The 113,000-nt window shown below is 73.1% G+C and carries 105 protein-coding genes (1 of these 105 cut by a window edge); 55 read left to right on the top strand and 50 right to left on the bottom strand.

The window, feature by feature from the left end:
• Both AMK27_RS23115 and AMK27_RS23110 read right to left on the bottom strand, forming a co-directional pair.
• On the bottom strand, nt 1-539 hold the 5' portion of the coding sequence (locus AMK27_RS23115; protein ID WP_073911541.1) for a hypothetical protein. It extends 1,180 nt beyond the left edge of the window; 539 of the gene's 1,719 nt are visible here — the first part of the coding sequence; its start codon is at nt 537-539; the stop codon falls past the left edge of the window.
• Complete coding sequence (locus tag AMK27_RS23110; RefSeq protein ID WP_073911539.1) at nt 529-2,145, bottom strand: hypothetical protein; 1,617 nt, start codon at nt 2,143-2,145, stop codon at nt 529-531. The genes AMK27_RS23115 and AMK27_RS23110 overlap by 11 nt, the downstream gene beginning before the upstream one ends.
• Nucleotides 2,146-2,357: 212 nt before the next feature.
• On the opposite strand from AMK27_RS23110, the gene AMK27_RS23105 reads away from it, so the two are divergent.
• Entirely contained in the window at nt 2,358-2,828 is a 471-nt protein-coding gene (locus AMK27_RS23105) for an SRPBCC domain-containing protein (RefSeq protein ID WP_073911537.1), read from the top strand.
• 25 nt (nt 2,829-2,853) lie between these two features.
• Here the strand turns inward: AMK27_RS23105 and AMK27_RS23100 are convergent, their stop codons facing one another.
• Nucleotides 2,854-3,597, bottom strand: a complete 744-nt coding sequence (locus AMK27_RS23100) for a class I SAM-dependent methyltransferase (protein WP_073911535.1) — start codon at nt 3,595-3,597, stop codon at nt 2,854-2,856.
• Nucleotides 3,598-3,985: 388 nt separating this feature from the next.
• Between AMK27_RS23100 and AMK27_RS23095 the strand changes: the two genes are divergently transcribed.
• Entirely contained in the window at nt 3,986-7,126 is a 3,141-nt protein-coding gene (locus tag AMK27_RS23095; RefSeq protein WP_073911533.1) for an FG-GAP-like repeat-containing protein, read from the top strand.
• A 392-nt stretch (nt 7,127-7,518) separates the two neighbouring features.
• Entirely contained in the window at nt 7,519-8,775 is a 1,257-nt protein-coding gene (locus AMK27_RS23090) for a lysine 2,3-aminomutase (protein ID WP_073911531.1), read from the top strand.
• Nucleotides 8,776-8,817: 42 nt separating this feature from the next.
• Here AMK27_RS23090 and AMK27_RS23085 read toward each other — a convergent pair whose 3' ends face one another.
• Entirely contained in the window at nt 8,818-9,552 is a 735-nt protein-coding gene (locus tag AMK27_RS23085; protein WP_073911529.1) for a transporter substrate-binding domain-containing protein, read from the bottom strand.
• Between the two features lie 39 nt (nt 9,553-9,591).
• Entirely contained in the window at nt 9,592-10,536 is a 945-nt protein-coding gene (locus tag AMK27_RS23080; RefSeq protein WP_073911526.1) for an aldo/keto reductase, read from the bottom strand.
• 210 nt (nt 10,537-10,746) lie between these two features.
• On the opposite strand from AMK27_RS23080, the gene AMK27_RS23075 reads away from it, so the two are divergent.
• Nucleotides 10,747-12,270, top strand: a complete 1,524-nt coding sequence (locus AMK27_RS23075) for an alpha/beta hydrolase (RefSeq protein ID WP_073911523.1) — start codon at nt 10,747-10,749, stop codon at nt 12,268-12,270.
• 143 nt (nt 12,271-12,413) lie between these two features.
• Here AMK27_RS23075 and AMK27_RS23070 read toward each other — a convergent pair whose 3' ends face one another.
• From AMK27_RS23070 to AMK27_RS23060, 3 genes are all read right to left on the bottom strand, one after another.
• A complete protein-coding gene (locus AMK27_RS23070; protein WP_073911520.1) occupies nt 12,414-13,925 on the bottom strand; it encodes a PTS transporter subunit EIIC in 1,512 nt (503 codons plus the stop codon).
• 144 nt (nt 13,926-14,069) lie between these two features.
• A complete protein-coding gene (murQ, locus tag AMK27_RS23065; RefSeq protein WP_073911517.1) occupies nt 14,070-15,008 on the bottom strand; it encodes an N-acetylmuramic acid 6-phosphate etherase in 939 nt (312 codons plus the stop codon).
• Nucleotides 15,009-15,034: 26 nt separating this feature from the next.
• Nucleotides 15,035-15,952, bottom strand: coding sequence for a MurR/RpiR family transcriptional regulator (locus AMK27_RS23060; RefSeq protein ID WP_073911515.1), 918 nt, complete (start codon nt 15,950-15,952; stop codon nt 15,035-15,037).
• A gap of 111 nt (nt 15,953-16,063) precedes the next feature.
• Between AMK27_RS23060 and AMK27_RS23055 the strand changes: the two genes are divergently transcribed.
• Nucleotides 16,064-16,420 carry a hypothetical protein gene (locus AMK27_RS23055; protein ID WP_073911512.1) on the top strand — a complete coding sequence of 119 codons (357 nt, stop codon included), beginning with the start codon at nt 16,064-16,066 and terminating at the stop codon, nt 16,418-16,420.
• A 34-nt stretch (nt 16,421-16,454) separates the two neighbouring features.
• Entirely contained in the window at nt 16,455-16,727 is a 273-nt protein-coding gene (locus tag AMK27_RS23050) for a DUF4031 domain-containing protein (RefSeq protein ID WP_073911509.1), read from the top strand.
• 90 nt (nt 16,728-16,817) lie between these two features.
• Here the strand turns inward: AMK27_RS23050 and cpt are convergent, their stop codons facing one another.
• The 3 genes from cpt to AMK27_RS23035 all read right to left on the bottom strand — a co-directional run bounded on the left by cpt (nt 16,818) and on the right by AMK27_RS23035 (nt 19,593).
• A complete protein-coding gene (gene cpt, locus AMK27_RS23045) occupies nt 16,818-17,351 on the bottom strand; it encodes a chloramphenicol phosphotransferase CPT (RefSeq protein ID WP_073911506.1) in 534 nt (177 codons plus the stop codon).
• A gap of 61 nt (nt 17,352-17,412) precedes the next feature.
• Complete coding sequence (locus AMK27_RS23040) at nt 17,413-18,621, bottom strand: Cmx/CmrA family chloramphenicol efflux MFS transporter (RefSeq protein WP_073911933.1); 1,209 nt, start codon at nt 18,619-18,621, stop codon at nt 17,413-17,415.
• A gap of 297 nt (nt 18,622-18,918) precedes the next feature.
• Entirely contained in the window at nt 18,919-19,593 is a 675-nt protein-coding gene (locus AMK27_RS23035) for an HD domain-containing protein (RefSeq protein ID WP_073911503.1), read from the bottom strand.
• Nucleotides 19,594-19,780: 187 nt separating this feature from the next.
• Between AMK27_RS23035 and AMK27_RS23030 the strand changes: the two genes are divergently transcribed.
• The 16 genes from AMK27_RS23030 to AMK27_RS22955 all read left to right on the top strand — a co-directional run bounded on the left by AMK27_RS23030 (nt 19,781) and on the right by AMK27_RS22955 (nt 40,622).
• Nucleotides 19,781-21,214, top strand: coding sequence for an MFS transporter (locus tag AMK27_RS23030; protein WP_107425640.1), 1,434 nt, complete (start codon nt 19,781-19,783; stop codon nt 21,212-21,214).
• A 133-nt stretch (nt 21,215-21,347) separates the two neighbouring features.
• On the top strand, nt 21,348-22,517 hold the full coding sequence (locus tag AMK27_RS23025; protein WP_073911500.1) for a trans-sulfuration enzyme family protein: 1,170 nt from the start codon (nt 21,348-21,350) through the stop codon (nt 22,515-22,517).
• A 99-nt stretch (nt 22,518-22,616) separates the two neighbouring features.
• Nucleotides 22,617-23,156 (top strand): MaoC family dehydratase, encoded by a 540-nt coding sequence (locus AMK27_RS23020; RefSeq protein WP_073911498.1) that lies wholly within the window; start codon nt 22,617-22,619, stop codon nt 23,154-23,156.
• A 97-nt stretch (nt 23,157-23,253) separates the two neighbouring features.
• Nucleotides 23,254-24,102, top strand: a complete 849-nt coding sequence (locus AMK27_RS23015; protein WP_073911495.1) for a class I SAM-dependent methyltransferase — start codon at nt 23,254-23,256, stop codon at nt 24,100-24,102.
• Nucleotides 24,103-24,190: 88 nt separating this feature from the next.
• On the top strand, nt 24,191-25,234 hold the full coding sequence (locus AMK27_RS23010; RefSeq protein ID WP_079188556.1) for a class I SAM-dependent methyltransferase: 1,044 nt from the start codon (nt 24,191-24,193) through the stop codon (nt 25,232-25,234).
• A gap of 25 nt (nt 25,235-25,259) precedes the next feature.
• Nucleotides 25,260-26,153 carry a diiron oxygenase gene (locus AMK27_RS23005; RefSeq protein WP_073911492.1) on the top strand — a complete coding sequence of 298 codons (894 nt, stop codon included), beginning with the start codon at nt 25,260-25,262 and terminating at the stop codon, nt 26,151-26,153.
• A 42-nt stretch (nt 26,154-26,195) separates the two neighbouring features.
• Complete coding sequence (locus AMK27_RS23000) at nt 26,196-27,095, top strand: hypothetical protein (RefSeq protein ID WP_073911489.1); 900 nt, start codon at nt 26,196-26,198, stop codon at nt 27,093-27,095.
• 1 nt (nt 27,096) lies between these two features.
• Nucleotides 27,097-27,534 (top strand): holo-ACP synthase, encoded by a 438-nt coding sequence (gene acpS / locus AMK27_RS22995; protein WP_079188555.1) that lies wholly within the window; start codon nt 27,097-27,099, stop codon nt 27,532-27,534.
• A gap of 19 nt (nt 27,535-27,553) precedes the next feature.
• Nucleotides 27,554-27,805, top strand: coding sequence for a phosphopantetheine-binding protein (locus AMK27_RS22990; protein WP_073911485.1), 252 nt, complete (start codon nt 27,554-27,556; stop codon nt 27,803-27,805).
• A complete protein-coding gene (gene metK, locus AMK27_RS22985; RefSeq protein WP_073911482.1) occupies nt 27,802-29,037 on the top strand; it encodes a methionine adenosyltransferase in 1,236 nt (411 codons plus the stop codon). The genes AMK27_RS22990 and metK overlap by 4 nt, the downstream gene beginning before the upstream one ends.
• A 5-nt stretch (nt 29,038-29,042) precedes the next feature.
• On the top strand, nt 29,043-30,026 hold the full coding sequence (locus tag AMK27_RS22980; protein WP_073911478.1) for a carbohydrate kinase family protein: 984 nt from the start codon (nt 29,043-29,045) through the stop codon (nt 30,024-30,026).
• The gene (gene metH / locus AMK27_RS22975) at nt 30,023-33,508 is read left to right on the top strand and encodes a methionine synthase (protein WP_073911475.1); all 3,486 of its coding nucleotides are present in this window, start codon (nt 30,023-30,025) and stop codon (nt 33,506-33,508) included. The genes AMK27_RS22980 and metH overlap by 4 nt, the downstream gene beginning before the upstream one ends.
• Nucleotides 33,505-34,380 (top strand): methylenetetrahydrofolate reductase [NAD(P)H], encoded by an 876-nt coding sequence (gene metF, locus AMK27_RS22970; RefSeq protein ID WP_073911472.1) that lies wholly within the window; start codon nt 33,505-33,507, stop codon nt 34,378-34,380. The genes metH and metF overlap by 4 nt, the downstream gene beginning before the upstream one ends.
• Nucleotides 34,373-35,782: an adenosylhomocysteinase gene (gene ahcY, locus AMK27_RS22965; RefSeq protein ID WP_073911468.1), complete on the top strand. Its 1,410-nt coding sequence runs from the start codon at nt 34,373-34,375 to the stop codon at nt 35,780-35,782. Before metF ends, ahcY begins: the two co-directional genes overlap by 8 nt.
• A 2-nt stretch (nt 35,783-35,784) precedes the next feature.
• Nucleotides 35,785-36,462: a maleylpyruvate isomerase family mycothiol-dependent enzyme gene (locus tag AMK27_RS22960; protein ID WP_073911926.1), complete on the top strand. Its 678-nt coding sequence runs from the start codon at nt 35,785-35,787 to the stop codon at nt 36,460-36,462.
• A gap of 458 nt (nt 36,463-36,920) precedes the next feature.
• Nucleotides 36,921-40,622: an amino acid adenylation domain-containing protein gene (locus AMK27_RS22955; protein WP_073911464.1), complete on the top strand. Its 3,702-nt coding sequence runs from the start codon at nt 36,921-36,923 to the stop codon at nt 40,620-40,622.
• Between the two features lie 66 nt (nt 40,623-40,688).
• Here AMK27_RS22955 and AMK27_RS22950 read toward each other — a convergent pair whose 3' ends face one another.
• A complete protein-coding gene (locus tag AMK27_RS22950) occupies nt 40,689-41,435 on the bottom strand; it encodes a dienelactone hydrolase family protein (RefSeq protein ID WP_073911461.1) in 747 nt (248 codons plus the stop codon).
• Nucleotides 41,436-41,521: 86 nt separating this feature from the next.
• Here AMK27_RS22950 and AMK27_RS22945 point away from each other — a divergent pair, with 86 nt between their 5' ends.
• Nucleotides 41,522-42,064, top strand: coding sequence for a GNAT family N-acetyltransferase (locus AMK27_RS22945; RefSeq protein WP_073911459.1), 543 nt, complete (start codon nt 41,522-41,524; stop codon nt 42,062-42,064).
• Between the two features lie 77 nt (nt 42,065-42,141).
• Here AMK27_RS22945 and AMK27_RS22940 read toward each other — a convergent pair whose 3' ends face one another.
• Together AMK27_RS22940 and AMK27_RS22935 are read right to left on the bottom strand one after the other, a co-directional pair.
• Nucleotides 42,142-43,086 carry a sigma-70 family RNA polymerase sigma factor gene (locus AMK27_RS22940; RefSeq protein WP_073911456.1) on the bottom strand — a complete coding sequence of 315 codons (945 nt, stop codon included), beginning with the start codon at nt 43,084-43,086 and terminating at the stop codon, nt 42,142-42,144.
• Nucleotides 43,087-43,114: 28 nt separating this feature from the next.
• The gene (locus AMK27_RS22935; RefSeq protein WP_073911454.1) at nt 43,115-44,353 is read right to left on the bottom strand and encodes an NAD(P)/FAD-dependent oxidoreductase; all 1,239 of its coding nucleotides are present in this window, start codon (nt 44,351-44,353) and stop codon (nt 43,115-43,117) included.
• Nucleotides 44,354-44,547: 194 nt separating this feature from the next.
• On the opposite strand from AMK27_RS22935, the gene AMK27_RS22930 reads away from it, so the two are divergent.
• Nucleotides 44,548-45,669: a serine hydrolase domain-containing protein gene (locus AMK27_RS22930; protein WP_241847580.1), complete on the top strand. Its 1,122-nt coding sequence runs from the start codon at nt 44,548-44,550 to the stop codon at nt 45,667-45,669.
• Nucleotides 45,670-45,779: 110 nt separating this feature from the next.
• Here AMK27_RS22930 and AMK27_RS22925 read toward each other — a convergent pair whose 3' ends face one another.
• Nucleotides 45,780-46,484: an NUDIX domain-containing protein gene (locus AMK27_RS22925; RefSeq protein WP_073911451.1), complete on the bottom strand. Its 705-nt coding sequence runs from the start codon at nt 46,482-46,484 to the stop codon at nt 45,780-45,782.
• Between the two features lie 49 nt (nt 46,485-46,533).
• Here AMK27_RS22925 and AMK27_RS22920 point away from each other — a divergent pair, with 49 nt between their 5' ends.
• From AMK27_RS22920 to AMK27_RS22905, 4 genes are all read left to right on the top strand, one after another.
• Complete coding sequence (locus AMK27_RS22920) at nt 46,534-47,292, top strand: DeoR/GlpR family DNA-binding transcription regulator (RefSeq protein ID WP_073911923.1); 759 nt, start codon at nt 46,534-46,536, stop codon at nt 47,290-47,292.
• 123 nt (nt 47,293-47,415) lie between these two features.
• A complete protein-coding gene (locus AMK27_RS22915; RefSeq protein ID WP_073911448.1) occupies nt 47,416-47,694 on the top strand; it encodes an antibiotic biosynthesis monooxygenase in 279 nt (92 codons plus the stop codon).
• A gap of 67 nt (nt 47,695-47,761) precedes the next feature.
• Nucleotides 47,762-48,097, top strand: coding sequence for a DUF2087 domain-containing protein (locus tag AMK27_RS22910; RefSeq protein ID WP_073911445.1), 336 nt, complete (start codon nt 47,762-47,764; stop codon nt 48,095-48,097).
• Entirely contained in the window at nt 48,094-48,723 is a 630-nt protein-coding gene (locus AMK27_RS22905) for a LysE family transporter (RefSeq protein WP_073911442.1), read from the top strand. The genes AMK27_RS22910 and AMK27_RS22905 overlap by 4 nt, the downstream gene beginning before the upstream one ends.
• Before the next feature lie 28 nt (nt 48,724-48,751).
• Here AMK27_RS22905 and AMK27_RS22900 read toward each other — a convergent pair whose 3' ends face one another.
• From AMK27_RS22900 to AMK27_RS22895, 3 genes are all read right to left on the bottom strand, one after another.
• Nucleotides 48,752-49,102, bottom strand: coding sequence for a hypothetical protein (locus AMK27_RS22900; RefSeq protein ID WP_073911440.1), 351 nt, complete (start codon nt 49,100-49,102; stop codon nt 48,752-48,754).
• 64 nt (nt 49,103-49,166) lie between these two features.
• Nucleotides 49,167-49,331 carry a hypothetical protein gene (locus tag AMK27_RS42740; RefSeq protein WP_158076929.1) on the bottom strand — a complete coding sequence of 55 codons (165 nt, stop codon included), beginning with the start codon at nt 49,329-49,331 and terminating at the stop codon, nt 49,167-49,169.
• 248 nt (nt 49,332-49,579) lie between these two features.
• A complete protein-coding gene (locus AMK27_RS22895) occupies nt 49,580-50,323 on the bottom strand; it encodes a PIG-L deacetylase family protein (RefSeq protein ID WP_231072817.1) in 744 nt (247 codons plus the stop codon).
• A 149-nt stretch (nt 50,324-50,472) separates the two neighbouring features.
• Between AMK27_RS22895 and asnB the strand changes: the two genes are divergently transcribed.
• The 6 genes from asnB to AMK27_RS22865 all read left to right on the top strand — a co-directional run bounded on the left by asnB (nt 50,473) and on the right by AMK27_RS22865 (nt 57,800).
• Nucleotides 50,473-52,290, top strand: coding sequence for an asparagine synthase (glutamine-hydrolyzing) (asnB, locus tag AMK27_RS22890; protein ID WP_073911434.1), 1,818 nt, complete (start codon nt 50,473-50,475; stop codon nt 52,288-52,290).
• A gap of 538 nt (nt 52,291-52,828) precedes the next feature.
• The gene (locus AMK27_RS42735) at nt 52,829-53,380 is read left to right on the top strand and encodes a PrpF domain-containing protein (protein WP_073911432.1); all 552 of its coding nucleotides are present in this window, start codon (nt 52,829-52,831) and stop codon (nt 53,378-53,380) included.
• Nucleotides 53,381-53,482: 102 nt separating this feature from the next.
• Complete coding sequence (locus AMK27_RS22880) at nt 53,483-54,229, top strand: SDR family oxidoreductase (RefSeq protein WP_073911428.1); 747 nt, start codon at nt 53,483-53,485, stop codon at nt 54,227-54,229.
• Nucleotides 54,230-54,335: 106 nt separating this feature from the next.
• Nucleotides 54,336-55,901: a class I tRNA ligase family protein gene (locus AMK27_RS22875; protein WP_073911425.1), complete on the top strand. Its 1,566-nt coding sequence runs from the start codon at nt 54,336-54,338 to the stop codon at nt 55,899-55,901.
• 164 nt (nt 55,902-56,065) lie between these two features.
• A complete protein-coding gene (mshA, locus tag AMK27_RS22870) occupies nt 56,066-57,379 on the top strand; it encodes a D-inositol-3-phosphate glycosyltransferase (RefSeq protein WP_079188572.1) in 1,314 nt (437 codons plus the stop codon).
• A gap of 217 nt (nt 57,380-57,596) precedes the next feature.
• Nucleotides 57,597-57,800: a hypothetical protein gene (locus AMK27_RS22865; protein ID WP_073911419.1), complete on the top strand. Its 204-nt coding sequence runs from the start codon at nt 57,597-57,599 to the stop codon at nt 57,798-57,800.
• A 118-nt stretch (nt 57,801-57,918) separates the two neighbouring features.
• On the opposite strand, the gene AMK27_RS22860 is transcribed toward AMK27_RS22865, so the two are convergent.
• The 7 genes from AMK27_RS22860 to AMK27_RS22830 form a co-directional block, all read right to left on the bottom strand.
• A complete protein-coding gene (locus AMK27_RS22860; protein ID WP_073911416.1) occupies nt 57,919-58,971 on the bottom strand; it encodes a helix-turn-helix transcriptional regulator in 1,053 nt (350 codons plus the stop codon).
• A gap of 121 nt (nt 58,972-59,092) precedes the next feature.
• Nucleotides 59,093-60,121, bottom strand: a complete 1,029-nt coding sequence (locus AMK27_RS22855) for a helix-turn-helix domain-containing protein (RefSeq protein ID WP_073911413.1) — start codon at nt 60,119-60,121, stop codon at nt 59,093-59,095.
• 143 nt (nt 60,122-60,264) lie between these two features.
• Nucleotides 60,265-60,705, bottom strand: coding sequence for a Fur family transcriptional regulator (locus tag AMK27_RS22850; RefSeq protein WP_073911921.1), 441 nt, complete (start codon nt 60,703-60,705; stop codon nt 60,265-60,267).
• Nucleotides 60,706-60,907: 202 nt separating this feature from the next.
• The gene (locus AMK27_RS22845; protein WP_158076928.1) at nt 60,908-61,768 is read right to left on the bottom strand and encodes an SAM-dependent methyltransferase; all 861 of its coding nucleotides are present in this window, start codon (nt 61,766-61,768) and stop codon (nt 60,908-60,910) included.
• A 203-nt stretch (nt 61,769-61,971) separates the two neighbouring features.
• The gene (locus AMK27_RS22840) at nt 61,972-62,451 is read right to left on the bottom strand and encodes a GNAT family N-acetyltransferase (RefSeq protein ID WP_073911918.1); all 480 of its coding nucleotides are present in this window, start codon (nt 62,449-62,451) and stop codon (nt 61,972-61,974) included.
• 160 nt (nt 62,452-62,611) lie between these two features.
• The gene (locus tag AMK27_RS22835) at nt 62,612-63,529 is read right to left on the bottom strand and encodes a M56 family metallopeptidase (RefSeq protein WP_241847579.1); all 918 of its coding nucleotides are present in this window, start codon (nt 63,527-63,529) and stop codon (nt 62,612-62,614) included.
• Nucleotides 63,526-63,912, bottom strand: coding sequence for a BlaI/MecI/CopY family transcriptional regulator (locus AMK27_RS22830; RefSeq protein ID WP_073911914.1), 387 nt, complete (start codon nt 63,910-63,912; stop codon nt 63,526-63,528). The genes AMK27_RS22835 and AMK27_RS22830 overlap by 4 nt, the downstream gene beginning before the upstream one ends.
• A gap of 83 nt (nt 63,913-63,995) precedes the next feature.
• Between AMK27_RS22830 and AMK27_RS42730 the strand changes: the two genes are divergently transcribed.
• On the top strand, nt 63,996-64,163 hold the full coding sequence (locus AMK27_RS42730; protein WP_158076927.1) for a hypothetical protein: 168 nt from the start codon (nt 63,996-63,998) through the stop codon (nt 64,161-64,163).
• 168 nt (nt 64,164-64,331) lie between these two features.
• Here AMK27_RS42730 and AMK27_RS22825 read toward each other — a convergent pair whose 3' ends face one another.
• The 3 genes from AMK27_RS22825 to AMK27_RS22815 form a co-directional block, all read right to left on the bottom strand.
• The gene (locus AMK27_RS22825; RefSeq protein WP_015035316.1) at nt 64,332-64,613 is read right to left on the bottom strand and encodes a metal-sensitive transcriptional regulator; all 282 of its coding nucleotides are present in this window, start codon (nt 64,611-64,613) and stop codon (nt 64,332-64,334) included.
• Nucleotides 64,614-64,650: 37 nt separating this feature from the next.
• Nucleotides 64,651-66,918, bottom strand: a complete 2,268-nt coding sequence (locus AMK27_RS22820; RefSeq protein ID WP_073911407.1) for a heavy metal translocating P-type ATPase — start codon at nt 66,916-66,918, stop codon at nt 64,651-64,653.
• Nucleotides 66,919-67,009: 91 nt separating this feature from the next.
• On the bottom strand, nt 67,010-67,294 hold the full coding sequence (locus AMK27_RS22815) for a heavy-metal-associated domain-containing protein (protein WP_073911404.1): 285 nt from the start codon (nt 67,292-67,294) through the stop codon (nt 67,010-67,012).
• A gap of 190 nt (nt 67,295-67,484) precedes the next feature.
• On the opposite strand from AMK27_RS22815, the gene AMK27_RS22810 reads away from it, so the two are divergent.
• The 3 genes from AMK27_RS22810 to AMK27_RS22800 all read left to right on the top strand — a co-directional run bounded on the left by AMK27_RS22810 (nt 67,485) and on the right by AMK27_RS22800 (nt 70,288).
• Complete coding sequence (locus AMK27_RS22810) at nt 67,485-68,495, top strand: hypothetical protein (protein ID WP_073911401.1); 1,011 nt, start codon at nt 67,485-67,487, stop codon at nt 68,493-68,495.
• Nucleotides 68,496-68,547: 52 nt separating this feature from the next.
• Entirely contained in the window at nt 68,548-69,246 is a 699-nt protein-coding gene (locus tag AMK27_RS22805; protein ID WP_073911397.1) for a copper homeostasis protein CutC, read from the top strand.
• A 127-nt stretch (nt 69,247-69,373) separates the two neighbouring features.
• Nucleotides 69,374-70,288, top strand: coding sequence for an aminoglycoside phosphotransferase family protein (locus AMK27_RS22800; RefSeq protein WP_073911393.1), 915 nt, complete (start codon nt 69,374-69,376; stop codon nt 70,286-70,288).
• A gap of 33 nt (nt 70,289-70,321) precedes the next feature.
• Here the strand turns inward: AMK27_RS22800 and AMK27_RS22795 are convergent, their stop codons facing one another.
• The 3 genes from AMK27_RS22795 to AMK27_RS22785 form a co-directional block, all read right to left on the bottom strand.
• The gene (locus AMK27_RS22795; RefSeq protein WP_073911389.1) at nt 70,322-70,894 is read right to left on the bottom strand and encodes a dihydrofolate reductase family protein; all 573 of its coding nucleotides are present in this window, start codon (nt 70,892-70,894) and stop codon (nt 70,322-70,324) included.
• A gap of 89 nt (nt 70,895-70,983) precedes the next feature.
• Complete coding sequence (locus AMK27_RS22790; protein ID WP_073911385.1) at nt 70,984-71,415, bottom strand: VOC family protein; 432 nt, start codon at nt 71,413-71,415, stop codon at nt 70,984-70,986.
• Nucleotides 71,412-73,439, bottom strand: a complete 2,028-nt coding sequence (locus AMK27_RS22785) for a HelD family protein (RefSeq protein ID WP_073911912.1) — start codon at nt 73,437-73,439, stop codon at nt 71,412-71,414. The genes AMK27_RS22790 and AMK27_RS22785 overlap by 4 nt, the downstream gene beginning before the upstream one ends.
• A 261-nt stretch (nt 73,440-73,700) precedes the next feature.
• Here AMK27_RS22785 and AMK27_RS22780 point away from each other — a divergent pair, with 261 nt between their 5' ends.
• Nucleotides 73,701-73,889, top strand: coding sequence for a hypothetical protein (locus tag AMK27_RS22780; protein ID WP_079188554.1), 189 nt, complete (start codon nt 73,701-73,703; stop codon nt 73,887-73,889).
• A 49-nt stretch (nt 73,890-73,938) separates the two neighbouring features.
• Nucleotides 73,939-74,286, top strand: coding sequence for a hypothetical protein (locus AMK27_RS22775; RefSeq protein ID WP_073911378.1), 348 nt, complete (start codon nt 73,939-73,941; stop codon nt 74,284-74,286).
• Nucleotides 74,287-74,325: 39 nt separating this feature from the next.
• Here the strand turns inward: AMK27_RS22775 and AMK27_RS22770 are convergent, their stop codons facing one another.
• Nucleotides 74,326-75,966 carry a DNA repair helicase XPB gene (locus AMK27_RS22770; protein ID WP_030322109.1) on the bottom strand — a complete coding sequence of 547 codons (1,641 nt, stop codon included), beginning with the start codon at nt 75,964-75,966 and terminating at the stop codon, nt 74,326-74,328.
• 168 nt (nt 75,967-76,134) lie between these two features.
• Here AMK27_RS22770 and AMK27_RS22765 point away from each other — a divergent pair, with 168 nt between their 5' ends.
• Both AMK27_RS22765 and AMK27_RS22760 read left to right on the top strand, forming a co-directional pair.
• Nucleotides 76,135-76,467 carry a metalloregulator ArsR/SmtB family transcription factor gene (locus AMK27_RS22765; RefSeq protein ID WP_073911375.1) on the top strand — a complete coding sequence of 111 codons (333 nt, stop codon included), beginning with the start codon at nt 76,135-76,137 and terminating at the stop codon, nt 76,465-76,467.
• Nucleotides 76,464-77,207, top strand: a complete 744-nt coding sequence (locus tag AMK27_RS22760; protein ID WP_073911371.1) for a DUF2071 domain-containing protein — start codon at nt 76,464-76,466, stop codon at nt 77,205-77,207. The genes AMK27_RS22765 and AMK27_RS22760 overlap by 4 nt, the downstream gene beginning before the upstream one ends.
• 102 nt (nt 77,208-77,309) lie before the next feature.
• Here AMK27_RS22760 and AMK27_RS22755 read toward each other — a convergent pair whose 3' ends face one another.
• The gene (locus AMK27_RS22755; protein WP_241847578.1) at nt 77,310-79,835 is read right to left on the bottom strand and encodes a helicase C-terminal domain-containing protein; all 2,526 of its coding nucleotides are present in this window, start codon (nt 79,833-79,835) and stop codon (nt 77,310-77,312) included.
• A gap of 72 nt (nt 79,836-79,907) precedes the next feature.
• Between AMK27_RS22755 and AMK27_RS44200 the strand changes: the two genes are divergently transcribed.
• Nucleotides 79,908-81,113, top strand: a complete 1,206-nt coding sequence (locus AMK27_RS44200) for a hypothetical protein (RefSeq protein ID WP_073911368.1) — start codon at nt 79,908-79,910, stop codon at nt 81,111-81,113.
• Between the two features lie 71 nt (nt 81,114-81,184).
• On the opposite strand, the gene AMK27_RS22745 is transcribed toward AMK27_RS44200, so the two are convergent.
• From AMK27_RS22745 to AMK27_RS22735, 3 genes are read right to left on the bottom strand one after another with little or no spacing between them, the layout of a single operon-like run.
• The gene (locus AMK27_RS22745; RefSeq protein ID WP_079188552.1) at nt 81,185-82,126 is read right to left on the bottom strand and encodes an ABC transporter ATP-binding protein; all 942 of its coding nucleotides are present in this window, start codon (nt 82,124-82,126) and stop codon (nt 81,185-81,187) included.
• Entirely contained in the window at nt 82,123-83,211 is a 1,089-nt protein-coding gene (locus tag AMK27_RS22740) for a FecCD family ABC transporter permease (protein WP_073911363.1), read from the bottom strand. Before AMK27_RS22740 ends, AMK27_RS22745 begins: the two co-directional genes overlap by 4 nt.
• Entirely contained in the window at nt 83,208-84,212 is a 1,005-nt protein-coding gene (locus AMK27_RS22735; protein ID WP_073911360.1) for a FecCD family ABC transporter permease, read from the bottom strand. Before AMK27_RS22735 ends, AMK27_RS22740 begins: the two co-directional genes overlap by 4 nt.
• A gap of 127 nt (nt 84,213-84,339) precedes the next feature.
• On the opposite strand from AMK27_RS22735, the gene AMK27_RS22730 reads away from it, so the two are divergent.
• Nucleotides 84,340-84,972, top strand: coding sequence for an HAD family hydrolase (locus AMK27_RS22730; protein ID WP_073911358.1), 633 nt, complete (start codon nt 84,340-84,342; stop codon nt 84,970-84,972).
• A gap of 8 nt (nt 84,973-84,980) precedes the next feature.
• On the opposite strand, the gene AMK27_RS22725 is transcribed toward AMK27_RS22730, so the two are convergent.
• The gene (locus tag AMK27_RS22725) at nt 84,981-85,259 is read right to left on the bottom strand and encodes a hypothetical protein (protein WP_198955923.1); all 279 of its coding nucleotides are present in this window, start codon (nt 85,257-85,259) and stop codon (nt 84,981-84,983) included.
• 138 nt (nt 85,260-85,397) lie between these two features.
• On the opposite strand from AMK27_RS22725, the gene AMK27_RS44195 reads away from it, so the two are divergent.
• Entirely contained in the window at nt 85,398-85,781 is a 384-nt protein-coding gene (locus AMK27_RS44195) for a cold-shock protein (protein ID WP_030322122.1), read from the top strand.
• A 16-nt stretch (nt 85,782-85,797) separates the two neighbouring features.
• On the opposite strand, the gene AMK27_RS22715 is transcribed toward AMK27_RS44195, so the two are convergent.
• From AMK27_RS22715 to AMK27_RS22700, 4 genes are all read right to left on the bottom strand, one after another.
• Nucleotides 85,798-86,652, bottom strand: a complete 855-nt coding sequence (locus tag AMK27_RS22715) for a 1,4-dihydroxy-6-naphthoate synthase (protein WP_073911351.1) — start codon at nt 86,650-86,652, stop codon at nt 85,798-85,800.
• Nucleotides 86,649-87,416, bottom strand: a complete 768-nt coding sequence (locus tag AMK27_RS22710; protein WP_073911348.1) for a futalosine hydrolase — start codon at nt 87,414-87,416, stop codon at nt 86,649-86,651. The genes AMK27_RS22715 and AMK27_RS22710 overlap by 4 nt, the downstream gene beginning before the upstream one ends.
• A gap of 7 nt (nt 87,417-87,423) precedes the next feature.
• Nucleotides 87,424-87,903 (bottom strand): DUF2771 domain-containing protein, encoded by a 480-nt coding sequence (locus AMK27_RS22705; protein WP_073911344.1) that lies wholly within the window; start codon nt 87,901-87,903, stop codon nt 87,424-87,426.
• A 222-nt stretch (nt 87,904-88,125) separates the two neighbouring features.
• The gene (locus AMK27_RS22700; RefSeq protein ID WP_198955922.1) at nt 88,126-89,523 is read right to left on the bottom strand and encodes an MFS transporter; all 1,398 of its coding nucleotides are present in this window, start codon (nt 89,521-89,523) and stop codon (nt 88,126-88,128) included.
• A gap of 490 nt (nt 89,524-90,013) precedes the next feature.
• On the opposite strand from AMK27_RS22700, the gene AMK27_RS22695 reads away from it, so the two are divergent.
• Together AMK27_RS22695 and AMK27_RS22690 are read left to right on the top strand one after the other, a co-directional pair.
• Nucleotides 90,014-90,943: a DUF3027 domain-containing protein gene (locus AMK27_RS22695; RefSeq protein ID WP_073911338.1), complete on the top strand. Its 930-nt coding sequence runs from the start codon at nt 90,014-90,016 to the stop codon at nt 90,941-90,943.
• Between the two features lie 943 nt (nt 90,944-91,886).
• Nucleotides 91,887-95,033: a sacsin N-terminal ATP-binding-like domain-containing protein gene (locus tag AMK27_RS22690; protein ID WP_073911332.1), complete on the top strand. Its 3,147-nt coding sequence runs from the start codon at nt 91,887-91,889 to the stop codon at nt 95,031-95,033.
• Nucleotides 95,034-95,037: 4 nt separating this feature from the next.
• Here the strand turns inward: AMK27_RS22690 and AMK27_RS22685 are convergent, their stop codons facing one another.
• The 3 genes from AMK27_RS22685 to AMK27_RS22675 form a co-directional block, all read right to left on the bottom strand.
• On the bottom strand, nt 95,038-95,364 hold the full coding sequence (locus AMK27_RS22685) for an SCO4225 family membrane protein (RefSeq protein ID WP_073911328.1): 327 nt from the start codon (nt 95,362-95,364) through the stop codon (nt 95,038-95,040).
• Nucleotides 95,365-95,515: 151 nt separating this feature from the next.
• Nucleotides 95,516-97,924 carry a cation-translocating P-type ATPase gene (locus AMK27_RS22680; RefSeq protein WP_073911325.1) on the bottom strand — a complete coding sequence of 803 codons (2,409 nt, stop codon included), beginning with the start codon at nt 97,922-97,924 and terminating at the stop codon, nt 95,516-95,518.
• 226 nt (nt 97,925-98,150) lie between these two features.
• The gene (locus AMK27_RS22675) at nt 98,151-98,432 is read right to left on the bottom strand and encodes a DUF2530 domain-containing protein (RefSeq protein WP_073911322.1); all 282 of its coding nucleotides are present in this window, start codon (nt 98,430-98,432) and stop codon (nt 98,151-98,153) included.
• Nucleotides 98,433-98,582: 150 nt separating this feature from the next.
• Between AMK27_RS22675 and AMK27_RS22670 the strand changes: the two genes are divergently transcribed.
• Nucleotides 98,583-100,034 (top strand): NCS2 family permease, encoded by a 1,452-nt coding sequence (locus AMK27_RS22670; protein ID WP_073911319.1) that lies wholly within the window; start codon nt 98,583-98,585, stop codon nt 100,032-100,034.
• Here the strand turns inward: AMK27_RS22670 and AMK27_RS22665 are convergent.
• Nucleotides 100,004-100,258 carry a hypothetical protein gene (locus AMK27_RS22665; RefSeq protein ID WP_073911316.1) on the bottom strand — a complete coding sequence of 85 codons (255 nt, stop codon included), beginning with the start codon at nt 100,256-100,258 and terminating at the stop codon, nt 100,004-100,006. The genes AMK27_RS22670 and AMK27_RS22665 overlap by 31 nt on opposite strands.
• A 256-nt stretch (nt 100,259-100,514) precedes the next feature.
• Here AMK27_RS22665 and AMK27_RS22660 point away from each other — a divergent pair, with 256 nt between their 5' ends.
• Both AMK27_RS22660 and AMK27_RS22655 read left to right on the top strand, forming a co-directional pair.
• The gene (locus AMK27_RS22660; RefSeq protein ID WP_055600160.1) at nt 100,515-100,958 is read left to right on the top strand and encodes a MarR family winged helix-turn-helix transcriptional regulator; all 444 of its coding nucleotides are present in this window, start codon (nt 100,515-100,517) and stop codon (nt 100,956-100,958) included.
• Between the two features lie 26 nt (nt 100,959-100,984).
• The gene (locus tag AMK27_RS22655) at nt 100,985-102,322 is read left to right on the top strand and encodes an MFS transporter (protein ID WP_073911313.1); all 1,338 of its coding nucleotides are present in this window, start codon (nt 100,985-100,987) and stop codon (nt 102,320-102,322) included.
• Nucleotides 102,323-102,497: 175 nt separating this feature from the next.
• On the opposite strand, the gene AMK27_RS22650 is transcribed toward AMK27_RS22655, so the two are convergent.
• A complete protein-coding gene (locus AMK27_RS22650) occupies nt 102,498-103,004 on the bottom strand; it encodes a GNAT family N-acetyltransferase (protein WP_073911310.1) in 507 nt (168 codons plus the stop codon).
• Between the two features lie 33 nt (nt 103,005-103,037).
• Here AMK27_RS22650 and thpR point away from each other — a divergent pair, with 33 nt between their 5' ends.
• Together thpR and AMK27_RS22640 are read left to right on the top strand one after the other, a co-directional pair.
• Nucleotides 103,038-103,622 (top strand): RNA 2',3'-cyclic phosphodiesterase, encoded by a 585-nt coding sequence (gene thpR / locus AMK27_RS22645; protein WP_073911307.1) that lies wholly within the window; start codon nt 103,038-103,040, stop codon nt 103,620-103,622.
• A 163-nt stretch (nt 103,623-103,785) separates the two neighbouring features.
• Nucleotides 103,786-104,775, top strand: coding sequence for an aldo/keto reductase (locus AMK27_RS22640; RefSeq protein WP_073911304.1), 990 nt, complete (start codon nt 103,786-103,788; stop codon nt 104,773-104,775).
• A gap of 58 nt (nt 104,776-104,833) precedes the next feature.
• Here the strand turns inward: AMK27_RS22640 and AMK27_RS22635 are convergent, their stop codons facing one another.
• Nucleotides 104,834-105,388 (bottom strand): MarR family winged helix-turn-helix transcriptional regulator, encoded by a 555-nt coding sequence (locus AMK27_RS22635; RefSeq protein WP_073911301.1) that lies wholly within the window; start codon nt 105,386-105,388, stop codon nt 104,834-104,836.
• A 61-nt stretch (nt 105,389-105,449) separates the two neighbouring features.
• Here AMK27_RS22635 and AMK27_RS22630 point away from each other — a divergent pair, with 61 nt between their 5' ends.
• Nucleotides 105,450-105,851: a carboxymuconolactone decarboxylase family protein gene (locus tag AMK27_RS22630; protein WP_241847589.1), complete on the top strand. Its 402-nt coding sequence runs from the start codon at nt 105,450-105,452 to the stop codon at nt 105,849-105,851.
• Nucleotides 105,852-105,863: 12 nt separating this feature from the next.
• On the opposite strand, the gene AMK27_RS22625 is transcribed toward AMK27_RS22630, so the two are convergent.
• Nucleotides 105,864-106,544 carry a GDSL-type esterase/lipase family protein gene (locus AMK27_RS22625; protein WP_073911908.1) on the bottom strand — a complete coding sequence of 227 codons (681 nt, stop codon included), beginning with the start codon at nt 106,542-106,544 and terminating at the stop codon, nt 105,864-105,866.
• A gap of 158 nt (nt 106,545-106,702) precedes the next feature.
• Complete coding sequence (locus AMK27_RS22620) at nt 106,703-107,551, bottom strand: alpha/beta fold hydrolase (protein ID WP_073911295.1); 849 nt, start codon at nt 107,549-107,551, stop codon at nt 106,703-106,705.
• Nucleotides 107,552-107,744: 193 nt separating this feature from the next.
• Here AMK27_RS22620 and AMK27_RS22615 point away from each other — a divergent pair, with 193 nt between their 5' ends.
• Nucleotides 107,745-108,740 (top strand): hypothetical protein, encoded by a 996-nt coding sequence (locus AMK27_RS22615; protein ID WP_073911291.1) that lies wholly within the window; start codon nt 107,745-107,747, stop codon nt 108,738-108,740.
• 71 nt (nt 108,741-108,811) lie between these two features.
• Here the strand turns inward: AMK27_RS22615 and serC are convergent, their stop codons facing one another.
• Nucleotides 108,812-109,930 (bottom strand): phosphoserine transaminase, encoded by a 1,119-nt coding sequence (gene serC / locus AMK27_RS22610; protein WP_073911288.1) that lies wholly within the window; start codon nt 109,928-109,930, stop codon nt 108,812-108,814.
• Between the two features lie 51 nt (nt 109,931-109,981).
• Here serC and AMK27_RS22605 point away from each other — a divergent pair, with 51 nt between their 5' ends.
• Complete coding sequence (locus AMK27_RS22605) at nt 109,982-112,780, top strand: FAD-binding and (Fe-S)-binding domain-containing protein (protein WP_073911285.1); 2,799 nt, start codon at nt 109,982-109,984, stop codon at nt 112,778-112,780.
• Nucleotides 112,781-113,000: the final 220 nt, after the last annotated feature.

The following is a 113,000-nucleotide window of genomic DNA, read 5'->3' as shown; positions in this document are numbered from 1 at the left end:
TGGATGCCGACGACGGTGCCCGAGGGACGGGCGTTGCGGTCGGCGTACGTGGGCTTGGTGGGGACGAGGGTGATCTCGGGGCGCAGCCGGAAGTCGAGCTGTCCGGCGTCGGTCCGGGTCTGCTTGTTGCCCAGCGAGTCGGTGGCGGTGACGTCGATGGCGTACGTCCCGAGGGCCGGGATGCGGCCGCCGTCCTCGACGAGCTTCAGCGCGGCCGCGTCGGGCAGCCGGAAGGTGGTGGCCGAGGGCGTGGGGCTCCACGGATCGGTCGCGCCCGGGAGCGACGGGATGTCGACGAGGACGGTGTCGCCCTGCCGGACCTGGGCCGAGACCTTGGTGATCTTCGCCTGCGGGGCGTCCGTCCAGGCGGTGACCTGGAAGACGCCGCGCTGGGTGTCGTCGGTGAGGGCCCGGCCGATGCCGACGAGCGGGTCGGCCGCGGTGGCGGGCGCGGCGGTGACGGCGAGGGTCGTCGCGGCGAGGGCGGCCGCGGCCAGGCCCGCCGTCAGGGCGCGGGAGGGGCGGAGGTCAGCGCGCATCGATGTAGATCGCCTTCGTGTCGCTGTAGAAGTAGGTGCCCGTGGTGTTGAGGTACGAGGCCCAGGAGCCGTCGCCGTAGGCGGTGGCGCGGTAGCTGAACCGGCCGCTGCTGTTGGTGGTGATGCTCTTGGTCACCCAGTACCACTGGTTCTCGTTCCTGGGCTTGAAGACCAGGGTCAGCTTGGCTCCGGCGAGCGGCTTCCAGACGCCGCCCACCTTGCGCTGGACGGTGCCGGAGACGGTCATCTTGCCGTTCACGGTGGGCCGGGTGGGGCTGATGGTGAAGGCGGAGAAGCGGGTGGGCGTGCGGCCCCGCTTCAGGGACGTACTGCCCTTGGCGACCAGCTCGTTGGTCTCCGGGTGGTGGATCCGGTAGAGGGCGCTCTCGTAGCCCTGGGTGGTGAAGCGGTAGGAGCAGCCGCTGTCCGTCATGCCGCTGCGCATGACGCGCCAGCTGCGACCGGCGTCGAAGGAGACCTGGAGCTGTACGGGCTGCCCGTTGCGGCAGTAGGCCGAGCCGAACCCGCCCGTGGCGGTGAGCTGCCCGTACTCGTCCAGGGTGATCGTGTGCGGGGAGTACGAGAACTGCTGCGGTACGACGATGTCGCTCTTGGCGTAGGCGCGGGCGTCGTCGAAGTACGGCGAGTACCGCAGCGAGGTGTACACGTACTCGGTGCTGTACTGGGGCCGCGCGTTGAAGGAGAAGGTCCCGGTCGCGGAGGACGTGGTGCTGCCCAGGACGGTCGCCGTGTTGGAGCCGTAGGGCTGTGATCCGGTCGCGACGACGGAGGCGCCGGGGAAGGGCTTCCAGCCGGTCGGCGTGTACCGCTCCACGTGCCCGCTGACCCGCACGTCCGTACCGGCGAGCACGCGGTACTTGTTGACGTTGGTGCTGATCCGGTACAGGAGCTTTTCCACGCCCAGGTTCGGGACGAAGGCGGCGTCGTCCGGGTCGTTGCCGGTGCCGGCGGTGACCACGGTCGCGGTGCCGGAGACCCAGCCGCCCGGGGTCACCGTCACGGAGAAGGTGCCGTCCGCGAGGGTCGTGGCGGTGGAGCGGATGACCCTGTTGGTGCCGTCCTGCGCATTGAGGGCGATCGCCACCTGGGTGCCGGCGGGCGCGGTGGTGCGGGCGCCGGTGGCCGGGTCCCAGAGGGTCGTCCTGCCGGAGAGGACGGCCTGGCGCTGGTCGTAGCTGGTGTTCTCGCGGTCCCAGGACAGGTCGGTGACGCCGACGTGCGGCCGGTAGCTGTAGGTGGCGCCGGCGGTCCGCTGGGTGGTGCCGCCGGGCATCCGGTACTCGACGCGTACCGGGTAGTCCTGGAAGGCGGTGCCCTGCGGGAGCGTGAACGGCGCCTCCGTCTCCCAGCGGATGTTGTCCGTGGTGAGCGCCTCCGTGGAGGCGAGCACGGCGGCGCCGGGGGCGGTGGATTCAAGGACGCTGACCTTGATCCAGAGCGCGTTGGCGGGCAGCTCCAGGCGGTAGCGGCCGTCGTCCAGCGTCTTGCCGGACAGGACCGGCGCATCCGCGTAGGCGGTCGGGGCGTGGACGACGGCGGGCGCGATGACGCCCGCCGAGAGAGCGAAGACGGCTGCGGCACGCACGAAGGCGTGCGGAAGCCTGCGCGTTGAGCGCGGCAAAGGGACCCCCCACAGGTCTGTGATGGCGGCGTCGCCCGTGATCGGGCGCGGCCGCGTGGCAGAACTTTAGCGCTCACCTGTTGAACGTGTTCACTCCCTTTTCGGGAGTGGCCGGCCGGGCGTGCCCGAGTCATCCTGGAAGGGACCGAAAGGGATACGGCGGAAGGGTTGCGGCCATGGTCACCCTGCTGACGACACCCGCCGACCGCGAGCTGGTCATCACCCGTACCTTCGACGCCCCGCCGGCCAGGGTCTGGGAGGCGTGGACGGTCCCCGCGCACGTGCGGGAGTGGTACGGCGTGTCCGGGCTGACCACGACGGTCGTCGACATCGATCTGCGGGTGGGCGGCGCGTGGCGCTGGGGCCAGACCGCCCCGGACGGCCAGCAGATCGTCTTCTCCGGCACGTACGAGGACGTCGTCCCGGTGGAGCGGCTCGACTACACGGAGGTCTTCGAGCAGATGCCGGTGGGTGGCCCGGTCCGCGTCACGCTCACCTTCGACTCGACTCCGGACGGCGGTACGGCGCTGACCAGCACGTCCTTCTGGCCGTCGAACGAGATCAGGGACCAGTCGCTGGCGGCGGGCATGGAGGCGGGGGTACGGGAGCAGTACGACCGGCTCGCGGCGCACCTGAGGTCGATGTGAGGGCCGGCTCCCCGCCCCCGCCGCGTCACGGGCGCCGGAAGAGCGCCGTCCAGAGGAAGGACTCGCCGAAGGCGGGGGAGTCGGCGGTCTCGTCCCTCATGCGGCGGACCTCGACGTCGGTCAGGTCGGCGAAGATCCCGCGCAACGACGCGTCCGTGTAGGCGAGTCCGCCGTCCAGCCCGCCCTTCCGGTAGAAGTCGATGTCGGGCAGCTCGGAGCCCATGCCGCCTTCTCCGGCGGCGAACGCGGTGAGCGCGAAGTGTCCGCCGGGTGCGAGGACGCGGTCGAGGAGCGCGAGGTGGCTGACGCGGCGGTGCGGCGGCAGGTGGTGGAAGCAGCCGGAGTCGTAGACGAGGTCGTACGGGCCCTCCAGCGGCGCGGTGAAGGCGTCGCCGCACAGGAAGCGGATCCCGGTGGCCCCGGCCTCCGCGGTCCTCTCCTCCGCCCAGCGGATCGCGGTGGCGGACAGGTCGACGGCGTCCACCTCGTACCCCAGCGAGGCGAGGTACAGGCTGTTCCGCCCGGGCCCGCACCCGAGGTCGAGGGCCCGCCCGCCCCCGGCCGGGAGCAGTCCGCGCCCGACGTACGAGACGAGGTTCTCGTCGGGCTTGGCGACGAAGAACGGCACGGGCCTGTCCCGGTCGGCGTAGAACCCGTTCCACCAGTCGGCACCCCCACCGGACCACCGGTCGGCCTCGGGCGCGAACAGCCCGTCGAGCAGGGTCAGGACGTCGTCGATCGTGCGGATGTCACGGCTGTTCAGGTCCATCGGGATCCCCCTCCGAGTCGATCTCCAGAATACCGAGGGGAAGAGTAAAAGCCCAGGTCAGGGGTGGTGTGTGGTGGGGCTGGAGGGGTGGTGGGCGGGTTGCGGCCCGGGGGCTGGGTCCCAGGGGTGGTGTCCGGCGTGCGGGCTCCGGGAAGGCGGCCTCCAGGGCCGGGAAGAGGGCTTCCCGGCGCTGGAGCAGGTAGGTTTCTGGCGCATTCAATTCGCGTGAATGTACGATCCGCCTGCCGACAGGGGGGGGTCCCGCCGGCCTCGGCCCGCGCGGTCCGCTCCGTCCTGTCCTGCCTGACGTGCCCGGCCTGACTGCCTGCCGTTTCCCCCTGTGTTGCTGCTGCCTGCAAGCTCCACACCCGCACGAGGGGACACGTACTTGTCCGTCCGAAGAGCCGTCGCGCTCGCACTGAGCGCGACCCTTGGCATCGCCGCCCTGGCGGCCGCGACCGCACCCGCCGCGACGGCCGGGACCGCGTCCGACGCGCCGTACGAGGCCACGATCGCCGCGCCCGCGGACCCCGCCGGAACGCCTGACATCTATCTGATGGGGGTCGGCACCGGCGTCCAGCTGGTGCGTGGAGGAGAGTCCGCGCACCCCTCCTGGCTGAGCTTGAAGGACGGGCGTGCCGCCCACACTCCCCCGTGCTACTCGTCCGACCTGATCACCCACGGCGACCGGGCGGCCTGCGTCCCGGGCTTCGGGGACGAGGTGACCGTCCACGACTTCGCGAGCGGTGCCGCCTTCACCCGGAGCCTCGGATCCGAGCAGGCCTCCCCGCGCCTCACGGCGGACCGGCTGATCACCACCGGGTCCGACGACGGCGGCGGGGTCGTGCACCTGCTGGGCTACGGCCCTGAGGCCCCTGCCGACGTGGACGTGTCCGTGCCGGGTGCCGTCGGGGCACCCTACGTCGTCGCCCACGACGACGCCGGTGCACTCATCGTCTACACCGATGCCGCGTCCCGGCGCACCGCGATGCTCGACTTCGCCACCGGTGCGCTCACCCCCGTCCCCGAGACGCCCTCCGCCCCGCTCACCTCGAGGGTGGCCCTCAGCTCCGACTGGATCGTCCGGTACGACGAGTCGGTCACGGACCAGGCGTTCGTCGTCTCCCGCACGGACCACGGCGACCCGGGCAGGACCGTGAAGCTGCCCCTCGGCGGCGACGGCACCCAGGCGCGGATCGGTGTGGTCGGCGACTGGATCGTGGGCCACTACGACGGGCCGTCCGACCCCTACGAGTTCACGACCGTCCCCGTCCTCGCCACGCCCATCCGCGGGGGTGACACACGAGCCCTCGGTATCGTCGCGCAGGCGGGCGGGGGCGTCGAGACCGGCGCGGACGGCGCCCTGTACCTGCTGGGCGGTACCGACTCCGCCCACTGGGGTGTTCGACGCGTCTCGCCGGGAGCCGGCGGCGTCCCGGTCACGGCCCAGGCCCTCGCCACTCCGCCGACCGTCCCCTACACCTCTCTGACCACGGCCAACGGCCGGGTCGTCACGGAGACGCTGACGGACACCCACACGCTCCGGGGATTCGACCTGCCTCTCACCGGCGCACACGCGCCGACGCACACCTGGACGTGCGACGCGCTGGCCGGCACCGCCGCGAACTGTCCGTGGATCCTCAAGTCCTCGAGCTCCACGGCGGCGTGGTGGCACGATACGGGGGACGGCCGTCTGGTCACCCTGGACACGGTGAGCCGCCCGGCGTCCGGCGGGCAGCCGTCGTGTTCCGACTGCGCGGTCCAGGCACGGGTGACGACACCCGGACCCGCGGGAACCACGCGCACCGTCCTGCTCGGCCACTCGGGCAAGCTCGAGGCGGGCACCCTCTACAGCGCCTCCGGCCGTTACGTGCACTTCGGCGGGAAGACGGATTCCGGAACGCGCTCGATCGTCGCGGACGTGGAGACGGGGCAGATCCTCCGGAACTCCGCCACCGGAGTGGGGCAGGCGCTGTGGGGCGGTCGGCTCTGGGTGGCGTCCGCGACCGACGACACCGTCTCCGCGATCGACCTGCGGACGGGCGCGACCGTCGAGACGCTCGACCTCGGGACGGACTGCCGGTCCTACCATCTCCAGGTCGTCGGCAGGTGGATCTACTCGCTCTGCACCTCGTCCTCCACGCCCGCGGTGGTGTACGACCGCGAGAAGAGGGCCGCGGTCAAGGTCCGGCTCCCTCGCAACGTCGAGTCCGGACTGGGTGACGGCTTCCTCGTGTACGCCTCCTACACCGGGTACGGGTACACGCTGGCGGCGATCGACGTGCGCTCCGGTGAGCCGGAGGACCGCGAACTGGGCGTCCTCGGGAGCTATGACGTCCAGGACGAGCGCAACATCTGGGCGGTCGACCGCTTCGGCGGGGCTGTCGCGTTCGTCGACTCCCTGCGGAAGGTCCACGTCTCCGGGCTCGGCGGCGCCACCGGCCGGCTGACCGCGATCGACTCCGACACCCCTGCCGCCGGACTCGGGTCGGCCTCCTGGAAGCCTCGCTGGTGGCTGTCCAAGCCGGCCGCCTCCTGGTCTCTGACGCTCAGGAACAAGGCGACCGGCAAGGCGGTCCGGACCTTGACCGGCGGCGAGGCGCGAGGCGTCGTCGCGCCCGTCTGGGACGGCAAGGACGCGGCCGGGAGGTTCGTCGCCAACGGGGCCCACACCTGGACGCTGACGGCCAAGCCTGCCGACGGGCAGGGCGCCGACCTCGGCCTCTCCGGTGCGGTCCAGGTGTCGGGTGCGGCCGCTGTCCGGCGTGACCTGGCCGGTGACGACGGGTTCGGTGATCTGCTGGTGATGGACACGGCCGGGCTCGTGTCGATGTACCGGGGGACCGGCACGGGGGCGCTTTCCGCGCGGATCGCCGGTACGGGGGCGAAGTTCGCGACCTCGTCGGTGTTCGTGCCGGTGGGCGATCTGAGCGGTGACCGGTGCGCGGACGTGTACGCCCGCGTGGGTGACCAACTGCGCGCGTACCGGCCCGGGTGCGGAAAGGCGGTCTCCGCCTCCTCGCCGTACACCACGGTCGGTTCGGGCTGGGGACAGTACGACGTGCTCACGTCCCCGGGGGACGTGAACGGTGACGGCTTCGCCGACCTGGTCGTGCGTCAGGCGTCCACCGGTGACGTGTACTTCTACGCGGGCACGGTCGACCACCGGGTGAAGGCCCGGGTCCGGATCGGGGCCGACTGGAAGCTGTACAAGAGGCTTGCCGGCGCCGGCGACCTCAACGGCGACGGGCGCGGTGACCTGCTCGGCGTCGACGCGGCGGGTGTGCTCTGGCGCTACTACGGCACCGCCACCGGCGGTGTCACCGCGCGGGTGAAGGTCGGCGGCGGATGGGGCGGCTACGCGTCGCTCGTCGGCGTCGGCGACCTCTCGGGTGACGGGCGCGCAGACCTGCTCGCCCGGGACACCACCGGGAAGCTGTGGCGGTACAGCGGCACCGGGACCGGCGGGTACGGCGCGCGGGTGCTGATCGGTTCGGGCGGCTGGAACGGTTTCAAGGGGTTGTACTGACGCTCGTCCCACCCGCTTCCCGCCCCGAGGGCCCGGCCGTCACGGCCGGGCCCTCGGGCTTTCGTCGGGCTGTCGTGAGGTGAGCCGGGCCCGGAGGAAAGTCGCCAATCTGGCAGATGCCCCGGGTCTACGCCAGGCCGAAAGGCCTCGGGTGCATATCGGGGTGGATGGGTGGTTAACGGGTGTTTGCGTGACATCGTGCTGTCCGGTACGTGTCGGGTGTGATTGGCCGGACTCCTCCGTTGCCCCCGAATCGGGCCACCGCTAGTGCCATTGGCGGCCGGGGTGTCCGCTCCCCATCATCGTCCGGGGTGTGCCGCACCAGCCATCGGCGAGGCCTTCGAGGAGGCGACGACCGTGCAGACGACCGACGTGCCGGCGGTGGGGAACGGGTGACCGTCCTCACCGGTCACCGCCTCGCCCGACTCATCGCCGACCGCACCGGGCAGCCCGCCCTCGCCCACGACGCGGACGTCGTCGGCCGCGTGCTGCCGTTTCGGGTCGGCTCCCACGCCGCCGACGAGCTCATCGACTGGTCACGGGCCCCCGACGACCCCCTGTACCGGCTCCTCGTGCCCCACCGCGACCTGCTCGCCCCCGCGGACTTCGCCGCCGTCGAGCAGACCCTGCGGGACGGCGACCGCGACCGGTTGCGGCTCGTCGTCGACGGCCTGCGCGAACGCCTCGACCCCCACCCGGCCGGCCGCGACACCGAGGCCGTCCGGCACACCTACCCGGGCACCCTGCTCGTCCTCCCCGACCGGCGCCGCACCTGCCCCGCCCCCTGCGCCTCCTGCTTCCGCCGGCCCCAGGACGCCGCCGACCCGGTGCGGGGCGGGCCCGAGGCGATGACGGCCGCCCTGGCCCGGCACCCGGAGATCACGGAGGTCGTCCTCGACGGCGAGGACCCGCTCGCCCTGAGCGCGGCGCAGCTCGACGCGTACCTCTCCGCGCTCCTGGCCACCCCCCACGTGCGGACGATCCGCATCCGGACGAGGGCCCCGCTCCACGCCCCGGAGCGCTTCCTCGCCGCGACCGCCGACGCCGACGACCTCCTCCGCGCCCTCGAACGGGTCGCCGCGGCCGGCCGGCGCCTCTCGCTGCTCCTCCACCTCACCCACCCCCGTGAGCTCGAACCGGTACCGACCCGCCGGGCCCTCGCCCGCGTCCTCGCGACGGGAACGGCCCTCCGCACCCAGGGCCCCGTCCTCCGGCACGTCAACGACGACGCCGGAGCCTGGGCGCGGATGTGGCGGGAGCAGACCGCGCTCGGCCTCGTCCCGTACCGCATGCTCGTCGAGCGCGGCTCGGGCGCGCGCCGCTGCTTCGGGCTGCCGCTCGCCGAGGTCCTGGCCCTCCACGCGGAGGCCGTGCGGCAGCGGGGCGGGGGGCTCGTGCCCGTCGCCGGCGCTCCGGTGATGTCCACGGAACGGGGCGCGCTCGCCGTGGACGGCGTCGTCCGCCTCGGCCAGGGCCCGGCCTTCGCCCTCCGTGCGCTCAGGGCCCGCGATCCCGCGCTGGCCGGCGCCGTGGCGCACGCCCGCTTCGACCCGGCGGCGCGCTGGTGGGACGAGCTGACCCCGTACGGCCCCCGGGACCGGATCCTGGTCCCGGGGGAGCCGTTGACGGCGGCGGACGTGGTGGGGTGACGCGGTCCTGCCGTTCCAGGGCGTCCTGCCGCTCTCCGGCCGTCAGGCTGCGGGCGGGGCGAGCAGCCCGGCGTCCTGCCCGGCGCGACGGAGCGCGTCCGCCACGAAGCCGTTCGCCTTCAGCTCCTCCACCGTGGCGCGGAGGAAGGCGACCGTCCCCGGCGCGCGTCCGGCCGTCGTGCCGACTGCCTGCCGGATCTCCATGAACCGGCCCTCGATCAGCCGCACTTCGGGGTGCTCCCGTACGTACGAGGTCAGCGGCTGGCGGATCCCGGCGCCCGCCTCCAGGCCCTCGGCTCGGAAGGTGTCGACGCCCTCCGCGCCGCGCACGACCGTCGCGTGCGTGAGCGACCGGGAGAGGAACAGGTCGTACGCGGAGCCCTGCTTCACGCCGATCCGGACGCCCGGCGCGTCGACGTCCTCGACGGTGGCGAGGCCGGAGTCGCGCGGGACGGCGTACACGCCCTCGATGACGACGTACGGGGCGGTGAACGCGACCTCCGTCTCCCGCGCCGGATCCACGGCGAGGAAGCAGAGGTCGGCCCGGCCGTCGGCCATCGCCTCGAAGGACTTCCGCGCCGCGTCGAAGCAGAGCAGCTCCACGGGGAGCCCGAGCCGCGCCCCGATCTCCCGCGCCAGATCGACGGTGATCCCGGACGGCTCCTCGGGGGTGCCCTGGGCGAGCACGGGGTTCCCCAGGTTGATGGAGGCCCGGAGGGTGCCGGTGGGGGCGAGGTCGGCGGCGAGGGCGGCGGCGGGGCTCGGCGTGTGCGTCATGGAAGAGGAGTCTAGGAAGGGGAGTTCAGGAAGGGGTGTTCAGGAAGCGTCGGCGGCGGGCTCGCGGTGCAGTCCGCCGAGGAGGGCCAGGTCCTCCTCGGCGAGCCGGATCGCGCCCGCGGCGACGTTGGCGGCGAGGTGGCCGGGGTCGCCGGTGCCGGGGATGGCGAGCAGGTGCGGCCCCTGGTGCAGGGTCCAGGCGATCCGGATCTGGGCCGGGCTCGCGCCGTGGGCCTCGGCGACGGCGAGGACCTCGGGGCTCTCGGGGGCGGTGGCGCCGCCCTGGCGGCCGGCGGCGGCGATCGCGTAGAAGGGGACGAAGGCGATGCCCTGCTCGCCGCAGCCGCGCACGAAGTCCTCGTACTCGGGGCGGACTCCGATCCCGTACATGTTCTGCACGCAGACGACGGGGGCGATGGCTCGCGCCTCGGCGAGCTGCTCGGGGGTGATGTTGGAGACGCCGAGGTGGCGGACGAGGCCGGCTTCGCGGAGCTCGGCGAGGGCGCCGAAGCGCTCGGCGATCGAATCGGTGCCGACGATCCGGAGGTTGACGACGTCGAGGTGGTCGCGGCCGAGCTGGCGCAGGTTCTCCTCGACCTGGCCGCGCAGGGCGGCGGCGGTGCGCGCGTGGCTGCCCCAGGCGCCGGAGGCGTCGCGGCAGGGGCCGACCTTGGTGGCGATGACGAGGTCGTCGGGGTAGGGCCCGCCGAGCGCGCTGCTGATCAGCTCGTTGGCGGAGCGGAGCGGGGAGAAGTAGAAGGCGGCGGTGTCGATGTGGTTCACGCCGAGGTCGACGGCCTTGCGCAGTACGGCGATCGCCTCGTCGCGGTCACGGGGCACCGCGTGCTCGACGAGCGCCTCGCCGCGCTGGGGCAGCCGCATCGCCCCGAACCCGACGCGGTTGACGGTGAGGTCCCCGAGGGTCCACGTACCGGCGGCGGAGGCGAGGGCGGGAGGAGTGGTGGGGGTGGGGGTGGTGGTCATGCGGGGATGATTCACCAGAGGGTGGGGGACCGCCATCGGATAAAGGATTCCGCTTGTCCGTCCCGGGATCCGTCTCTCCTTCCTCCCCCTCAGGTGTCCTGTCCCGCTGCGGGCTCCCGAACACCCCTCCTACCTATGGGGGTTGGCCCCACCCTCGGGCCGCGTGCCTGCCGGATGGGACGGCGTGCCCGGCTTCGACAGGCTGGGGGCATGACAGCGAATCACGGCCGCCGCGCCTCCCTCCTCGGTCTCTCCGCCGCCCTCGTCGCCGGGCTCGGCCTCGCCGCCGGCGGTGTCGCTCCCGCCTCCGCCGCCGGGCTCGACTGGGGGGTGTGCGACCCCGCCGTAAAGCCTCTTCCCGGGCAGCAGTGCGCCGCGCTCTCCGTACCCCTCGACTACGCCGACCCCGACGGGCCGCGGATCCGGCTCGCCGTGTCCCGGATCGCCAGCACCCGCCCCGATGCCCGGCGGGGGACCCTCATGGTCATTCCCGGCGGACCCGGCAGCTCCGGGGTGCAGCGGTTGGCGCAGAAGGGCGCCGCGCTGGCGAAGGAGATGGACGGGGCGTACGACCTCGTGGCGTTCGACCCGCGCGGGATCGGCGGCTCGGACAAGGCGCGGTGCGGGCTCGACGAGGGCGACCGGTGGATGATGACGCTGCGGTCGTGGCCGGGCGCGGACGGCGGCATCGACGAGAACGTCGCCCGGTCGAAGCGGATCGCCGAGGCCTGCGCCCGGAACGGGGGTGCCATGCTGCGCGGGCTGACCACCGCCAACCAGGTGCGGGACCTGGACCAGTTGAGGAAGGCGCTCGGCGAGCGGAAGCTGTCGGCGTGGAGCGTGTCGTACGGGACGTACGTGGCGGCCGCGTACGCCGAGAGGTTCCCGGGGCGGACCGACCGCTGGGTCCTCGACAGCAGCAACGACCCCGACCCGAAGCGGGTCGCCCGGGGCTGGCTCGAGGGCATGGCGCAGGGCGCTGAGGACCGGTTCCCGGACTTCGCGGACTGGGCGGCGCACCCGGACCGGGCGGTCGAGGGGGTGCGGCTCGCGGAGCGGCCCGAGGACGTCCGGGCGGTCGTCATGGATCTGGCGGGCCGGCTCGACCGGGAGCCGCATGCCACCGTGCTGCCGGGTGCGCCGGGCGAGCCCGCGCGGCCGGGCCCTCCGCTCACGGGCTCGATGCTGCTCCAGTCGCTCCAGCTCGCGCTCTACTCCGACGGCTTCTTCCCGTCCTTCGCGCAACTGGTGACGGAGGCGCTCGACCCGCAGGGCGAGCCGGTGCTGCCGCGTGAGCTGGCGGGCCCGATGCCGGACGACGCCGCGGCCATCACCGTCGGTGTGATCTGCAACGACGTGGACTGGCCTGCCTCCGTGGCCGCGTACGAGCGGGCCGTGGCGAAGAACCGCGCGCGGTTCCCGCTGACGGCGGGGATGCCGGCCAACATCACGCCCTGCTCCTTCTGGAAGGGCGGCGCGGCGGAGAAGCCCGTCCGCATCACCGACCGCGGGCCCTCCGACATCCTGATGATCCAGAACCTGCGGGATCCCGCCACCCCGCACGCCAAGGGGATGGCGATGCGGCGTGCGCTCGGCGACCGGGCCCGGCTCGTCTCCGTCGACCACGGCGGGCACGGGGCCTACCTCGGGAACGGGAACGCCTGCGGGGACCGGGCGGTGACCCGCTTCCTCACCGAGGGCGTCCGGCCGGAGCGCGACGTGCTCTGCCGGTAGGCGCCTCCTGCGCGGGTGGGCAGCTCCTCTGCCGGTGGGCGCATCCTCTGCCGGTGGGCACCTCCTGCGCCGGTGGGGTACTTCCCGTACGTACGCCGGAGCCCGGTCGGAATCCTTCCGACCGGGCTCCCTTCCGCGTGCGCTCAGACCTTCGCCGGCTCCGGCTCCGGCTCGGGCGTCCGTTCCGGTGCCGGGCCGCCCTTCGCCACCGTCACCTCGGTCTGCTCGGTCTGCCCGGCCTCCGTGTCCACGTTGAACTCCTCCAGGAGTTCCCTGCTGAATCCCCAGAAGTACGTCGCCACGAAGCCCGCCAGGTAGCCGACGATCAGGCCTCCCGCGTAGATCGCGATCGTCCCGCCCAGGCCCTTGTTGCCGTCGAGGAGCGGGAAGAGGGCCCAGCCCGAGGGGCCGATCGCCGTCGAGCCGACCGTGTCGCCCAGCATGCTGAACAGTCCGACGAAGCCGCCGCCGAACGCGCCGCCGACACAGGCCGTGATGAAGGGGCGGCCGAGGGGGAGGGAGACGCCGTAGATGAGCGGCTCGCCGACGCCCAGGAAGCCGGCCGGGAGCGCGGACTTGATCGTGCGGCGGATCGAGCCGTTGCGCGGCAGCTTCAGGTAGACGGCCATCGCCGCGCCGACCTGGCCCGCGCCCGCCATCGCCAGGATGGGGAGGAGGACGGTGTAGCCCTGCTGCTCGATGAGTGTGGTGTGGATCGGGATGAGGGCCTGGTGCAGGCCCAGCATCACCAGCGGCAGGAACAGGCCGCCGAGGAGGAAGCCCGCGCCGGCGCCCGCGTTCGCGAGGAGCCAGTTGGCGAACTCGCCGATGGCGGTGGAGATCTCACCGGCCACGAACATCAGGCCGAAGATCGTGACCAGGCCGGAGACCAGGACCGTCAGGGTCGGGGTGACCAGGACGTCGAGGGACTCCGGCACCCAGCGGCGGCACCACTTCTCCACGTACACCGCGAGGATCGCCGCGCCCAGCGCGCCGAGCACACCGCCCTGGCCGGGGGAGAGCGTCTGGCCGAAGGCGTCGATCTTGGCGACGCCGGGGAAGACGATGATCGCCGCGACCGCGCCGCCCAGGATCGCCGTACCGCCGAACTCCTTCGCCGCGTTGTAGCCGACGAAGACCGCGATGAGGGCCATGAAGCCGCTCGCCATCGCCGCGAGCGCCGGGGTGACGCCGGGCAGCCAGCCGAGGTTGATCAGGAGGCCGTTGAGGCCGGCGATGATGCCGCAGCCGATCAGCGCGGGGATCAGCGGAACGAAGATGTTCGCGATCCGGCGGAGGAAGAGCTTGAACGGGGTGGCGTTCTTCGCCTTCTGCTCCGCCTTCAGGGCCGCGCCCTGCGCCGCGAGGTCCTCCGCCGAGTGCGTCGGCTGCGGGGCCGCCGCCACCAGGGCCTCGATCTCCGGGGTCACGCGGGCGACGGTGCCCGGGCCGAGGACGATCTGGTACGTGTCGTCCTCCACCACGCCCATCACGGCGGGCAGTGCCTTGAGGGCCTCGTCCTGGACGAGCGAGCGGTCGCGCAGACCCAGCCGCAGGCGGGTCATGCAGTGGGCCACGGAGCTGATGTTCTCGGCGCCGCCGACGAGGGGGAGGATCGCGGCGGCGGTGGCGCGGTTCTTGTCGTCTGTGCTCATGGTGCGGTGGTGCCTTGCTGTGAGGGGTGCCTCTGGGGGAGGGGGCGTCCGGCGGGGTTGGTGCGCCCCCGAGGGGGCGTCCGGCAGGGTGGTGCGCGCCCCCGAGGGGAGCGTCCGGCGGGCTGGTGCGCCCCCGAGGGGGTGTTACGGGGTGGTGGGTCCGGCCGCGTGCAGCGCCGCGCGCAGGTGGCCCCGGGAGACCGTCAGCCGCTCGGCGGCCGTGGGGGCGTCGATGTCGGCGAGGATCATGAGGATCGCGTTCTTCACCTCCCCGTCGGCGGCGGCGAGGGCGGTCTCGATCTGCTCGTCCGGGGCGCCGGTGGCCAGGGCGACGATCCGCCGCGAGCGGGCCTGGAGCTTCTCGTTGGAGGCGCGGACGTCGACCATCAGGTTTCCGTAGGTCTTGCCGAGCCGGATCATCGTGATGGTCGAGATCATGTTGAGGACGAGCTTCTGGGCGGTGCCCGCCTTGAGCCGGGTCGAGCCGGTGAGCAGCTCGGGGCCGGGGACGACCTCGATGCCGTGTTCGGCGGCGGCGGCGAGCGCGCTGTCCTCGTTGCAGGAGAGGCCGATGGTGAGTGCGCCCCGTGCGCGGGCGTGCTCGACGGCGCCGATGGCGTACGGGGTGCGGCCGGAGGCGGAGATGCCGACGACGGTGTCGTCCGCGGTGACGCCGAGCGCGGTGAGGTCCTCGGCGGCGAGCTCCTTGGAGTCCTCGGCGCCCTCGACGGCCTTGACCATGGCGGAGGGGCCGCCCGCGATGAGGCCGACGACCTCGCTCGGGTCGGTGTTGAAGGTGGGCGGGCACTCGCTGGCGTCGAGCACGCCGAGGCGGCCCGCGGTGCCAGCGCCCATGTAGATGAGGCGTCCGCCGCGGGCCATGCGCTCCGCGGTGGCGTCGATCGCGGCCGAGATGGCCGGGAGCTGCCGGGCGACGGCGGTGGGGACGGTGGCGTCCTCGCCGTTCATGAGCGCGGCGATCTCGGCGGTGGGGAGCTGGTCGATCTCGGCCAGTTCCGGGCGGAACGCCTCGGTGGTGAGGGTGGCCAGCTGGGCGCGGAGTTCGGAGTACGTAGCAGACACGTGCGGCTCTTTCGGCGCTGTGGTCGTCAGCGGGTGCGGGGTGAGTGGCGGTGGGCCAGGGCTTCGTACGAGGCGGCGAGGGCAGGGGCCGCCGTCTCGTACGTACGCTGTGTGACACAGGTGAACAGGCAGTCCACGACCAGGAGTTGGCTGGTCCGGGACGACATGGCCGCGGGGCGCAGTTCGCTCTCGCGGGCGGTCGAGGTGGTGAGGACGTGGTCGGCGTACTGGGTGACCGGCCCGTCCGGGCGGCCGGTGATCGCGACCGTCGTCGCCCCGCGGTCGAAGGCGACCCTGAGCGGTTCTATGACGTCGCCGGTCGAGCCGGAGTGGGTGATGGCGATGGCGACGTCGCCGGAGCGGAGCTGCACGGCGTTGGTGACGGCGAGGTGCGGGTCGCTGGGGGCGTGCGCGATGAGGCCGATGCGGAGGAGTTTCTGGCCGAGGTCCTGGGCGACGAGGCCGGAGGCGCCGATGCCGTAGATGTCGATGCGGCGGGCGGTGGCGAGGGCGGCGACGGCGGCGCCGAGCTGGACGGTGTCGAGTCCCGCGGCGGTGTCGGCGAGGGTCTGCTGCTCGTCGTAGGCGAGCTTGGCGACGACGTCTGCGATCGGGTCGTCGACGGCGATGTCGGCGGTGACGGCGGGTGCGCGGCCGGACTGCTGCTGGGCGGCGAGCCCGGCGAGGGCGAGCCGGAGGTCGCGGTAGCCGGGGTAGCCGAGGAGGCGGGCGGTGCGGACGACGGTCGCCTCACTGGTGCCGGTGAGCTCGGCGAGGCCGGTGACCGTGAGCGCGGCGCAGCCGGCGGGGTCTCCGGCGACGGCTTCGGCGACCCGCTGCATCGAGCGGGTCATGGACGGCGCGAGGGTCCGCACCTTGGCCGCGAGCGCGGCGGGAGCGGGGGGCGCGTCGCCCGTGAAAGTTTCCTTCACGTCATTGGTCACAACTGAAAGATACTTTCGGAGCGGTGGTGCGACAAGACCCCGTCGGTCCCGGATCGGGCCGGGACCTTCGGCCCTTCGCGGGGTCCGCTCAGCCCGGGTGACAATGGGTGCATGGACGACATCGACCCCGTGGAGCAGGCGCTGCACGCCGCTCGCGCCCTGGTACTGGCCGACCTGGTGGCCCGCGAGGTCGCCGCCGCCGAGGTGGTGTCGATGGTGGAGGACTCGGTGACCCACCGGCGCTGGTGGGTCGAGCAGTGGCCCGAGGGTGTGACGTACGTCGCCGGTCTCGTCGCCCAGGACGTCCAGGACGCCCTGCTCGAACGGTACGGCCGCTGGCCCCTCTGCCCGGTCTGCTCGACCGGTGACCCGCACGCCCTGGACGTGGAGCCCGAGCTGGGGCCGGACCCGCACTGGGTCTGCGGGAAGCAGGGTGTCGTGGTGGCGCCGGTGGGCGGCCTGACGTGAGCGGGCGCGCCGCCGGGGCGAAGGCGGTCCTGACATGACCCTCTACATCGACCCGCCCACCTGGCCCGGCCACGGCCGGATGTGGTCGCACCTGGTCAGCGACGTCTCCTTCGAGGAACTGCACGCCTTCGCCGCGTCGATCGGCGCCCCGCCCCGTGCCTTCGAGCGGGACCACTACGACATACCCTCCGAGCGGTACGCGGACGCCGTGGCCGGCGGCGCGGTCGAGGTCGGGTCGAAGGAACTGCTGCGCCGCCTCACGTCGGCGGGGCTGCGCCGGCCGAAGAGCCGGCCGGCGCCGTCCTGAGCGTGTCCCGCCTGAGGGTGCTCGGTGCGGGGGTGGGCGGCCTGCGTGGGGCGGCGTGTGCGGGGTGTGCGGCGCGTTCCCGCGGCGCGGTCAGACGACGTGGGAGGCGATGACGCGGGCGCACTCCAGCGACTCGGTGCGGGTGGTGTCGACCTCCACGTCGTAGGTGACGCCCCGGTGCACGGTGTCCGCCTGTTTCGCGGCCATTCCGGCGACCCGGTCGCCGCGCGCGACCTCGCGGCCCTCGGCGACGGCGCTGTCGCACCGGACGCCGACCCAGAGCACGTCGAGGTCGCCGACGAAGGTCCGCCAGCGGTCCTGGGCGGCCGCTCCGCTCAGGAAGACGTCGTCGATGATGACGCGCGCGCCGGCCCGGGCCATGGCGGCGACCCCCTGGGCCCAGGCGCCTTCGAGGGCGCGGAAGTCGGCGCCGACGTTCACTCCGCCGTCGGCGTCGAACTCGATGCCGTCGTCGGAGCTCTGCATCCTGAGGGGCATCGCGTCGATGAGCGAGTCGACGCCGAACGCGAGCCAGGGGTCGGGGAGTACGGCCTGGAGGCACCGTACGATGCCGGACTTCCCCGCGCTGGAACCGCCGTTGAGGATGATGATCTGTGGGGTCACCGTGCCACCGTACGGCGGTGGCCGCGGCGTACGAAGAGGATTTCCGCGGCGGCCGGGGGCGTCAGACGGTCGTGGACGACACGGCCTTCTCGGGCTGCGGGACGCCGGAGGTCACCACACGCGACGGGGACCTGTGGAGCTTCAGGGCCACCGCGGCCGTCACCAGGCCGACGGCGGTCATCACCGCGCCCGCCCAGGCCGTCGAGGCGAAGCCGAGGCCCGCGTCGATGACCGTGCCGCCGAGCCAGGGGCCGCCGGTGTTGCCGAGGTTGAAGGCGGCGGTGGTGGTGGCGCCCGCGAGGGTGGGGGCGGCGCCGGCGACGTTGAACATGCGGGCGTTGAGGGCCGGGGCCGTGTAGAAGGCGGAGACGCCGAGGAGGAAGGTCAGGGCGATCGTCGCGGCCGGGCTGGACGCGAAGAGGGCCAGGGCGACCAGGAAGACCGTGGAGGCGGCGATGCCGGTGAGCAGCACGCCGAAGAGGTGGGCGTCGGCGACCCGGCCGCCGATCGTCGTACCGATCACGGCGCCGATCCCGAAGAGCCCGAGGACGCCGGAGACCCAGCCCTTGTCGAGGCCGGACACGTCGGTGAGCAGCGGGGCCAGGTAGGAGAAGGCGCAGAAGACACCGCCCGCCGCGAGGGCGGTGACGACGATCGAGAGGAGGACCTGGCGGTCGCGGTAGATGGCGACCTCGCTCCTGAGGCGGGGCTTCGTCTCGGGGAGGGGGATGCGGGGGATGCGGGTCACCACGCCGACGAGGGCGATCGCGGACGCCAGGCCGACCGCCCAGAACGCGGAGCGCCAGCCGAGGTGCTCGCCGAGGAACGCGCCGGCCGGGACGCCGAGGACGTTGGCGATGGAGAGGCCGCCGATCATGACCGCCATGGCGCGGGCGCGGGAGCCGACCGGGACCATCGCGATGGCCACCGCCGCGCCGACCGCCCAGAATCCTGCGCAGGCGAGGGCGCTGACGACGCGGGAGGCGAAGAGGACCGCGTAGTTCGGCGCGAGGGCGCCGGCTATCTGGCCGAGGCCGAAGACGGTGATGAGCGCGATGAGGGTGGTCTTGCGGGGGAGCCGCAGGGTGGCGACGGCGAGCAGCGGCGCGCCGACGACCATGCCGATCGCGAAGGCCGAGATGAGCAGTCCGGCGCGGGGGATGGAGACGTTCATGTCCTCCGCGATGGGCGGCAGCAGTCCGGAGAGCATGAACTCGCTCGTGCCGAGCGCGAAGACGGACAGGCCGAGGATGTAGACGGCCAGCGGCATGCGGCCGGTCGATCCGGTGGCCGCCGCGGATCCGGTGCCGGCCGCGGATCCGGTGCTCGCGGCAGCGGTCTCGGGGGTCTGTGCGGAGGGCTCGGGAGCGGGGGGCGTGGGCTCGGCGGAGGAAGACGGCATGACATGGGTCAACCTGGGGTTTGTGCCTGTCATTCCCGGTTCGCCGGGGATCTCGGGATACGGACACGGGGCGGGCATGCGGGCGCGCACGCGGGCGGGTACGCGGGGGCCCCGCGGGTGCGCCCCCGGCCCGTGCGCCGTACCGCGGCCCTCCGCGGGTGCCGCTCAGTCCGCCTTCGGGGCGCTCGTCAGCTCGGCGAGTTCGCGTTCCATGTTCTCCCGCGCCTTCTCCTCCCAGACCGCCGCCCCGTAGGGCGTACGGAAAAGGCGGGGCAGTCCGAGGAGGTGGCGGAGTACTGCCGCGCGGCCCGTGCGGAAGGCGTCGTCGGGGACGAATCCGTACTCCTCGCGGACCGCCGCCGTATACCCCCCGTACGTATCGGGGTCGGTCGCCAGGATCGCGAGGTCGGCGTCGCACAGCGTCTCGCCGTTCACGTCGCCCGGGGTCGGGTCGTGGGTGACCGTCAGGCGGACCAGGCGGGCGACCTCCGCGACCTCGTGCGGGGTGAGTCCGGCCTCGGTGAGGGCCTTCTCGGCGAGGGTGGCCGAGCGTTCCTCGTTCTCGGAGCGGTCGGGGCGGTAGACCGCGTCGTGGAACCAGGCGGCGAGCCGTACGAGCTCCAGCTCCCCGCCCTCGCCGCCCTGGTCGGTGAGTTCGTCGATGCGGGTGAGGACCGCCCGGAGGTGGTCGACCGTGTGGTAGCGGCGCTGCGGCTCGGCCCAGCGGGCCAGCAGGTTGCGGCCGTACGGGGCGGGGTCGGGGCCTTCGCGGCCGGCGCGGGCGGCGTGCAGGGTGGAGTTCCAGCGCTGGAGCAGCTCGGGGTGTTCCTCGGCGGTCATGAGGGCATTCTGCCCGGCGCGCGGGCCGGAAGGCCCGCTTCCCCCGTGCTCGCGGCGGTGCCTCCCACTCTCCCTTACATACCCCCCACGGGTATGCTACGGTGCTGCGCACAGGTACCCCCTAGGGGTATGCCCCGAGTCCCGTTCGGGACCGCTCGGGGGCCGCAGCGAGTGAAGGGTCAGGGCAATGTCAACCGTCAATCCCCGGCGCTGGTGGGCACTTGTCGTGCTCGCCGCCGCACAGTTCATGGTCATCATGGACACGTCGATCATCGGGGTCGCGCTCCCCGAGATGCAGAAGGACCTGGGCTTCTCGCAGAGCGAGCTCCAGTGGATCTTCAACGCCTACGTGATCGTCTTCGGCGGCCTCCTGCTCCTCGGCGGACGCCTCTCCGACCTCGTCGGAGCCCGCAAGATCTTCGTCGCCGGCTGGGTCGTCATGATCGCCGGATCGGTCCTGGCCGCCGCCGCGCAGACCGCCTGGGTCGAGATCGCGGGCCGCGCCGTCCAGGGCGTCGGCGGTGCGCTCATCGCGCCCTCCGCCATGACCCTGCTGATGATCCTCTTCATGCACGACCCGAAGGAGCTCGGCAAGGCGATGGCGCTCTACGGCGCCGCCGCCCCGGCCGGCGGTACCGCGGGCGTCTTCCTCGGCGGTGTCTTCACCGAGTGGATGAGCTGGCAGTGGGTCTTCATCATCTACATCCCGATCGGCCTGGCGACCCTCGCCGCCACCAAGCTCCTGCCGAACGTCGAGTCCCGCCGCGGCTCCGTCGACATCCTCGGCGCCGTCGCCGTCACCGCCGGACTCGCGCTCGCCGTCTTCGCCGTGGTCCGCGCCCCCGAGGTCGGCTGGGGCTCCACCGGCACGATCCTCCAGCTGGTCGGCGCCGCCGCCCTCCTGGCCCTCTTCTTCGTGATCCAGAAGAGCATCAGCGAGCCGCTCATGCCGCTCAGCGTCTGGCGCGTCCCGCGCCTCGGCTCGGCCAACCTGGCCATGACGCTGCTCGGCGCCGCCTGGATCCCGATGTGGTACTTCCTCAACCTGTACCTCCAGCAGGTCCTCGGCTTCGGCGCCTTCGAGTCCGGTGCCGCGCTGCTCCCGATGACCGTGCTCCTCATGATCTTCATGACGGCCATCACGGCCCGGCTGATGATGAAGGTCGGCGCCAAGCCGCTCATCGCCGGCGGTCTGCTGGTGCTCGCCGCCGGCCTGGTCTGGCTCGCCGCCGTCCCGCCCACCGGCTCCTTCCTCGTCGACGTCCTGCCGGCCTCGCTGGTCGCCGCGCTCGGCATGTCCCTCGCCTACATCCCGACGATGATGACCGCCATGTCCGGCGCCCCGCAGGAGCAGGCCGGTCTCGCCTCCGGCATCGTCAACACCACCTACAACGTGGGCTCCGCGCTCGGCCTCGCCGCGCTCACCGCCGTCGCCATGTCCCAGGGCGCCGACCAGCTCGGCAACCTGCCGAAGCTGACGGACGGCTTCTCGTCCGCCTTCATCGGCGCCGCGATCATCGCCGCCGCCGGCGGTGTGATCACCCTCCTCGTCATGAAGAGCGACAAGGCGGTCGCCGCCGAGGCCGCCCCCGCGCCGCAGGGCGAGAAGGTCTCCGCCTGACCCCCGCCCCGAAGGGGCCGCCCGATGTCCTCCCCCGGACGTCGGGCGGCCCCTTTTCGTCACCCGTTCCCGCCTGCCCCTGCTCCCGTCGGCCCTGCCCACCGCCCCTCGCAGTCTCCGGAAAGGAACCACCGTGGAACTCGGTACCCGCGCCGTCCATGTCGTCAACGAGCCGCTCCCGCACGGCAGTCGGCCGCTCTCCGTGCCCCTCGTGCAGTCCTCCGCCTTCGCCTTCGAGTCCGCCGCCGCACTCGCCGACGCCATGGCGGGACCCGACGGGTCGTACGTCTACAGCCGCCGCGGCAACCCGACCGTACGGGCCCTGGAGCAGACCCTCGCCGGGCTGGAGGGGGGCGCAGGCGCCATCGCCTTCGCCTCCGGGATGGGCGCGATCAGCGGAGTCCTGCTCGCCCTCCTGCGGCCCGGCGACCGCGTGGTGGCGCAGCGCTGCCTGTACGGCGGGACCCATGCCGTCCTCGCCGACCTGGCCGAGCGGTACGGGATCGAGGTCGTACGGATCTCCGGCGACGACCCGGCCGAGTTCGAGGCCGCCGCCGTTCACCCGGCCACCCGGCTGCTGCTCCTGGAGACCATCGCCAATCCCACCGGCCAGGTCCCCGACCTGCCGGGACTGCTCGCCGCGGCCCGCGCCCTCGGGGTGGTCGGCCTCGTCGACAACTCCCTCGCCTCGCCCGCCCTGTGCCGCCCCCTGGAGCACGGGGCCGACATCGTCGTCCACTCCACCACCAAGTACCTCTCCGGGCACTCGGACGTCCTCGGCGGCGCCGCCGTCTTCGCCGACGACGGGCTGCGCCGCCGGATCTGGCCCCGAACGGTCGAACTGGGCGCCTGCGCCGACCCGTTCGCCGCCTGGCTGACCCTGCGCGGGATACCCACCCTGCCGCTGCGGATGCGCGAGCACTGCGCCGGCGCCGCGGTCCTCGCCGAGCGGCTCGCCGCGCACCCGCGCGTCTCCGCCGTCCACTACCCGTGGCTCGCCGGGCACCCCTCGTACGAGCGCGCCCGCGCGGTGCTGGACGGCGGCGGAGGGCTGCTGTCGTTCGAGCTCACGGGGGGCCGGGAGGCCGGCCGGGACTTCATCGAGCGCGTACGGGTGGCCCGGCTCGCGCTCTCCCTCGGCGGCGTGGAGACGCTCGTGACCCATCCGGCCTCCACGTCCCACCGGGAGCTCGACGGGGCCGCCCTGGAGGCCGCGGGGATCGCCCCCGGGCTCGTACGGATGTCGGTCGGCATCGAGGACGTCGAGGACCTGTGGGCCGACGCCGAACAGGCCCTCGGATAGCACCTCTTGGGCCTTCTTTTGGGTTGACAAAATAAATGACTGATTCGTAGATTGGTGTGTGCCAGGGAAATACCACTCCTAGGTCAAGGGGGGCGCACGATGCGCTACTTCGAGGACTTCCGGCCCGGCGACGTCCACGAGCTGGGCGCCGTCACCGTCACGGCGGAGGAGGTGCTGGAGTTCGGCAGGCGCTTCGATCCGCAGCCCTTCCACACGGACCCCGCGCGCGCGGAGCGGTCGCCGTTCCGCGGACTGATCGCGAGCGGGTTCCACACCCAGGCGATGTTCATGCGCCGCTACGTCGACGGACTGCTCGCCTACAGCGCCTGTATGGGCTCGCCCGGCATCGACGAGGTCCGCTACCTGCGGCCCGTCCGCCCGGGCGACGTCCTCACCGCACGCGTCGAGATCCTCGGCTCCACCCCGTCGCCGTTCAATCCCGCCACCGGCACCGTCAAACCGCGGTGCACCCTGGTGGCCTCCGACGGGACGGCCGTGTTCAGCATGATCCTGCACAGCATCTTCCGCCGGCGCCCCGCCGACTCCGAGGCCGACCATCTGTCGTCGATGCCCGCGGCCGAGGACCCCGTCGCCTGCGCGCGACCGGCCAAGACCTGTGTCCCGGCCATGAGCGCCTGACGAACCGTCCTTCGTCGGGCCCCTGAACACGGCCGTCCGTACCTCCGGACCCCGTCCGGAAGCCCCGTACATCCACCGAAGTGAAGGGGGACCTCCTGTGGAGGCCGTATCCCGCACCGCCCAGTGGACCGCCGCCGCGCGCGCCCTGGAGACCGAGCGCGAGGACCGGCTGTTCGCCGATCCCTACGCGCGCACCGTCGCCGACCAGATCGGCTTCGAACTGCTCGAGCGCTACGCGGGCGGCGGCACCGTGCCGTTCCTCGCCATCCGCACCACCTACCTCGACCGCGCCATCGTCCGGGCGGTGGAGGAGCGGGGCATCCGCCAGGTCGTCTTCCTCGCCGCCGGCATGGACACCCGCTTCTTCCGGCTGCCCTGGCCCGACGGCGTCACCGTCTACGAGCTCGACCGCCCGGCCCTCCTGGAGGCCAAGGCCGAGATGCTGGCGAAGGAGCCGAAGCCGGCCGGCCGCGACCGGATCACCGTCCCCGTCGACCTCACCCAGGACTGGACCGGCCCCCTCAAGGAGGCCGGCTGGAAGAGCGAGGAGCCCGTCCTGTGGGTGGTGGAGGGACTGCTGTTCTTCCTCCCCGAGCAGGCCGTACGGACCCTCATATCGACGCTCTCCGCCCACGCCGCCCCCGGCTCCGTGCTGCTCGGCGACGTCATCTCCCAAGCCGCCCTGGAGAACCCGCTCGCCCGCGGGTTCATGAAGGCCCTGGACGAGGACGGCAACCCGTGGCTCTTCGGCACCGAGGAGCCCGAGGTGCTGCTCGCCGACTGCGGCTGGGCCGTGCGCGAGGTCAGGCAGCCCGGTGAGGCCGGCGCCGACTTCGGCCGCTGGCCCTACCCGGTACCGGCCCGCTCGGTCCCCCGGGTGCCCCGGTCCTTCCTGTTCACCTGCGACCTGCCGGGCGCGAACGGCTACGAGGGGGTGGCCGCGTGAGCGCCCACCGGGGGTCCGGGGGTCGTCCTCCGGGTCAGCACAGCACCTGCGACCTGCCGGGCGCGAACGGCTACGAGGGGGTGGCCGCGTGAGCGCCCACGACTTCCACCAGAAGGTCATCACCGACGCCGGCGCCGCCGTCCGCGGCCTCACCGTCTCCCTCGGACAGCGCCTCGGCCTCTACCGGGCGCTGGCCGAGCGGGGCCCGCTCACCTCCGCCGCGCTCGCGGAGGCGACCGGCACGGACGAGCGGTACATCGAGGAGTGGCTGCACGCCCAGCTCTCCGCCGGGTACGTCGAGCGGCACCCCAGCTCCCTCACGTACACGCTCCCCGCCGACCACGTCGAGGTGCTCGCGGACCCGAAGGCCGTCACGTACGCCGCCGGGTTCTTCACCGCCCTCAAGGCGCTGTACGCCACCGAGGACCTGCTCGTGGAGGCGTACCGCACCGGTGACGGGGTCGGCTGGGCCGAGCACGACGCGGCCCTCGACACCGGCATGGGCTCCTTCTTCCAGCCGACGTACGAGCACAAGCTCGTCGCCGACTGGCTGCCCGCCCTCCACCAGGTCACCGACAAGCTCGCCGGCGGCGGCACCGTCGCCGACGTGGGCTGCGGCGTCGGGCACACCACGCTGCTCATCGCGAAGGCCTTCCCGAACGCCGTCGTGCACGGCTTCGACTACTCGGAGGAGGCCATCTCGATCGCCCGGGAGCTCGCCGAGGAGGCGGGGCTCTCCGAGCGGGTCGTCTTCGAGGTCGCGTCGGCCGACGACTACCCCGGCTCCGGCTACGACCTGGTCTGCTTCTTCAACGCCCTGCACGACATGGGCGACCCGGTCGCCGCCGCCCAGCACGTCCACAAGTCCCTGGACGCGGACGGGACATGGATGCTCGTCGAGTCGAACGTCTCCCCGCAGGACGTCGACGCGCAGACGCCCGCCGCCCGCATGTTCATGGCCCTGTCCGCCGTCATGTGCCTGCCCGTCGCGGTCGCCCAGCGCGGCCCGCACGCGCTCGGCAACCACTCCGGCGAGAAGGCCTTCCGGGCCATCGCGGAGGAGGCCGGCTTCACCCGCTGGCGGCGTGCCACCGAGACCCCGGTGAACGCGGTCTACGAAGTGCGGCCCTGAACACCCGAAGCCTGGAGGAACCATCATGGGCGCCACCGCCCCCCTGCCCGTCACCGACCGGTTCATGGAGGTCCTGGAGCGGCTCAGCGAGCGCTCCGTCGAGGACTACTACAACCCGTACCAGACCTTCCAGTGGCCCGAGACGCTGGAGGAGAACCGTTTCTGGATGACCCCGGAGCTGCTCACCGTCTACGGCACCGAGCACTACGACGCCCTCGACGAGGAAACGCTTCAGCGCCTGTCGAAGTGGGAGTCGATCAACTTCTACAGCCTCAACGTGCACGGCATCCGCGAGCTCCTCATCGAGGTCGTCGGCCGCATCCACATGCCCGGCTTCGAGGTGCCGTCGGACTTCTTCCACCACTTCATCGGTGAGGAGAACGAGCACATGTGGTTCTTCTCCGAGTTCTGCCGCCGCTACGGCCACAAGATCTACGGATCCACCGCCATGCGGGCCGACGCCGCCTGGGAGCCCGAGGTCGAGAACTTCCTCGTCTTCACCCGCATCCTCTTCTTCGAGGAGCTCGTCGACCACTACAACGCCCGGATGGCGAAGGACACCGACCTCTGCCACACCATCCGCGAGGTCAACCGCATCCACCACCAGGACGAGTCCCGGCACATCGCCTTCGGGCGCGAGCTGGTCTCCCTGCTGTACGGCCGGATGTGCCAGGCGGTGAGCGCCGAACGGGTCCGCGAGGTGGAGGCGTACCTCAAGCGGTACGTCGTCTACAGCGTCAACTCCCTCTACAACCCCCACGTGTACCGCGACGCCGGCATCCCCGACCCGCTGGCCCTGCGCAACGCGCTGGTCGCCGACGAGAGCCGCCGCCCCCACGAACGCAAGGCGATCCGCAAGCCGCTCGCCTTCTTCCTGAAGACCGGGATCTTCTCCGACGACACCCTGCCCGTCGTCTGAGCGGCCGGGGACCGGACCTCCCACCCGAGAGGTGAAGAGATCATGACCGTGACGACCCCCGCGCACGCCGGGGAGAACGTGGGCTCGACGAGGGGCCTCCCCTCGCTCGGGCCGGAGGGGACCCGCCTGCTGCGGCTCCTCGACGACACCTTCGAGAGCTGGGGGGTGACCGCGGGCGCCCGCCCGATGACCATGCCCCCGCTCCTGCCGGCCGCCGACCTGGCGAAGCTGGACTACTACGACAACTTCCCGCACCAGGCCGTCCTCGCCGCCCCGCTCGACCTGGAAGGACGCCTCACCACCCCCTTCGACGGCGAGCACGGGCAGTGGCCCGCCGCCGCCCTCGAACCGGCCGGCCTCGGACTGCCCTCGGCGTCCTGCTACGCCGTCTACCTCGACCACCAGGGCACCCGGGTCGCCGACGACACCCTCGTCACGATCTGCTCCTGGTGCTTCCGCAAGGAGACCCACTACGAGGGCATGCGGCGCCAACTCGGCTTCCGCATGCGGGAGATCGTCGCCATCGGCGCGCGCGAGCACGCCGAGACGCACCTCGCCGACTTCACCACCCGGATCCAGTCCTTCGCCGCGGCGCTCGACCTGCCGCTGCGCCGGGAGGCCGCCTGCGACCCGTTCTTCGACAAGGGCGGCTCGAAGGCGCTGCTCCAGCGCCTCACCCCGGTGAAGTACGAGTTCCTGTACGAGGACCTGGCGATCGCCTCGGTCAACACGCACCGGAACTTCTTCGGCGACCGCTGCGCCATCACCCTGGAGTCGACCGGCGGACCGGCCTTCACCAGCTGCGTCGCCTTCGGCCTCGAACGCTGGCTGTCCGCGCTGACCCGCCGCCACGGCGGCTGGCAGGCGGCGACCGCAGCGGTGCTCGACGCGAACGCCCGCGTGCGGGCCGGTGCGAGTGGCGCGGCCGGGCCGGTGATCTGACGTGCCGGCCCGTCCCGCCGCCCCGCCGGCGGGCGGCCTGGGGTGGGCGAACCTCGGCATGGACATCGTGTCCGTCAACCGTGTCCGCAGGCTCCTCGCCCAGTACGGGGAGCGGTTCTTCGAGCGGATGCTCACCCCCGGCGAGCTCGCCGACTGCCGTACCTCCTCCGGGCTCGACGTACTGAGCCTGTGCGGGCGGATCGCGGCCAAGGAAGCGGCCTTCAAGACCCTGCGGGTCAGAGGCAGGTTCCTGCCCTGGCCGGACATCGTGGTGCGGCGTTCCGAGGGCGGCTGGCCGCTCGTGGAACTGCACCGGGCGGCCGCCGAGATGGCCGCCGCCTCCGGCATCACCGAGATCACCGTGTCCATCAGCCACGACGTGGACTACGCGGTGGCGGTGGCCGCACCGATCATCGCGCCCGCCACACCCATCCCTTAGCAGCTAAAGGAGAGCAACCATGGCCGACGGCCTGCAGACGGTGAAGAACTGGATCCTCGAGCGTCACCCCGAGCGCGACGACATCGCGTCCGACCTCGACCTGATCGAGAACCGGCTCATCGACTCGCTGTCCTTCGTCGAGTTCGTCTTCCTCCTGGAGCAGGAGAGCGGCACGGCGATCCAGATGGAGACCCTCGAGGTCGAGTCCATCCGCACCCTCGCCGCCATCGAGCAGCACTTCTTCAAGACCCCGGTGGAGGCCCAGGCATGAGCCGCCGCCTCTTCACCTCGGAGTCGGTGACCGAGGGACACCCCGACAAGATCGCCGACCGGATCAGCGACACCATCCTCGACGCCCTGCTCGCCGAGGACCCGTCCTCGCGGGTCGCCGTGGAGACCCTGATCACCACGGGTCTCGTGCACATCGCCGGCGAGGTCACCACGACCGCGTACGCGCCGATAGCGAAGCTGGTGCGCGAGGCCGTCCTCGACATCGGCTACGACTCCTCCGCGAAGGGCTTCGACGGCGCCTCCTGCGGCGTGTCGGTGTCCATCGGCGCCCAGTCCCCGGACATCGCGCAGGGCGTGGACACGGCGTACGAGGCCCGGGTGGAGGGGCGCCCCCGGACGGGAGAGGACGCCGCGCTCGACGCGCAGGGCGCCGGCGACCAGGGCCTGATGTTCGGCTACGCCTGCGACGACACGGCCGAGCTGATGCCGCTGCCGATCGCGCTCGCCCACCGGCTCTCCCGCCGCCTCACCGAGGTCCGCAGGGACGGCACCGTGCCCTACCTGCGCCCGGACGGGAAGACCCAGGTCACCATCGAGTACGACGGGGACCGCCCGGTCCGCCTCGACACGGTCGTCGTCTCCTCGCAGCACGCGGCCGACATCTCCGTCGAGGGCCTGCTCACCCCGGACGTGCGCGAGTACGTCGTGGAGCACGTCCTCAAGGAGCTGGTCGAGGAGGGCGTCAGCCTGGAGTCCGACGGCTACCGGCTCCTGGTCAACCCGACCGGGCGGTTCGAGGTCGGCGGCCCGATGGGCGACGCCGGACTCACCGGCCGGAAGATCATCATCGACACGTACGGCGGGATGGCCCGGCACGGCGGCGGCGCCTTCTCCGGCAAGGACCCGTCGAAGGTCGACCGGTCGGCGGCGTACGCGATGCGCTGGGTCGCGAAGAACGTCGTCGCGGCCGGCCTCGCCCGCCGCTGCGAGGTGCAGGTGGCGTACGCCATCGGCAAGGCCGAGCCGGTCGGTCTCTTCGTGGAGACCTTCGGCACCGGCACCCTGCCGGACGAGCGGATCCAGGAGGCCGTCGGCGCGGTCTTCGACCTGCGGCCCGCGGCGATCATCCGTGACCTGGACCTCAAGCGGCCGATCTACGCGAAGACCGCGGCGTACGGCCACTTCGGCCGCGAGCTCCCCGAGTTCACCTGGGAGCGCACGGACCGCGTGGAGGCCCTGCAGAAGGCGGCTCATCCGGGACAGGAGGGCTGAGGGCCATGCGTATCGCTGTCACGGGATCCATCGCGACCGACCATCTGATGACCTTCCCCGGCTGGTTCAGCGAGCAGCTGCTCGCCGACCGGCTCGACCGGGTCTCCCTGTCGTTCCTCGCCGACAACCTGGAGGTCAGGCGTGGCGGAGTGGCAGCGAACATCGCCTTCGGACTCGGTGCCCTCGGCCTCCGTCCCGCCCTCGTGGGCGCGGTCGGCGCCGACTTCGAGCCGTACCGGGTCTGGCTGAAGGACCACGGTGTGGACACCGACTCGGTGCGCGTCAGCGAGTCGCTCCACACCGCCCGGTTCGTCTGTACGACCGACCGGGCCCAGAACCAGATCGCCACCTTCTACGCGGGGGCGATGGCCGAGGCGCACGAGATCGACCTGCGGGAGGTCGTGGCGCGCACCGGCAGGCTGGAACTGGTCCTGGTCTCCCCGGACGACCCCGAGGCCATGCTGCGGCACACCCGCACCTGCCGTGACCTGGGAATCCCCTTCGCCGCCGATCCGTCGCAGCAGCTGGCGCGGCTCGACGGCGCGCAGGTGCGGGAGCTGGTGGACGGGGCGCGGTTCCTGTTCACCAACGAGTACGAGACGGCGCTCCTCCTGGAGAAGTCCGGCTGGACCGAGGCGGACGTGCTGCGCCGGGTCGGCGCCTGGGTCACCACCCACGGCGAGGCCGGCGTCCGCATCCGGGGCGAGGGCCGCGAGCCGCTCGCCGTGCCGGCCGTGGAGGTCGCGGCGGTCGTCGACCCGACCGGGGTCGGGGACGCCTTCCGGTCCGGGTTCCTGGCCGGCTGGCTGTGGGGCGTCCCGGAGCGGTGCGCGGCGCAGCTGGGCTGCGCCGTGGCCGCGACCGTCCTCGACTACGTCGGGACGCAGGAGTACCGGCTGCACCGGGATCCGCTCCTGGACCGGATCAGGACGACGTACGGCGTCGGGTGCACCGCCACGCTCGTCACCCGTCTGAGGGGGCTCACATGACCGTCGTACGGAGTTCCCTGCGGGAGGAGTTCGCGCGGCGGGTCGTGGTGGCCGACGGGGCGATGGGCACGATGCTCCAGGCCGCCGACCCGACGATGGAGGACTTCCGGAACCTCGAGGGCTGCAACGAGATCCTCAACCTGACCCGCCCCGACATCGTCGCCTCCGTCCACGACGCCTACTTCTCGGTGGGCGTGGACTGCGTCGAGACCAACACCTTCGGGGCGAACCTGGCCGCGCTCGCCGAGTACGGCATCGAGCACCAGGTGTACGAGCTGTCCGAGGCCGGTGCCCGGATCGCCCGCGCCGCGGCGGACGCGCACACGGCCGCCGACGGGCGCCCCCGCTGGGTCCTCGGCTCCATGGGCCCCGGGACGAAGCTGCCGACTCTCGGCCACGTCACGTACGAGCCGCTGCGGGACGCCTTCCAGCAGAACGCGGAGGGCCTGGTCCGGGGCGGCGCGGACGCCCTGCTCATCGAGACCTCGCAGGACCTCCTCCAGACGAAGGCGGCCGTCATCGGCGCCCGCCGGGCCCTGGACTGGGTCGGCGTGGACCTGCCCGTCATCGTGCAGGTCACCGTGGAGACGACCGGCACGATGCTGCTCGGCTCCGAGATCGGCGCGGCGCTGACCGCCCTGGAGCCGCTCGGCATCGACATGATCGGGCTGAACTGCGCGACGGGCCCGGCGGAGATGGCCGAGCACCTGCGGCACCTCTCCCGGCACGCCCGCGTCCCGATCTCGGTCATGCCCAACGCCGGCCTGCCCGTCCTCACCTCCGACGGCGCCCACTACCCGCTGTCGCCGGCCGAACTGGCCGACGCGCAGGAGGCGTTCGTCCGCGAGTACGGCCCCGCGCTGGTCGGCGGCTGCTGCGGTACGACCCCGGAGCACCTGCGGGAGATCGTGGAGCGGGTGCGGGGCGCGGCCGTCCTCGACCGGCGGCCCGAGCCGGAGCCGGGCGCGTCCTCGCTCTACAGCCATGTGCCGTTCCGCCAGGACACCGCGTACCTGGCGATCGGCGAGCGCACCAACGCCAACGGCTCGAAGAAGTTCCGCGAGGCGATGCTCGACGGCCGCTGGGACGACTGCGTCGAGATGGCGCGGGACCAGATCCGCGAGGGCGCGCACCTCCTCGACCTGTGCGTGGACTACGTGGGCCGCGACGGCGTCGCCGACATGGCGGAGCTGGCCGGCCGGTTCGCGACGGCCTCGACGCTGCCGATCGTCCTCGACTCGACGGAGACCGGGGTGCTGCGGGCGGGTCTGGAGAAGCTCGGCGGCCGGGCGGTCGTCAACTCCGTCAACTACGAGGACGGCGACGGGCCCGAGTCCCGCTTCGCGCAGGTCACGGCCCTGGCGAAGGAGCACGGCGCGGCCCTGATGGCGCTGACCATCGACGAGGAGGGCCAGGCCCGCAGCGTCGCGCACAAGGTGGCCGTCGCCGAGCGGCTCATCGAGGACCTCACGGGGAACTGGGGGATCAGGGAGTCGGACATCCTGATCGACACCCTCACGTTCACCATCTGCACCGGTCAGGAGGAGTCCCGCAGGGACGGCATCCACACGATCGAGGCGATCCGCGAGCTCAAGCGGCTCCACCCGGACGTGCAGACCACCCTGGGCCTCTCCAACATCTCGTTCGGTCTGAACCCGGCCGCGCGGATCGTCCTCAACTCGGTCTTCCTCGACGAGTGCGTCAAGGCGGGCCTGGACTCGGCGATCGTCCACGCCTCGAAGATCCTGCCGATCGCCCGCCTGGAACCGGAGCAGGTGGAGGTCGCGCTCGATCTGATCCACGACCGCCGCCGGGAGGGCTACGACCCGCTCCAGCGCTTCCTGGAGATGTTCGAGGGCGCGACGGCGAAGTCCCTGAAGGCGGGCAAGACCGAGGAGCTCCTCGCGCTGCCGCTGGACGAGCGCCTGAAGCGGCGGATCATCGACGGCGAGAAGAACGGTCTTGAGGCGGACCTGGACTCGGCCCTGACCGGGCGCCCCGCTCTGGAGATCGTCAACGAGATCCTGCTCGACGGCATGAAGACGGTCGGCGAGCTGTTCGGCTCGGGCCAGATGCAGCTGCCGTTCGTGCTCCAGTCCGCCGAGGTCATGAAGACGGCGGTGGCCCATCTGGAACCGCACATGGAGAGAACGGCCGACGGCGAGGGAGGGGTCGGCAAGGGCACGATCGTGCTCGCCACCGTGCGCGGCGACGTCCACGACATCGGCAAGAACCTCGTCGACATCATCCTCTCCAACAACGGCTACAACGTCGTCAACATCGGCATCAAGCAGCCCGTCTCCGCGATCCTGGAAGCCGCCGAGGAGCACAGCGCCGACGTGATCGGCATGTCCGGCCTCCTCGTGAAGTCCACCGTGATCATGAAGGAGAACCTGGAGGAGCTGAACCAGCGCGAGCTGGCCGCCAAGTACCCCGTGATCCTCGGCGGCGCCGCCCTCACCAGGGCGTACGTCGAACAGGACCTCCACGAGATCTACCAGGGCGAGGTCCGCTACGCCCGCGACGCCTTCGAGGGCCTGCGTCTCATGGACGCCCTCATGGGCGTCAAGCGCGGCGTCCCCGGAGCCGTACTCCCCCCGCTCAAACAGCGCCGCGTGCCGAAACGCGCGACCCCGCTGCTCGCGGCCGAGGTCCGGGAACCCGAGCCGGCCGGCCGCTCCGACGTCGCCGCCGACAACCCGGTACCCGAGCCCCCCTTCCTCGGGACCAGGGTCGTCAAGGGCATCCAGCTCGCCGAGTACGCCTCCTGGCTCGACGAGACCGCCCTCTTCAAGGGCCAGTGGGGCCTCAAGGACGCCGAGACCATCGAGACCGAGGGCAGGCCGCGGCTGCGCGCCTGGCTCGACCGCCTCCAGACCGACCACCTCCTCGAAGCGGCCGTCGTCCACGGCTGGTTCCCCTGTGTGTCCAAGGGCGACGACCTGATCGTCCTGGACGAGGACGGAGGCGAGCGGACCCGCTTCTCCTTCCCCCGCCAGCAGCGGGGCCGCCGCCTCTGCCTGGCCGACTTCCACCGCGCGGAGGACTCCGGCGAGATCGACGCCGTCGCCATGCAGGTGGTCACCGTCGGCTCCCGGATCGGCGAGGAGACGGCGCGGCTCTTCGCCGCCGACGCCTACCGCGACTACCTCGAACTCCACGGGCTCTCCGTCCAGTTGGCGGAGGCGCTGGCCGAGTACTGGCACGCCCGGGTGCGCGCCGACTGGGGCATCGCGGGCTCGTCGGAGCCGGCGTCCCTGGACGGCATGCTCCGCACCGAGTACCAGGGCTGCCGCTACTCGCTCGGCTACCCGGCCTGCCCCGACCTGGAGGACCGGGCGAAGATCGCCGCGCTGCTGCGCCCGGAGCGGATCGGGGTGGAGCTGTCCGAGGAGTACCAACTGCACCCCGAGCAGTCGACGGACGCGATCGTCCTCCACCACCCCGAGGCGAGCTACTTCAACGCGGGAGGCCGCAGATGAGACCGACCCCCGTGGACCCGACGTTCTCCTTCGAGTTCTTCCCGCCGAAGAGCGAGCGCGGCGAGCGGACCCTGTGGGAGGCGATCCGCCGGGTCGAGGCCCTGTCCCCGGACTTCGTCTCCGTGACGTACGGCGCGGGCGGCTCGTCCCGCGACCGGACCATCGAGGTGACCAAGCGGATCGCGGCCGAGACGACCCTGCGCCCGGTCGCCCATCTGACGGCCGTCGGGCACTCCGTCGCCGAACTGCGGGCGATCATCGGCGCGTACGCCGACGCCGGGGTGCGCGACGTCCTGGTCCTGCGCGGCGACCCGCCCGGCGACCCGCGCGGCCCGTGGACACCGCACCCGCGGGGATTCACGTACGCCCATGAACTCGTCGCGCTGGTCAGGTCGCTGGGCGACTTCCGGATCGGGGTGGCGGCCTTCCCCGAGGGCCACCCCAGGTCGGCGGGACCGGCCGACGACCTGGCCCACTTCGTGGCCAAGTGCCGGGCGGGCGCCGACTACGCCATCACCCAGATGTTCTTCGACCCGGAGGACTACCTGCGGCTGCGGGACCGCGTCGCGGCCGCCGGCTGCGACACCCCGATCATCCCGGAGATCATGCCGGCCACCGACGTACGCCAGATCCGGCGCTTCGCGGAGCTCAGCGACGCCGCGTTCCCCGAGGACCTGGCGCACCGCCTGGAGGCGGCGAAGGACGACCCGGCGGCGGCGTACCGCATCGGCGTCGAGCACGCGACCGCGATGGGCCTGCGGCTGCTCGACGAGGGCGCGCCGGGCCTGCACCACATCACGCTGAACAGGTCGACGGCGGCCCTGGAAATCCACCGAACCATCATGAGCGCGAGGAGCGTTGTCCATGTCTGACACCTTCACGGACTACAAGGTCGCCGACATCTCCCTGGCCGCCTTCGGCCGCAAGGAGATCACCCTGGCGGAGCACGAGATGCCGGGCCTGATGTCCATCCGCCGCGAGTACGCCGCGACGCGGCCCCTGGCGGGCGCCCGCATCACCGGCTCCCTCCACATGACCGTCCAGACGGCCGTCCTCATCGAGACCCTCGTCGCGCTCGGCGCCGAGGTCCGCTGGGTCTCCTGCAACATCTACTCGACGCAGGACCACGCGGCCGCCGCGATCGCCGCCGCCGGCATCCCGGTGTTCGCCTGGAAGGGCGAGACCCTGGAGGAGTACTGGTGGTGCACGGAGCAGGCGCTGACCTGGCCGGACGCCGACGGCTCGCCCACCGGCCCGAACATGATCCTCGACGACGGCGGCGACGCCACGGTCCTGGTCCACCTGGGCGTCGAGTACCGCAAGACCGGCAGCCTCCCCGAGGACGCCAACGAGGAACTGGCCGTCATGCGGGCCCTGCTGGAGAACAGCGACCTCGACTGGCCGGCCCTCGCCACCGGCATCCGCGGGGTGACGGAGGAGACCACGACGGGCGTCCACCGCCTGTACGAGATGCACCGCGAGGGCGCGCTGCTCTTCCCCGCGATCAACGTGAACGACGCCGTGACGAAGTCGAAGTTCGACAACAAGTACGGCTGCCGGCACTCGCTCATCGACGGCATCAACCGCGCGACGGACGTGCTGATCGGCGGCAAGACGGCCGTGGTCTGCGGCTACGGCGACGTGGGCAAGGGCTCGGCGGAGTCGCTCCGCGGCCAGGGCGCCCGGGTGATCGTCACCGAGATCGACCCGATCTGCGCGCTCCAGGCGGCGATGGACGGCTACCAGGTCGCCACCCTGGAGGACGTCGTGGAGACGGCCGACATCTTCGTCACCACCACCGGCAACAAGGACATCATCATGGCGTCCGACATCGCCCGCATGAAGCACCAGGCGATCGTCGGCAACATCGGCCACTTCGACAACGAGATCGACATGGCCGGCCTGGCGAAGATCCCCGGGATCGTGAAGGACGAGGTCAAGCCGCAGGTCCACACCTGGACCTTCGAGGACGGCAAGGTCGTCATCGTCCTGTCCGAGGGCCGTCTGCTGAACCTCGGCAACGCGACCGGCCACCCGTCCTTCGTGATGTCGAACTCCTTCGCCGACCAGACCCTCGCGCAGATCGAACTCTTCACGAAGACGTCCGACTACCCCGTCGGCGTGTACACCCTCCCCAAGCACCTGGACGAGAAGGTCGCCCGCCTGCACCTCGACGCGCTCGGCGTCCGCCTGACGACCCTCCGCCCGGAGCAGGCGTCGTACATCGGGGTCCCGGTGGAGGGCCCGTACAAGCCGGACCACTACCGCTACTGATGATGTGTACGAACGATGACGGGCGCGACCCGTGGCTTCCCGACCGCCTCCTCAGGACGGAACGGGACCTGCTGATGCCCCTCTTGCGCCGGACACCCGAGGAGGCGTACGAGCTCCGCACCGCGTGCCCCGGATGGACGGCGAGGCAGGTCCTCGCCCACTGCGGCGCGGCCCTGGTCAGGATCGTCGAGGACCGCCTGGAGGAAGGCGTGTTCCTGCCCGAGGCGAACGCCTGCGACGTCGCCGAACGCGAGGACTGGCCCCTGGGCCGCATCCTCGACGAACTCGAACGCGGCCTGACGGAGGCGGGCCCGGTGATCGCCGCACGCGAGGACGGCCGGCTCGACGCGGTCGCGCTCGGCGAGTGGGTCCACGCGGGCGACGTACGGGAGGCCTTCGGCGAACCCGGCGCGTACTGCGGCAAGGCGCTGGAGCTGGCGCTGCCGCTCCTGACGGTGACGAGCCGCACGCGCGAGACCCCGCGCCTGGTCGGAGTCCTGGAGGACGGCACGCTGCCCCGGGTCTCCCTGGCCCTGGGCAACGAGAGGGAGGGCCGGCCACCGGCCACCTTCCGGGGCGACGCGGCGACGCTGATCCGGATCTACGCGGGTCGTCCGCTGGTGCGGACGCGCTACGAACTGACGGGCGCGACGGAACAAGAACTCCTCATCTACCGCTGACCCCACCCCCGCCTTGCCGCAGCCACCCGCCGCGCCCGCACCCTCGCCCACCCCCGTGTGGGCAATCGTCCCGCAGGGCGGGACGGGTGGGCACACGGGACGGCGCCCTCGGCGGCGCCTCCGCCCCTCGTGCCCTGGCCCGCACCCCAACAGCGCCGCACCTGGGGTGCGGGTTCAGGCGCGGAAGCCTAGGCCCGGCAACGGGCGCCGTTCCGTTGTGCCCACCCGTTCCGCCCCAGCGGAACAGTTGCCCACAACGGGGTGGGTGGGCGGGCACCGCTCCGGCGGAACCCGTGCCCACAACGGGGTGGGTGGGCGGGCGGGTACTGCCCCGGCGGAACCCGGGCCCGCACACAACGGGCGGGTGGGCGCCGCCCCGGCGGAGCGGTTGCCCGCAACGGGTGGGACAGGTGCCCGCGACGGCAGCGGCGCGGGGCCCCGATACCGAAGGGATCATCATGCGCACGCTCGACCGGCTCCTCTACGCCGAGACCCTGCACCGCCCCGACGCCACCGCCGTGGCCCACGAGCACGAGACCCTCACCTTCCGGGAGCTCTCGGAGGGCGCCCTGGTCCTGGCCCAGTACCTCCGCTTCCTGGGCGCGGCCGCGGACACCCGGGTCGGTGTGCACACCGACCCGTCCCTCGAACTGGTCACGGCGACCTGGGGCACCGTCTGCTCCGGCGCCGCCTACGTCCCGCTCTCCCCCGAGTACCCCGAAGAACGCGTCCGCTACATGATCGAGGACAGCTCCGCCCGCATCGTCGTCACCCAGGAGCACCTCCGCGCCCGCGTCACCGACCTCGCCCCGCCCGGTACGACGGTCGTCACCCTCGCCGACGCCGTCCGGCACGCCTGGCGGACCGCGGGCGAGGAGCCGGAGCCGTACGACATCCGGGAGACGGACCTCGCGTACGTCATCTACACCTCGGGCTCCACGGGCCGGCCGAAGGGCGTCATGGTCGAGCACCGCTCGATCGCCGCGCAGATGCGGTGGATGGCGGCGGAGCACCGGCTCGCCCCGGGCGCGGTCGTCCTGCAGAAGACGCCGATGAGCTTCGACGCGGCCCAGTGGGAGATCCTCGCCCCGGCGGTCGGCGCCCGCGTCGCCGTGGGCCCCCCGGGTGTCCACCGCGACCCGGAGGCGCTGGTCGACACCGTCCGCCGCCATGGCGCGACGATGCTGCAGGGCGTCCCGACCCTCCTGCAGGCCCTCGTGGACACCGAGCGTCTCGGCTCGTGCACCACCCTGCGCCGGGTGTACTCGGGCGGTGAGATCCTCTCCCGCAACCTGGCGGCGCAGCTCCTCGCCGAGTTGCCGGCCGCCGAGCTGATCAACCTCTACGGCCCCACCGAGTGCACGATCAACGCCTCGTCGCACACGGTCGACCGCGCCGCCGTCGCCGATCCGGCCGCCCCCGACGCGATACCGATCGGCAGACCGGCGTACGACACGACCTTCCACATACGCGACGGCGAGCTGTGCATAGGAGGGGTGCAGGTGGCGCGGGGGTACCTGGACCGCCCCGAACTCACGGCGGAGCGCTTCCTCACCACCGACGGCGGCGAGCGCCTCTACCGCACGGGCGACCTGGCCCACTGGAACGAGGACGGCACCGTCCAGTTCGCCGGCCGCGCAGACAACCAGATCAAGCTGCGCGGCTTCCGTGTCGAGCTGGACGAGATCGCGCTGGCGATCGCGAACCACGACTGGGTGAAGAACGCGGCGGTCATCGTGAAGGACGAGCCGCGCACGGGTTTCCAGAACCTCGTCGCCTGCGTCGAGCTGTCGCCCAAGGAGGCGGCCCTGATGGACCAGGGCAACCACGGCGCCCACCACCAGTCCAAGGAGTCGAAGCTCCAGGTCAAGGCGCAGCTGTCGAACGCCGGCACCCGCCCCGACGCCGACCTGGCGGGCCGCCCCGTCGTCGTGCTCCCGGGCGGCACTCCCACGGACCGGATGCGCCGCACGGTCTTCGCCCGGAAGACGTACCGCTTCTACGAGGGCGGGGAGGTCACCCGCGCGGACGTCCTGGCGGTGCTGGCCCGCCGCCCTGAGGGCATCGGTTCGCGGGCGGTCGGCAGTCTGACGGCGGCGGACCTGGGCGAGATCCTGCGCTGGTTCGGGCAGTTCACGAGCGAGGAGCGGCTGCTCCCGAAGTACGGCTACGCGTCACCGGGCGCGCTGTACGCGACCCAGCTGTACGTGGAGCTGCGCGGCATCGCGGGCCTGGAACCGGGCACGTACTACTACCACCCGGTCCGCCACCAGCTGTACCTGATGGACGCGGGGACGCCCGGGAGCGGGGGAGACCCGGTCCTCCGGCTGGGATTCCGGGGCCGGCGTTCGGCGATCGAACCGGTCTACCGGAACAACATCCAGGAGGTCCTGGAGATCGAGACGGGTCACATGGTGGGCCTGTTCGAGGAGATCCTGCCGGGGCACGGCCTGGATGTGCGGCCGTGCGAGGACGGCACCTGGGAGGTGGTCCCGTACGACGAGGAGTCGCGTACGCCCCCGGGGACCGACGTCTACGTCCAGGCGCATGGAGACGGGGTGACGGGCCTGCCCCAGGCCCAGTACGCCTACGAGGACGGCGATCTGCGGCCGGTCTCCGCCGCGCTGGTGGAGCGGCGGCATGTGATCGCGATCAACCAGGCGGTGTACGAGCGGGCCCGGTTCGGCATCACGGTGGTCAGCGCGACGCCCCGCTCCGACCGTGCGTACGTCGACCTGGGCCGGACCCTCCAGCGGCTCCAACTCGGCTCCCACGGGCTCGGTTTCATGTCCTCCGGCTACAGCTCGAAGTCCGGCCACCCGCTGCCCGCGGCCCGCCGGGCGGACGAGATCCTGACGGCGGCGGGCCGCCCGACCGGTCCCTCGTACTTCGCCGTCGGCGGCCGGGTCAGCGAGGAGCAGCTGCGGAGCGAGGGCATGCACGAGGACACCGTGCACATGAAGGGCCCGGCGGAGATGATCCGCGACGATCTGACCCGCCACCTGCCGGACTACATGATCCCGAACCGGGTGGTCGTCCTGGACCGGCTGCCGCTGTCGGCGAACGGCAAGGTGGACACGAAGGCGCTGGCCGACCTGGCCGTGGTCAACGCCGGTCTGCACGGCCGCCCCCACGTCCGGCCGCGCACCCGCACGGAGGGCCGCATCGCGGAGATCTGGGCGGCGGCGCTGAAGTACGAGGACGTGGACGCGGTCTCGGTCCTGGACGACTTCTTCGAGTCGGGCGGCAACTCCCTGATCGCCGTGGCGCTGGTGACGAGGATCAACCGCGCGTTCGGCTCCGGGCTGCCGCTGCAGATCCTCTTCGACCGGCCCACGATCGAGAAGCTCGCCCATCAGGTGGACGGCGCGGCCGCGACCCCCGCCTCCCGGCTGGTCCGGCTCCACGCGGCGGGCACGCGGCCGCCGGTCTACTGCTGGCCGGGCCTGGGCGGCTACACGATGAACCTGCGGCACCTGGCGGAGGAGATCGGCATCGACCGCCCGTTCCACGGGGTGCAGGCGTACGGCATCAACCGGGGCGAGGAGCCGTACGCGACGATCCGCCAGATGGCGGCGGCGGACGTGGCGGCGATACGGCGCCGCCAGCCGGCCGGCCCGTACACGCTGTGGGGCTACTCGTTCGGCGCGAGGGTCGCCTTCGAGTCGGCGCATCTCCTGGAGGCGGCGGGTCAGCAGGTGGAGAACCTGTTCCTGATCGCACCGGGGTCGCCGAAGGTCCGCTCGTCGGAGACGGGCGGAGCGGACTACGCGAACCCGGCGTTCGTGACGATCCTGTACTCGGTGTTCGCGGGCGCGATCGACCCGACGGTGGAGGCGGACGGCCGCGAGGACTTCGTGCGGCGGGTCGCGGCCGACTTCCCTGCCCTGGACCCGGAGCTGATCGGCCGGATCGTGGCGATCGTGGAGGAGACGTTCGAGTTCACGTACACCTTCCGCGAGCTGGCGGAGCGCCAGGTGTCGTGCCCGGTCACGCTGTTCAAGGCGGCGGGCGACGACTACTCGTTCCTGGAGGACGCGGAGGGCTGGTCGGCGCACCCGCCGACGGTGGTGGAACTGGACGCGGACCACTACAGCCTGCTGCGGCAGCCGGACCTGACCGAACTGGTCAAGAAGATCAGGTACCGGCTGGGGCAGTAGACGTGCCGCCGGACCGCGAGTCGGCCGGGGGTCCGGTCGGACCGCGAGGCGGCCGGGGGCCCGTCGTCAGTGCGTGAGGGTGCGGGCCAGGAGGGGCAGCAGGCGGTCCCAGTGGCGCCGCGTCCCCTCCGGGCTGTAGGCGCTCGTGTCGGCCATGGTGAAGCCGTGCTGGGTGCCGGGGTAGATCTCGTTGCCGTGGCGGACGCCTGCGGCTTCCAGCGCCTCGTTGAGGCGGCCGAACTCCTCGGGCGTCATGTCGCCCTCGGCGATTCCGAAGTGGACCTCCGCGGTGACCTTAGGGGCGAGCAGGTGCGGGCTGTCGGCCTCGTCCGTGAGCAGGGCGCCGGGATGGAAACCGGCGACGGCGGCGACCCGGTCGGGGCGGGCGGCGGCGGTACGCAGCGCCAGGACGCCGCCCAGGCAGTACCCGACGACGCCGACGGGCCCGTCGGCGACCTCGGGCCGCTCGGCGAGGTACGCGAGGTAGGCGTCGGCGTCGGTCAGGACGCGCTCGTCGGTGTGCGCCAGGTAGAACGGCATGACCTGCTCGAAGAGCGCGGGCCGCTCCTCCTCCCCGATGTGCTCGGGGAGTTCGAGGAGGGGTGCCGCGCCCTCCCGGTAGAAGATGTGGGGCACGAGCACGAAGTACCCGTGCCCGGCGAGCTCGCGCGCCATCTCCTCCAGCCGTGGCCGGGGTCCGAACACGTCCATGTAGAGGAGTACGCCCGGATGCCGCCGGCCGTCGTCGGGGAAGGCGGCTAAGGCGTCGGCCTGGCCGTCGGGGGTGGGTATCAGCAGTGTCGTCGTAGCCATGGGAACGACCGTACAACCGTGATCACCGTGGTGGTGAGGTCATTATCGGCTTGCCGCCGGCCAGGTGGCTCGGATAGGAAACGTGCATGCTGAGGGGTACGAGGGTCGGGCTGAGGGCTCGCCACGAGGAAGACATCCCGGTCCTGCGGACCGAGCTCTACGACGACGTGGTGAACGCGTCGCGCGCCGAAGCGGGGCCCTGGCGGCCGGTCTCGCCCGGTTCGAACGACCGGCGGCTCGTCGTGGACGACACCGCGGAGGGGCATGTCCCCTTCTCCGTCGTCGAGTTGGAGGGCGGCACCCTGATCGGCACCGCGAACCTGTGGGGCATCGACACCCACAACCGGGTCGCGCACATCGGGCTGGGGCTGCTGCCGTCCGCCCGGGGCAAGGGCTACGGCACGGACGTGGTCGCGACGCTGTGCCACTACGGCTTCGTCGTCCGCAGCCTCCAGCGGCTGCAGATCGAGACGCTGGCGGACAACACCGCGATGCTCCGCTCCGCCGAGAGCAACGGCTTCGTCCGCGAGGGCGTGCTGCGCTCCTCGGCCTGGGTGATGGGCGAGTTCCTCGACGAGGTCGTCCTCGGACTCCTCGTCCAGGACTGGAAGCGCGACGCGGACGCCTAGGGCGGTTCTGGAGCGTGCCCCGGCGGTCCGGCGCGTCGGTGGTGCGTGCGCGCTGCTCCGGCGCCCCGGCGCTCGGCTCACCACGCCTCGATCACCGCCGGCTCCGGATCGTCCTGCCGCCGCCAGGCCTCGTCGAGCCGCGTGAGGCGGTCCGCGGTCGCGACGCCGTGCAGGGACGCGACCCTGCCGTCGGCGACCGCGAACGCCACGGCGCCCACGACCCGGCCTTCGATCACGGCGAGGACGGCGGGGGCGCCGTTGACCGTCGCGATGTGGAGCGCGGGCGTACCGCCGGCCAGCCGCCGCTTCGCCGGCGTGGACCGGAAACCGGCCCGCACGAAGGAGGCGACCCGCTCGCGTGTCGTGACCCGCAGCAGCCGCCTGGCCAGTCCGGCGCCGTCCGAGACCGCCGTCACGTCGTCGGTGAGCAGGGCCACCAGCCGTTCGGTGCGGCCCGACACGGCGGCGGCCAGGAACTCCTCGACGACCCGGCGCGCGGACGCGGGGTCTGCCCGGACGCCGCCGCGGCGGCGCTCGGCGGTGACCCGGGTCCGGGCCCGGTGGAGGTGCTGCTGACTCGCCGACTCGGTGATGTCGAGGATGCCGGCGATCTCGGTGTGGCCGTACGAGAAGGCCTCGCGCAGGACGTAGACGGCCCGCTCGACCGGCGAGAGGTGCTCCAGGAGGGTCAGTACGGCCAGCGACACCGATTCGCGCTGGTCGAAGGTGTCGGCGGGGCCGAGCATCGGGTCGCCTTCGAGCAGCGGCTCGGGCAGCCAGGCGCCGGCCGTGCGCTCGTGGCGCGCGTGCGCCGAACGGAGCCGGTCGAGGCAGAGGTTGGTGAGGACCTTGGTCAGCCATGCCTCCGGGACGTCGACCCGTTCGCGGTCCGCGGCCTGCCAGCGCAGGAACGTGTCCTGTACGGCGTCCTCGGCGTCGGCGGCCGAGCCGAGCAGGCGGTACGCGAGCGAGGCCAGCCGGCCACGGCCGGCCTCGAAGCGTTCGACGGCGATGCTGTCCATGCCGATCACCCTAGGGGGCGTCTACCGCCTAGGAGGCGACCCTCTGACCGGTCCGGGCGGGCGTCCGCTCGGCGGTCAGGCGGCGCCTGCGCTTCGGCAGGCCGGAGGTCGGGTGGGCGATGCTCCACCCGGCGCCCACGAGCACACCGGCCTTGAGTCGCGCGGCGGTCCGGCCGCCCAGGTACCAGGACTTCGACCGGACGGCCTCGTCCACCATCTGGAAGATGGCGTCCCGCCGTCCGAGGCTGATGTGGTTGCCGTGGTACTTCAGTTCGGTGGTCGGGACCTCGCCGCCCGTCAGGCGCGCGATGATCGCGCCGGTCGCCTGCATGGTGGTGAAACCGGCCGAGGCGCAGGACATCGGCAGGGGCAGGCCGTTGTCGCCGATCGCGTGGACGGAGTCACCGGCGGCGTAGACGTCCGGGTGCGAGACCGAGCGCATGGTGCGGTCGACGAGGATCCGGCCGGACTCGGCGACCTCCAGGCCGGCGGCGGCCGCGAGGGGGTGCGCGGCGAACCCGGCGGACCACACGATCACGTCCGCCGGGAGGGGCGTACCGCCGGCGGTGACCGCCCGGGTCGGCTCGACGGCCTGGACGTCGGTGTGCTCGTGGACGGTGATGCCGAGCCGGTCGAAGGCCCTGCGCAGGTGCAGGCGGGCCTTCGGGGAGAGCCAGGCGCCCAGCTCGCCGCGGGCGGCGAGGGCGACGGTGAGGTCGGGCCGCGACTCGGCGAGTTCGGTGGCGGTCTCGATCCCGGTCAGCCCCTCGCCGACGACCAGGACGGTGCCGCCCGCGCCGAGGGCGGCGAGGCGCTCGCGCAGCCGCAGCGCGGAGGAGCGTCCGGCCACGTCGAAGGCGTGCTCGGCCGCGCCGGGGACACCGTGGTGGGCCGCGGTGCTGCCGAGGGCGTAGAGCAGGGTGTCGTACGCGAGCTCGTCGGTTCGGGCGTCGCCCACGGCACGGAGGGTCCCGGTGTCGCCGGCGTCCTCGCCGGTCGTGACGGTGACGGTCCTGCGCTCCGGGTCGATGCCGGTGACCCGGCCGAGGCGCAGCCGCACCCCGGTGCCCGCGAACACGTCGGCGAGCGAGCGGACCGCGAGGTCCCGGCCGCCGGCGAGCTGGTGGAGCCGCATCCGCTCGACGAAGTCGGGGGCGGCGTTGACGACGGTGATCTCGGTGTCGGCGGGGGAGAGCCGGCGCGCCAGGTTTCCGGCGGCGTAGGCCCCGGCGTATCCGGCGCCGAGTACGACGATGCGGTGCTTCATGGCGATGCTCCTGTCTCGTTCGGGCGCCCCTTGAACGAGACGGCCCACCGATTGCTGACAGGAGCGGGATGTGACGCCGGTCACGACCCCGAGATCGCGATCAGGGGTTCGGCCGGGTTGGGTCAGGGTCCGGTCGGGGACCGTCCGGGGTGATCACCGATGGGCTGAGAGCCCTGCGCGCACCAGAGTCGGGGGTGTCCGAACGACTCCTCTCCAACGCTCCGGAGCACCCCGTGCGCCTTCGCCTCACCACCACCGGCCTCGCCGTGGTCGCCGCAGTCGCGGCCGTCACCGCGGGCTCCGCCGTCGCCCAGCCGGACCTCGGAGTGGCACACGCCACCCGTGCCCCTGCGACGGCGCCGCAGCGCACCACCGCCCTCAACCCCGCCCTCCGCGAGGTCATGGGCCGCATGCCCGACGCCGTCGTCGCGGGTGCGCTCGTCAGGCGGGACGGAACGGGGGCCGCCGTCGGCCCGGTCACCGCCGACGCGCACTTTCGGATCGGCAGTGTCACCAAGACGTTCACCCACACCGTCGTGCTCCAGCTCGTCGCCGAGCGGCGGATCGCACTCGACGCCGCCGCGCGCCGCTATGTCCCGGAGCTGCTCCCCGAGGCGTACGACCGGGTCACCGTCCGCCAGCTCCTGGATCACACGAGTGGGCTGCCCGCGCCCGCCCCGACCCCGGGGCCCGAGGACGGGCCCGGATGGCAGTTCGGCTCCGTGACACCCGAGGAGTCGCTGCGCGAGTCGTTCGCCGCGGCGGCGGCCGCGCACCGGACGCCTCCCGAGCCCGGCTCCGAGCAGCAGTACAACGGGCTCAACTCCGTCGTCCTCGCCCTGCTCGTGGAGAAGGTCACCGGCCGTTCCTTCACGGACGAGCTGGAGCAGCGGATCATCCGGCCGCTCCACCTCCGCCACACCAGCCTGCCGGCCGCCGACGACCTGGGCATCCCGTCGCCCCACGCGACGGTGTACGTCGCCGGGCACGACGTCACGGAGCAGAGCCCCTACCCGTGGGCCGAGGGCGGCATGATCTCCACCGCGGCCGACCTGGACCGGTTCTTCACCGCGCTGTTCCGTGGCCGCCTGCTCCCGCCCGCCCAGCAGAAGCTGGTCTTCGACGTGCCGCCGGTGAAGAGCGCCGCCGACAACAAGAACTGCTTCGGCGGGCCCGCCTGCTACAGCGTCGGCGGCCTCATGGGCTACCGGCTCGAGAACCAGGAGGTCGTCTGGGGCAAGACGGGCTCCCGGCCGGGATGGGACAACGGCTTCTTGCCACCAAGGACCTCCGGCACCGTGTCGCGTACTCGCTGAACTCGACCGGGGCAGCCAGCCCTCTCCCGTACATCCGGCAGGTGGTCGGCGCGGCGCTCGCCGACTGACTCCACCTCACCCCACCCCACGCCTGTCTCGTAGCGGGTGGTTCAGGCGGTGGCGAACGGCCCGTCCAGCGCCGCCCACTGCAGCAGCAGGATGGTCTTGCCGTCGGCGATCCGGCCGTCGCGGGTCATTGCGAGGGCGTCGGTGAAGGGCAGCTCGAGGACCTCGATGTCCTCGCCGTCCTCCTCCAGGCCGCCGCCGCTCCCGGTCCGGTCGGCCGGGGTGTAGGGGGCGGCGAAGAAGTGGAGGCGCTCGGTGACGGACCCGGGGCTCATGTACGCGTCGAGGACATGGGTGAGGGGGCCGAGGGTGACGCCGAGTTCCTCGGCGCTCTCGCGGCGGACCGCGGTCAGCGGGTCGTCGGCATCGAGCAGCCCCGCCGCCGCTTCGACGAGCATGCCGTCGGGGTGGTCGTTGACGTAGGCCGGGTAGCGGAACTGCCGGGTGAGCAGGACGGTGCGGCGTTCGGTGTCGTACGGCAGGACGACGGCGCCGTTCCCCCGGTCGTACGTCTCGCGCTGCTCGGTGACCCAACGCCCGTCGTGACGGCGGTAGTCGAAGGTGGTCCGCCGCAGGACGTGCCAGCCCCGGGAGGTGAGCTCGACGTCGCGGATCACTACTCCGGGGTTCCGGTCGAGGTCGCGTCCGGCACGGTCGAGCCCAGTCCGGCCCCGGTGGTCGGGGGCATCGACACCGGGCGTGGGCGTGTGCACGGGCTCGGCGTCGTCGGGCGTGCGCTGATCATCCATGCCGCGCTACGATACATGCAGAAACGTGCAAGAACAGGAGAGAATGCGGATGCTGGCTGCCGAGCGGCGTGACCACCTGCTGGAACTGCTCGCCCGTGAGGGCAAGGTCGTCGCCAAGGAGGTCGCCGCCGGACTGGGGATCTCCGAGGACAGCGTCCGCCGCGACCTGCGCGATCTCGCGGGCGAGGGGCTGTGCCAGCGGGTGTACGGCGGGGCGCTGCCCGTCTCGCCGGCCGCGGTGGACTACCGGTCCCGGAAGTCCGTCGCCCCCGACGGCAAGCGGAAGGTCGCCGCGCTGGCCGCCGGTCTCGTACGGCCGGGCGGCGCGGTGATCCTCGACGGTGGCACCACCGCGCTCGCCGTCGTCCACGCCCTCCCGCGGGACCTGGACTGCACCGTGATCACCCACAGCCCGACGATCGCCGCCGCGCTGATCGACCACCCGGGGGCGGAGGTCTTCCTCATCGGCGGCCGCGTCTTCAAGCACTCGGCTGTCGCCTGCGGCGCCGCCGCCGTCGAGGCCGCGCAGAACGTCTCCGCCGACCTCTGCCTCCTCGGCGTCACCGGCGTGCACCCCGACGCGGGGCTGACCGCAGGCGACGCTGAGGAGGCCGCCATGAAGCGCGCCCTCGCGGCGCGAGCCGCGGACACCTACGTCCTCGCGTCCTCCGAGAAGGTCGGCACCGCCTCGCGCTTCCGGGTTCTGCCGTGGGGTGGGATCAGCGGGCTGATCACCGACGCGGACCCCCACGACCCGATGATCGAGAAGCTGGCGGCGGGGGGCGTCGAGATCCTCCCCGCCGGCTGACGGTCCCGGCCCTCGGCGTCGCTCGTTCGGGGTGTGCTGCCGTGCGCGGTGGGCCGGCCGCTGGTGTGCTGGTCGGGATTCCCCGCACCCGCGCCCGGATCCCCCACGTACAGGAGCAGCGGCATGGCTGTCATCGTCACCGTCGAGATGCCCGGCGGCACGCAGGAGCAGTACGAGGAGACCATCCGGCTCCTGGAGGCCGCCGACTGGTTTCCGGTGGAGGGGTTCCTCGCGCACGCCGCCGGGCCCGACGGGACCGGGGGATGGCGGGTCGTGGACTTCTGGGAGTCCGAGGACGCCTTCCTCGCCTTCGTGGAGAAGGCCCGGCCGATCTTCGAACAGGCCGGAGTCCGGACGATCCTGCCGTCGGTGCAGCAGGCCGTGAACGTCATGCTGAAGTGACCTGACCGGCCCGGGAGGCACGAAAACCCTTTGCGGGGCGGCCCGGTGGCCGTCAGGCTTCTCCGCCATGACCACTCATCCCTCCCGCCCTTCCGGCACGGCCCGTCCCGCCCGCCCGGTCGCGGACCTGTTCGCCGCCGACGGGCGCCTCAAGGCGATCCCGCGCAGGCCGGCCCGCCGCGAGGCCCTCCTCGCGCACCTCGCCGAGAGCCTCTTCGCTCCCGACCGGGACTACCGCGAGCCCGAGGTCAACCAGGCCCTGCTCACCGTCCACGAGGACTTCTCCGCACTGCGGCGGTATCTCGTGGTCGGCGGCTTCCTGGCCCGCAGCAAGGACGGCTCGGCGTACCGCCGACAGCAGCAGCCCGGCTCCCCCGGAGGCGCGATCCCCGCCGTCGCGTGACCGCCGCGGTGGTGGCCGGCCTGCTCGCCGGCTACGGGATCGCGATCCCGGTCGGCGCGGTCGGGGCGTACCTGGTGGCCGTGACGGCCCGTACCGGCTGGCGTACGGGCGTGGGCGCGGCGCTCGGGGTCGCCACGGCGGACGGTGTGTACGCCGTGCTCGCGGTGGCGGGCGGCTCGGCGCTCGTCCCGCTGCTGACGCCCGTGATGAGCCCGCTGCGGTGGGCGTCGGCGGCGCTGCTCGTGGTGCTCGCGGTACGGGCGGCGTACACGGCCCTCTCCGTGTACCGGACGGGCGGGCTCGCCTCCCGCGACGACGGGACGGCTCTCGGCCCGGCCCGGGCGTACCTCACCTTCCTGGGGATCACGATCCTCAACCCGATGACGGTGATCTACTTCGCCGCGCTCATCCTCGCGACGGGCCCCTCGGCGCCCGCGACCCTCCCCGACCGGACGGCCTTCGTCCTCGCGGCGCTGCTGGCGTCGGCGAGCTGGCAGTTGTTCCTCGGCCTGGGCGGGACGCTGCTCGGCCGGACCCTGACGGGAGCCCGCGGCCGGCTGACGACCGTGCTCGCGTCGAGCACGCTGATCGTCGTCCTGGCGGTACGGCTCGTGGCGCGCTCCTGAGCGGGCGCGCGAGGGCGGCGGGAGCGGCTCAGCGCCGACTGCCGGACGGCCGCTTCGGTGCCGACACGGCCACCGCTCCCGCGACCGTGGCGGCGACCGCCAGGGCCGCGCCGGCCGTGAGCACGCCGCCGCGCGAGCGCCAGGAGAGCACCGACCAGCACGACTGGGCGGAGAGCAGGGAGCCGGCGCTCGCCCAGGAGCCGACGGAGACGGCCGACATCGCGGAGCCGACGGAGCCCACGGACAGGAACGACCCTACGGAGCCGATGGACAGGAACGATCCGACCGACCCGATCGAGAGCATGGATCCGGACGAGGCGACGGACAGGAACGAGTCCCGCGACCAGAGCGACAGCGACGGACCGTGGCGAGAGGTCATACCCCGATCGTAGGGGTGTTCCGGGGCGGGTGCGCGGGCGATGCGGGTACGCGTGCGCGCGGCCCTAACCGGCGCAGGCCGGCAGGAACTCCAGGCCTTCCGGGGTTCCGAAGCGCAGCACCGCGAGGTACGCCTCCGGGTAGTCGCAGCCGAGGTCCGTCCACTGGAGCGCGAGGACCGTCCAGACGGCGAGGACGGCAAGGAGGAACCAACGCCAACCCTTTGACATGTACGCCACGTACCCGCAGGTCGGGCGGAGGAACCGGTTCCCCCGTCAGTGGAGGCGGCCCGGCGCCGCGTAGTAGGGCTCCTGGTCGGCTTCCGGCTGCACGAGGAGCTCGTCGACCAGGGTCCGGCACAGCTCCGGGACGTCGTACCCCATGGCGTGAACTCCCCTCAGGGTGCGGCACGTTGAGGCTTCACGCCGTCACGTGCACTCACGCTCGCACGCGTCCGGCGCGGCGGCAAGGGTGTCGCTCAGTCGATGCGCACGATCTGGAACGCCTCCGCCATCCGCCCCGGGGGCAGTCCGCCCGCCCGCGCGTGTTCGCCGAGCCAGGTGCGCAGGAGGCCCGCGAGGTCGTCGAAGTGGGCCGTCTGGGAGGTGTGGATGCGCAGCGCCTCGACCTTGCGCTCGAAGACCGGGGTGACGTCCACGTACTGGTTCGGGGTGGGGCCGGTCATCAGCCACAGCTCGTGGACGATCCACGGTTCGAGGCCCTCGTCCTTGAGCAGCGAGGGGTGGGCGAAGGGGTTGCGGGCCTCGGGGTAGACCGCCCGCAGGCAGGCGTCGCCGACGGCGCGGTGGTCGGGGTGGAGGTCGGCGACCCGCGCCCAGTTGATCTCGGGGGAGGGGACGATCGCGCGCTGGGGCCGTACCTCCCGGATCACCCGGCACAGGTCGCGGCGGAGTTCCACGGAGGCCTCCACGAAGCTGTCGGGGTAGCCGAGGAAGCGGACGTCCGCGACGCCGCTGAGCTTGGCGGAGTGGACCTGCTCGGCGCGGCGCAGGTCCGCCATCGCCTGGCGGGGGAGCCTGTCGTCGTAACCGCCTGCGCCGCCGTCCGTGACGATGCAGTACGTGACGCGGGTGCCGCGCTCGATCCACTGCATGACGGTGCCGCTGACGCAGAACTCGATGTCGTCGGGGTGCGCGGCCACGACGAGCAGCGATTCGGGCGCGGTGCGGGCGGCGTGGTCGTAGTCCTCCATGTCCCTCATGAGGTCAGCCTGTTGGGGCGGCGGGGGCGTCGCAAGGCCAAGCCGTGGCGTGAACAGGACATGGCACTTACGCGCCATTCAAAAACTTGGTAGATTCAAATCATTGGTTCAACTGGGTGAGTGAGTGACGTGCTTGGAGGGTGACCGCTGTGTGCAGGATTCTCGGCTCCTTCGCCGCCGGAGCGGCGGCCCACGCCGACCGCCCCGACCCGGCGCAACTCGCCGCCGTGTCGGCCCGCCAACGCCACGGCGGACCCGACGAGCACGCCGTGCTCACCGGACCCGGCTGGTCCCTCGGCTGCGACCGGCTCGCCGTCACCGACCCCTGCGCCGGACAGCAGCCCTACCGGCTGCCGCACCTCCCCGGCGTCCTCGCCGTCCTCAACGGCGAGATCTACAACCACGCCGAGCTGCGCCGCACCCTCGCCGCCCGCGGCCACCGGTTCCCCGACCGCTGCGACGGCACCCTGCTGCCCGCGCTCTACGCCGAGTACGGGCCCGCGTTCGCCGAGCACCTCGACGGCATGTTCGCCGTCGCGGTCCTCGACCTGCGCCCCGGCAGCACCCGACTCGTCCTCGCCGTCGACGACATGGGCATGAAGCCGATCCACCTCCACCACGACCCGTACGACGGCTCCACCCGGTTCGCCTCCGAGATCCCCGCGCTCCTCGCCTTCGAAGGGGTACGGATCTCCCCGCGCGACGACTCCCTCGACACCGTCCTCGCCACCCGCACGTCCTTCTCCACGCACACCGCGCTCGACGGCGTCAGCGTCCTGCCGCCCGGAGCCACCGCCCTCGTACGGCCCGGCGCCGCGCCCGTCGTGCGCCGCCGGGGGCCGTACCGGACCGCACCCGTCGGCGACACCCAGGACGTCCTGCGGCACGAGGTGCGGCGGCTCGCCGAGGCCGACGTGCCCGTCTGCGCCATCACCAGCGGCGGCCTCGACTCCGGGCTCGTCACCGCGCTCGCCGCCGAACACGCCCGCGAGACCGACGCCCCGCCCCTGCACACCTTCCACCTCACCTACCGGGGACGGTGGCCCGACTCCGAGTCGGCGTACGCCCGTTCCGTCGCGCGCCGGACCCGGACCGTGCACCACGAGGTCGCCGTCGACCCCGACGAGATCGGCTCCCTCCTCACCCGGACCGTCCGCCACCTCGGCCAGCCCAACGCCGACCCCATCGCCCTCTCCACGTACGCGCTGTTCCGCGCCGTCCGCGAGAGCGGCTTCACCGTCGCGCTCACCGGCGACGGCGCCGACGAGCTCTTCGGCGGGTACGACCGGATGCGCGCCGCACTCGCGGCGCCGGCGGGCACGGACTGGGCGGGGACGTACGCGGACGCCCTCTCGGCGGCGCCGAGGCTGCTCCGCGAGCACCTCTACACCGCCGACTACCGGGCCCACATCGCCGATCAGGGGTCCGCGGCCGACCGCATCGAGCAGGAACTGCGCTCGGCGGAAGCGGTCGGCGAGGACCGGCTCACCGCGATGACGGCCTTCGAGACGCGCTGGCGGCTGCCCGCGTACCACCTGCGGCGCGTGGACCATCTGTCGATGGCCTGGGCGGTCGAGGCACGGATGCCGTTCTGCCAGCCCGCGGTGGTGACGCACGCGCGCGGGCTGCCGACGGCGGCGCGGACGGGGAAGCGGGCGCTGTACGAGGCGGGGGCGGAGCTGCTCCCCTCGGCGGTCCTGCGCCGCCCCAAGCAGCCGTTCACCCTGCCGCTCTCGGCGATGCTCGCACCGGGCGGCCCGCTCCTCGACACGGTCAGGGAGCTGCTGTCCCCGGCCCGCCTGGTCCTCGGCGGCAAGGTCCGCGCGGACCGCGTGCAGAAGCTCCTGACCCGCCATCGGGAACGGCCCTCGCACCACGACGCCCAGGCGCTCTGGGCCCTGGCGGTCCACGAACTGTGGACGGAGGTGGTCCAGGGCATGCGCATCCCCGCCGGCTGTGCGGCCTGAGCCTCCGGGACCTCCGCGTCCCGCCCCCGCCCTTGCAGCCCCGGGGCCTCCCCGCCCTGCCCCCGCAGCCCCGGGGTCTCCCCGTCCTGCCCCCGCTGCCCCGGGACCTCCCCGCCGCGCCCCCGCCCCTGCAGTCCCGGGGTCTCCCCGCCCTGCCCCCGCCCCTGCAGTCCCGGGACCTCCCCGCCCCGCCCCCAGACCGCGCGGGCCCCGCGCCGCGGGGGCCGCGACCGCTGCCCTCGTCCGCGCCCACGACGCCCCGGGACCCACCCTCGTCCTCCGGGCCGACCACCTCCCCCCTGGCGCCCTCGCCCTCGGCGGGGAGCTCGCGTGGCTGCGTCGGGCCCTCGCCGGCACGCCCTACGCCGGGATCGGCAAGATCGCCCTGTACGGGGCCGCCGCGCACCCCGCCCGGCTCGACCACCGCTTCGTCCAGGCCCTCCCCGTCGGCGGTTTCGACTTCCGCGCGGGATGCGGCCATTCGCTCCTCGCCTGTGTCGTCGCCGACGGCCGCCCCGGCCCCGTCACCGTCCGCGCCGTGACCACCGGCGACACCGTCCTCTGCGTGCCCGAGCCGCGGCGGGACGCCTACACCCTGCACTTCCTCCGGCCGCCCACCGCCCCCGGCACCCTCCCCACCGGCCGCCCGGTCGACCTCCTCGACGGCACCCCCGTCTCCCTGGTCCGCTACGGCAATCCGTACGTCTTCGTCGACGCCCGGCACCTTCCCGGGGAGAACCTCCGGGAGCGGCTCGAGGGGCTCCGCGCCCACGCCGCCCGGCTCCTCGGGCATCCGCCCCACTCCGCCCTCCCCAAGATCGCCGCGTTCACCGCGGGACCCGGCGGGATCGCCGTCCGGGCGCTCACCGTCGGCGGCTGGCACCCCCGGCTCGCGCTCACCGGCGCCGCCGCCCTGGCGGCGGCCGGTGCGCTCGAAGGGACCGTCGTGCCGCCCGTGGAGGGCGAGGTCCGCACCCCCGGCGGTACCGTCACCGTCTCCACCGGGCCCGACCGCGTCCGCGTCCACCACAAACGCGCCGAACTGCTCGAACGGCTCGTGCTGCCCTGGCGTGTCCACGCAACGGCGTGAACGCGCACCCCTCTCACCAGGCTCGGAGTCCGCTTCCTCTGCCACGCTGAAACGGACCGGCAATCGGTATCGGTATCCGTTCCGTGGGGAGAGCAGACGCACATGAAATTCGAGAATCTGCGTGTCGTCGTGACCGGAGCGTCCCGCTATTTCGGTCGCGCGCTCGCCGTCGGATTCGCGCATCTGGGCGCCGAGGTCTATGTGTCGGCGCGGACCGTCGAGGCCGCCGAACGCACCCGTACCGACGTCATGGGCTCGGCCCGCGACCGTATCCACGCCTTCGGCTGCGACCTCAGCAGGCCCGCCGAGATACGGGAGTTCGCCGCCCGCGTCGGCGAACGCACCGACCGGGTCGACCTGTTGGTCAACAACGGCGCCCGCTGGCTCGACGGCATGGACCTGGAGGCGGCCAGCGACGCAGAGATCGTCGAGACGATCGAGTCGACGGCCGGCGGCACGGTCCTCATGGTGAAGCACTTCCTGCCGCTGCTCCGCGGCTCGCTGCGGCCCGACATCGTCAACATGGTCGCCGTCCGCGACGCCGAGGGCGCCTCCGCCGCGGCGGCCGGCGCGGCCCACGAGGCCTTCTGGGCGGCGAAGAGCGCCCAGGCGGGATTCGCCGACATCCTCTCGCGCCGGCTGCGCCCCTCCGGCGTCCGCGTGTTCTCCCTCTTCCCGCCGGACTTCTCGACCTCCGACCCGCGCTTCGCGGAATGGGACGGCACGAATCCGGACGGCATCGCGCCCGACGAGAAGCTGACGACGCAGGCGCTCTTCGAATGCGTCGTCTACGCGGTCGAGCAGCCCCGCGACTGCTTCATCCGCTCGTTCCACTTCGAGCCCCGCTGACCCCGCCACCCCTTCGAGCCCGAGCCCGCTGACCCGCCCTGCGCCGACAGCGCTCCGCCGTACGCGACCGCTGAAGCCCACCGCACCACAGCGTCAAGGAGGTCCCATGAGCACCCCTGTCTGGATCACCGCGACCCCTCCCGCCACCCACGGCGAACTCCACATCGGCCATCTCGCCGGGCCGTACGTCGCCGCCGACGTCCTCACCCGCTATCTGCGGGCCGAGGGCGAGGCCGTCCGCTTCACCACCGGTACCGCCGACCACGCGAGCTCCGTCGAGGTCCGGGCGCTGCGCCACCACCGCAAGCCCGAGGAGGTCGCCGAGGGATACCGGGCCGCGATCACCGCGGACTGGCTGCGGTCGGGCGTGGAGTTCGACCACATCGTGCGTCCACGCCGCGACAAGGGCTACGGACGCTGGGTGCAGGACCTCTTCGGGCGGCTCTTCGCGCAGGGCGTCATCGCCCCGCGCACCCGCCTCCTGCCGTACTGCGAGCCGTGCGACCGCTGGCTGTACGGGGCGCACGCGACCGGCACCTGCCCGCACTGCGGCGCGGTCAGCGACGGCGGCATGTGCCACGAGTGCGCGCGGCCGAACGACGGCGGCGACCTCATCGGCGCCCGTTGCGCGCTCTGCGACACCCCGGCGGTGGCCCGCCGCTGCCGCCGGCTCTACGTACCCCTGGAGCCGTTCCGGGAGACGCTCGCCGACTACTGGGCGACGGCCGGGCTGCCGCCGCGGCTGGCCGCCCTGTGCGAGTCGCTCGTCGAGGACGGGCTGCCGGACATCGCGGTCGGCCACCCCGCCGAGTGGGGCCTCCAGGTGCCCGTCGAGGGCTTCCCCGACCACCGGATCGACGGCTGCTTCGAGGCCGCCGCGATGCACCTCTTCGGTTACGACGTGACGGGTCCGCTGCCCCGCCGCGCGATCCACTTCTGCGGCTTCGGGCACGCCTTCTGCCATGCCGTGCTGCTGCCGGTGCTGCTGCTCGCGCAGGACATCAAGCTGCCGCAGGACTTCAACGTCAACGAGTCGTACGTCATCGAGGAGGGCGTCCAGGAGGGCAACGTCTGGGCGCTCGACCTGCTCACCGAGTACGGCTCCGACACCCTGCGCCGGCACGTCCTCCAGGCCCGCCCGCTGGGCCGCCGCACCGTCTTCCACCGGGAGCGGCTCGCCACCGCCCGCCGCGAGCTGGACGAGAACTGGAACAGCTGGCTGTCCCGGCTCTTCGGCGCCGTGCGGGAGGAGTGCGGCGGACTCGCCCCGCAGGCGCTGCCCGGCGGCACCGGCTGGGAGGTCCTGGAGCGGCGGCTGCACCGGGGCGTCGACGACCTGCGCGAGGCGTACGGCCCCGATGCCTTCGACCCGCGCCGGGCGGTCGCCGTCCTGGACGAGATGGTCCGCTCGGCCGCCGACTTCGGGCACGTCAACGCCCACGAGCGCTGCCGCCCCAGCACCTCCTGCCGTCATCTTCCGGCGCTCGCGGCCCAGTTGGCGGTGGCGTCGGCCCTGTCGGCGTGGTCCCGGCCGGTGATGCCGGAGGGCGCCGACCGGCTGGCGGCGGCGCTCCTGGCGGCGCCGGGCCGCCCGGTCGACTGGCACGCCCTGACGCCGCCCCTCCCCGGAACCCGGCTCGCGCCCCCGTCGGGTCCGGTCTTCGGGTTCTGACGCTTCCTCCGACCTTCTACTACTAAGCAACTAAGTAGGACAGTACGTCCCGTACCGCCGTGTCCGATCCCCCACCCCGCCGCGTGACCGTGCGCGCGCGAGCGACGCGCAGGGCCACGTGGCTTCCCTCCCCTCAGGAGCCTCTCGTGTCCCTGCGCGTCGCCATGCTCAGCGTCCACACCTCCCCGCTGCACCAGCCCGGGACGGGGGACGCCGGCGGCATGAACGTCTACATGGTCGAGCTCTCCCGCGCCCTGGCCGAACAGGGCGCCGAGGTCGATCTGTTCACCCGCTGCCGGGGCGAGGGCCTGCCCCCGCTCGTCGAGCTCGCCCCCGGGGTGCGGGTCCGGCACCTGCACGCGGGGCCGCGCCGGGCGCTGCCCAAGGAGGCCATGCCCGATCTGGTGGTGCCGTTCTCGCTGGCCCTGCTCAAGGAGGAGCGGCGGTACGACCTGGTCCACTCGCACTACTGGCTCTCCGGGCAGGCGGGCCGGATCGCCTCGGTGGGCTGGCGGATCCCGCTGGTGCACACCGCCCACACCCTGGCCCGGGTGAAGAACGCCTCGCTGGCCGCCGGCGACACTCCTGAGCCGGAGCTCCGGGTCCGGGGGGAGCACCAGGTGGTGTCCGCCGCCGACCGGCTGATCGCGAACACGGCGGACGAGGCCGAGGCGCTGCGGTCGCTGTACGGGGCGGCGGGGGAGCGGACCGAGGTGGTGCGTCCCGGGGTCGATCTGCGGACCTTCCACCCGGGGGACGGGCGGGCGGCGGCGCGGGCCAGGCTCGGGCTGCCGGCCGAGGCGTTCGTGCCGCTGTACGCGGGCCGCATCCAGCCGTTGAAGGGGCCCGACGTGCTGGTGCGGGCGGTCGCCGAGCTGCTGCGGGAGTCCCCGGAGCTGCGCCGCCGGCTCCTGGTGCCGGTGGTCGGTGGGCATTCGGGCGCGACCCGCGAGGGGTCGGCGTGGCAGCTCGCCGCGGAGCTGGGGGTGACGGACGTGCTGCGGTCCTGCCCGCCCGTACCGCAGGAGCGGCTCGCGGACTGGTACCGGGCGGCGGACGTCCTGGTGGTGCCCTCGCGGAGCGAGTCCTTCGGCCTGGTGGCCCTGGAGGCGCAGGCCTGCGGGACTCCGGTGCTCGCGGCCGCGGTGGGCGGGCTGCCGACGGCGGTCCGGGACGGGGTGACGGGGCTGCTGGTGCGGGGTCACGACCCGGCGGAGTACGCGCGCCTGCTGGGCGGGCTCGCGGCGCGCCCGGAGAGGGTGGGGGCGATGGGGGAGGCGGCGGTAGGGCACGCGCGCGGGATGAGCTGGCGGGCGTCGGCCGCCCGCACCGTCGAGGTGTACCGGGAGGTGCTGGCGGAGACGCGCCGGCCGGTGTTCCCGGGCGGGGAGCGGGTGGTGGGGCAGGGGCGGCGGCACGCCCCTGCCCCGGCGGCCCCTCTCTCCTGGAGGAACGAGAAGGCCGTAGCACAAGTCTAGCATCTCTTTTGGTTCGACCAAAGATATGGAGAGCTCCGGATTCGTCAATTCCGTTGTGAGAACGGCGGATTGACGCATCCACGCCATGGCGAGTCCACGCAGAGACGAACTATGGATTCGATTCGGAGGCCCGGACAGAATGGAGATGTCTTCAGGGAACGCCCGGCGGCACGGGCCCCCGGAAGGCGGAATTCACATTCCAAGTCCTGGAGGAATCATGTCCGTTGCGCAGAACGCCGGAATCCGCAAGACCGTCCGTCAGCTCCTGGTCGCCGTGGCCGCCTGTACCGCCGTAGCGGGCGGCGCCACCTTCGCCGTCGGCTCCGACGCCGACCACCCGGTCACCCCCCAGACCGTCGCCGGCGTCGCCGAGGACAACGGCTGGCCGGTCGTTCCGCCGAAGCCGACCCCGACCAACTGACGTCATTCCCGGGGAATTTCGCCAGACATATTCACACGCCGCCGGGCCCCGCAATCGCTGCCACGATTGCGGGGCCCCGGTATTGCCCGCGCATCCGCCGATTTCCCCGCCGATCCGGTCAGTCGAGCCAGCCGAGCCGCACCGCACGCGCCCCCGCCTCGAAACGGCTCGTCGCCCCCAGCTCCTGCATCAGCTCCGAGATCATCCGGCTGACGGTCCGCAGCGACACCCCGAGCGTGCGCGCGATCCGCTCGTCCTTCATCCCCGAGGCGAGCATGTGCAGCGCCGCTCGCTGCTGCTCCGAGAGACCGTCGCCGCCCGCCTCCGCCGCCGCCTCGTTGCCGTACGGCGTCGCCGTGTGCCAGCAGTGCTCGTACAGGCTCAGATACGGCCGCACGAGCGCGCTGCCCCGCGCCAGGATCGCGCCCTCGCCCGGCTCCTCGGGCCGGATCGGCACCAGCGCGAACTGCTGGTCCGCGATGATCAGGTTCATCGGGACGACGGGGGCCAGGCGGATCTCCACACCCAGCTCGGCCCGCTGCCCCAGGAACTTCTCCATCTGCGGGTCCGCGGCCTCCTGCCGGCCGTAGATGGCCCGCACCCGCACCCCGTTCGCGATCTGCCGCCGGTCCCGGTCGAGCATCCGGTCCGGGTTCTGCCGCCCCGGCATCCCCGGGTGCAGCGCGGCCGAACTCTCCTGCATCACATCGGTGATGTCCTCGATGGCCTGCTGGATCCTGCGGTAGTCGGTCAGCGCCTCGACGTGCGCCTCCGCCTTCGTCAGCGCCTCGGCCCGCAGATAGGAGCCCGCGAGGATCTCCAGCGTGCTGTACGCCTCGTCCGCCTCCGCCAGATGCTCCCGCAGCCGCTCGCGCTCCCGCTCCAGGAGCCGCAGCAGCGCGATCTCCGGATCGATCGCCGCCACCGTGTCCGTCTCCGAGCGCCAGCTGCCGTCCCGCACGGCCGTGACGGTGGCGTGCGCCTGACCCGTCGGCACGATCAGTCCCAGGGAGAGGAGTTCGCCGCGACATCGCTCGTACTCCTCCGGCGCCAGACCGAGTTCCCTGCGGACCTCCTCGAAGTCCGAGACGCCCCGGCGGCGCAGCTCCTGGTACACGGCAAGCAGGACCTCGGTCGTGCCCTCCCCGACGCCGTCGCCCCCAGTGACCATGGCGAAGTGACCCCCCTCATCCTCCGAGTCGCCCCGCCCTCACCTTGTCATACGGCTCGGCGGGAGTCCGTCCTGCAGTGCCCGTGCCCGTACCTACCGTCTCGCACCGGAACTCCATTCACTAGGCCCCCTGTTCGGACCCCTCGCCGTCGAGCAGGCCGAGCCGCGCCGCCTTCACCCCGGCCTCGAAGCGGCTCGCCGCGCCCAGTTCCTGCATGACCTCCGAGAGCAGCCGGCTGACGGTCCGCAGCGACACCCCGAGACTCCGCGCGATCTGCTCGTCCTTGATGCCCGAGGCCAGCATGTGCAGCGCGGCCCGCTGCTGGTCGGACAGCCCGTCGCCGGCACCGCCGCCGCTCCCGCCGGGCTCCTCGCCGTACCGGGAGGCCGCCTGCCAGCAGTACTCGTACAGGGCGAGGTACGAGCGGACGAGGCCGGGACCGCGGGCCAGGATGGTGGGCGAGTCCGGGTCGTGCGGGTCCGTCGGCAGCAGGGCGAAGTTCTCGTCGGCGAGGACCATGTTCATCGGGACGACGGGGGAGAGCCGCAGCTCGACCCCGAGCGCCGCCCGGTCGGCCAGGTGCTGCGTCATCTCGGGCACGGTGCCGACCCGCCGGCTGTACATGGCGCGGACCCGCACCCCGCGGGCGGCCCGGCAGCGGTCCCGGTCCAGCTCGGCGGCCATGTCCTCACGGCGTACCGACCCGGTGTGCATGACGTGGACGGCGGTACGGACGGACTCGGTGAGCTCCGTCAGCTCGCGCAGCACCCGCTGCGGGTCGGTGACGATCTCGACCTCGACCTCGGAGCGGGGCGTCGCTCCGGCCCGCAGGAACGGTCCGGCGAGGGCTTCGAGCGCGGTGTGCGCGCGGCTGGTCGCGGCGAGGCGCTCCTGGAGCCGGTCGCGCTCCCGGCGCAGCAGCCGCAGCAGGGCGACGTCGGGGTCGACGACGGTCCGGTCGCCGGAGCGGTCCGAGGTGGTGAGCCCTAAGGAGGCGAGCTCCTCACGACATCGCTCCCGCTCCTCGGCGGAGAGCTGCAGGCCGTCCGCGACCTGGTCGAAGCCGGTGCCGGGGCGGGTGCGGAGCTGCTGGTAGACGGCGAGAGCCTGTTCGCTGCCCGCGCGGGACACGGCGGCGTTTCTGGACACGGCGCAGCGGACTCCCCTCGGATCCACTCGGATCCTGTTGAATCGCCCCGCTAGACCCTGCCACACATTCGAACGACACGCACGGAGTTGACCGCCCTCGCGCACGCCCGGCGACCGGCCGCTCCGGTGCGCCCGGCTGCGGCTCAGGCGGCGGGGGCGCTCGCCCGGCAGTCGGGGCACAGGCCCTTGAAGACGACCTCCGCGTCGTCCACGCGCCACTCCGGAAGGGCGCCGTCGGGCGCCGCCGGCGCGGCCGCCGCGACGTTCTCCACGCGGCCGCACACCGTGCACAGGGCGTGCTGGTGCGCGGGGCCCGAGATCTCGAAGACCGCGGGCAGGCCGGGCCGGTCGAACTTGCTGACCAGGCCGGTCTCCTGGAAGTGCCGCAGCATCTCGTACACGGCCTGGCTGGTCAGCGTGCCGAGCCGCTCGCGGGCGGTGGTGGTGATCGCCTCGACGTCGAGATGGCCGCCGGCGGCGAGCACCGTGAGCACCTCCAGGCGCGGGCCCGTGACCCGCAGCCCCACGTCGCGCAGGCGCTGGATCACCGCCTCGCGGCCCGTCAGCTCTTCCACGACTGCCATCTTCTCCGCCCGCCCGCCCGCCATCTGGTCGGCTCAAACTTTTGTGGGCATCGTACCTCTTGCTCGTCAACCTCGTCAGGGCTCTTCGTCCGTCCGGTCGGCCGTCCGTTCGGTCGCCGGTCCGGTCGGCCGCCGTCCGTTCCGTCGCCGGTCCGGTCGGCCGCCGTCCGTTCCGTCGCCGGTCCGGTCAGCTGTCGTCCGTTCAGTCGTCCGTCCTGCACACGAGCAGCACGGACTCGGTCCGCTCGTCGATCCGGTGCCGCCGCCGGCCCTCGATGTGCAGGCCCGCCGCGTGCAGCTCCGCCGCCAGCCGTTCGGGCTCGACGATCCACTTGTCGGTGGTCAGCACGACCCGCTCGGTGGACAGCTTCCCGGTCCTCGCCGCGTAGTAGGTGATCCGCTCGCTCATCGACGGCAGGTCGAAGACCTGCCGGGCCACCACCCACTCGTCGATGCCGTCGAAGCGCGGCACCTGGAAGGCCCAGGTCCGGCGCGGCTCCGCGATGAGCCCCGGCAGCTGGTGTGCCGTGTAGTCGAGGGCGAGCGCCCCGCCCGACTGCAGATGGGACGCCACCTCCCGCAGCAGCGCGGGCCGCCGCGCCGGGGGTACGGCGGCCACCATGGCGCCCGCGAGCAGCGCCAGCCGGTAACTGCCGTCGAGGCGCAGCTCGGTGAGGTCCGTCCGGTGGGTGACGACGAGCCCGGCCACCTGCGGGCCGATCCGGCGGGCCCAGCCGTCGAGGCGCTCGAGGGCCGAGGCGTCCCGGTCCACGGCTTCCACGGCGAAGCCGTGCCGGGCGAACGGGACGGCGAGCCGTCCCGCGCCGGAGCCGAGGTCCAGAACGGGTCCGCCGGTGGAGCGGGCGAGGCTGAGGTACCGGACGATGTCCGCGCTGTGGGGGCCGAGCAGGGCGTCGTGCAGCCAGACGGAGTTCTCATCGGCGGGGGAGACGGATTCGAGTCCCGGCAGGGTGTCCGAGGTGACGCGGACGCCGGCGCCGGGTGCGGGCTCCGGCTCCCGGCCGTATCGGGACGGCAGGACCGGAGCGAACGCTGCGGGCACGACGGGCAGGGAAGTGCCGCTCGGTGTGTGCATCGCTCCTCCAGGGGCTCGCTCGGTCCATGCCGTCCGGACGAGGTACCCGTGCCGCCGGGGCCCGCGCCGCTGGACCCATCCTGACCTGGGGGAGGAATCCCGATCCACCGGATCGGGCTGCGTGAACACGCGATGGCGTGGATCTGCCACGCCCTGGAGTGCGGCCGTCGCTACAGCGTTCTGCTCCAGCGCCGGGCGGAGAGGGCGGCGAATCCCAGGTGGGTGTAGAAGGGCAGGGCCGGGTCCGCCTCCGCGGGGAGCTCCACCCGCTGGTCCCGCGCCCCGAAGTTCCGCATCCGGTCCGTGGCCGCCGCGAGCAGCGCCGTACCCACACCCCGGCGGCGGGAGCCGGACGCCACCGCGAGGGCGTACACCTCGCCCTCGCCCGGGACCGGGACACCGCCCGCGGCGACACCGACGACCGCGCCCTCCGGGTCGGTCGCGACGAGCCAGCCGAGCCAGCCGGGCGCGCCCCCGGGAATTTCAATTTCCGCGCGTATGCGCGGGAGTGCGCATTGTGCGGAGATCAGCCGCCGCATCGGGATTTCGTCCAGGATTCCCGCGTAGCTGCTCCGAATGACGTCGGCGAGCAGCCTGGATATCGTCGTCGCATCGCCGGCCGCGGCCGTCCGAACGCCAGCCAGCTGCATCGGTTTTGTACCCTTCGACGTGCCGAGCCCGAACCCCAACATACCCACAATAGCGGGGAATTCAGTTGTTCGTGACCGATGCGAAATCTACGAATTCGCTTAGTAAATAGCGCTGTTCGGCAGGTCGGGCGTACGGAACGGACGTACTGAAGCGAGTCGATTAACCGGGGAAGGAACAGCAGGCGACGATCAAGGGCGTCATCGCGAGACCTGCGGCCGCGATGGTCATCAGGCCGCGCAGGACGGGATGACCCTCGCTGTGCGGGGTGAGGATGCGCCGCATCCGCAGCGCCGCCGACGGCCCGCCCGCCGCGAACGCGGACCGCGGCGCCCGCCCCGAGGCGAGCGCGTACAGCGCGGTGGCCAGCGCGTCCCGCGTGCACCGGCGCAACGCCCGGTCGTCCGCCGCCATTTCGAGCAGCAGCGGTACGGAGCCCTCGCCGTGCCGGGCGAGCGGCAGGCGCGAGAACACCGCGGCGAAGGCCTCCGCCGCGGCGACGAGGAGATGGTGCCGCCCCGCGATGTGGGCCCGCTCGTGCGCGAGCGCCGCCGCGAGCTGGGCGGGCGTGAGGGTGTCCACCGCGCCGGAGGAGACGACGACCCGGCGCGAGCGGCCCGGCAGGCAGTACACGGCGGGGCGTTCGTCGTCGAGGACGGTGACCCGCAGCACGGGGTCGTAGCGTCCGACGAGCCGCAGCACCCCCGCGTGCCGCACCCGCACCCGGCGGGCCCTGACGAGCCGGCGGACGAACGCGGCGGTGGGCATCGAGAGCACGGCGAGGGAGAGCGCGAAGGCGAACCGCTCGCGTCCGTCGAGGCCCAGGAGCTGCTCGACCGTGGGCGGCCGGAACGTGAACATCATGTCCGCGAGGCGGTGGCTGCTGGCGCTCGACAGGACCAGCTGGGCCGGCAGCAGGGCGGTCGCCGCGGCGAACGCGGCGCCGCACGCGGCCCACACGCCGAGGGCGAGCCGGGGGGCCTGCTGGGCCCAGCGCGCCCGGACGAGCAGCCAGGGGACGAGGAAGCCGGTGAGGACGACGAGACCGAGCGGGACGAGGACGTGATGGTTCACGTTCACGCGCCGCTCCCGTCTCCGGGGCGCGGTTCGCCGCGTGCGGCGCGCAGGGCCGCGTCGAGGGCGTCCATGTCCTCGTCCGAGATGACCTCGACGAACCGGAGGAGGGCGGCGGGGCGGTCCTGGCTGTCGCCGAGGGCGTCCCGCATCAGGCCCGCGGTGTACTCCTCGCGGCTGCGGACGGGCTCGTACAGCCAGGCCCGGCCGGCCTTCTCGCGGCGGAGCCAGCCCTTGCGGTGCAGGATGTCCGCGACGGTCATGACGGTCGTGTAGGCGACCCGCCGGCCGCGGTTGATGTCGTCGACGATCTCGCGGACCGTGGCGGGCCGCTGCCAGGCCCACAGTCGGTCCATGATCTCGGCCTCCAGCTCTCCCAGCCGGCGCACGTGCATCCCCTCCCCCTACGGGCGGCTCATCGTACGGGCCGGTCCCCTCGCCCAGGTATACCCCCCAGGGGTACGCTGGCGGGATGTCGACCCTCAGGAAGTCCCCTGCGTGGAACCGCCCCTGCGTGAAGGTCTGCGGCTCCGGTCCGCCCGGAAGGGCGGAGCTGGTGCTCCTCGGGCAGCTGCTCGGCCTCTGCCTCCGGCTGAGCCTCACGCTGACCGCCGACTGTCCTTCACGCAAGGGCGGTTGACACGACCTGCCGAGTCCGTCAGGTCACCGGCCCGCGCCCGGATCCGTGGCGCGGGCCGTGTCCCGCCGGACCGGTGGCGCGAGCCCGTGTCCTGCCGGTCCGGTGGAACGGGCCTGTGTCCTCCCGGTCCGGCGGCGCGGGCCCGTGTCCTCCGGCCCGCGCGCACGGTCACGTCCGGATCAGCCGGGCGATCGCCTTCGACGCCTCGCCCACCTTCACTTTCGCCTGGTCCCCGCCCTGCGCGATGGCCTCCGTGACGCAGCAGCTCAGGTGCTCGTCGAGCAGGGCCACCGCGCAGGACTGGAGGGCCGCGTTGATCGCGGAGACCTGGGTCAGGACGTCGATGCAGTAGACGTCCTCGTCGACCATCCGCTGCACCCCCCTGACCTGGCCCTCGATCCTGCGCAGGCGTCTGATGATGTCTTCCTTGTGCTGTCCGTATCCGGCCATGGCAGTCTCCCCGTCACTTCGCTGAGTCGGCGTCGGATCACTTGTCGGCGGCCTGGAAGCCCCGCAGCCGCAGGCTGTTGCCGACCACGAAGACCGAGGAGAAGGCCATGGCCGCGCCCGCGATCATCGGGTTGAGCAGTCCGGCCGCGGCGAGCGGCAGGGCCGCCACGTTGTAGGCGAAGGCCCAGAAGAGGTTCGAGCGGATCGTGCCGAGCGTCTTGCGGGAGAGCCGGATCGCGTCGGCCGCGGCCCGCAGGTCCCCCCGTACGAGGGTCAGGTCGCCGGCCTCGATGGCGGCGTCCGTGCCGGTGCCCATGGCCAGACCGAGGTCGGCCTGGGCGAGCGCGGCCGCGTCGTTGACGCCGTCGCCGACCATGGCGACCGAACGGCCCTCCGACTGGAGCTTCTTGACGACGTCGACCTTGTCCTGCGGCATGACCTCGGCGATGACCTCGTCGATGCCGACCTCGGCGGCGACGGCCTCGGCGACCGCCTTGTTGTCCCCGGTGAGCAGGATCGGGGTGAGGCCGAGCCCGCGGAGCCGCCTGATGGCCTCGGCGCTGGTCTCCTTCACCGCGTCGGCGACCTCGAGGACCGCGCGGGCCTCGCCGTCCCAGGCGACCGCGATCGCGGTCCTGCCGGCCTTCTCGGCGGTGTCCTTCGCGGACTTGAGGTCCGCGGGGAGGGTCATGGCCCATTCGTCGAGGAGCTTCTCGCGGCCGACGAGGACGGCGTGCCCGTCGACGACGCCCTGGACGCCGAGCCCGGGGATGTTGGCGAAGTCCTCGGGGGTCGGCAGGGTGCCCACCCTGGCGGCGGCGCCGGTCGCGACGGCCTGGGCGATCGGGTGCTCGGAGGAGTGCTCCAGGGCGCCCGCGAGCCGCAGGACGTCCTTCTCGTCGGCGCCCTCGGCGGTGTGGACCTTGAGGAGGGTCATCCGTCCGGTGGTGACGGTGCCGGTCTTGTCGAGGACGATCGTGTCGACCTTGCGGGTGGTCTCCAGGACCTCGGGTCCCTTGATGAGGATGCCGAGCTGGGCGCCGCGGCCGGTGCCGACCATGAGGGCGGTCGGGGTGGCGAGGCCGAGGGCGCAGGGGCAGGCGATGATCAGGACGGCGACGGCGGCGGTGAACGCGGCGGTCAGTCCCTGTCCGGTGCCCAGCCAGAAGCCGAGGGTGCCCAGGGCGAGCGCGATGACGATGGGGACGAAGACGGCCGAGATCCGGTCGGCGAGGCGCTGGGCGGCGGCCTTGCCGTTCTGCGCGTCCTCGACGAGCTTGGCCATCCGGGCGAGCTGGGTGTCGGAGCCGACGCGGGTGGCCTCGACGACGAGGCGGCCGCCGGCGTTCAGGGTGGCGCCGGTGACGGAGTCGCCGACGGAGACCTCGACCGGGACGGACTCGCCGGTGAGCATGGAGGCGTCGACGGCGGACGAGCCCTCGACGACGGTGCCGTCGGTGGCGATCTTCTCGCCGGGCCGGACCAGGAAGCGGTCGCCGACCTGGAGTTCGGCGGTGGGCACGGTGACCTCGCGGCCGCCGCGCAGGACGGTGACCTCCTTGGCGCCCAGCTGCATCAGCGCCTTGAGCGCGGCGCCCGCCTTGCGCTTCGAGCGGGCCTCGAAGTAGCGGCCGGCGAGGATGAAGGCGGTGACGCCGGCGGCGGCCTCCAGGTAGATGTTCCCGGCGCCGTCGGTGCGGGCGATGGTGAACTCGAAGGGGTGGGTCATCCCCGGTGTGCCGGCGGTCCCGAAGAACAGCGCCCACAGGGACCACAGGAACGCGGCGATCGTGCCGACCGAGATCAGCGTGTCCATGGTGGCGGCGCCGTGCCGGGCGTTCGTCCAGGCGGCGCGGTGGAACGGCCAGGCGGCGTAGACGACGACCGGCGCGGCGAGCGTGAGACTCAGCCACTGCCAGTACTCGATCTGGAGCGCCGGGACCATCGCCATGGCGATGACGGGCACGGCGAGGGCGACGGCGGTGATCAGCCGCTGCTTGAGGGGCCGCAGCTCCTCGTCGGCCCTCTCCTCGTCGGTGGGGCCGTCGGGTGCGCCGGGGGCCTCGGAGCGCGGGGGCGCGGGCTCGGCGGCGGTGTAGCCGGTGGCCTCGACGGTGGCGATGAGGTCGGCGACGTCGATGTCGGCGTCGAAGGTGACCTTCGCCTTCTCGGTGGCGTAGTTGACGGTGGCCTCGACCCCGTCCATCCGGTTGAGCTTCTTCTCGATGCGGGCCGCACACGAGGCGCAGGTCATGCCGCCGATGGCGAGCTCGACCTGGGCGCTGCCCGGTGTCGTCGTTGTCATTAGCTCTTCCTGCTCCTCGTGAGTACGGGGGGTGCCGGGGGCCGGGGCCCGGGCGTGGTGGGCGGGCCCCGGCGGCCGAGGGGGCTGTCGGTCAGGCGCGGCCGGTGAGCTCGTAGCCCGCGTCGTCGACCGCCGCGGTGATCGCCGCGTCGTCGGGCTCGCCGCCGGTGGTGACGGTGACGAGGCCGCCGGTGATGTCGACGTCGACGGAGATGACGCCGTCGAGCGCGCCGACGGACTTGGTGATGGCGGTCCTGCAGTGGCCGCAGGTCATGCCGGAGACGGCGTAGACCGTGGTGGTGCTGTCGGCGACCGCGACGGCGGCGGCCTCCGTGGTGGTCGAGCAGCTGTTGTCGGGGGTGCAGCAGGAGCCCATGGCTTCTCCTCGGTCGGTTCCGGTGGGACTGAATACCCTCGGGGGGTATCTCGACTTCTCTTCCATGTATACCCCCCTCCCGTATCCCGCGCAAGCAGTTCCCGGACTTGACTTGATACCCCCCAGGGGTATGGTGAAGTGCATCGAACGGCTACCGACGCCGCCATCACCCACGTACGGGAGAGCAGCCATGAACACCGGAGTGAAGATCACTGCCTATGCCGCCGCACTCGCCGCGACCTTCGGGGCCGCATACGGGGTGGGTACGGGCGTCGGCCCCGTCGAGGAGCCGAAGAAGGCCGGGCACGGGGAGCACGCGGCCGCGCCCGCGCCGTCGGAGAGCGCGGTGGCGGACGGTCACGCCGGGCACGAGGAGGGCGCCCCCGCGGAGACCCCCGGCACCGCCGCGGCGAACACCCCCGGCGGCCTCCAGGTCTCCGAGGGCGGCTACACCCTGGCCATGGAGACCCCCGCCCCCGCCGCGGGCAGGAGCACCCTGAAGTTCTCGATCAAGGACTCGGCCGGCCGGAAGGTCACCGCGTTCACCACCGAGCACGGCAAGGAATTGCACTTCATCGTCGCCTCGCGCGACCTCAACACCTTCCGCCATCTGCACCCCGTGAAGGCGGCCGACGGCACCTGGTCGGTGGTCGCGGACCTGCCCCGGGCCGGGGGCTACAAGGCCTTCGCCGACTTCAAGCCCGCCGCGCCCGGCGCCCGGGGCATCACGCTCGGCGTCGACCTCTCCGTACCGGGGGCGTACGCGCCGAAGCCGCTGCCCGCCGTCGCGCCGACCTCCACCGTCGACGGCTACCAGGTCCGCCTCGGCGGCGCCCTGAACCCCGGCAAGGCCGGCGAGCTCCGGCTCACCGTCACCAGGGCCGGAAAGCCGGTCACCGACCTGGAGCCGTACCTCGGGGCGTACGGACACCTCGTCGCCCTGCGCGACGGCGACCTCGCCTACCTCCACGTGCACCCGAACGAGGGCGGTCCTGGCCCCGACGTCTCCTTTATGGCGACGGCGCCCAGCGCGGGCACGTACCGCCTGTTCCTCGACTTCCAGCACGAGGGCAAGGTGCGGACGGCGGCCTTCACGGTGACCGCGGGCACCGCCGGCGACGGGTCCGGGGCGGGTGGCAAGGCGCCCGCACCCGCAACCGGTGAGGCCACGCACGATGCGGGAGACCACGAGCACAGCTAGGCTGGACATTGGACTAGACCTGTAGAGACGCATTCATGGAGGAATGGGCTCGATGAGCAACCGTGCAGTCCTTGAGGTGATCGCCCTCGACGAGGAAGACGCGGTCGCTGCCCAGACCGGTGGAGCCGACAGGCTCGAACTCGTCACCGACATGGCGGCGGACGGACTCACCCCGTCCCGGACCGGCTTCGCCGCCATCCGCGCCGCCGTCGACATCCCGCTGCGCGTGATGCTCCGCCTCGCCGACGGCTTCTCCGCCGGCGGCCCCGAGGGCGTCGACGCCCTGGTGACCCGGGCCCTCGACCTCCGCGAGGCGGGCGCCGACGAGTTCGTCCTCGGCTTCCTCACCCCCGACGGCGAGCCCGACCTCGTCGCCGTCGAGCGTCTCATCGCCGTCCTCGACGGCTGCCGCTGGACCTTCCACCGGGCGATCGACCGCACCACCGACCGCGACGGGCTGCGCAAGCGGCTCGCCGACCTGCCCGGCCTCGACACCTATCTGACGGCGGGCGCCGCCACCGGCGTCGACGACGGCCTGGCCACCCTCAAGGCCGAGGCCGCCCGCGCGGGCGAGCCCCGCTACGAGGCCCGGATCCTCGTCGGCGGCGGCCTCCGCCTCGACCACCTCCCCGAACTGCGCGCGGCGGGCCTCGACGCCTTCCACATCGGCGGCGCGGCCCGCCCCCGGGGCTGGGCGGCCCCGGTCTCGGCGGACGCGGTACGGACATGGCGCGAGGCGCTCGACGCGTAGCCGTCGAGCGGGGCTCCGAGGGAGCGGGGCCCCAGCGAGCGGGCCCCGTCGAGCGGAGCCCCGAGGAAGCGGAGCCCCCGGGGAAATCGTGTGGCTCGCCGCGAGGGGGCTCGTTAGCCTCCCCGGTATGGCAGCCACCCCGATGCAACCCGGCGAACTCGACATCGACACCGCACTCGTCGAGCGGCTCGTCGCCGGGCGGTTCCCCGCGTGGGCGGGCCTGCCGGTCCGGCGCGTGGCCTCGGCCGGTACGGACAACGCGATGTTCCGCCTCGGCGACGACCTCGTCGTACGGCTGCCCCGCGTGCCCCACGCCGCGCGCCACGTCGAGAAGGAGCAGCGCTGGCTGCCCCTGCTCGCCCCGCACCTGCCGCTGGACGTCCCGGTCCCGGTGGGGCGGGCCGGGGCGGGCGCGGAGTTCCCGCTGCCCTGGTCGGTCTACCGCTGGCTCGACGGCGACGACACCTACGCGGTCCCGCTCACCGACCTCGCCCACGCCGCCGACGCCCTGGGCCGCTTCGGCGCCGCCCTGCGCGCCGTCGACGCGAGCGATGGGCCCACGTCCTTCCGCGGCGGCCATGTCACCGACTGGGAGGAAGGCCAACTGCCGCGCGCGATCGCCGACTTCGGAGCCGAGGGGCTGATCGACGCGGACCTCGCCACCACCGCCTGGGAGGCCGTCCTGCGGCTCCCGCAGTGGGACGGTCCGCCCGTCTGGGTCCACGGCGACCTGCTGCCGGGCAACCTGCTCGGCCGCGAGGGCCGCCTCAGCGCCGTCATCGACTTCGGCGGCGTCGGCACGGGCGACCCCGCCTGCGACACGATGCCCGCCTGGACCCTGTTCACCGCCGACACCCGCCCGCTCTTCCGCGAGGCGGCCCGCGTCGACGACGCGACCTGGGCGCGGGGGCGCGGCTGGGCCCTGGCCTGGGGCCTGGTGACCGAGCACTACTACCGGGAGACGAACCCGGTGCTCGCGGCGGTCGCCCGCCGCACCCGCACCGAGGCACTCGCGGAGTACGCGGCGTCGGTCGGCCCCTAGACGGCGGACGCCCGTCGGACGCCCGTCGGGCGCCTAGCGGACGACGTCGAAGACGTTCTTCTGGATGCCGTTGGAGTACGCCTCGTGCTCGACGAGCCTCAGCTGCTGCGCGTCCTTGTCCGTCTGGCTGAACAGCCGCTTGCCCGCGCCGAGCAGCAGCGGGAAGACGAGCAGGTGGTACCGGTCGATCAGGCCGGCGTCCGACAGCGCGCGGCCCAGCGTGGCGCTGCCGTGCATGATGATCGGGCCGCCCTCGGTCTCCTTCAGCGCGGCGACCTCGTCGAGCGAGCGCAGGATCGTCGTCTCGCCCCAGTTGTCGACCAGGTCGTCCTCGGTGAGGGTCGTGGACACCACGTACTTCGGCAGCGTCTTGTAGCGGGCGAAGTCCTCCATGTCCGGCCACACGGCGCTGAACGCCTCGTAGCTGGCGCGGCCGAGCAGCATCGCCCCGGCCTCCTCCTGCTCCTGGCTCTTCAGCGCGTACGCCTCCGGGACGAACTCCACCTCCTTGAAGGTCCAGCCCGAGTTCCGGTAGCCGGGCTCGCCGCCCGGGGCCTCCACGACACCGTCGAGCGAGACGAAGACGGAGCTGATCAGGGTACGCATCTGGGTTCTCCCGCACGGTGGGTGACGGCCGCTCAGCCCTGGCGCTCAGCAGCGGATACAAACCTATAGACCGACGCTCCCGAAGAAACTCATCGGTCCCCGGAAGATTCTCCCGAGTCGGCCTCCGGCGCGGCGACGAGCTCCACCTCGAACCCGTCGGCGTTCTCCAGGTAGGCCGCGTAGACGCCCTCGCCTCCCGCGTACGGATGGCGGTCGGCGAACAGCAGCCGCCAGCCGTGCGACGGCGCGGCGTCGACGAGCGCGTCCACGGCGGCCCGGTCGCCGGCGTGGAACGCGAGGTGGTTGAGGCCGGGTCGCAGCCGGTCGTGCCGGTCCGAGGTGCGGGCCGGGGACTGCTCGACGACCAGGTAGAAGGAGCCGAGCGCCCAGCTGCGGCCGCCCTCCCAGCGCTGGAAGGGCGCGTACCCGAGGGCGCCGAGGAGCCAGCCGAAACTGGCCTCGGCGACCGCGAGGTCCCCGACCCACACCTCGATGTGGTGCGGCCCGCCGGGCTGCCTCACACCTGCGCCAACTGGGGCGGGACCGGCGCGGAGTGAAGGATCGTCAACCCGGACACGGCACGGGTCAGCGCCACGTACAGCCGGCGCAGGCCGGTCCGCTCGTCCGGCTCGCCGTCGACGACGGCCGCGGGCTCGTCCAGGACCACGTAGTCGTACTCCAGGCCCTTCGCGAGCGACGCCGGGACCAGCGTCAGCCGGGACTCGGCCGTGGTCTCCTCGCCGGGGGAGAGGTACGCGAGCCCGGCGGCCGCCAGCGCCTCGGCGAGCGGGGCGATCCGCGCGTCGGCGGCGATCAGCCCGATGGAGCCGTCGTGGTCCAGCGCCTCGACGCAGGCCGCGACGACGTCCCGGTCGAGGGCGTCCGTGTGCCGTACGTCCAGCGAACCCGGGTTCTCCCGCACCGACTCCACGGCCGCGAGCCCCGGCGACATGTGCGGAAGGAGCCGCGAGGCGTACGCGATGACCTCGCGCGGCACACGGAAACCGGCGGTCAGCTCCTCCACCACGGCCTCCGGCTTCCCCAGGTGCCCGAGCGCCTCCGCCCAACTCGCCGTCGCCCACGGCGTCGTGCCCTGCGCGAGGTCGCCGAGGATGGTCGCCGAGCCGGTCGTGCAGCGGCGGCCCACCGCCCGGTACTGCATCGGGGACAGGTCCTGCGCCTCGTCGAGGACGACATGGCCGAGCGAGTGCGTCCGCTCCACCAGGTCCCGTGCCTCGTCGACGAGGACCGCGTCCGCCGCCGACCACTTCGCCGTCTTCACGCTCCGGGCGGGCTTCGCCCAGAGCAGCAGCTTCTGCTCGTCCTCGGTGAACAGCCCCTCGGCGTGCTCCGCCAGGAACTCCGCGTCGCCGAGCAGCCGGAGCACCAGCTTCGCGGGCTCCACCAGCGGCCAGCACTCCTTCACGACGGCCTTCACGGCCGTGTTGCGCGCGACGGCGTTCTGCACCCGGTCGTCGGGCGCCTCGCCGGCCTCCTCCATCCGCACCAGGACCGCGTGCGCGATCCGCTGCGGCAGCGCCTCGCGCGCGGCCCCGTACCGGATGTCGCGGTCCATCAACTCCCGGACGATCTCCTCCAGTTCGTAGGCGGGGACCCGCCAGCGGCGCGAGCCGCGCACCACCATGAGGGGCTCCTTGGGCAGTGCCGCGTGCGAGCGCACCGCGCGGCGCAGCAGCTCCGCCATCCGGGCGTCGCCCTTGACGACGGCGGTGGCCGCCTCGTCCGTGCCCCGCACCTCGACCTGCCCGCCGACGAGGTCGTCGACGGTGGCCTGCTTGACCTCCAACTCGCCAAGCGCGGGGAGGACTTGCTCGATGTAGTGGAGGAAGGACCGGTTGGGTCCGATGACCAGCGTCCCGGTCCTGGCCAGCCGCTCCCGGTGCGCGTACAGCAGATAGGCGACACGGTGCAGACCGACGGCGGTCTTACCGGTCCCCGGCCCTCCCTGCACGCACACGGTCCCGGAGAGGTCGGACCGGACGATCCCGTCCTGCTCGGGCTGGATGGTGGCGACGATGTCGCGCATGGGGCCGACGCGGGGCCGCTCGATCTCGGCCTGGAGGAGCCGGCTGGTCCGCTCCAGCTCCCCGGGGTCGGAGAGGTGCTCGTCCTCGTACGCCGTGAGCTCGCCGCCCGTGTAGCCGAAGCGCCGGCGCAGCCCGACGTCCTGCGGGTCCTTCTTCGACGCCTGGTAGTACGGCTGCGAGACCGGCGCACGCCAGTCGATCACCATCGGGTCGCCGTCGGCGTCGTGCACGTGCCGCCGCCCGATGTAGAAGCGCTGCCCCTCCTGCGTGGTGTGCAGGTAGTCGAGCCGCCCGAAGAACAGCGGGGTGTGGGACAGGTCCGCGAGCGCCTTGATCCGGTCCTCGATCTGCCGCCCGAGCACCAGCGAGTTCACCCAGTTCGCGGTGACGTCCTTGATGTCGAGCGCCTCCACGTCCTCGCGCATCGCGCGCAGGGCGGCGCGGGAGGAGGTCAGATGGGCACGCTCGCGTGCGAGCGGATCGTCGGAAACGGGCACGGACACGGACACGGCGGAGCCTCCGGGAAGCAGTACGCGGGCACGTCGAGGTGGCCGCCGGTTACCGACCGGGCGGCGGCTCTCCACGGAGGGAGGCGGGGAAGCTGGCGAGTGTAACTCCTGAGCGGGGCCCGGGGCGAACGGTTTCCGCCCTCCTCCACCCCGTAGGGGACAGGGTCCCCCTCACGGCGGACACCGCCCCCGGCCCGGTTCACCCCCCAGACCGATGTGTCAGCAATGTCCGAATTCCATCATGGAGACATGACCGCGACGACCTTCACCCTCGTGACCACCGTGACCCGCCCCCGGGTCCGCCCGCTCAGCACGGCCCTGCGCGCGATACGCGCCTTCGGCGGCGCCGCGGCCGGCGTCGTCCTCCTGGGCGACTACGGCCCGCCGGAGGCCGGCGTCAGGAACCCGCGCCCTGAGTACGCCCCCGGACCCGACTGAGTACGAGTACGCCTGCCGCCACGGGACCGCCCGCTGATGTGATCGACCCATGACGACGCCGCCCTCCACGGACACGGACACGGACACGGACCCGAACAAGAACACGGACCCGGGTGCGGGTCCGGACGCGACCGCCCCCTACACGCTCGGCCGGCGCCTCGCCGCCGCCTGCGGCCTGCTCTTCCTCCTCGCCTGCCTGGTGTTCACCGGCATGATCACCCTCCGGGACGCCATCGAGGGCGACGGCTCCGGCGGCGTCTTCATCGCCGCGGGGTTCTGGGCCCTGGCCCTCGGAGCCGTCGCGGGCGTGGCCGCCCTCGCCGTGCCACGCCGCGCGCTCGTCACCGCCCAGTACTGCCTGGGGGCCGCCGGCCCGCTCCTCGCCCTGATCGACTGACGGGCCGGCCCGATACGGCACTGGGCCGACCCGCCGCCCCTACGGCGCGAGCAGCTCGTCCGCGTCGACGATCCGGTACGCGTACCCCTGCTCGGCCAGGAACCGCTGCCGGTGGGCGGCGAAGTCCTGGTCGATGGTGTCGCGGGCGACCACCGAGTAGAAGTGCGCCTGGTGGCCGTCGGACTTCGGCCGGAGCACCCGGCCCAGGCGCTGCGCCTCCTCCTGGCGGGAGCCGAAGGTGCCGGACACCTGGATGGCGACGGTCGCCTCGGGCAGGTCGATGGAGAAGTTCGCGACCTTCGACACGACGAGCACGCTGATCTCGCCGGTCCGGAACGCGTCGAACAGCTTCTCGCGCTGCGCGTTCGGCGTCTCGCCCTTGATGACGGGCGCGTCCAGGTGCTCGCCGAGCTCGTCGAGCTGGTCGATGTACTGCCCGATGACGAGGATCTGCTGCCCCTCGAACTTCTTCACGAGGGCCTCGGTCACCTTCCGCTTCGTCGCGGTCGTGGCGCAGAAGCGGTACTTCTCCTCGGCCTCCGCGGTGGCGTAGGCGAGCCGCTCCGAGTCGGTCAGGTTCACCCGGACCTCGACGCAGTCGGCGGGTGCGATGTAGCCCTGCGCCTCGATCTCCTTCCAGGGCGCGTCGAACCGCTTGGGCCCGATCAGCGAGAAGACGTCGGACTCGCGGCCGTCCTCGCGCACGAGGGTGGCGGTCAGCCCGAGGCGGCGGCGGGCCTGGAGATCGGCGGTGAACTTGAAGACGGGGGCGGGAAGCAGGTGCACCTCGTCGTAGACGATCAGCCCCCAGTCGCGGGAGTCGAACAGCTCCAGGTGGGGGTAGATCCCCTTCCGCTTGGTGGTGAGCACCTGGTACGTGGCGATGGTGACCGGCCGGATCTCCTTCTTCGTACCGCTGTACTCGCCGATCTCGTCCTCGGTGAGCGAGGTCCGCTTCACCAGCTCGTGCTTCCATTGGCGGGCGGAGACCGTGTTGGTGACGAGGATCAGCGTGGTCGCCTTGGCCTGAGCCATCGCACCCGCACCGACCAGCGTCTTCCCGGCGCCGCAGGGCAGGACGACGACCCCGGACCCGCCGTGCCAGAAGCCCTCGACGGCCTGCTTCTGGTACGGCCGCAGGGCCCAGCCGTCCTCGGCGAGGTCGATCCGGTGGGCCTCGCCGTCGACGTACCCGGCGAGGTCCTCGGCGGGCCAGCCGAGCTTCAGCAGCGTCTGCTTGATCTGCCCGCGCTCGGAGGGGTGCACGACGACGGTGTCGGGGTCGATCCGCTCCCCGACGAGCGGCTGCACCTTCCGCGACCGCAGGATCTCCTCGAGCACGGGCCGGTCGGTGCTGGTCAGCACGAGCCCGTGCGTCGGGTGCTTGGACAGCGTGAGACGCCCGTAGCGGGCCATCGTCTCGGCGATGTCGACGAGCAGCGCGTGCGGGACGGGATAGCGCGAGTACTCGACGAGCGCGTCGACGACCTGCTCGGCGTCGTGCCCGGCGGCCCGCGCGTTCCACAGCCCCAGGGGCGTCAGCCGGTACGTGTGGATGTGCTCGGGCGCCCGCTCCAGCTCGGCGAACGGCGCGATGGCCCGCCGACAGGCATCGGCGAGCTCGTGGTCGACCTCCAGGAGCAGCGTCTTGTCACTCTGGACGATGAGAGGTCCATTCACGTGATCAGGTCCTTCCGACACCGTGCCGTTCCCGTAACGGCCAATCCTCCAGTGTGCCTGACCGGGGGGAATGCTGCGAAGGCCCGCGGCGCGGTGAGCCGCCCCGGCCGGAGCGGAGTCACCGCGAAGGGCTTGTTAGCTATTTAGCTAAAGTGCTAAACATGGGTCATGACCGATGCCCAGGACGAGGCGGGGGCCTTCCGGGCGCTCGCCGATCCGACGAGACGCCAGATCCTCGAGGACCTCAGAGGCGGCGAGCTGGCCGCCGGTGAGATCGCCGCGGGGTTCGACATCAGCGCGCCCTCCGTCTCACGCCACCTCGGGATCCTCAAGGGCGCGGGCCTGATCACCGAGCGGCGCGACGGCAACCGGATCCTCTACACCCTGGCCGAGGAGCGCCTGGCCCTGTGCATCGGCCGGTTCCTCAGCACCGTCTGCCCCGAGCAGATCGTGCTCCGACACACGACATGGCGCCGCGGGGCGCAGAGCGAGGGATCATGAGGCAGCCACGACTGTCCAGCGTCATCGAGCGAAGGCTTCTGGTGAACTACCGGGTCGCCCCGGACGCCGCGGCACGCCTGCTCCCCGAGCCCCTGCGCCCGCAGGTGGTGAACGGCCACGCGGTCGCCGGCATCTGCCTCCTGCGCCTGGGCAAGGTGCGGCCGGTCTGGGCACCCGAGGTGTTCGGGCCCGGCAGCGAGAACGCGGCGCACCGGATCGCCGTCGAATGGGACGGACCGGACGGTGTCGAGACCGGTGTCTACATCCCGCGCCGCGACACGGCCTCGCGGCTCAACGTCTGGGCGGGCGGCCGCGTCTTCCCCGGCGAACACGGCCGTGCCGACTTCGAGGTGCACGAGACGCCCGACCGGACGCGGGTCGCCCTGGCCACCCGGGACGGCGACCTCCGGGTGGACGTCACCGTCGAGCCGGCCGACGAGCTGCACGGCAGCGAGCTGTTCCCCGATCTCGCGGCGGCCTCCCGCTTCTTCCGGGCGGGGTCGAAGGGCTTCTCGCCCACCGGCGCGGGCCACCTGGAGGGCATGGAGCTGCACACCGACGCCTGGCACGTGGAGGCCGGCCGGGTCCGCGCCGCCGCGTCGTCCTTCTTCGACGACCCGGACCGCTTCCCGCCGGGGAGCGCGACCCTGGACTGCGTACTGATCATGCGGAACGTCCCCGCCGACTGGCGACCCCTCCCCGGGATGGCCACAGGACGAGGCACCCGGCTCGCCGCCTGACGGGCGCGGTCACCACCGGCCGCCCCGCATCTTCCGGCACGAGGCCCCGGCCGTCCGGGTGGCCCGGACGGCCGGCCCGGCCGGGCCACCCGGCCCCGCCCGTCACACCTGGTCGTCCGCCAGCTCTGCCACGCCCGTGATCCGGTGCAGCGGATAGGTGCGGACCTCGTCCGCCGTGTGGTCGTAGGCCGTCACGAAGCCGCCCTCCACCCGCACCGGGGCGATCACCCGCTGACTCGCGCCGCCCTCCGCGTTCACATAGCCGATCCAGACCGCCGAGCCCGTCATCGCCGCCGCCTGGACCGTCGCCAGCGTCTCCGCCGCCGAGGTGCGCGGCAGGGCGCCCGCCGCCGCCGGGGCTGCCGCCGGCTCCTTGCGGACCGCCGTCGCCGCCCGGTCGCCCGCTCGGATCGCCTTGACCGCCGCGCCGAGCAGCGTGGTGTCGGGAGCGGGCGGGCCGTCCGGAACCGGCACCGGGGCCGTCCGCGCGCCCGTGCGGTACGCGTCCGCCCGGGTGATCAGGACGTCGCCCGTCGTCGACTCGGCCGCCGGCGCGTACCCCATCGACCGCAGCCCGTCGAGCAGCGACGTCGGATCCGTCTGCGCCGCGAGCACCGTCGGCGCGAGCCGCCGCAGGCCGAGCGAGGCCGAACGGCGGTCCGCCAGGATCTCGCCCAGCACCGTGTCGTCGTCGCAGCGCACATACGCCGACGCCGCCCCGACCCGCAGATGGCCGTGGCGTCTCGCCACGTCGTCGATCAGATAGGCCAGCGGCTGCGGGACCGGCGTCCGCGCGTGCGCCTTCAGGAACTCGTGCAGGTCGGTGGCGGTCTGCCCGGAGTCGAGCGCGCGCCGCACGGACCCGGGCGTGAACCGGTAGACCGTCGCACCACCCTTCGACTCCACGTCCGCGAGCACCGCGAGCGCGTCGGCGAGCGGCCGCCGCAGCGGCCCCGGCGCCACCGCCGTCAGATCCGCCTGCAGGAGGACGTGGTCGACGGCCTCCGGCAGGAGCGGAGCCAGCAGCGTCGCCGCCCGCCCCGCCGCCACCGACGGCTCCACGCCCCCGCCCAGCGCCCCGGCGGGCGCCGCCTCCGCCAGCGGAAGGTTCAGCAGCGCACGGGCAGGACCCGACAGGGCACCCCGCCCCGTGAGACCCAGCAGCTCCGCCTCCGCCAGCGCCCAGCGGGCCAGCCGCGACCGCAGGTCGCCGCCCTCGTCCGCGGCCGACGCCCCCCGCAGCGGCCGCTCCCAGCGCAGCCGCGCGAACAGCGACTCCGGCTCCGCCGACGAACCCGGCGGCAGCGTCGCGAGCAGACCGAGCACCCGGTGCCGTACCTCCGGCGCGGGCGACCGGTCCAGATCAGGGCCGAGCACCGACAGCGTCCGGCCCTTCGTGTCCTGACCGCCGGCCACCCCCGGCGTCCGGGTCGCCGTCAGCCACGGCGTGACGAGCCGCGCCCAGCGTTCCGCGGGCGGCAGGTCGAGCCAGTCGTCGTACGCGGGCGTCGGCGCGTACCGCTCGTCCGCCTCACCGTCCGACGCGAGCAGCCCCGCCCCGTAACAGAGCTCCAGCCAGAACGCCGCCGTCTCCTCCGAGACGTCGAGCGCCGCCGCCGTCCGCTTCAGATCCCGTACGGACAGACCGCCCGCCCGCAGCACCGGCGGTCCGCCCCGGTCCCAGGACTTCAGCAGCTCCTCGACCGTCGCGAGCGCCAGCTGCGCCTGCCCGGCCGCCGCGCTGTCCACCACCTGCGGGCGGTACTCCCGCAGCACCCCCGGCACCGGCGCCACCGGCTCCGGCGCCCGGTGCGCCCGCCCGCCCCGCAGATGCAGCGCCACCTCACGCGGCAGCACCATCGTCCGCGCCGACACCGGAAGCAGCAGGCCGTGGTCGCGCAGCCACTGCACCGGAGCCGCCGGCTTCGCCGTCACCTCGCCGTACGGCGGACCCCACACCAGCCGGTCGAGCACGGACAGCGCGTCCGCCGACGCCGTGTCGAGCAGCGCCCCCATCCGGTCCCGGTCCGTGAACAGCCCGGTCAGCGCCGCCACCGCCGACACCGGATCGTGCGTCGCCGGCAGCCCCGCCGCCGCGATGATCTCCTGCACCCGGCCCGGCGACATACCCGACGTCGCCTCGGCCACCGTCGGCCCGAGACCCGTCGGCGACGGATGCTGCGCCGACGGCGCGAGCAGCTCCCGCGCCGTCCGCACCAGCCGCAGCCGGTCGTCCTCGCCCCACACCAGCGCCTGCTCCCGCAGCAGCGCCACCGCGCCCGGCAGCGCCGCCTCGATCACCGGGTCGCCCTCGTCGCCGGTGAGCAGCCCCAGGAGTACGGAGTACGGCGCCGGGTCCGGAGCCACCGCGAGCGCTTCGGCCGTCTGGAGGGCGAACCGGTCGAGCCGCTCCAGGGCCCGCACCACCGAACCCCGCGTCCCGGCGCGCGTCGCCAGCTGCGTCAGGTCGTTCGGCACCGGACTCAGCAGATCGGGCCGGGCCCGCAGCAGCGCGGCGAGCCCCTCGTCGCCCCGGGCGCGCAGCGCCTCAGCGAGTGTGCGGGGCGCCGCGGCGGCGCCAGTTACCTCGGGCACGTGCGCCTCCCGGTCGAGCTCACCGATCCCCATCCGGACCACGTTAGCCGCTGCGCAGGCGCTAACGTCGGGCCGTACCGGGCGAACCGGCCGTGGAGGGGCACCGTGGGGATCGAGAGCGACCAGTTGGTCTACGACTATCTGAGCCGGGTCGGCGATCTGGCCCAGCAGCGCCAGCTGCCGGCGAGCGACCGGATGCGGCTGGTGTCCACCCTCCGCAACGAGATCGACCGCCGCCGCGCCACGCACGGCGAGGAGAGCCCGGCGGCGATACGGGGCATCCTCGGCGCGCTGGGAACCCCGGACGAGGTGGTGGAACGGGCGGAGGGCCCGGGCGCGGCGCCGCAGCGTGCCCCGGCGACGCCGACGGGCGGGAAACCGGCGAGGAAGCCGGCCGGGAAGCCTGTGAAACCGCCTGAGGGGAAGCCGGTCGGGAAGACGGCGGGGAAGCCGGCCGCCAAGCCCGTCCCGGAGCCTCGTGCGGGGGAGCGGGCGGGCGAGCGGACCGGGAAGCGGGAGGGCAGGCGCTTCGGCTGGGTGCCGGGCAGCCGCAGGTCCCGCGAGGGGACGGCCCCGGCGGCGCTGCCGAAGCCGGCCCCGGCCCCGGACACCGCGGTCACCGGCGCCACCGGCACCACCGACGCCCTGGGCCTCGCCGGTCCCGATGCGGGTCTCGGTGGAGACACGGACTGGTGGCGGGTCGACGCCGCAGCGGGCCTCCCCGGCTTCGTGGGCGGTGTCGAGCGACCGGATCTTTTCAGGGCGCCTGTCACGGAGGACGCCGAGGAGGCCGAGAACTCCGAGGATGCCGAGGACGCCGACGGCGGCCGGGAGGGCGCCGAGGACGAACCGGCCGCGCCCCCGGGGAAGCGCCGCCGCCTCGCCCGTGTCCTCCTCCGCCGTCCGCGGACGGCCCCCGGGGCCGAGCCGGCCGCGGTCGCGGAGCCCGAGGCGGCCCCGGTCTCCCGGCTCCGCCTCGCCAACCCCTTCGTCCTGCTCGCCGCGCTCCTCCTGGTCGGCGGCGCGCTCTTCGGCTCACTCGTCGCCCTGGCCGCCGGCTGGCTCATCGCGTACGCCTCCCGCCGGCTGACCCCCGGCGAGGTCAAGGGCGCCGTCCTGGTGATCCCGGGCCTGGCCGCCGCGTCCGGCATGGCCTGGCTGTGGGGCCGGGTGGAGGGCCGCTGGGGCGAACCGGTGGCCGCGGGCGGCGAGGCGATGGGCGCGGCGGTCTCGGAGACCTGGCCCTGGGTCCTCCGGGGCGCGGCGGTCGCGTCCGCCCTGTTCCTGCTGTGGAGGTCCAGGAGGCACTGACCGGCCGGGCCGGGCCCGACCGGTCAGTACCGGGCCGGTCTCAGTCCGCTCCGGGCTCGACCGGGCCCGGCTCAGCCCGCGGGAACCCCGGCGCCGTCCTCCAGATCCGCACCGGTACCGGTACCGGTACCCGCACCCGCACCCGCACCCGCACCGGTACCGGCACCGGCACCGGCACCCGCACCCGGACCAGCACCCGCATCCACACCCGCATCCGCATCCCCGTCTTCGTGCCACGGCGCCCCCGGCACCACCAGCGGCGACCCCGTCACCGGGTCAGGGACCACGACCGACGCGAGCCCGAAGACGTCCCGTACGAGCTCCTCCGTCACGATCTCCCCCGGCGGCCCCTCCGCCACCACCCGCCCCGCCTTCATGGCGATCAGGTGGTCGGCGTAACGGGCGGCCTGGTTCAGGTCGTGCAGGACGAGGACGACCGTCCGGCCGCGCAGCCGGTTGAGGCGGCGGACCAGGTCGAGGACCTCCACCTGGTGGGAGATGTCCAGATAGGTGGTCGGCTCGTCGAGGAGCAGCAGGTCCGTCTCCTGGGCGAGGGCCATCGCGATCCACACCCGCTGCCGCTGCCCGCCCGACAGCTCGTCCACGGAGCGGTCGGCGAGCGCGGCCACGTCCGTGCGGTCCATCGCCTCGACGACCGCCCGCTCGTCCTCCTCCGACCACTGCTTCCACCAGGCCTGGTGCGGCTGGCGGCCGCGTGCGACCAGGTCGGCGACGGTGATCGCCTCCGGCGCGACCGGCGTCTGCGGCAGCAGGCCGATCGAGCGGGCGATCCGCTTCGTCGGGAGCTTCGCCAGCTCCTCCCCGTCGAGGAGGACCGCGCCGCCCGCCGGCTTGAGGAGCCGGCCGAGGGCCCGGAGGGTGGTCGACTTGCCGCAGGCGTTGGGGCCGACGATCACGGTCACCCTGCCGTCGGGGATGGCCAGGTCGAGCTCGTGGACGACGGTGCGGTCCTCGTAGGCGAGCGTCAGCCCGCGCCCGGTCAGCCTGCTCACGCCTTGCCTCCTGCGGATGCTGCGGTACGGCTCCGGACGATGAGCCAGATCAGATAGGGGGCGCCGACGGCCGCCGTGAGGACGCCCACGGGGAGTTCGACCGGCGACAGGAGCCGCCGGCCGATCAGGTCGGCGAGGACGACGACGGCGGCGCCGGTCAGCGCCGAGGCGAGCAGCGGGATCTGCGCGGTACGGGTCATCCGGCGGGCGATCTGCGGCGCGAGGAGCGCCACGAAGTCGACCGGGCCCGCGACGCCCGTCGCCACGGACGCGAGGACGACCCCGACCGCGACGAGCCCCAGCCGGACCCGCCCGAGCCGTACGCCGAGCGCCGTCGCCGTGTCGTCGTCGAGGGAGACGGTCCGCTGCGCGCGGGCCGCCCACAGCACGGCGGGCAGCATGAGCAGCAGCGTCCAGCGGATCGGCGCGGACTCGTCCCAGCCGCGCCCGTTGAGCGAGCCGGTCATCCAGATCTGGGCCTGCTGGGCGACGAGGAAGTCGCCCTTGGTCATGAAGAGGGTGGTGAGCGACCGCAGCGCGATCGCGAACCCGATGCCGATGAGGACGAACCGGGTGGCGTGCAGCCCGCCGCGCCACGCGAAGACGTACACGAGCGCCGCGGCGACGACCCCGCCGGCGATCGAGAGGTACGGGAGCACGGTGTACGAGGTGAGCCCGAAGGTCATCGCGGCGACGGTGACCGCCCCCGCGCCCTGGCTGATGCCGATGATGTCGGGGCTGGCCAGCGGATTGCGGGCCACGGTCTGGATCAGCGCGCCCGCGACCCCGAACGCGGCGCCGACGGCAAGGGCGACGACGAGCCGCGGCTCCCGCAGCTCCGCCACGACGAACGTCGAGGGCGACGGCTGCCCGAGGAGGACGCGTACCACCTCGGAGGGGGCGACGAACCGCTCACCGACGCAGAGGTACGCGACGGAGGCCGCGGCCAGGAGCAGCAGCAGGCCCGCGGTGACGGCGGCGGACCGCCGGTGCACCAGGAACGAGGCGCCGCCGGCGCGCACGAGCCCGTACCCGGCGGGCCGCAGCGGGCCCTTCGAGGGCCGGGCGGGGGAGAGGGTGCTCACGCCGCCACCGCCTTCCGGCGCACGAGCGTCACCAGGAACGGCACCCCGATCAGCGCCGTCATCACGCCGGCCGGCACCTCGCCCGGCGGGAACACGATCCGCCCGGCGACGTCCGCCACCAGGAGCATCACCGGCCCGACGACCGCGGCCATCGGCAGTACCCACCGGTGGTCGGAGCCCACGACGGCCCGCGCGATGTGCGGGACGGCGAGGCCGACGAAGGCGACAGGTCCGGCGGCGGCCACCCCCGCGCCGGTGAGGACCGTGGCGCCGATTCCGCCGACGATCCGCACGGTCGCGACCCGCTGCCCGAGCCCCTTGGCGACGTCCTCGCCGAGCGCGAGCGCGTCGAGCCCGCGCGCCACGGAGACGACGAGGACCGCGCCGAGCAGCAGGAAGGGCCAGATCTGGCCGACGATCTGGGCGTCGCGCCCGTCGAGGGAGCCGATCTGCCAGAACCGGAACTCGTCGAGCGCGGAGGCCTTGGTGGTGAGGACGCCGGTGGTGACGGAGAGCAGCAGCGCGTTGATGGCCGCCCCGCCGAGCGCCAGCTTCACGGGCGTCGCGCCGCCGCGTCCGCTGGACGCGACGGCGTGGACGGCGACCGCGGCGAGCGCGGCGCCGGCGAACGCGAACCACACGTATCCGGTGAGCGAGTGCACCCCGAAGAAGGCGATCGCGAGGACGACGCCCACGGAGGAGCCCTGGCTGATGCCGAGGATGCCGGGGTCGGCGATCGGGTTGCGGGTGATGCCCTGGAGGGCGGTGCCGGCGAGCGCGAGCGCCGCGCCGACCATCAGTCCGATGAGGGTCCTGGGCACCCGCAGCTGCCGTACGACCTCGGCGTCGGGGCTCGTCCCGCCGTGCAGCAGGGCGTCGAGGACCGTGGACGGGGCGATGGGCCGGGCGCCGACGGCGAGGCTCAGGAGCACGGCGAGGAGCAGGGCGACGACAGCCGCCGAGGTCGCGAGGACCCGTCTGGAACGGAAAGCGGCTGGCATCAGGACCCATCGGGTGGAGCGGGGAGCGGGTGGCGCGGGTTCGGTAAGGCTCGGCTCAGTGTAAGCAGCAGCCATTTCCGCCCACCCGGGCCCCGGGTCCCCCGGAAGGGTCCCCGAGAATGGCGGTATGACGCCCTCCACGGACCACGCCTCCGCCCCGCTCACCGTCGGCTTCGACCTCGACCTGACGCTGGTCGACACCCGTCCCGGCATCAGGGCCGCCTGGGAGGCGTTCTCCGCCGAGTCCGGCGTCCCCGTCGACGCGGACCTCGTCGTCAACCGCCTCGGCCCGCCCCTGGAGCACGAGATGGCCCACTGGGTCCCCGCGGACCGGGTCACGGAGATGGTCGCCCGCTACCGCGCGCTCTACCCGGCGTACGCGATCGAGCCCTCGGCGCCGATGCCGGGCGCGCGGGACGCGATCCGGGCCGTGCGCGAGGCGGGCGGCCGCACCATCGTCGTCACCGCGAAGAACGGCCCGCACGCCGAGCTGCACCTCACGCACCTCGGCATCGAGCCCGACGCGCTCGTCGGCGGCCTGTGGGCCGAGGGCAAGGCCGAGGCGCTGCGCGCCCACGGCGCCCAGGTGTACGTCGGCGACCACATCGGCGACGTCCGCGGCGCCGCCACGGCCGGCGCCCTCTCGGTGGCCGTCGCCACCGGCCCCTGCGCCCCCGAGGAACTGGCGGCGGCCGGCGCCGACGTCGTCCTCACCGACCTGACGGACTTCCGCGCCTGGTGGGAGGGGTACCTGGCCTGAACGGGGCGCTATCCGGCCCGGACCGGCGAGGCCGCACCCTCCCGCGCCTGGCGCCGCTGAGCCGCGATCGACCGCAGCACCCCGGCGGCGGCGACGGCGAATCCGACGCCCATGAGCATGGAGACCGTGTACGCGACCGTGGGGAACGGGTCCGTGCCCAGGAACAGCGGAGCCACGGTGACCAGCGTCGCCACCGCGCCGATGGCGAAGAGGATGACACCGGCCTTGACGAGGCCGTCACCCGGAGCGCTGTCGTTCGCCTGTGCGGCAGGGGTTTCACTACGCATCCGGCCAGGGTAGTTCCCAGGCCGAAGGAACACATCGGCGACGTCTTGTCACCGGCCTCCGGACCATTAGCCTGGTGCCGGCGGGTCGGTCGACCCGCTGTTTGCTATCCCCCGACGAGGACGAGGACGAGGACAGACGTGCCTACCGGCAAGGTCAAATGGTTCAACAGCGAGAAGGGCTTCGGCTTTCTCTCCCGCGACGACGGCGGCGACGTCTTCGTCCACTCGTCGGTGCTCCCTGCCGGAGTCGACGCACTGAAGCCGGGACAGCGGGTCGAGTTCGGAGTCGTCGCAGGCCAGCGCGGCGACCAGGCACTGTCCGTCACGATCCTCGACCCGACGCCGTCCGTCGCCGCGGCGCAGCGCCGCAAGCCCGACGAACTGGCGTCCATCGTGCAGGACCTGACGACGCTCCTGGAGAACATCACGCCGATGCTGGAGCGCGGCCGCTACCCCGACAAGACGCAGGGCGCCAAGATCGCGGGCCTGCTGCGCGCGGTCGCGGACCAGCTGGACGTCTGACCGGCGGCGGACCCGGTCACGGGAAGGCGAGCGCGTCCGGGCCGAGGGGCGGTACGAGTCCCTCGGCCGCGGCGCGGGTGAGCAGCCCGCGGACCGCCGCGTACCCGTGCTCGCCGAGGTCGGCCGTGAACTCGTTCACGTAGAGCCCGATGTGCTGGTCGGCGACCTTCGGGTCCATCTCCTGCGCGTGCTCCATGACGTACGGGCGGGAGGCCGCCGGGTCGTCCCAGGCCATCCGCACCGACGTCCGGGCCGCGTCGGCGAGCCCCCGCAGGGTCTCCGCCCCGAGGGAGCGCCGGGCGACGATCGCGCCGAGCGGGATCGGCAGACCGGTCGTGGACTCCCAGTGCTCGCCCATGTCGGCGAGGCGGTGCAGCCCGTAGTTCCGGTACGTGAAGCGGGCCTCGTGGATGACGAGCCCGGCGTCGACCTTGCCGTCGCGCACGGCGGGCATGATCTCGTGGAACGGCATCACGACGACGTCCCCGACGCCGCCGGGCACCTGCTCGGCCGCCCAGAGCCGGAACAGCAGATACGCGGTGGAGCGCTCGCTCGGCACCGCGACCGTCTTCCCGGCGAGGTCAGCGCCGCTCGCGTCCTCCCGGGTCAGGACGAGCGGCCCGCAGCCCCGGCCGAGGGCGCCGCCGCAGGGCAGCAGCGCGTACTCGTCGAGGATCCAGGGCAGCACGGCGTACGACACCTTGAGGACGTCGTGACCGTCGGTGCCGCTCTCGGCCCACCCGTTGGTGACGTCGATGTCGGCGAAGGTCACGTCGAGCCGCGGGGCGTCCGGGACGCGGCCGTGGGCCCAGGCGTCGAAGACGAAGGTGTCGTTCGGGCAGGGCGAGTAGGCGATCTTCAGCTTGGTCACGACGGCTCCAGCTCCAGGAAGACGGTCTTGCTGAGCAGCTCGAAGGTGTGCCGCAGCGCGTGCAGGGCGTCGCCGATGCGCCAGGCGGCGCGGTCACGGGGGCCGACGGCGTTCGACACGGCCCGGATCTCGGCCACGGGCACGCCGTACGCGCCGGCGGCCTCGGCGACGCCGAAGCCCTCCATGGCCTCGGCGGCGGCCCCGGGATGGCGCGCGGCCAGTTCGGCGGCGCGGTCGGCGGTGCCGGTGACGGTGGAGACGGTGAGCACGGGCCCGACCGTGTGCGGCAGGCCGGCGGCGTCCAGGACGGCGGAGATCCGGCCGGTCAGGGCCTCCGGCACGGGGTGGCTTGACCGCCCGAAGCCGAGTTCGTCGACGGTGAGGTACCCGTCGGGGGTCTGCGCGCCGAGGTCGGCGGCGACGACGGCCGACGAGACGACGACGGACCCGAGGGGCGCGAGGGGCTGGAACCCGCCGGCGATCCCGGCGGAGACGACGAGACCATAGGGGGCACCGGCACCGGCACCGGCACCGGTGAGCGCCGCGTACGCGAGCGCGGTCCCGGTCGAGGCGGCGACGGCGGCGGGTCCGACCCCGCCGACGAGTACGTCGATCCGTACGCGCCCGTCCGGCGCGTCCGCGTGCCGGCGCAGGACGAGTCCCCCCGGCAGCGGGAGCGGCTCGGGGGCGCCCAGGCCGAGGCCGGCGGAGACGGAGTCCGCCTCCGCCGCAACGGCCGTCACGATCAGGATCCGGTGGACCACCGGACGATCAGGATTCCTTCTTCAGCTGGAAGTGCCAGATGCCGGTGAGCTTCTTGCCGGTGTTCTCGACGATGGTCACCTGGGAGCTGTCGGTGGTCTCGCCGGTCTGGCTGGAGAAGAAGGCGCTGGCCGGAATGGTCCGGTACGTCTTCTTGTACGGCTCGGGCTCGGCCTGCTGGCCGCCGAGGAAGATGGTCCAGCCGTTGTCCGCGATCTCGGGGTCGACCCCGAAGCGGATCTTGTCGTCCATCGCCACGGTGATGGACTTCTCGGCCTTCTTGTTGAGGCACTGCTGGATCTGCGACTCCTTGATGGCGTCGCCGTCGTTGTAGCAGGCGGCCTCGGAGTGGATCGAGTCGGACCCGACCGTCACGGTCGCGATCGGAGTCGGCTTGTCGCAGGCGGAGAGAACGAGGAGCCCGGCGGAGACGGCCCCGAGGGCGACGGCGGCCCGGCGGCGCGAGCCGGAGAAGAACGCAACGGTCATGAGCCGAAGGCTATCGGGCCGCCGCGCCCACGCCACGCGGGGGTACGGCGTGCCGCTGTCCGGTACCGGAACGAGGACGGCGGGGGAGGGCGCGGGTGAGGGGTGAGGAAGCGGCGCGGGAACGCACGGGGGAGGGGTGACGAAGCGGCGCGGGAGCGCACGGGAGAGCGGTGACGAAGCGACCCGGAAGCGGCTGCGGCCCGCGCCCCCTACGCCACCCGCCTACGCCACCCGCGTCTTCGACCGCCCCTTCGGCCCCGGCCTCCGCCGGGCCTCCGCGAGCAGCCCCCGTACGGCCAGGAGCGCGCCCGTGGCCAGGATCCCGGCCGCGACGGCCATGCCCAGGGTCCCGTTCAGCGGCAGGGCGATGCCGATCCCGCCGCCCACGACCCACGCCATCTGCAGCGCCGTCTCGGAGCGCGCGAACGCGGACGTCCGCACCACCTCCGGCACGTCACGCTGGATCAGCGCGTCCAGGGACAGCTTCGACAGGGCCTGGGTGAGACCGGCGACCGCCCCCAGGACGGCCACCATCAGCCCGCCGAAGAAGATCGCCGTACAGATCGCCGTGGCACACACCACGCTGATCATCGTGGCGATGATCACTTCCGGCCCGTGCCCGCGGTCCCGCAGCAGCGAGCCCATCGCCGTACCGCAGGCGTTGCCCACCCCGGCCGCGACGCCCACGATCCCCAGCGACACGGCGGCGCTCTGCCCCGACAGCGGATGCTCGCGCAGCAGGAACGCCAGGAAGAAGATCAGGAAACCCGACAGCATCCGCTGCGCCGCGTTCGCCTGCAGACCGTGCAGAACCGAGGGCCCCACCGTCCGCAGACTCGGCTTCTTCTCGCCGTGCGTCAGCAAATGCGCCCGCCGCTCACCCTTCGCCGAGTCCACCTTGGGCGGCATCCGCAGCGCCCAGAACGTCCCCAGCAGGAACAGCACGCACGCCCCGTACAGCGGATAGCGGGGCCCGAGCACCTGGAGCCCCGCGCCGATGGGCGCGGCGATACCCGTCGCCAGCAGCCCGGCCAGGGTCACCCGGGAGTTCGCCTTCACCAGCGAGAAGTTCGGTGGCAGCAGCCGGGGCACGACCGCACTGCGCACCACCCCGTACGCCTTCGAGGCCACCAGCACCCCGAGCGCCGCCGGATACAGCTCGACGCCGCCGGTGACGACCGCCCCCGACATCATGATCGCGAGCACCGCCCGGGTCAGCATCGCGCCCGCCATCGCGGCCCGCCGCCCGTGCGGGATGCGGTCCAGGAGCGGGCCGATCACCGGGGCGAGGAGCGTGAAGGGGGCCATCGTGACGGCGAGGTAGAGGGCGACGCGGCCGCGGGCCTCGTCGGTGGGGACGGAGAAGAAGACGGTGGAGGCGAGCGCGACGGTGATCATGACGTCGCCGGCGCCGTTCACCGCGTGCAGCTCGATCAGCTTTCCGAGCCCCGACTCGCCCGCGCCATGGGCGTGCGTGGCCTTGCGGATGCCCTTCGCGGTCCCCGTGAACGGCAGGTGCAGGGCACGACCGACCTTCCGGCCCGCTCGGCGGAGCGGCCCGGCATGATCTTCGGATCGTGCGGGGGACCGTGCGGCTGCCACTCCGTCATAGTGCCCCACCGGCGCGCCGGACGAACCGTGGCGCGGCGGTGGAGGGCGACTTCGGCCAATGTCGTAGGCCGTGTCATCGGCTGCGTCTTCGGCCGTGTCGTCGGCTGTGTCGCCGGCCGTTTCGTCGGTCGTGTCTTCGGCCGTGCGGGAGGGGCCGACGGGGTCCGAGGGTCGCTTTCCGGCCCACCCGCGCCCCTCTCCGACGGCGCTCCGACCGCCCCCCGGACGTCCGCGATCCGGGCCACTTGGGGCGGGCAGGTGGGCTGGGGCCCGCGAACGGGGTAGCGTGCGTAGCGCGTCACCGGCGGAAGCTCTCGGCCGCGCGCCTCTTCGGCATCCCGCAGAATGGATGGCGATAGGTGTGCCCGAGACACGCGAGACAGGTCGGGTGCGCGGACGTCGATGCGGCCCACAGGTCCGCTCCGCCCGCCGCCCGTGGCTTCGCTCCCGCCCCTCGGCCGGCGCACCCGTGAGACGGCGTAGGAGAGAAGCGAGACCTGTGAGTGCTGCGACGACGCGAAGCGGTACCCCGCGTACCCCGCGAGCCACGCGTATCCCCGACCGCCTGTGCGCCGAGGCCGTAGACCTTGCGCGGGAGGCCGCCGAGGAGGCGGCCTACCCCGGAATCGTCGGCGCCCACGTCGACGTGATCGCCGAGGGTGACCGGGTCGTCACCCACTACTTCGAGTCCAAGGAACCCGGCTACCGGGGCTGGCGCTGGGCGGTCACGGTCACCCGCGCCTCCCGCGCCAAGAACGTCACGCTTGACGAAACCGTCCTGCTGCCCGGCTCCGACGCCCTCCTCGCCCCCGAGTGGGTGCCGTGGAGCGAACGGCTGCGACCCGGCGACATGGGCCCCGGCGACCTGCTGCCGACCGAGGCGGACGACCTGCGCCTCGAACCCGGCTACTCGGGCGAGGACGCGCCGCCGCCGAACTCCGTGGTCTCCGAGGAGCTGGCGGACCACCTCGACGTCGAGGACGCCGAGATCGTCGCCCGCACGCCTTCGCGGGGCGCGATCGCCGCGGTCGCCGAGGAGCTCGGCATGCGCCGCGCCAGGGTCCTCTCCCGGTACGGGCTCCACCTGGCCGCGGACCGCTGGGAGGAGTCCTTCGGGGCCCGCACCCCGATGGCCCAGGCGGCTCCGGCCACCTGCGAGTCCTGCGCCTTCCTGGTGCCGCTGGCCGGCTCCCTGAAGCAGACGTTCGGCATCTGCGCCAACGAGTTCGCCCCGGCGGACGGCCGCGTCGTGTCCCTCTCGTACGGCTGCGGGGGCCACTCGGAGGCCGCGATCATGCCGAAGCCGCCGCGGCCGGCGCCGCCGGTCCTGGACTCGATGGGGGCGGACGCGTTCCCCCTCCGCCCGGCGAAGGACTCCGGCTCGACGACGGAACCGGACGCCACGTCGGAAGACCTGGGCCACTCCTGACCCACGGGCCCGCTCCGCCCACAACCGGAGCGGCCCACCGCCCGCACCCGCACAGCACGGCCACCTGCCGCAAGCCCCCGGGCCCGGCGCGCCCGGGCCCGCACCGCGCGACGGGCACTGGCTGGGGCCCGCCCCCGCGCGAGCGGTACGTGCCGGGCCCCGCGCCCGGTGCTGGCTGAGGCCTCCGCCACCGGCACCGACCGGGCCCGCCGCCCGGCACGACTGGGGCTTCCCCGCGCCCGGTCCGGGCCAGGGCCCGCCGCCCATTGCGACCCGGTACCGACCGGGCCCCGCCGCCCCGCCCGGCGCCGGGCCGCGCCCGCCCTTGCCACCCCGTGCAGGCTGCGCCCGCCACCCCCGCCGCGCAGGCTGCGCCCGCCGCCCCCGCCGTGCAGGCTGCGCCCGCCGCCCCCGCCGTGCAGGCTGCGCCCGCCCCCCCGCCGTGCGGGCTGCGCCCGCCGCCCTCCCCCCCCCGCCCGTGTGGGCAATCGTCCCGCTGGGGCGGGACGGGTGGGCACACGGGACGGCGCCCTCTGGCGGCGCCTCCGCCCCTTGTGCCTGAACCCGCACCACCAGTGGGCCGTCACTCGGGGTGCGGGTCAGGGCGCGAAAGCCTAGGCCCGGCAAGGGGCGCCGTTCCGTTGTGCCCACCCGTTCCGCCCCAGCGGAACAGATGCCCACAACGGGGGTGGAGCACGGGCGCCGTCCAGGCAGCGCGAAGGGCCCACACCGAGACCCGGCCGGCCGGAGGCCCGCAACGAGGCCCGGTTGAAGGGAGCCTCGGGGTGGCCGGAAGGCCACCCCGACCCCGCCCCCACACCCCCACACGCCCCCACCCCCCACCGCGCCCCGGCAAAAGCCCACCCCCCGAGCGCGATACCTTCGGGCCCCGGGTCCAAGGGCTCACCTCGCCCCGGGTCCCGCACCATCACCGCCCCGCAGAGTGGAGTCAGACGTGAGCGTCAGCGTCCGGACGACGACCGACGGAACCGATCCCTTCGGCACCGCCCGGCTGCGGCGGGGTGTGCTCGATGCCTGGGGCGCGTCCCCCGCCCGGTTCCGGGAGGACGCGAACGCCGAGGAGGACCTCGCCCTCGGCGGCTACCGCGACCGCCTCGTCGTCGAACTCGCCCAGAACGCCGCCGACGCCGCCCACCGCGCCGGCGTCCCCGGCCGCCTCAGGCTCACCCTGCACCCGGCGGACCATGACGGCCCCGCCCTCCTCGCCGCCGCCAACACCGGCGCCGCGCTGGACGCCACCGGCGTCGAGTCCCTGTCGACCCTCCGCGCCTCCGCCAAGCGCGAGCAGCAGGCGCACGGCGCGGTCGGCCGGTTCGGCGTCGGTTTCGCCGCCGTCCTCGCCGTCACCGACGAGCCCGCCGTCCTCGGCCGCCACGGCGGCGTCCGCTGGTCCCTCGCCGAAGCCCGCGAACTCGCCGCCGACTCCGCCCGGTACAGCCCCGGCCTCGGCGACGAACTGCGCCGCCGCGACGGCCACGTACCCCTGCTCCGGCTCCCGCTGCCCGCCGAGGGCACCGCCCCCGACGGCTACGACACCGTCGTCGTCCTCCCGCTCCGCGACACCGCCGCCCGCGACCTCGCCGAGCGGCTCCTCGCCTCCGTCGACGACGCGCTCCTCCTCACCCTTCCGGGGCTCGCGGAGATCGTCGTGGAGACCTCGGAAGGGGTACGGACCCTCCGTCGCTCCGAGGACGACGGATACGTGCAGATCGTGGACTCCGCCACCGGCACCCACCGCTGGCGGACGGTCTCCCACGGCGGCCCCCTCGACGCCGCGCTCCTGGAGGACCGCCCGGTCGAGGAGCGCCTGCGCCCCCACTGGTCCGTCACCTGGGCCGTACCCGTGGATCCGGAGGGGGCCCCGCGCTACCCGCGCACGACTCCGGTCGTGCACGCCCCCACCCCCACCGACGAACCCCTCGGCATCCCCGCGCTCCTCATCGCCTCCCTGCCCCTGGACACCGCCCGGCGGCACCCGGCACCCGGCCGGCTCACCGACTTCCTGGTGCAGCGCGCGGCCGACGCGTACGCCGAACTCCTCGCCGAGTGGCAGCCGGTGACGACCGCCACGCTCGACCTCGTCCCCGGCCCGCTCGGCAAGGGCCCCCTCGACGGGGCCCTGCGCGAGGCGATCCTGGACCGGCTGCCCAGGGTCGCGTTCCTCGCGCCCGCCGCCCCCTCCGAGGAACTCCCCGCACTCCGCCCCATCGAGGCCGAGGTCGCGGAGGGCGCGGGCGCCGACACCGTCGAGGTCCTCGCCGAGGTGTTCCCGACCCTGCTCCCCGCCGGCCTGGAGCGCCGCCCCGAACTCCGGACCCTCGGCGTCGGCCGGGTGCCCCTGACCGAGGCGATCGACCGCCTCGCCGGGGTGGACCGCCTCCCGGCGTGGTGGTGGCGCCTGTACGACTCCCTCGCCGGCGTCGACCCCGACCGGCTGTCCGGCCTTCCGGTGCCGCTCGCGGAGACCGTCGAGGGCGCCCGGATCCGCACGGCGGTCGGCCCCCGCCAGGTGCTCCTGCCCCAGGACAGGACCCCCGCCGAGCTGACCCGGCTCGGCCTGAAGGTCGCCCACCCCGAGGCCGCCCACCCGCTCCTGGAGAAGCTGGGCGCCCTGCCCGCCACGCCTCGCGCGGTCCTGACGACCCCGCAGGTACGGGCGGCGGTCGCGGCCTCCCTCGACGCGGGCGAGATCTGGGACGAGGACGCCGACACCCTGGACGCGGACGAACTCGTCGAGACCGTCCTCGCCCTGGTCCGGGACGCGGAACTCGACCCGGGCGACGAGCCCTGGCTGGGCGCGCTCGCGCTGCCCGACGAGGACGGCGAACTCTCCCCGGCGGGCGAGCTGGTGATGCCGGGCTCGGCGTTCGCCGCTGTCATGCGCGAGGACGAACTGGCCTACGTCGACGGCGAACTGGCCGCTCGCTGGGGCGAACAGCCTCTCGCCGCCTGCGGGGTGCTCGCCACCTTCGCCCTGGTCCGCGCCACCGACCTGCTCCTCGACCCGGACGAGGTCGAGCCGCGCGAGGGCGACTACCCGGAGCCGGACGACGCGGGACTCCTGGACGCGGTCGACGTGTGGTGCGAGGACGTCCTGGACCGGCTGCCGGAGACGCCGGTGCCGCCGGTGGCGACGGAGATCGTGGCCGTACGGGACCTGGACCTGGTCGACGACGACGCCTGGCCGCGGGCGCTGGCCCTCCTGGCGCAGCCCCCGCTCCGCGACGCCCTCACCCAGCCCGTACGGATCCTCCTGCCGGACGGCACGACGGAGACGGTCCGCTCGTACACGGCGTGGTGGCTCCGCGACCACCCCGTCCTGGACGGCCGCCGCCCGGCGGGCCTGCGAGCGGAGGGCTCCGACCCTCTTCTCTCCGGCCTGTACGACTCCGCCGACGCGACCGGCTTCGAGGACGAGCAGGTCCTGCGGGCCCTGGGAGTCCGCACGTCTGTGGCGGCGCTGCTCGACGAGCCGGGCGGGGCGGCGGAACTCCTCACCCGCCTCGCCGACCCGTCCCGCGAGGTCACGGACGCCCAGCTCCACGCGCTGTACACGGCCCTGGCCGACCTGGACCCGGAGCAGGTGACGCTGCCGGACGAACTGCGCGCCGTGGTGGACGGCGAGGTGGTCGTGGTGGACGCGGCGGACGCGATGGTGGCGGACGCGCCGGACCTGCTGCCGCTGGCGGGCGGGGTGCCGCTGCTGCCGGTGTCGCCGGCACGGGCGGCGGACCTGGCGGAGCTGTTCCAGGTGAGGCGGCTGAGCGAGGCGGTCGAGGCGGAGGTGGCGACGGTGGGCGAGGAGCACGAGGTGCCGGAACCGGTCCGCGTCCTCCTGGGCCCGACGACCCCCGCGACGTACGTCGAACACGAGGAACTCCGGGCGGCGGACACGGAACTCGACTGGCGCCGCACGGCGGACGGCGTGGTCCACGCCTCGACCCTGGAGGGCGTGGCGGCGGGCCTGGCCTGGTCGGCGGGCCAGTGGCCGCGCCGCTTCGAGGTGGCGGCCCTGCTGGAGGACCCGTCGAGGACGGCGGAACTGGCGAGGGACCGCTGGTTCGACTGAGGGGTCAGGTGGTGAGGCCCTGCCGTGCCGGGCTCCTCCGGAGGGCCCGGTGGGCGAGGCCGAGGAGGAAGGCGTTGATCAGCGCGGAGAGGGCCAGCGCCGTGTAGTGGTACGCGGTCGCCCAGCCGGAGAGGCCGGTCAGCAGGTCGGGGAGAGTCAGGACCAGGCTGCTGGGCGCGGTGGCCAGGGCGAACCAGAAGTCCGCGAAGGCCCGGCCCTCGGTCCACGGACTGACCAGCAGGGGGAGCGACGCCACGAGCGCCAGGTAGCCCAGGGAGAGGGGGTTGGCGAACGTGAGCCGGACGACGGCGCGGGGGCGGCTGTCTCGCATGGGTGGATTCCTCCTGCACGGGTTCGGTCGCGCCGTGTCGGCGCGGGTCCCATCGTGCGGCGCACCGCCCCCCGTCCACCTGAGTAGGGCTACTCAAACCGGGGTGAGCGCGTGTACGTCCCGGCCCTGGGCCGCCGATCCGCCGGACGGCCTACGCCGGGAACCTTCGGTCCACCCAGCGCCACGCGACCTCCAGGAGCAGGCCGCCCGCTGCTGCGATGGCCACCGCTGCCCACGGCAGTGTCGTGCCCACCAGTTTCAGGGCGAAGAAGTCCTGGAGCCAGGGGACGACGAGGACCAGGAGGAACGCGCCTCCCATCGTGGCGACGAGGGTGAGGCGCCACCACGTGTACGGGCGGGCGATGATCGCCAGGACCCACATCGAGACCAGGAAGAGGGTCAGGGTGGCCGCGCTCGTCTCCGCCTCCAGGGCGCCTTCGCCGCTGTAGTGGTGGCGGGCCAGCAGGTACGTCGTGAACGTGGCCGCCGCCGCGATGACGCCGCCCGGGATCGCGTACCGCATGACCCTGCGTACGAAGTTCGGCTTCGCCCGTTCCTTGTTGGGGGCGAGGGCCAGGAAGAAGGCCGGGATGCCGATCGTCAGGGTGGAGAGCAGCGTCAGGTGGCGGGGGAGGAAGGGGTACTCCACCTGCGAGCACACCACCAGGACCGCCAGGAGGACCGAGTAGACCGTCTTCGTGAGGAAGAGGGTGGCCACGCGGGTGATGTTGCCGATGACCCTCCGGCCCTCCGCCACCACCGACGGCAGCGTCGCGAAGCTGTTGTTCAGCAGGACGATCTGGGCCACCGCCCGCGTCGCCTCCGAGCCCGAGCCCATCGAGACGCCGATGTCCGCGTCCTTCAGGGCCAGGACGTCGTTCACGCCGTCGCCCGTCATCGCGACCGTGTGTCCGTGGGACTGCAGCGCCGCCACCATGTCCCGCTTCTGCTGCGGTGTGACCCGGCCGAAGACGGCGTTCTCGTCGAGGACCTTCGCCATCTCCTCCCGGTCGGTGGGGAGCGTGCGGGCGTCCACCGTGTTCGCCGCGCCCGGCATGTCGAGCTTTCCGGCCACCGCGCCGACGGAGACGGCGTTGTCGCCGGAGATGACCTTCGTGGCGACGTTCTGGTCGGCGAAGTAGGCGAGCGTGTCCGCGGCGTCCGGGCGCAGGCGCTGTTCCAGGACGACCAGGGCCGTCGGGTGGGCGCCGGTCGCGACCTCGGGGGAGTCGAGTTCGTTCGCCGTCCGTGCCAGGAGCAGGACGCGCAGGCCCTGTTCGTTGAGGTGGTCGATCTCGGTGAGCGTCGGGTCCCCGGCGGGCAGGAGGACGTCCGGGGCGCCCAGCAGCCAGGTCGAGTTCTCGCCGTTGCCCTCGCTGAACGCCGCCCCGCTGTACTTCCGCGCCGACGAGAACGGCAGTGCCTCCGTGCACCGCCACTCCACCGTGTCCGGGTAGGCGTCGATGATGGCCTGGAGGGAGGCGTTCGGGCGGGGGTCCGACTCGCCGAAGGCGCCGAGGACCGTGCGTACGTACGTCTCGTCCGCGCCGCCGAGGGGGCGGACCTCGGTGACGTCCATGCCGCCCTCGGTCAGGGTGCCCGTCTTGTCCAGGCACACGACGTCCACGCGCGCGAGGCCCTCGATCGCCGGCAGTTCCTGGACGAGGCACTGCTTGCGCCCGAGTCGCACGACTCCGATCGCGAAGGCGACCGAGGTGAGCAGGACGAGTCCTTCGGGGATCATCGGGACGATGCCGCCGACGGTACGGGCGATGGCGTCCTTGAAGTTGTCGTCCTTGACGACGAGCTGGCTGATGACGAGCCCGATCGCGGTGGGGATCATCATCCACGTCACGTACTTGAGGATCGTGGAGATGCCGGTGCGCAGTTCGGAGTGGACGAGCGTGAAGCGGGAGGCCTCTTCGGCGAGCTGCGCGGCGTAGGCCTCGCGGCCGACCTTGGTGGCGGTGAACGCGCCGCCGCCGGCGACGACGAACGAGCCCGACATCATCGGGTCGCCGGGTTTCTTGACGACGGGGTCGGCTTCGCCGGTGAGCAGTGATTCGTCGATCTCCAGGCTGTCGGCCTCCGCGACCTCGCCGTCGACGACGACCTTGTCGCCGGGTCCGAGTTCGATGAGGTCGCCGAGGACGATCTCTGAGGTGGAGAGTTCGGCGGCGACTCCGTCGCGCCGGACGGTGGGTTTCGCCTCGCCGATGACGGCGAGTCCGTCGAGGGTCTTCTTGGCGCGGAGTTCCTGGATGATGCCGATGCCGGTGTTCGCGATGATCACGAAGCCGAAGAGGCTGTCCTGGATCGGCGCGACGATGAGCATGATCACCCAGAGGACGCCGATGATCGCGTTGAAGCGGGTGAAGACGTTGCCGCGGACGATGTCCTTGGTCGAGCGGGAGCTCCGTACGGGGACGTCGTTGACCTCGCCGCGGGCGACGCGTTCGGCGACCTCCGCGGAGGTGAGTCCGGCGGGACGGTGGACAACGGGCGGCCCCACCGCCTCGGCCTCGCTGCCGTCCGTGTCGATCTTCGCCCGCTGAGTCATGTTTTCGACGGTACGACCGGAATCGACCGTTCACCTGCCGAGAAGGGCGAAGATCAGACCGGGGGAGGAGGGGAATGGTCCCCTGGCATGACGTGGCGGGGTGCGCCTCGGGGACTGGGGGCGACTCCGGCACGGTGGCGGTCCCGGTGGCGGTCCTGGCGGAGCTTCCGGCGGGCGGTCACGGCCGAGGTTCAGGTGGAGGTCCCGGTGGCGTCCCGGCGGAGGTTCAGGCGGAGGTCCCGGTTCCGGTCTCCGTCGCCCGGGCCGCCTCGTGGCGCTTGATCGCCGCGTCCCGCTTCCGTACGTACCAGATGCCGATGAGGCCGAGTCCGGCGCCGGCGAGGCAGGTCCACACCCACCAGGTCAGGTCCCGGTCGTCGAACCAGCCGTAGAACGGGACCTGGACGAGGAAGAGGACGAACCACAGGATCGTTCCGCCGGTGATGGTGGCGACGACGGGCCCTTCGAGGGGCTCGGGTGCCTCGTGCTTCGGTGTCCACTTCGCCATGGGGGTCAGTCTAGGTGGCGGGAAATCGTATCTACGCGCGGAGATAGACGCTCGCTCGTTCATGTGTTCATACTGAAACGGTTTGCCTCTGGCGGGTTTCCTTCGTATGAACCGCCAAACGGACGTCTCTCCCGAAGAGGAACCCACCCCATGAGCACCACGGCCCCCGCCAAGGCCATGCCCCCCGAGCCTTCCGCTCCCCAGGAGCCGGCCTCGGGCCTCGACCGCTACTTCAAGATCTCGGAGCGCGGCTCGACCGTCGCCCGTGAGATCCGCGGCGGTTTCGCCACCTTCTTCGCGATGGCCTACATCATCGTGCTGAACCCGATCATCCTCGGCAGCGCCAAGGACATGTACGGGCACCAGCTCGACAGCGGCCAGCTCGTCACCGCCACCGTCCTCACGGCGGCGTTCTCGACGCTCCTCATGGGTGTCATCGGCAACGTCCCGATCGCCCTCGCCGCCGGCCTCGGCGTCAACACGGTCGTGGCGCTCCAGCTCGCGCCGAAGATGTCCTGGCCGGACGCCATGGGCATGGTCGTCCTCGCCGGTGTCGTCGTGATGCTGCTCGTCGCGACCGGTCTGCGCGAGCGCGTGATGAACGCGGTCCCGGTCGGCCTGCGCAAGGGCATCGCGATCGGTATCGGCCTCTTCATCATGCTGATCGGCCTCGTCGACTCGGGCTTCGTCTCCCGCATCCCCGACGCCGCGCACACCACCGTCCCGCTCCAGCTCGGCGGCGACGGACACCTCACCGGCTGGCCGGTGCTCGTCTTCATCCTGGGGACGCTCCTCACCCTCGCGCTGATCATCCGCAAGGTGCCGGGCGCGATCCTCATCTCGATCGTCGTCATGACGATCGTGGCGATGGTGGTCAACGCGGTCGCGACCGTCCCGTCCTGGGGTCTGACCACCCCGGAGTGGCCGGGCAACCCGGTCGCCTCGCCCGACTTCGGGCTGGTCGGCGAGGTCAGCCTCTTCGGCGGCTTCGAGAAGGTCGGCTACCTGACCGGCGTCCTCTTCGTCTTCACGGTGCTGCTGTCCTGCTTCTTCGACGCCATGGGCACGATCCTCGGCGTCGGCGACGAGGCCAAGCTGATCGACAAGGACGGCAACTTCCCCGGCATCAACAAGGTCCTGCTGGTGGACGGCCTGGCCGTCGCCTCCGGCGGTGCGACCTCCTCCTCGGCCACCACCTGCTTCGTGGAGTCCACGGCGGGCGTCGGCGAGGGCGCGCGCACGGGTCTCGCCTCGGTCGTGACCGGCGGTCTGTTCTCGGTGGCGCTGTTCCTCACGCCGCTGGCCACGATGGTCCCGTCCCAGGCGGCGACGCCCGCGCTGCTCGCGGTCGGCTTCCTGATCCTGGCCGGTTCGATCAAGGACATCGACTGGAGCGACTACACCATCGCGGTGCCGGCGTTCCTGGCCATGGTGATGATGCCGTTCACGTACTCGATCACGAACGGCATCGGCATCGGCTTCATCGCGTTCAGCGTGCTGCGGCTCGCGGCCGGTCGGGGCCGTGAGGTCCCGGTGGCCATGTACATCGTGTCGGCGGTCTTCGTCTTCTACTACGCGATGCCGGCGCTCGGCCTCACGTGATCGCGGGGGGTGCCGGTGGCCGTGTCGGCCCCCGGCTCCCCGTCCGCCTCTCCGTAGAACTTCTCCGTCTCGTCGACGGCGGTCTTGAACCGCTCGTCGAAATCCTCGCGAATGAGCGTCCGGACGACATAGTCCTGGACGCTCATTCCTCTTTTCGCGGCGTGACTTCTGAGCCGGTCGAGCAGCTCACCGTCGATGCGCAGGCTGAGCACTGTCGATCCCATGTCGTTCAGGGTCGGGGCAGCCGGGGCTCCTTTGCGTCACTTTCTGGATCCGACTCACTCGTTTGGGTGATACATGGATGCGGAAGCGTGATCTGCGTGCGGCCGGTTCACGCGTGTGCGCAGGCGTGCGGGGGTGGCGGGGCCGCGGGCGTGCCGGGGTGACGGCGGTGACGTGCGGGAGGTGCGGGTGTGATCCGTGCGACGTCAGCGTGTTCCCGTTGGTATTTAGGCAGAGTAATGAGTTAGGCTAACAAACATGCCTGACCTGTCCCACGGCACAGCCGACGACGCCGCGGCCGTGAACGCGCTCCGCTCCTCCGTCATGCGACTGGGCCGACGCCTCAAGCACCAGCGCGTCGACGAGTCGCTGAGCCCCACCGAGATGTCGGTGCTCGGCACCCTCGCGCTCTGCGGCTCCGCCACACCCGGCGAGCTGGCCCGCAAGGAGCACGTCCAGCCGCCGTCGATGACCCGCATCGTCGCGCTGCTCGAAGCCAAGGGACTGGTCCGGCTGGAGCCGCACCCCGACGACCGACGGCAGAAGGTCGTCAGCCAGACCGAGCAGGCCGAAGCCATGCTCGAAGAGTCCCGCCGCAAGCGGAACGCCTGGCTGGCCTCCCTCGCCGAGGGCCTGGACGAGGACGAGTGGGCCAAGCTGCGCGCGGCCGCTCCCGTCCTGGAGAAGCTCGCCCACCTGTAGTCCACGCGCCAAGGAGGCGACGCACTTTGAGTACGGGACCCGGAGCAGACTCCGCACCCGTCCACAAACCCACCCTCGACACCCGCGGGCGGGGGGAAACCTTCTCCTCGCTCAGGATCCGCAACTACCGGCTGTTCTTCACCGGCGCGATCGTCTCCAACACCGGTACCTGGATGGCCCGCATCACCCAGGACTGGCTGGTCCTGAGCCTCACCGGCTCGGCCGCCGCCGTCGGTATCACCACGGCCCTGCAGTTCCTGCCGATGCTGCTCTTCGGCCTCTACGGCGGAGTGATCGCCGACCGCTACCCGAAGCGGCGCCTGCTGCTCGTCAGTCAGGCAGCCCTCGGCCTCTGCGGCATCGCGCTCGCCGTCCTCACCCTCTCCGGCAACATCCAGGTCTGGCACGTCTACCTGATCGCCTTCCTCCTCGGCATGGTGACCGTCGTCGACAACCCGGCCCGGCAGGCCTTCGTCTCCGAGATGGTCGGCCCCGACCAGCTGCGCAACGCGGTCTCCCTGAACTCGGCCAACTTCCAGTCCGCGCGGCTCGTCGGCCCCGCCGTCGCCGGTGTCCTCATCGCCGGAGTCGGCAGCGGCTGGGCCTTCCTCCTCAACGGCCTGTTCTTCCTCGCGCCCCTCACGAGCCTCCTGCTCATGCGGCCGGGCGAGCTCCACAAGGTGGAGCGCGCCCCGCGCGGCAAGGGCCAGCTGCGGGAGGGCCTGCGCTACGTGGCCGCGCGACCGGACCTGATCTGGCCGATCGTCCTCGTCGGCTTCGTCGGCACCTTCGGGTTCAACTTCCCGATCTGGCTCACCGCCTTCTCCGGCGACGTCTTCCACGTCGGCGCCGGCGCGTACGGCTTCCTCAACACCCTCATGGCGGCCGGCTCCCTCGTGGGCGCACTCGCGGCGGCCCGGCGCGGCTCGACCCGGCTGCGGATGCTGGTGATCGCGGCGGCGGTCTTCGGCGTCCTGGAGATCGCGGCGGCCCTGTCGCCGGCGTTCTGGCTGTTCGCGCTGCTGCTCGTCCCGATCGGGATGATCGGCCTCACGGTCAACATCACCGCGAACTCGGCCGTCCAGATGGCGACGGACCCGGCCATGCGGGGCCGGGTGATGAGCCTCTACATGATGGTCTTCGCCGGCGGTACGCCGATCGGCGCGCCTCTCCTCGGCTGGGTCACCGACACGTACGGCGCCCGGGTCGGCTTCGCGACGGGCGGCGCGATCTCGCTGGCTGCGGCGGTCGTGGTGGGCCTGGTCCTGGCCCGGGTGGGCGGCCTGAGGGTCGCCTGGGCCTGGCGCCACGGGCACCCGCAGGTGCGCTTCGTGGCGCGGGAACGGCTGGCGACGGCGGCCTGAGGTCCCGGGATTCCGGGGCGGGGGCGGAGGCACTGCCTCCGCGCCCCGCCCGCCGTCGATCCGGTGACCGGCCTGATCTACGCCGTGCAGGGCACCATCTGACCGCGTCCACCGGAGCGGCGGTCTCACGCCCGCCGGAGCGGCGGGTCCTCGCGCCCACCGGAGCGGCGGGTCCTCAGGCCCGTCGCTCCAGTACCTGGCCCGCCCAGTCGCCGACCAGGAACGTCTCCGTAGGGGTGAAGCCCTGGCCCTCGTAGTACGCGACCAGTCGGCCCTCGCTGCCCGCGAAGCAGTCCACCCGCAGCAGCGACACCCCCTGCCGCCGTGTCTCCTCCGCCGCGTGGGCGAGCAGCGCCGCGCCCACCCCGTGGCCGTGGAACCGCGCGTCGGTCGCGAGGAGCCGTACGTACACCTCGGGCTCGTCCGCCGGCGCGATGTGCTGCCCGGGGAACGGGGTCAGCGTCATCGTCCCCGCCGGTACGCCGTCGATCTCGGCGATCCACGGATCACCCGCGGCCATCGTGTCCTCGACCTGCTTCACCGCCTTGGGCCGGCCGGAGAACGGCTCGGTGCCCCACTGTGCGGTGATCCCCTTGCCGTTGAGCCACACCACTGCGCTGTCGAGGATGCCGAGTATCGCGGGGAGGTCCTCCGCCCCGCCCTTCCTGAGGGAGATCTTCATGCCGCAGAGGCTAACCGCTGCCACACTCGCCTCATGAGGCTCTTCGCCGCCGTCCTCCCGCCGTCCGAGCGGCTCGACGAGCTCGGGCACGTCGTCGACCGGCTCCACCGGCTGCCCGGGGCCGACGGGCTCCGCTGGACCTCGCGCCCCGGCTGGCACCTCACGCTCGCGTTCATGGGGGAGGTCGGCGAGGAGCTGCTGCCCGAGCTGCGCGTCCGGCTCGCCCGCGCCGCGCACCGCACCCCTCCCTTCCCGCTGCGGCTCCACGGCGGCGGGCACTTCGGGCGGCGCGCCCTCTGGGCCGGGGTCGCCGGGGACCTGGACGAGCTGCGGCTGCTCGCCGAGCGCGCCGACGCGGCCGCGCGGCGGGCCGGGGTCGCGATGGACGAGCACCGCCGCTACCAGGCGCATCTGACGGTCGCCCGCGCGCGGGGGGAGGCGGTGGACCTGCATCCGTTCCTGGACGGGATGAGGGCCTTCGAGGGGGCCCGCTGGGAGGTGGGCGAGCTGGCCCTGGTCCGGTCGAACCTGCCGGTGAGCGGGGTGCGGGGCGAGCAGCCCCGGTACGAGCAGGTCGGCGGCTGGCCCCTTGCGGGGTCGGCGGGGCAGCCGGGTTAACCTCGAAGGGTGGACCCTAAGACCCGTAACCGCATCATGGCCGGCGCTCTCGTACTGATGTTCGCGATCATCGCGGTGGCATCGGTGGTCGGCCAGTAGTCCCTCCCCACCCCGTGGGAACCCTCTTGCTTCGAGCGCACTCCAAGCAGTTGGCTTGGCGTCCATGGAGTACACGCAGCTCGGACGCACCGGACTCAAGGTCAGCCGACTCGTCCTCGGGACGATGAACTTCGGACCCCAGACGGACGAAGCCACCAGCCACGCCATCATGGACGCGGCGCTGGACACGGGGCTCAACTTCTTCGACACCGCCAACGTCTACGGCTGGGGTGAGAACAAGGGCCGGACCGAGGAGATCCTCGGTTCCTGGTTCGCGAAGGGCGACGGCCGTCGCGACCGCACGGTCCTCGCCACCAAGGTGTACGGGAACATGGGCGCCGACGGCGAGGCCTGGCCCAACCACGACAAGCTCTCGGCGGTGAACATCCGCCGCGCGGTCGAGGCCAGCCTCAAGCGCCTCGGCACGGACTACATCGACCTCTACCAGTTCCACCACATCGACCGCTCGACCCCCTTCGAGGAGATCTGGCAGGCGGTCGACGTCCTCATCCAGCAGGGCAAGATCCTCTACGCCGGTTCCTCCAACTTCCCCGGCTACAAGATCGCCCAGGCCAACGAGACCGCCGCCCGGCGCGGCTCGGTCGGCCTCGTCAGCGAGCAGTGCCTGTACAACCTCTTCGAGCGGCGCGCGGAGATGGAGGTCATCCCGGCCGCGCAGGAGTACGGCCTCGGGGTCATCCCCTGGTCGCCGCTGCACGGCGGTCTGCTCGGCGGCGTCCTCAAGAAGGAGGCCGAGGGCAAGCGCCGTACGGAGGGCCGCGCGGCCGCCACCCTCGCCGACCCGGCGTCCCGCGCGCAGCTCCAGGCCTACGAGGACCTGCTCGACAAGCACGGCCTGGAGCCGGGCGAGACGGCCCTCGCGTGGCTGCTCACCCGGCCGGGGGTGACGGGCCCGATCGTCGGTCCGCGGACGCCCGAGCAGCTGGCGAGCGCGCTGCGCGCCCTGGAGCTGGAGCTGAGCGAGGAGGTCCTGGCGGCTCTCGACGAGATCTTCCCGGGCCCGGGGCCGTCGCCGGAGGCCTTCGCCTGGTGATCCCTCCCGACCGGTCGTGCCGGCCTCGTGCCGACCGGTCGCTCCGGCCTCGTGCCGGTCAGGGAGCGCCCAGCCAGCTGGTGGCGTCCAGCCGGAACGCCGTCTCCGCGGGGACGACGTTCCGCAGGGCCGCCTCCAGGTCCCGGACGCGGTCCGCGCCGAGGGTCGCCGCCCACTCCGCCCGCAGTTCGTCGAAGATCGCGGCGGAGCGGGCGAGGGCCGCGTACCCCCGCGGGGTGAGGTGGACGAGTTTGCGGCGGGCGTCGGCGGGGTCGTCGGCGCGCTCGGCGTAGCCGAGGGCGAGGAGCCGGTCGACGGTCTTGCCGGCGGCCTGCTTGGAGACGCCGAGGCGGCGTCCGATCTCGCTGGCGGTGGCGCCCCGCGCGCCGATGGCCTGCATGGCGAAGCCGTGGGCGGGGCGCAGGTCGGGGTGGCCCTCGGTGGCGAGCCGGGCGTGGAGGCGGTCGATGAGGGTGCGGAAGCCGCCGAAGAGGAGCAGGGGGAGTTCGTAGCCCCTGCCGCCGCCCTCGGGGGCGCGTTCTCCGTCGCCGCTTTCCCCCTTGCCGTTATCGACAACCTGGTTTACGTTTTCCTTCGCCACATGGTCAACCATGTTGTCGATTCTACTCCTGTCGTCCGCCCCGAGTCTGGAGACGCCTGCCTTGTCCCTCGACATGTCCACCCGTACCGCCCGTGCCGTCGCCCTCCTCAAGGAGTCGCCCGAGACCCTCGACGGCTTCCTGAAGCTCAGTCAGATCTTCGAGTCCACCACCCTCGACCCGCACTCCCGCGAGACGGTCGTCCTGACCGTCGCCGAACGCAACCAGTGCCACCTCTGCGTCGACATGCACGAGGCGAAGATGGCCGCCCTCGGGCCCGCGCCCGACGCCGAACGCCTCGCCGCCGTCCGCCTGTTCACCCTTCGAGTGCTGGCCTCCGCGGGGGCGGTGAGCGACGAGGAGCTGGCCGCCTTCGAGGCCGCGGGACACACCCGCCGCAACGCCCTCGAGGTCGTCCTCGGCATCGGCGCGTACACACTGTCGACCTTCGCGAACCGCCTCACCCGGGCCGCCTGAGAACCGGCCGGCCTACCCGGCGTACGGGCCGCCCAGCCCCCACGCCTGGTGCATCGCGCCGGCGAAGGCGGCCGCCAGCTTGTGCTCGCCCGAGGGCCCCGGGTGGGTGCCGTCGTAGGTGTCCGCGTCGAGGTCGTACGACTCCGGGACCGACGCCAGGAGGAGGGGCGAGGCCGCCGTGTCCAGGTCGGCGACCGCCTTCGCGAGCAGCTCGTTGAAGCGGGCGCACTCGACGGCGAAGGGTGCGTCGTACCCGGCGCGCACATTGGGGATGACCGGCAGGAGGACGGCCCGCACGCGCGGGTTCGCGGCCCGGGCCGCGGCGACGAACGCCCGGACGTTCTCCTCCGTCTGCTCGCTGTTGGTGTAGAAACCGAGGTCGATCAGGCCGAGCGAGATCAGCAGCACGTCCGCCCCGGTCGCCGCGACCGTGCCGCCGATCACGGGCGCCATGTGCAGCCAGCCCTCGCCCCAGCCGGCCAGATGGCGCCGGGCGGGGGCGGGGAAGGCCGGGTCGGCGTACGTCTCCGAGGCCGGGGCGTCGGTGGCGGGGTCGTACAGCGCGGTGCGGGGGCCGACGATCTCGTACCCGCCGGGCAGCGTGGACTCCAGGTGCCGCCACATGCGGTACCGCCAGGTCCAGTCGCCGGCGCGTCCGATGGTCATGCTGTCGCCGACGAACAGAAAACGCATGGTCATATCATCGCGGACGGCGTCCCGGGCCTGCGACGTGATCCGGGACACGAGGCCCGCGGGGAGCCGGGCCATCGGCCCATCAGGGCGGGCCGCCCACCGCGGGAACACCCGCCGCCGCGGGCCGCCCACCGCGGCGACACCCGTCGCCGCGACGCCTACCGCAGGAAGTCGCCGACCGCCCCCGCGAACCGCTCCGCGTCGTCGTGCCACGGGAAGTGCCCCGCCCCGTCCAGGACGACGAACTCCGCCTTCGGGAACAGCTCCGCGTACGCGGACGCCGTCGGGACCGGGGTGTTCACGTCCCCCTCCCCGGCCACGACGAGCACCGGCCGCGCGAACTCCGCGAACACCGCGCGCGTCGCCTCCGGGTCGAACGCCCCCTCGCCCGCGAAGACACCCGCGCCCTCACGGCTCCGCTGCCCCTCCCCGGCGGCGTGCCGCTCCCGCGCGGCCCCGTCCCAGGTCCCGTGGAAGAACGGCGCCACGGCCTGGAAGCTCTCGCCCGTCCCACGCCCCGCCGTGACCTCCTCAAGAGCCGCGTACGCCGGGCCGAACCACGGCTCGTCCCGCCGCAGCCGCGCCGCCGCGAGCCGCTCCTCCGGCGCCGTGTCGAGCCCGACGGCCGCCGTGCCCGGGGTGACGAGCACGAGCCGGCCGACCCGCTCGGCGTACCGGGTCACGTACAGGGCGGCCAGGTTCGCGCCCGCCGAGTGCCCGAGGACGTCGACGGTGTCGAGCCCGAGGTGCGCGCGCAGCGCCTCCACGTCGTCGACGAGCCGGTCGCAGCGGTACGAGGAGGAGTCGTCCGGCACGGCCGACGCGCCCGTCCCCCGGAGGTCGAGCCGGATCAGCTGCCGGTGCGCGGTCAGCCCGCCGAGGTCGCCGAGATACGCGGAGTCCTGGAGCGGACCGCCGGGGAGGCAGAGGAGCGGGGCGCCGGTGCCGGACACATGGAAGGCGAGAGTCGTGCCGTCGGGCGCGGAGAAGGTCTGGGGGGTGGGCATGGGCGCGACCCTCGCAGCGGCCGAGGAGCAGGTCAAGCGGGTTTCGCCCGGGGCGGGCGAGGGCTCCCGGGGCGGCCGGCGATCTTGCCGACCGGTGCCGGCGGCCTTCCCGAGCAGCGGCTGCGGTCTTCCCGACCAGTCCGGCGATCTTGCCGACCGGTGCCGGCCGCCGCGTCGTGGCAGGCTGGGGGACATGCGATCTGCTCTGTGCGCCCTCGGCGCGGCGGCGGCCCTGGTGCTGCTCCCGGCCGGTCATGCCCGTGCCGAAGGACAGGAGCCTGACCGGGACTTCACCATCGAGGACTCCCGCGTCACCGAGTCCAGCGGCCTCGCCGCGAGCCGGGCCCACCCCGGGATCTACTGGACGCACAACGACCAGGACGCCCCCCTGATCTACGGCATCGACTCCCGCACGGGGAAGACGGTCGCGACCCTGACCATGCAGGGCGTCGGCACCCCCCGCGACATGGAGGCGATCGCGGTCGGCCCGGACGGCGACATCTACGTCGGGGACATCGGCGACAACCTCGACGGCTCCTGGGACCACGTCTGGGTCTACCGCTTCCCCGAGCCGAAGGTCCTCGAGGACCAGAAGGTGGCGGCGAAGCAGTACGTCGTGAAGTACGCCGACGGCGCGCGCAACGCCGAGGCGCTGATGGTCCACCCGAAGACCGGCCGGGTGTACATCGCCAGCAAGAACGAGGACGGCGGCGGCCTGTACGCGGGCCCCGAGCGGCTCTCCTCGTCCGGTACGAACGTCTTCCGGCGCATCGGCGAGGTCCCGTGGGTCACCGACGGCGCGTTCTCGCCGGACGGCGACCGGCTGGTCCTGCGCGGCTACCTCATGGCCCGCGAGTACGTGTGGAAGGACGGCCGGCTCGGCGACGAGGGCACGTCGATCGGGGCCCCGTTCCAGGGCCAGGCGGAGTCGGTGACGTACACGCCGGACGGCTCGGCGTTCATGCTCGGCTCCGAGGGGCAGCGGAGCCGGGTGGTGCGGCTGGACCGGCAGGACGCAGGACGCTCCCCGGAGAAGCCGGGCGGCACCCCGGACACCCCGGGCTCCCCGCAGACGCCGCAGTCCCCGGCCGCCGACGGCGGCCAGGGGAACGCCACGCTCGGCTTCCTGGTCCTCGGCGGCGCGTTCGTTCTCGTCTTCGGCATCAAACGACTGCTGCGGCGCGGCTGAGCCGCGGACATGCCGAAGGGCCCGGCACCGGAGACATCCGGTGCCGGGCCCTTCGCACGTACGACAGACGGTTACAGCTTCTCGATGACGTAGTCGATGCAGGCCGTCAGGGCGCGCACGTCCGCCGGGTCGATCGCCGGGAACATCGCGACGCGCAGCTGGTTGCGGCCCAGCTTGCGGTACGGCTCCGTGTCGACGATGCCGTTCGCGCGCAGCGCCTTCGCGACCGCCGCCGCGTCGATGTCGTCCGCGAAGTCGATCGTGCCGATGACCTGCGAGCGCTTCGCCGCGTCCGCGACGAACGGCGTCGCGTACTTCGACTCCTCGGCCCAGCCGTACAGCGCGTCCGAGGACTCCTTCGTCCGGGCCACGGCCCAGTCCAGACCGCCCTGGCCGTTGATCCACTTCAGCTGCTCGTTGAGCAGGAAGAGGGTCGAGAGCGCCGGGGTGTTGTACGTCTGGTTCTTCAGCGAGTTGTCGATCGCCGTCGGCAGCGAGAAGAACTCCGGGATGTGCCGGCCGGACTCGTGGATCTTCTTCGCGCGCTCCAGGGCCGCCGGGGAGAACGCGGCGAGCCACAGGCCGCCCTCGGCGGCGAAGGACTTCTGCGGGGCGAAGTAGTAGACGTCGGTCTCGGTGATGTCGACCGGGAGACCGCCCGCGCCGGAGGTCGCGTCGACCAGGACCAGCGCGCCCTCGTCGGCGCCCGCGACCCGCTTCAGCGGGGCGGCGACACCGGTGGAGGTCTCGTTGTGCGTGTACGCGTAGACGTCCACGCCCGCCTCGGCCACCGGCTCCGGGTGGGTGCCCGGGTCGGAGGAGATCACGGTCGGCTCGGCCAGCCACGGGGCCAGCTTGGCGGCCTTCGCGAACTTGGAGGAGAACTCGCCGAAGGTGAGGTGCTGCGACTTCTGCTCGATGAGCCCGTGGGTCGCGACGTCCCAGAAGGCGGTGGAGCCGCCGTTGCCCAGGATCACCTCGTAGCCCTCGGGGAGCGAGAAGAGGTCACGGATGCCGGAACGTACCTCGCCGACCAGGTTCTTCACCGGAGCCTGGCGGTGGGACGTGCCGAGGAGAGAGGTGCCGGTGGCGGCCAGGGCGTCCAGCGCCTCCGTACGCACCTTGGAGGGGCCCGCGCCGAAACGGCCGTCGGCGGGCTTGATGTCAGCGGGAATCTGGATATCAGCCACGAGGCGGAGAGTATCGGGTCGGGAAGGGGCCGGTCGCCGGATGTCCGCCCGATGAGACGAGCTCTGAGACATCCTGGGCTTGTGGGAACACACGAGGAACACCCGCCCGGCCTCGCGGCCGCGCTGCGCGCCGCGGTCGCGGGAGAGGTCGACTTCTCCGCCACCGCCCGGGCACTGACGACCATGGACTCCTCCAACTACCGCCGGATCCCGGCCGGTACGGTCGCGCCGCGCGACGCCGACGACCTCGCGGCCGTCCTGGAGGTGTGCCGGGACCACGGCACGACCCCGGTCGTCGCGCGGGGCGCCGGGACCTCGATCGGCGGCCAGGCGACCGGCACCGGCGTCGTGCTCGACCTCACACGGCACATGGGCGGGATCGTCTCCCTGGACCCCGAGGCGCGGACGGCCGTGGTCCGGCCCGGGCTCGTCCTCGACCGGCTGCGGGCGGCGGCCCGCCCGTACGGACTGACCTTCGGCCCCGATCCGTCCACGCACAGCCGCTGCACCCTCGGCGGCATGATCGGCAACAACGCGTGCGGGGCGCACTCGGTCGCCTGGGGGACCACGGCGGACAACGTGCGCTCGCTCGACGTGATGACCTACGGAGGCGCGAGGTTGACGCTGGGGCGGGACGGGCGCGGCGCCCCCGCCGGACTCCTCGACCTCGTCGACCGCCGCCTCGCCCTCCTGCGCACCGGCTATCCGGCCGGTCTGCCGCGCCGCATCTCCGGGTACGCGCTGGACGCGCTGCTGCCGGAACGGGGCGTGGACGTGGCCCGCTCGTTCTGCGGCAGCGAGGGGACGCTGGGCGTGGTGACGGAGGCGACGGTGGCGCTCGTCCCGCTGCCGGCCGAGCCGGTGCTCGTGGTGCTCGGGTACGCGGACGAGAGCGCGGCGGCGGAGGCGGCGGCGGGGCTCCTGCCGTTCGGGCCGCTGACCGTCGAGGGGATGGCGGCCGACCTCGTCCGGGGCGCCGCCGGGCTGCCCCGCGGTGCGGCGTGGCTGTTCTGCGAGACGGACGGGGAGGGAGCCGCCCGGAAGCTGGTCAGGGCGGCCGACGCGATCGACTCCGTCGTGGTGACCGACCCGGTGGGACAGCGGGCGCTGTGGCGGATCCGCGAGGACGCGGCGGGCACCGCGACCAGGACCCCCGGTGGCGGGGAGGCCTGGCCGGGATGGGAGGACTGCGCGGTGCCGCCGGCGAGGCTCGGCGCGTACCTCCGTGAATTCCGTGCGCTGCTCGTGGACTTCGGCCTGCGGGGAGTGCCGTACGGGCACTTCGGTGACGGCTGCGTCCACGTCCGGATCGACTTCGACCTGTGGACGGAGAAGGGGGTACGGGACTTCCGACGGTTCTCCGAGGCGGTGGCCGACCTCGTGGTCGCCCACGGCGGCTCGCTCTCCGGGGAGCACGGGGACGGGCAGGCGCGGGCCGAGCTGCTGCCGCGGATGTACGGGGAGGAGCTCGTCGCCCTGTTCGGCGCGGTCAAGGACGTGTGGGACCCGGACGGCGGCCTCAACCCGGGGATGCTGGTCCGCCCGCGCCCGCTCGACGAGGGCCTGCGGTTCACGGGGCTGCCGCTGGTGGGCCTCGGCAGGGAGGCGGCCAGATGCGTGGGCGTGGCCAAGTGCCGCGTGGACGGACCGAGTTCGGGTCCTGGAGTGATGTGCCCCTCGTACCGGGCGACGGGGGAGGAGAAGCACTCGACGCGCGGGCGGGCGCGGCTGCTCCACGAGATGGCGCTCGGCGAGGTGATCACGGACGGCTGGCGCTCGGAGGAGGTCCGGGAGGCGCTGGATCTGTGCCTGTCGTGCAAGGGGTGCCGCAGCGACTGCCCGGTGGGCGTCGACATGGCCGCGTACAAGGCGGAGTTCCTCGACCGGCACTACGCGGGACCGCTGGGCTTCCTGCGGAGGCCGCGCTCGCACTGGACGATGGGCAGGCTGCCGCACTGGCTGGACGTGTTCGGGCGGGGCCTGAACGCCGGGATGAGACTGCCGTTCGCGGCGCGCCTCGCCGGGGTGACGCCGGAACGGGCGATGCCGAGGGTGGCGGCGAGGTCGTTCACGTCGTGGTTCGCCGAGCGGAGCTCGACCCGCCCGCCGGACGTGACGCTGTGGCCAGACACGTTCACGGACCACCTGGCACCGGAGGTGGGCCGGGCGGCGGTCCGCGTCCTGGAGGACGCGGGGCTCGGGGTGGAGCTGCCGCCGGGGAGGGTCTGCTGCGGGCTGACGTATGTGTCGACGGGGCAGCTGGGGGCGGCGCGCAGGGTGATGCGGCGGACGCTGGACGTGATGGCGGGGGGAGACAAGATGGCGGAGGGCGCCGCCGACCCCCTGAACCCCGTCGTGGTCCTGGAACCCTCCTGCGCGGCGACACTCCGCACCGACCTGCCGGAACTGCTGCCGGACGACCCGAGGGCGGCCCGCCTGGCGGCGTCGGTACGGACGTTCGCGGAGGCCCTGGAGACGCTGGCGCCGCACTGGCGGCCACCGCGCCTGGACCGCCCGGTGACGGGCCAGACCCACTGCCACCAGCACGCGGTCCTCGGCGACGCGGCCGACCGCCGCCTGCGCGAACGCGCGGGCCTGACGGGCGACCTCGTGGGCGGCTGCTGCGGCCTGGCGGGCAACTTCGGCTTCGAGCCGGGCCACTACGAGGTCTCGGTGACGTGCGCGGAGGACCAGCTCCTGCCGGCCCTGAGAGCGGCACCCCCGGAGGCGACGGTCCTGGCGGACGGCTTCTCGTGCAGGACGCAGATGACGGACCTGGCGGGGGTGAGGGGCCGGCACCTGGCGGAGGTGCTGGCGGAGGGGGTGGACGAGGGGGAGGCGGGGCTTTGAGGTCCTGGGGGTGAGCGTGCCTGGTGGGCTTCTGGTGCGGCCGCCCTCTTTCCGAGTGTGGCGGCCTCCGCCACCGCGTCAAGGGCGCTCCCTGCGGTCGCGTCGCTGCGCGATGGGCTGCGCCCACCCTTGACCCGGCGGCGGAGGCCGCCTTTTCACACTCGGAGGGCGGCCGAGGGCCGGGGCCGCGCGGATGCCGGGTAGTGGCCGCCGACGGCGG

The organism is Streptomyces sp. CB02009, assembly GCF_001905825.1.
Classification (GTDB): domain Bacteria; phylum Actinomycetota; class Actinomycetes; order Streptomycetales; family Streptomycetaceae; genus Streptomyces.
The sequence above is the reverse complement of the archived record's forward strand: the minus strand, read 5'-3'. Positions and strand labels throughout refer to the sequence as shown.

Excerpts from the sequence above, each read along its gene's own strand:
- AMK27_RS23105 (WP_073911537.1), top strand. The coding sequence starts at position 2,358 with ATGGTCACCCTGCTGACGACACCCGCCGACCGCGAGCTGGTCATCACC.
- AMK27_RS23100 (WP_073911535.1), bottom strand. The coding sequence starts at position 3,597 with ATGGACCTGAACAGCCGTGACATCCGCACGATCGACGACGTCCTGACC.
- AMK27_RS23085 (WP_073911529.1), bottom strand. The coding sequence starts at position 9,552 with ATGACGCACACGCCGAGCCCCGCCGCCGCCCTCGCCGCCGACCTCGCC.
- AMK27_RS23080 (WP_073911526.1), bottom strand. The coding sequence starts at position 10,536 with ATGACCACCACCCCCACCCCCACCACTCCTCCCGCCCTCGCCTCCGCC.
- AMK27_RS23075 (WP_073911523.1), top strand. The coding sequence starts at position 10,747 with ATGACAGCGAATCACGGCCGCCGCGCCTCCCTCCTCGGTCTCTCCGCC.
- AMK27_RS23070 (WP_073911520.1), bottom strand. The coding sequence starts at position 13,925 with ATGAGCACAGACGACAAGAACCGCGCCACCGCCGCCGCGATCCTCCCC.
- AMK27_RS23055 (WP_073911512.1), top strand. The coding sequence starts at position 16,064 with ATGGACGACATCGACCCCGTGGAGCAGGCGCTGCACGCCGCTCGCGCC.
- AMK27_RS23050 (WP_073911509.1), top strand. The coding sequence starts at position 16,455 with ATGACCCTCTACATCGACCCGCCCACCTGGCCCGGCCACGGCCGGATG.
- AMK27_RS23040 (WP_073911933.1), bottom strand. The coding sequence starts at position 18,621 with ATGCCGCTGGCCGTCTACATCCTCGGCCTGTCCGTCTTCGCGCTCGGC.
- AMK27_RS23035 (WP_073911503.1), bottom strand. The coding sequence starts at position 19,593 with ATGACCGCCGAGGAACACCCCGAGCTGCTCCAGCGCTGGAACTCCACC.
- AMK27_RS23030 (WP_107425640.1), top strand. The coding sequence starts at position 19,781 with ATGTCAACCGTCAATCCCCGGCGCTGGTGGGCACTTGTCGTGCTCGCC.
- AMK27_RS23020 (WP_073911498.1), top strand. The coding sequence starts at position 22,617 with ATGCGCTACTTCGAGGACTTCCGGCCCGGCGACGTCCACGAGCTGGGC.
- AMK27_RS23005 (WP_073911492.1), top strand. The coding sequence starts at position 25,260 with ATGGGCGCCACCGCCCCCCTGCCCGTCACCGACCGGTTCATGGAGGTC.
- AMK27_RS23000 (WP_073911489.1), top strand. The coding sequence starts at position 26,196 with ATGACCGTGACGACCCCCGCGCACGCCGGGGAGAACGTGGGCTCGACG.
- AMK27_RS22990 (WP_073911485.1), top strand. The coding sequence starts at position 27,554 with ATGGCCGACGGCCTGCAGACGGTGAAGAACTGGATCCTCGAGCGTCAC.
- metK (WP_073911482.1), top strand. The coding sequence starts at position 27,802 with ATGAGCCGCCGCCTCTTCACCTCGGAGTCGGTGACCGAGGGACACCCC.
- AMK27_RS22980 (WP_073911478.1), top strand. The coding sequence starts at position 29,043 with ATGCGTATCGCTGTCACGGGATCCATCGCGACCGACCATCTGATGACC.
- metH (WP_073911475.1), top strand. The coding sequence starts at position 30,023 with ATGACCGTCGTACGGAGTTCCCTGCGGGAGGAGTTCGCGCGGCGGGTC.
- metF (WP_073911472.1), top strand. The coding sequence starts at position 33,505 with ATGAGACCGACCCCCGTGGACCCGACGTTCTCCTTCGAGTTCTTCCCG.
- ahcY (WP_073911468.1), top strand. The coding sequence starts at position 34,373 with ATGTCTGACACCTTCACGGACTACAAGGTCGCCGACATCTCCCTGGCC.
- AMK27_RS22960 (WP_073911926.1), top strand. The coding sequence starts at position 35,785 with ATGTGTACGAACGATGACGGGCGCGACCCGTGGCTTCCCGACCGCCTC.
- AMK27_RS22955 (WP_073911464.1), top strand. The coding sequence starts at position 36,921 with ATGCGCACGCTCGACCGGCTCCTCTACGCCGAGACCCTGCACCGCCCC.
- AMK27_RS22950 (WP_073911461.1), bottom strand. The coding sequence starts at position 41,435 with ATGGCTACGACGACACTGCTGATACCCACCCCCGACGGCCAGGCCGAC.
- AMK27_RS22945 (WP_073911459.1), top strand. The coding sequence starts at position 41,522 with ATGCTGAGGGGTACGAGGGTCGGGCTGAGGGCTCGCCACGAGGAAGAC.
- AMK27_RS22940 (WP_073911456.1), bottom strand. The coding sequence starts at position 43,086 with ATGGACAGCATCGCCGTCGAACGCTTCGAGGCCGGCCGTGGCCGGCTG.
- AMK27_RS22935 (WP_073911454.1), bottom strand. The coding sequence starts at position 44,353 with ATGAAGCACCGCATCGTCGTACTCGGCGCCGGATACGCCGGGGCCTAC.
- AMK27_RS22925 (WP_073911451.1), bottom strand. The coding sequence starts at position 46,484 with ATGGATGATCAGCGCACGCCCGACGACGCCGAGCCCGTGCACACGCCC.
- AMK27_RS22920 (WP_073911923.1), top strand. The coding sequence starts at position 46,534 with ATGCTGGCTGCCGAGCGGCGTGACCACCTGCTGGAACTGCTCGCCCGT.
- AMK27_RS22915 (WP_073911448.1), top strand. The coding sequence starts at position 47,416 with ATGGCTGTCATCGTCACCGTCGAGATGCCCGGCGGCACGCAGGAGCAG.
- AMK27_RS22910 (WP_073911445.1), top strand. The coding sequence starts at position 47,762 with ATGACCACTCATCCCTCCCGCCCTTCCGGCACGGCCCGTCCCGCCCGC.
- AMK27_RS22900 (WP_073911440.1), bottom strand. The coding sequence starts at position 49,102 with ATGACCTCTCGCCACGGTCCGTCGCTGTCGCTCTGGTCGCGGGACTCG.
- AMK27_RS42740 (WP_158076929.1), bottom strand. The coding sequence starts at position 49,331 with ATGTCAAAGGGTTGGCGTTGGTTCCTCCTTGCCGTCCTCGCCGTCTGG.
- AMK27_RS22895 (WP_231072817.1), bottom strand. The coding sequence starts at position 50,323 with ATGAGGGACATGGAGGACTACGACCACGCCGCCCGCACCGCGCCCGAA.
- AMK27_RS22880 (WP_073911428.1), top strand. The coding sequence starts at position 53,483 with ATGAAATTCGAGAATCTGCGTGTCGTCGTGACCGGAGCGTCCCGCTAT.
- AMK27_RS22875 (WP_073911425.1), top strand. The coding sequence starts at position 54,336 with ATGAGCACCCCTGTCTGGATCACCGCGACCCCTCCCGCCACCCACGGC.
- mshA (WP_079188572.1), top strand. The coding sequence starts at position 56,066 with ATGCTCAGCGTCCACACCTCCCCGCTGCACCAGCCCGGGACGGGGGAC.
- AMK27_RS22865 (WP_073911419.1), top strand. The coding sequence starts at position 57,597 with ATGTCCGTTGCGCAGAACGCCGGAATCCGCAAGACCGTCCGTCAGCTC.
- AMK27_RS22860 (WP_073911416.1), bottom strand. The coding sequence starts at position 58,971 with ATGGTCACTGGGGGCGACGGCGTCGGGGAGGGCACGACCGAGGTCCTG.
- AMK27_RS22850 (WP_073911921.1), bottom strand. The coding sequence starts at position 60,705 with ATGGCAGTCGTGGAAGAGCTGACGGGCCGCGAGGCGGTGATCCAGCGC.
- AMK27_RS22840 (WP_073911918.1), bottom strand. The coding sequence starts at position 62,451 with ATGCAGCTGGCTGGCGTTCGGACGGCCGCGGCCGGCGATGCGACGACG.
- AMK27_RS42730 (WP_158076927.1), top strand. The coding sequence starts at position 63,996 with ATGTCGACCCTCAGGAAGTCCCCTGCGTGGAACCGCCCCTGCGTGAAG.
- AMK27_RS22825 (WP_015035316.1), bottom strand. The coding sequence starts at position 64,613 with ATGGCCGGATACGGACAGCACAAGGAAGACATCATCAGACGCCTGCGC.
- AMK27_RS22820 (WP_073911407.1), bottom strand. The coding sequence starts at position 66,918 with ATGACAACGACGACACCGGGCAGCGCCCAGGTCGAGCTCGCCATCGGC.
- AMK27_RS22815 (WP_073911404.1), bottom strand. The coding sequence starts at position 67,294 with ATGGGCTCCTGCTGCACCCCCGACAACAGCTGCTCGACCACCACGGAG.
- AMK27_RS22810 (WP_073911401.1), top strand. The coding sequence starts at position 67,485 with ATGAACACCGGAGTGAAGATCACTGCCTATGCCGCCGCACTCGCCGCG.
- AMK27_RS22805 (WP_073911397.1), top strand. The coding sequence starts at position 68,548 with ATGAGCAACCGTGCAGTCCTTGAGGTGATCGCCCTCGACGAGGAAGAC.
- AMK27_RS22800 (WP_073911393.1), top strand. The coding sequence starts at position 69,374 with ATGGCAGCCACCCCGATGCAACCCGGCGAACTCGACATCGACACCGCA.
- AMK27_RS22795 (WP_073911389.1), bottom strand. The coding sequence starts at position 70,894 with ATGCGTACCCTGATCAGCTCCGTCTTCGTCTCGCTCGACGGTGTCGTG.
- AMK27_RS22780 (WP_079188554.1), top strand. The coding sequence starts at position 73,701 with ATGACCGCGACGACCTTCACCCTCGTGACCACCGTGACCCGCCCCCGG.
- AMK27_RS22775 (WP_073911378.1), top strand. The coding sequence starts at position 73,939 with ATGACGACGCCGCCCTCCACGGACACGGACACGGACACGGACCCGAAC.
- AMK27_RS22765 (WP_073911375.1), top strand. The coding sequence starts at position 76,135 with ATGACCGATGCCCAGGACGAGGCGGGGGCCTTCCGGGCGCTCGCCGAT.
- AMK27_RS22760 (WP_073911371.1), top strand. The coding sequence starts at position 76,464 with ATGAGGCAGCCACGACTGTCCAGCGTCATCGAGCGAAGGCTTCTGGTG.
- AMK27_RS22755 (WP_241847578.1), bottom strand. The coding sequence starts at position 79,835 with ATGGGGATCGGTGAGCTCGACCGGGAGGCGCACGTGCCCGAGGTAACT.
- AMK27_RS22735 (WP_073911360.1), bottom strand. The coding sequence starts at position 84,212 with ATGCCAGCCGCTTTCCGTTCCAGACGGGTCCTCGCGACCTCGGCGGCT.
- AMK27_RS22730 (WP_073911358.1), top strand. The coding sequence starts at position 84,340 with ATGACGCCCTCCACGGACCACGCCTCCGCCCCGCTCACCGTCGGCTTC.
- AMK27_RS22725 (WP_198955923.1), bottom strand. The coding sequence starts at position 85,259 with ATGCGTAGTGAAACCCCTGCCGCACAGGCGAACGACAGCGCTCCGGGT.
- AMK27_RS22705 (WP_073911344.1), bottom strand. The coding sequence starts at position 87,903 with ATGACCGTTGCGTTCTTCTCCGGCTCGCGCCGCCGGGCCGCCGTCGCC.
- AMK27_RS22685 (WP_073911328.1), bottom strand. The coding sequence starts at position 95,364 with ATGCGAGACAGCCGCCCCCGCGCCGTCGTCCGGCTCACGTTCGCCAAC.
- AMK27_RS22680 (WP_073911325.1), bottom strand. The coding sequence starts at position 97,924 with ATGACTCAGCGGGCGAAGATCGACACGGACGGCAGCGAGGCCGAGGCG.
- AMK27_RS22675 (WP_073911322.1), bottom strand. The coding sequence starts at position 98,432 with ATGGCGAAGTGGACACCGAAGCACGAGGCACCCGAGCCCCTCGAAGGG.
- AMK27_RS22670 (WP_073911319.1), top strand. The coding sequence starts at position 98,583 with ATGAGCACCACGGCCCCCGCCAAGGCCATGCCCCCCGAGCCTTCCGCT.
- AMK27_RS22665 (WP_073911316.1), bottom strand. The coding sequence starts at position 100,258 with ATGGGATCGACAGTGCTCAGCCTGCGCATCGACGGTGAGCTGCTCGAC.
- AMK27_RS22660 (WP_055600160.1), top strand. The coding sequence starts at position 100,515 with ATGCCTGACCTGTCCCACGGCACAGCCGACGACGCCGCGGCCGTGAAC.
- AMK27_RS22650 (WP_073911310.1), bottom strand. The coding sequence starts at position 103,004 with ATGAAGATCTCCCTCAGGAAGGGCGGGGCGGAGGACCTCCCCGCGATA.
- thpR (WP_073911307.1), top strand. The coding sequence starts at position 103,038 with ATGAGGCTCTTCGCCGCCGTCCTCCCGCCGTCCGAGCGGCTCGACGAG.
- AMK27_RS22640 (WP_073911304.1), top strand. The coding sequence starts at position 103,786 with ATGGAGTACACGCAGCTCGGACGCACCGGACTCAAGGTCAGCCGACTC.
- AMK27_RS22635 (WP_073911301.1), bottom strand. The coding sequence starts at position 105,388 with ATGGTTGACCATGTGGCGAAGGAAAACGTAAACCAGGTTGTCGATAAC.
- AMK27_RS22630 (WP_241847589.1), top strand. The coding sequence starts at position 105,450 with ATGTCCACCCGTACCGCCCGTGCCGTCGCCCTCCTCAAGGAGTCGCCC.
- AMK27_RS22625 (WP_073911908.1), bottom strand. The coding sequence starts at position 106,544 with ATGCGTTTTCTGTTCGTCGGCGACAGCATGACCATCGGACGCGCCGGC.
- AMK27_RS22620 (WP_073911295.1), bottom strand. The coding sequence starts at position 107,551 with ATGCCCACCCCCCAGACCTTCTCCGCGCCCGACGGCACGACTCTCGCC.
- AMK27_RS22615 (WP_073911291.1), top strand. The coding sequence starts at position 107,745 with ATGCGATCTGCTCTGTGCGCCCTCGGCGCGGCGGCGGCCCTGGTGCTG.
- AMK27_RS22605 (WP_073911285.1), top strand. The coding sequence starts at position 109,982 with ATGAGACGAGCTCTGAGACATCCTGGGCTTGTGGGAACACACGAGGAA.